The following is a 112,108-nucleotide window of genomic DNA, read 5'->3' as shown; positions in this document are numbered from 1 at the left end:
ATACGAATGCTGCTGATGCCACTGCTCCGAGCATTACTGGCAGTATGGTGGATGAAACCGTGCCGGACGATTCCGATTCCAATATCACCAATGCACCAGCAGAGCGGTAGATGCCATGATTATATCCCTTCGTGAGATTGTTGACGTCATTATTATGACACTTGCGCTGGGCTATATTTTCAAGGATTCCTTTGCCGTGAGCGCTTATCAGTATCCGGTGAAGTTTAACTGGCGCGAATTATGGTACGCTGCGCTCATCACCGCGCCGGGCGTTATTTTGCACGAGTTCGGCCACAAAATTGTTGCGCTGGGATATGGGCTCGCGGCGACGTTTCACGCAAGCTATGGCTTTTTGCTGCTTGGCGTTATTCTGAAAATGGTGAACTTCGGCTTTATTTTTTTCGTGCCGGGCTATGTGTCCCACAGCGGCGCGTCAACAGTTTTCCAGAATACGCTGATTGCCTTTGCCGGGCCGGGTGTTAATCTCGTGCTCTGGCTGGCAGCACGCCAGCTGTACAAGCAGAAAATCGGCGAGCAGAAATGGCACAAGGTCTGGTTTTTGACGGCAAAAATTAACATGTTCTTGTTCTTCTTCAACATGCTGCCGATACCGCCGTTTGACGGATGGGCGGTGTGGTCAGGACTGTGGAAGATTATTTTTTGATGCCTTTTTGGTTCCATAGCGTATCAAAGTATGCCTTAAACGCCTTGACGAGCCGTTCGCTTTCTATGAGAAAGCCGATGGCATTTTCTTCCCACAACGAAATGTAGAGCTTGTTTTTATAGAATGAAATTTGGAGAGGGGACTTGAAGTCGGGTGGAAGAAACTGGTATTCTGCTGGAGGCAACGCAAGTTTGTGAACATGCTTTTTGACGTTTTGATTAAACAAAAAATGTGCTTTAATGCCGAGCGCACTGCGTTGAGGATGGTAGGCAATAAAAAAATCTCGCAATACCTTAAGCCCGCCATAATTTCCATTAATGACAAAGTATTCATCGCCTGCATGCAGGTCAGTGAGAATATTTTTGAAAAAGAGCGTTGCCTGTTTTTGCCCTTCAAAGACGTGGACTTTTTGGTTCCAGAGTGCGTCGAATTGCTCTTTAAATGATTGCGCAAGCTGTTTGTTATCGATAATCATGCACACGACATTGTCTGCGCCGCCAATGCGCAAGTTAACTTTATTGCCATAGACTTGGACGGTTGCCGGCGATGAAGTTGTTCCGATAACTTTCCCTTCAAAATAGGGCAGATTTTTTCGTGATTCGTAATATGTTCTTCCCGCTTCTGAAAAAATAGTTTTTGTCGTGATGCCGCGTTTGGCGCGTTCTGTGTATTGGCGGATGAAAAACGCATTGAGTCGCTCATCCAACTCACCAACAACAAAGACATACAGTTCATCTCCTTTTTTGCACACTTTAAACACATCCTTGAACGCAGTATCAAGCCCCTTCATCCCTTTGTAAATCTGCGCTTCACTCTTGTATTTTGAGAGCGTTTGTTTCAATTTGAGCTCGGGAAGAACCGTAGCTAATTCATGTTTTTGTTGCTTAAGCTGCTCTTCTTTTTCCTGCACATAATCAAGAAGTCTCTGGGGGTCTGCTGCTTCAAAATATTTGGTGCCTGCCTTGATGACATAGCTGACAAGGCCTTTCTGCGCAAGCCGGTCGAGGATTTCGTAGATTTTCGAGCTTGCTGCTTGTGATTTATCGACAATCGGGCCGGTGGTTGAGGAGCCGAGCTCCAACAAGGCAAGGTACACGTTGATCTCTGATTTGGTCAGACCGATGGATTCGAGGATGGAATGGTTCATTATGGGGGGAAAAGAAAGTAGATATTTAAGTCTTTCCATTTCTCCCCCCTTAGGGTGAGGTAATGTATAAAAGGGGGCGGACAACTTGCATGACAGAAAAGAGGTAGTGAGGAGACTATCATGAACAAACAACAAGCAACACTCATCACCCTGCTCGCTCTCACGACACCGGCAGTGCATGCGGCTTCTTCTGTCAAAGCAAGTGCCGAGGCGTTTGCGCACAGTGAAGGCATCAAGCGGGACATCAAAGCACGCGTGACACTTGATGATGTTCCGTTAAAGCCATGGTATTTTTTGAGAGATAAGCCAGCAACAGATTATAATGGAAAGACTATTGGGAAACGATTGACAATCAATGAGGTAATGCTTGGCTTGCCCTACGATGTTCGGCTCGGCGGACAGGCACGGTTTGTAGGCGAAGATATTTTTCCCGTGGCTGCAGCTGAACGATACAGCCAACTTACTGATACGTTTGCACTCTATGCTGCAGCACGGGTAGGTTTTGGGAATGTACAGATTGGAGAACTGCACCTGACGCCAAAATTCAAAATGGATGATATCAGCTTAAGCGTTGAAACAGTAACTCAGACAACGAGCAACAAATTTCTCGGAACAAAAGTTGCCGCACGGCTTGGATATCAGTTGGTTGATGGATTCATCGCCGGCATTGGCGTCGATACAGCACTGGGCACGGGAAAACCAGCTGATTACCAGGCAGGATTGTTTGTGATGATCGGGAAATAGGTTGGTTTGATGGTCCTGCCTAACTACATCCTCCGTAGGTGGGAGGAAGAACTCCGTAGGATCGAAGAAGAAAAGAAAGAAACACAAAAAAATGAGGAACGAAAACAAAGAAAAAAAGAACAAAGACTCGAGCAATGGACCAGTTTAATAGAGCCGGGTTTGTTAATTCTTTTTGAAACGGTATATGTTCCCCACCAAAACCAAAGACTGTATCCATTAGATCCAGTACCTCAGCTGTGTTTAGGAACAATCAAACGAGTTGAGCTTCTGGACGACCGAGACCTCATACCCGCTCTTATTCTTGGTGAATCTTATTTATTACATCATCCTGAAACAGTGGGAGGAGTAGAAATTCCTTCAGTTCAAAGATGGGCGGGCGATTGGACAAAAGAAGGAGAAGCGATATGGGAATTTTCGAAATTGGAAAGATGGGCTAAAGGTTATTCAGATTATATAGCAAAAAAGGTGGTTGAGTTAGGAGGAGATGCCTACAAAGTGTATGTGCCGTTTATTGAACGGATGCAACCGAAAGAACAATACCATGACCTGTTATTTTATGCATTTGAGATGAAGAGAAAAATAATCCGTTAAAAAAGTACTGCTCAATCCGTTATCTCACAAAGTGATTATACACCCACGCAAACAGCGCGCCGGCAATGCAGCCGTCAATCATGCCCCACACTGCGCCGATGAGCACGCCGAAAAAAGTTGGTTGATAACCAGGATATAAGGATGCAAATGCTTGCATCAACGGCAGGCCGTGGCCGCGCGTGGCGAGCACGCCGAGAAAAAGAATGGCAGCGCCCCACATGATGCCTGCGGCGAATGTAATGCCTTGGACGCTAAGTTTTTGGGACATGGAAAAAAGGAATACAAAGATGTTTATATAATTTACTACGCAAAACTATAAATACCCCTGGCTTCTTCCCTCATCAATGCACCCTCAAAAAACACCCAAATTTATCGTGGTCACCGGCGGCGTGCTGTCGGGGCTCGGCAAGGGCATTGCGACCGCCAGCATTGGCAATCTTCTTTCGCGCCAGTTCAACATAATCCCGGTCAAGTGTGACGGCTATCTCAATGTTGACCCGGGCACGATGAATCCTGTGGAGCACGGCGAAGTCTTTGTGCTCGACGACGGCACGGAAGTGGACATGGACTTCGGCCACTATGAGCGTTTTCTCGGCGTCACGTGCAAAGGAAAATGGAACCTTACCATGGGCAAGGTCTTTGAAAAAATCCGCGACAAGGAACGCCGCGGCGACTATTTGGGAAAAACCGTGCAGATGATTCCGCACGTCACCAACCTCATCAAGGAACACTTCTTTGAAATCGCCAACGAAGAAAACGCAGAGATTGTGCTGATTGAAATCGGCGGCACGGTCGGCGACGTTGAAAACGAATTGTATATCGAAGCGGCGCGCGAGCTGAAAAAAGACGCAGGCCGGGAAAACGTTTTGTATGTGCATCTGACCTACATTCCGAAGCCATCCGGTGTTGACGAGCAAAAATCAAAGCCAACCCAGCAGAGCGTCAACCTACTGCGCGAAAAGGGTATCCAGCCCGATATCATCATCGGCAGGTGCGCAGAATTTTTGACGGACAAAATTAAGGAAAAAATTGCCACGTTCTGCGACGTGGAAGCAAGCGCGGTCATCAGCGGCATTGATGTTGATAACATTTATAAGATTCCGGCAATTTTTGAAAAACAAGGAATTCTCGGCATCATCAGCAAGAAACTCGGCATCACGATTGAGCCACACAATGAGGAATGGAACCGGCTGGCAAATAATATTGACCCATTTGGCAAGGACATCACCATCGCGATTTGCGGCAAATACACGGCGCTGAAAGATTCCTACGCAAGCATTGCTGAAGCATTGAACCACTGCAGTGCGCACACCGGCTACAAAATAAATTTCAAATGGGTTGAGACAAGCGAAACTGAAGAGTATAATGAAAACGAATTCAAAGAGCTGCTGAATGGTGCGCATGCCGTGATTGTGCCCGGCGGATTTGGTAGTAGGGGTGTCGAGGGAAAAATAAAAGCAATACGCTACTGCCGCGAAAATAAAATTCCTTATCTTGGAATCTGTTATGGTATGCAGCTAGCCGTGGTTGAATTCGCCCGCAATGTCTGCGGGCTAGAAAAAGCAAACACCACTGAAGTTGACCCGAGCACGCTGCATCCCGTAATTTGTATTCTTCCTGAAAAGAAAAATCTCCAAAACATGGGCGGCACGCTCCGACTCGGTGCATGCACGGCACATCTCACGCCCGGCAGCGTCATGCACCGAACATACGCTGATTCAACCAATAGCGAGCGCCACCGCCACCGGTACGAAGTCAATCCGGAATACCACGACATTCTGACAAAGAACGGGATGGTGCTCTGCGGCATGAGCCCGGATAGAAAACTGGTTGAATTTATTGAGCTGCCGGAGTCTGCGCATCCTTATTTTGTCGGCTGCCAAGGGCATATTGAGCTCAAATCGACGCTGCTCAAGCCGGCGCCGCTGTTTCTGGGGCTGGTGAAGGCGGCGATTGAGCTCAAAGACAAGAAATAATTATTTTTTTCTTCTTCCCCACCCCCACCCAACACCTGCGCCGACAACAAAATATATCCCGACAAGAAGCAGGCTCAAGGCAATGCCTGTGCCATTCTGCACATACTGTGCGCATGGCTCTTTCGGCACATAAGCCAATCCAGTACAGCATCCATTCTGTCCTTCCATCTTCCACGGCGTTGCGCAATTCGGTACGAAATCTGCTGCTGACCAGCTGTAACAATTTGGTTCCTTGGGACAAACAGAACTTGCAAATTCACCACCCAACGGTTCTATATAAAAAGCAACAATAAGGTGTCCGGTATACAGAGGTATGTTTGTTGTCCATTCTGGTGCGAATCCTGTTGAAGCAATTTGATCTGAATACACCGAATGAGTTAGTGGAACAAAAACAAAGAGGTAAAATAAGAATAGCACAACGCACAGAGCCGCGCCAATGACGCCGCCGCGGAGCCAAGGTTTTTTGGGAAGTGTAAAATTCCAATAATCTACCATAGAAATGTAGCTGATAAAAAGGTATATATATCTTCCGAAAAGCTTTATAAACCAGCCCTTGTTTTGGCGGGCTATGGCAGACGAAGATGGGCAATCAGGGCAGTCAGCGGTTGATACTGCTTCTTCTCCGTTTGTTTCTAAGAAAAAAATGCGGCGCGACCGGGCACGACTGCGTGAAGTCAAACAGGGAAAAAAAGAACCGGTAAAAGTACACGAATCGTCTGCTCCCGATCCCCGACCTCATGCTCTTGACCACCGCCCATGGTATCAGCGCATCTATGAAGATCAGTACAAAAAACTCCTCTGGATTCCGCTCATCATTCTCATCCTCGCGCTCGTGCAGATTGGCGTGCAGACTGCCACCACTGGTGACTTCTTGCATAAAGGGGTTTCCATCAAGGGCGGCGTAACCATGACGATACCGGCAACAGCGCACGATGTAGACACGCTCAAAAACCTGTTAGCAACCACGTTCCCTGCCAATGATATTGAAATAAAAGCGATTAGCAGCGCCGGTAAAAAAACCGGGCTGATTATTGAAGCGGACGTGACTGAAGAAGCACAGGTGCAAGAATTTGTCAACCGCGTTGCACAGGAGTTGAATCTGGAAAAAGACGGCTACAGCACAGAAATTATCGGCTCCAGCCTTGGTGCAAGCTTTTTCAAGCAAACCTTTACCGCGTTGATACTGGCCTTCGTTTTCATGGCGATTGTTGTGCTCTTGTATTTTAGGATTCTCATTCCTTCGCTCGCGGTTATTTCAGTTGCTTTTGCTGACATTGTGGTGACGATTGCTATCCTGAACATTCTGGGCATCAAGCTTTCCACCGGCGGCATTGCCGCGCTGCTCATGCTGGTTGGTTATTCGGTTGACTCGGACATCCTGCTTGCCGCGCGAGTACTGCATCGAGAAGGGAGCGTGATGGAGAGCATCTACAGCGCCATCAAAACCGGACTGACGACAACGGCAACAACAGCAACCGCAGTAATTGTCGGATTGCTTGCCTCTGATTCAGACGTGCTCAAGCAGATTATGACTATAATCTTCATCGGCATCTGTGTGGATACGGTATTCACCTGGATTCAAAACACGGGGCTGCTCCGGTGGTATGTTGAGCGGAAAGAAAAACAACAACAAACAGTGTGAACTAAACTATGGGAAAACTCGGCAGAACATTCAAGAACACGCGCATCATCATCTGGCTTATTTTCTTAGTCTTTGCGCTCGTCGCAATTTCACCGCAGCCGTGGGTTGAAGGGGTTGCTATCAGAACAGTCATAAAGGACAGCGCCGCATTCAAGGCGGGCATGGAAAGCCCGAAGTCAACTGCAACGCCAACATCACGGGAAGTCATTGCGTCAATCAACAACATACCGATAAAAGATGTTGATGATTATTATGATGTGATACAAGACCTCAAGCTCAACGATACCCTCCTGATTCGCACGGATCAGCGGACGTACCGGCTTACGGTTCAGCAGGAAAGCGAACAACGCACGGTCAATGAAACGGTCACGACTGAAGAAACAGTCAATGGAACGCTCCAAAACATGACCACCGTCGTGCAAAAAACAGTGTCGGTGCCAAAAAATGCCACCAACCCAGTTGCTGAAGACATTGGCATTAAAGTGTATCCGGCGCCAACAACAAACCTGCGCAAGGGGCTTGATCTGCAGGGCGGCACCCGAGTGCTCCTGAAGCCGGAAAAGGAGTTGAGCTTCGACGATATGGACACGCTGATTGAGGGCATGAAGCAGCGCCTGAATGTGTACGGCTTGAGCGATGTCATCATCCGCAAAACAACCGACTTAAGCGGCAACCAGTATATTCTTATTGAAATCGCCGGCGCGACCGAGGAAGAGGTCAAGAACCTTGTCGGCAAACAAGGAAAATTTGAGGCAAAAATCGGCGATACGGTGGCGTTTGTCGGTGGAAAAGATATTACCTATGTGTGCAGAAGCGCAGAATGTGCAGGCATTGACCCGCAAGCAGGCTGCGGCAAAGCAGCAACGGAAACCGGTAGCATGGAAGTGTGCCGATTCAGGTTCTCCATCTCGCTGACGCCGGAAGCGGCAGAAAAACACGCGCAGATAACCAACGGGCTCAAAGTTGTGACTGACAACGGCGAAAAGTATCTTGAGCAAAAGCTTGATTTGTATCTTGATGATGAAAAAGTGGACGAGCTGAACATTGGCGCAGAGCTGCAGGGCCGCGCGGTGACTGACATTTCAATCAGCGGCAGTGGCTCGGGCACCACGCGTGAAGGAGCACTCACTGAATCACTGGCAAGCATGAAGCGGCTCCAGACCATTCTTATTACCGGAAGTCTTCCGGTAAAGCTTGAAACGGTCAAGATTGACACAATCTCACCCTCACTGGGTGAGGGATTTATAAAAAATTCATTGTTTGTCGGCATGCTGGCAATAGTTGCGGTGGGTGTAGTGGTGTTCCTCCGCTATCGAAAAATCAAGATTTCAATTCCTATTATGGTTACTATGATTTCAGAAATCGTGCTGCTGATGGGCTTTGCCGCCGTCGTTGGCTGGAATCTTGACATTTCCGCCATTGCAGGCATTATTATTGCTGCGGGAACTGGTGTTGACCACCAGATTGTCATTGTTGATGAACTGTTGAAGGGCAAGAAAATGGTTGAAGCGTATGACTGGCGCGTGCGTATCAGAAGCGCATTCTTTATTATTATGGGAACGTATTTCACCATGCTGGTTGCCATGATCCCCCTTTTATTTGCAGGCGCGGGACTCATCAAGGGCTTTGCGTTTACGACCATCGTCGGCATCACTATGGGTGTCTTGATTGCACGGCCGGCATTCGCTGCATTCATTGAGATACTGATGAAAGACTAAAACAACAAACTTAATAAAATCAGTACGCTATAATTCTGTTCATGCAAACATTCATCATCTCGCTCGGCGGCTCGCTCATCAATCCGGGAAAGCCGGACATCGCGTTTCTGAAAAAATTTGCAAAAGTGGTTTTGCACCACAAGGACAAAAAATTCGTCATCATCTGCGGCGGCGGAACCGTTGCGCGGGAATACCAGCAGACGGCAAAAAAACTCTGCCCGATGACGCAAAAAGACCTTGACTGGATTGGCATTGCCGCAACGAAACTCAATGCTGAACTGGTGCGCGGATTATTTTCCTCCATTGCCTACAAGCGCGTGCTGGACAATCCGACACAGCCGCCGGACACTGACCATCGCATTATTGTTGCAGGCGGCTGGGAGCCAGGATGCAGCACTGATATGGATGCAGTTTATTTGGCACAGTATCTTGATTGTTACCGCATCATCAACATGTCAAATGTTAATTATGTGTATGACAAAGACCCGCACAGATACAAGAACGCAAAAAAGATTAGAAAGATTGAATGGAAGGATTTCTTAAAAATTGTGGGCCCCACTTGGAAGCCGGGCATTCACGCGCCGTTTGATCCGGTGGCAAGCAAGTATGCCGCTGAACGAAAAATAAAAGTGGCGATGATTGGCCCCTCAATGAAAGAACTTGACAATCTGCTGCGGGAAAAGGAGTTTAACGGGACGTTGATTTACTAACCCATTTCTCAAATTCTTTGTTCGCCTTTGCGTCAATCACGATGATTGCCGGGCACTCGTACGAATGCATCTTCTTTATTTCTGCCACCACTTTTTTTGCGCGGGCAGCAGTTGTCTTGCATAACAACACTGTTTCACCCTGCTCACGTTTTTTCTTTTTCCACCCATACAAACTGGTAATTGGGAACACATTCGCGCATGCAATCAGCTTTTTCCTGAGTAATTCGCGCGCGATTTCCCGCGCTTCATCGTTATATTTACAGGGGCAATAGACCAGTTTCATGCCACCTACCAGGATGGAAAGGTTTAAATAGTTAGCCCTTCCCAACAAAGTTGTTAGTCGCGTTGTACGATAGGCGCCAACCCCCGACACAGTGAACCCCCCGGAGACGGACCATGAACAAACTCGTTGTAACTACCTGCGTTGGCAGCTTTGTGATTAAGCACGGTGACGGCAGTTTTCGCATTCTTGAAGAAAAAAGATTCACCAATAAAGAGATTATTGATCAGCCAACAAAATATGAGCAGGAACTCCTTGCCAAACATGGCGCAATTCTGTTGAAGCCAGACGTTAAAAATTTCAAACAACTCTATGCCGGCGTGAGCGCTGCGCTCGCCTCCGGGCTTTCCGATCTGCGAAAAAACAATCTTGCGATGACCAAACGGGCCATCAAACTATCAGTAACACAGGACAACACGTTGATACAAACAAGCAACAGCATTAGTGAGATTACCAAGATGCTCAACCTGCTCGCAAAACGCTTGAGGGAATGGTACGGCTACACGCTGCCAGAGTTTGTTGACACGACAGAAAGCCACGAATCGTTTATCAATGCGCTGGCGACGTTCGACCGGCCTGCGCTGATGAAAAAACTAAACATCCGCGAAGAGGAAACCATGGGTGCGGCGCTTGACCAAAAGGACCTTGAGCCGGTGCATGAACTTGCCCAGCAGCTCAATACGCTCGTTACCTTACGAAAAAAACATGAAGCATATCTTGAAAAAACAATGAGAGCCTACTGCGCAAATGTCACCAGCGTCGCAGGTGTTGCCATCGGCGCAAAACTTATTGCCAAGGCAGGCAGCTTGAAACGGCTTTCCCAGTTTCCTGCATCAACCGTCCAGCTCCTCGGCGCGGAAAAAGCATTGTTCCGGCATTTGCGAACAGGAGCGCGCTCGCCAAAATACGGACTGATTTTTGAACACGACTTGGTTGGAAAGCTTGATAAGAAAAGCCGCGGAAAAATGGCACGGTGCCTTGCCGATAAGATTTCAATTGCCGCAAAAGTTGATTATTTCAAAGGGAAATTTGTCGGCGAACAGCTCAAGAGATTGGTGGAGAAAAGGTGCAATGAGTTGAGGGGAAGAAAATGAAACATAAGAAAGAGATTGTGTTTGTCACCACAAACCAACACAAAGTTAAAGAGGCACAAGAGCTTTTGAAAAAGTATACCATCACCAATGTTGATCTCCAGCTCCCTGAACTCCAAGCGCCGCAGGAAGAAATCGTAATTGCAAAAGCAAGCGCTGCCTGTCTTGAATTAAACAAGCCTGTCGTTGTCGATGACACGGGGTTTTATATCAACGCATTGGGTGGCATGCCCGGCCAGTATGGCGCCCATTTTATCAAGGCGTTGGGCACTGAAAAAATCGGCAAAATCGCCAGCATCTTTGACGACAAAACAGTTATATTCAAAACATGCGTCGCCTACGCCGAGCCGGGCAGCAAGCCGATTGTGTTTGTCGGCGAAGTCGTAGGAAAAATACTGGACAAGCCGCGCGGCGGCAATCACGGCTTTGGCTATGACCCGTTATTTGTGCCTGATGGCCACACGCGAACATACGCGGAAATGACGACTGAAGAAAAGAACTGTATCAGCCAGCGCCAACAAGCATTTCTCAAACTTGCAGCGTATCTGGAGGGAAAAAAATGATCATCCCCCACCGGCTCCAAGGAGTTTTCAAGGAAAATTATCATCTCTTCACGCAGAACCTCGTGCCGGGCGTTGCGGTGTACGGTGAACGATTAGTCAACCATAGTGGAATCGAATACCGTGAGTGGGACGTGCGCAGGAGCAAAATCGGCGCCGCGATTATAAAGGAAGTAAGCCAGATTGGAATCAAACCGGGTGTGCGAGTGTTATATTTGGGATGCGCATCAGGAACAACGGCAAGCCATGTCTCTGATATCGTCGGAAAGAGTGGATTTGTGTTTGCCCTTGATGTGGCGCCGCGCCCGCTTCGTGACATGGTACTGGTTGCTGAACAGCGTGAAAATATGACGGTGCTTCTTGCCGATGCAAACCATCCCGAACAGTATTGGAACAAAATCCTTGAATGTGACGCGGTGTTCCAAGACATTGCCCAAAAAAATCAGGTTGAGATATTCCTTAAAAACTGCAGAATGTTTCTGAAAAAAGGCGGCTGTGGCATTCTCGCAGTAAAGGCACGGAGTATTGCAGTACAAGAAAGGCCCAGCGTGATATTTGCCAAGGTGCGCGCCGAACTGGAGAAAGAAATGACGATTGTTGATTACCGAGCGCTGGATCCCTTTGAAAAAGACCACGCATTCTTTGTGGTGAAGATGAAGGAGTAAGATGTGGATGATGAGGATTAAATACAATTGAATCACTTTAACAACGAGTTGGAGGGCACGAAGAAACAGAAAAGGACGTCGATATACCAACCACGATAATCTTTATATAGATCAATTATTTGAAGTTTAATAAGAGGATTAACATGGGATTTTTTAGGTTATTAAAATCAATATTTTGTATAAATCATGATTATATACTTGCAGGAACAATGTTTAGTAGACATTCAATTGATTTTGAAAATAACCCATTTGTTCAAGTAAGAACTAGAAATAAAAGAAAAATAATATGTTTAAGAGACCAACTGAGGGTCAAAATGCGGAAGTCTTATGTAGAAGGCGATCCGATTAAAGCAATTGAGGCATGGAAGAAGTTTAGAAGAGATGGAAAAGTACCTGAAGAAGGAAGATTAAAGGACGCCATTGATACATATTGTATAAAAAAAGTTACTGATGTATATTTTAAAAATGGAAAATATGTAGGTGTTAAGGAATTTGATAAACATGTTAAAACTGACAATCTAAGAAAAGGAACGATAATTGTGAATTTGTTATGCACGAAATGCAGTATAGGAATGCAGACATTTCACGATTTAACTGAAACAAAAGATATTAGTTATCGGCACCCACATATAGAAGAACTACTCATTAAACATGGACATCTAAAAAAGAGAAATTGATGGAAAAATCGGGGTCCTACTTAAATCTGATAAAACGAGACCTTGATAGGTTTAAAGATACGAAACCTTGGAGATATCTAAACGACGAATAGTGACACACTCAGTAGGTATAGTCTGATACATCAAAACCTGATTGTTTAAGATAATCAGAAAGTTTATTATGAAGACTCCCCCTAACAATCACAAAATTTTTATCAGGATGTTTGTAACTTAATTGTTTAATTTGATTAACCATTAACTCATCTCTCATATTGTCCACCTCATGAGATGATTTTAAAATTCTTATTAAGGTCTCTTCTACACTTTTATTTTCGTACTCAACATATTTTTTAATAACTTCACAATTGTTTTCTTCAAACACAATGATTGTTTTTTTATTTTTTAGAAAGTTCATTAATTGAAAACTGAAATCATCATGACCTTCTGATTTTCCTCTAAATTTTTTGATTATCGTAGAAAAGAAAGTCTCTTTCTTTTTTAAGAATGTCTCAAGCAAAAGTTTTTCCAGTTCTGTTTTCTTTCTCACATAATCTTCTGGCGATGTTTTTGGATTAATTCCAATAGGTATAGGGTCAATTATACTATTTTCAATAATTGAGATAATATCTTTATACTTTAGTTTGTTTTTTCTTACAATTGTTTTAAACTGGTCGATGCAGTTTTTAAAATTCTTTAAGCCATACTTAAATTTAATATCATGTGCGCCATACAACATAAAGATATTATTTACCATTTTTTTAACCATAAAACAGTTAGGTATAATAAGACCAATTTTGATTTCTCGCAACAGGCACACTATCAAAACTTCTTCACAAATTTTTCTATTCTATCCATCGCTTCTTTAATATTCTTCATCGAGGTCGCGTAGCTCAGCCGGATATGCCCCTCGCCGCCGGCACCGAAGGCGCTGCCGGGAATGGCAACAACCAATTTCTCGGCGAGCAGGCGCTGGCAGAAATCAAACGATGAACAGCGAAATTCGGAAATATCCGGAAATACATAAAACGCTCCGGCAGGATTGTTCGGCACCATGCCGTTAATTTCATTGAGCCGCTGGAGGATATATTTCCGCCGCTTTTCAAATTCTTTCAGCATGGCAGTGACCGGCGCTTGGGTACCGGAGAGTGCGGCAACCACCCCCCACTGTGTCGGTACATTAATACACCCGGTTGCGTGGTCCTGAATCCGCGTCATTGCCGAAATAAACTGTTCTGGCGCACCGACAAATCCGCACCGCCAGCCAGTCATGGCATACGTTTTTGAAACGCCGTTCACGAGAAACGTGCGCTCGTACATATCTTTACACGAAGCAATGCTGGTATGTCGGCCGGCAAACAGGTAGCGATGGTACATCTCGTCTGAAATAACAAAAAGGTCGCGGTTATGCACAAGTGCTGCAATTTTTTTCAGCTCGGCAGATGGAATTACTTCGCCGGTCGGATTCGACGGGCTGTTCAGAATGATGGCTCGTGTTTTGTGGGTGATTTTTTGCTCAATCAGCGATGCACGCACCATTAAATTTTCAGTTGGGCATGACACCGGCACGCCGCCGACCAGTTTCACCAACTCGGCAAAACTGAACCATGATGGCTCGGGGATCACGACTTCATCGCCGGGATTCAGGATGACGAGAAGCGCATTGAGAATTGCCTGTTTTGCGCCATTGCACACCATGACTTCATTGGGAGTGTATTCTACGCGATGGTATTTTTTGAAGTACTGTGCAACTGCTTCACGCACTTCAGGAATGCCGGCAGTGGCGACGTAATGCGTTGCGCCGCGCTTCAGCGCGTCATTCGCTGCTTTCTTGATGTGCGCAGGCGTGTCAAAATCCGGCTCGCCAACGCCGAGGCTGATGGCTGGCTTGCCTTGTTTTTTCAGCGCAAGATATTGGGCATTGAGCTGGAGAGAAACAGAGCCGTGAATCGTGCTTGAACGAATAGATAGTGGTTTCATGACGAGGTTTCAGTTTGGTTTTCAGAGGAATTCGAGGAGGGGTCAGGTTCAGGAGATGGCTCGGGTTCAGGCGCAGGTTCTGGCTCAGCTAGTTGTTCCGGCGCTTCAGCAACGCATTTTTGAACCATGCTGGTGAGGTCTTGTTTTTTTGTTCGGAGTTGTTCAATCGCTGTGGTGAGCGTGTGTGCTGGCTCACGCACCTGTTCCAGCACCGAGGAATAACTGCGATTTGCTTCTTTGAAAAATTGGATTTCACTTTCAAGGTCGTGTTCCTTGTCACGAATGTCAACCTGGCAGGATGCGCCCATGTTTTGCACGTCAAATGGTTCAGGAAGGATGGTCAAGTCCACAGCGTCACGCAATGCAGATTCACTGACCAAAAGAGTGGTGAGTTCGTTGTTTTCTGCTTGCAAACGCTGCACGTCTGCACGGAGCTGTTCTTTTTCTTCATCAAGGGCAGGAGCAGAAGGAGTTGGTTCTGGTGTCGATTCTGCTTGAACAACTTCTTCCTGTTCGATGGGCACTGCCTGCTCACCGGCGACGGCCTGTTCTTGGTCGGCCTCTTCGACGGGAAGGTACCCCTCGTCGGTGAGTTCTCCTGCGCTTTTTTCTTTGTTCAGAAGCGTTTTTCCACCGTAAAAAACAGCAGTGACCACGACCAGAAGCAGAAGGGCAATCATGATTTTGGTCGCCATGCTCATGCCGAAAATTTGTTCAGTTCTGCCAGAGCCGCGCGTAAGCTGGTACTGGCGAATTTTGTAGCGGGTGTTTTCAACAAAATATTTTCCCTTGTTTTTGAGCCCAGTAAGGTGATCTTTGAGTGCCATGGTAGTTTAGAATAATGAACGACGCCGGTTATTAAAAAGTTTGTCAATAAGTCCTTTCCAGCCGATTTTGAGCTTGATTATTTTTGCCGGGTGGTGCGCCTTGGTGATGGTGATGGTGTCGCCAGGATGAACAATGAGTACAGCGGGATTGTTGTCCGCAGCAAACTCGGCATCGTTGCGAATAATCGTGATGGTGATACGCGCAGTCTCCGGAAGAACCTGGGGAGGGAGATGGATAGTGGTATTGTTGAATGCAAGCCCGATGCCACGGACAAATTTTTTACGGGTAACTGAATAAAAATAGGCAGTTGAGCCAAAGGGTGTTGCGGCGACAATGCCATCGCCAATAAGGGTTCCGTCAATCTGCTTTCCGTTGATGGCGACGGTGTAGCGCAGCGCCTGCGTTGGATCCTTGTTGCGAAGTATGAGATCATTGGTGCATTGAACTGGAGTGTATACTTTTTTTCGTCCGGAACGATGGGTAATTGTTGCAGAAAGTGTCAGATTTTCCTGGATGGTGTATGCGCGGGTGTGCAGGGAGTTAATAATTTCGTGCAGGGTGTTTTCATTGCACTGGTTGCAGATGCTGTTGTCACGGATGATAATTTTTGGAATGCCCGGATACTTCCGTTCCGCAAAGAGATAGGTTCCATCACCGCCGAGAGTAATAACTGCTTCAGGATGATTTGTGACACGGAATCTTGCAGCGCGCAGGTCATGAATAAGTCGCTTCACTGCTTTTTTATTTTTGCCGACCACTGCAACGGTTTTCATAGGAGAAAAAAAGGCGAGGGGGTTTATATGTTTTTTTAGCGTCGATTGTTTTTTCTCTTTTTCCGCACGCCTATATTTTTCATTACACAGGGGGTACTCATGCAGGGAGGGTTGTCAAGGAGCAACTGTAAGAGACGAATACAATTGGTGATGTCATCGAGGTGCACAATGCCAACAGATGAGTGGATGTTGCGTACCGGAAGCCCAACCATGGTTGAGGGAAGCCCTTCCTTGTGCAGCATTATTTTAGTGGCATCCGTGGTGCCCACATCCTCCACTTTTGGCTGGTGGGGAATCTTGTGTTTTTTGGCAAGCGACTTGATATGGTCATCGAGAAGCTTACTGGTGATGATTTCAGAATCCTTCAGTGTAATAACCGGACCCTTGCCAAGCGTTACCAAGGGGTCGGCAGGGTCTGAATCTTCAGCATTGGTGGTGTCAATCGCAATTCCCCAGTCTGGATTAATTTGGTAGAGTGACACTTGAACACCATAGAGGCCGATTTCTTCCTGCACTGAAAAAACAAAATAGAGATCTTCTGCATATTTTTTCTGTTTGAGCTGTTTGATGAGCTCAACAAGCACATAACACCCGACGCGGTCATCAACTGCCTTGCCGGAAATATATTTTTTGCTGCCAAGATATCTAAATGAGTGCGTGGGAATGACGTAGCAGCCAACGTCAATACCGAGCTTCTTGAGCTCATTTCTGCTGACACCCGCGTCAATGTACAGGTCATTGAGTTTGGGAAGTTTTTCCAGCTCAAGGTCTTCATGGAGTTCTTCGCAGCTTACAATGCCTTCACACACAAATTGGTTTTTGTTGTTCAGGATGCGCACGGTTTCACCGACCAGCGTTAAGGCCTCAACGCCGCCGACTGCCGAGAAAGACATCTGGCCGAGCTCATTGATGTTTTTGACCATAAGCGCGATTTCATCCATGTGCGCCACAAACATTATTTTTGTTCCTTTTCCGGCGCGCCGCGCAATCAGGTTGCCAAACTTGTCCACTTTTATCTCGTCAACAAAGGGCACGATTTCTTTTTTGATAATGTCACGCACCGCACCTTCATCGCCGCTGGGGCCAAGCGCGTTCATGAGTTTTTCAAGGAGTTCGATATGTTGTGCCATTGTTTCACCAGTCGTGTTTTATTTTTTTGTTTTTTGTTTTTTGAGGACACGGTCAATAAACGACGCGAGTTTTAGTTTTCCCAGCTCTTCAACGTGGTACCGCACCTTGACAATTGGTTTTTTCAGGCGAAGCAGACTGCTGAGATTAATGGGGTTGGCGCCGAGCACCGCATGTGCATGGCCACGCACGAGTGTATTGTTGATGGTTGTTTGGAGCTCCATGCGCTGATGGCTGCTGTAGCCCATTGCGGGAAGAAGCTTACCGAGCTTGGGAAAATGCTTGTAAATCATGCGAATACTGCCAACGGCATACGGCCGCGGATCAACGGGTGTTGCGTGATATTTTTGTGCGGCAATCATGCCGGCGCCATAGGTCATGTTTCCGTGCGTCAAGGTCGGGCCATCTTCCACAACCACTACCCGCTTGCCGCGAATCAGCTCGGGCTTGTCCACTTTGATGACGGACGCAGATTTGATGATGGCAGCGCGCGGGTTTGCAGCACGGCAATTCTGCTCAACCAACGCAACATTTTTTTTAGGCGCGCTGCTGGCTTTGTTGATGAGGATAATATCTGCCATCAGCAGATTGGTGTAGCCAGGATAATATGAAATCTCATTGCCGGGCCGGTGGGGGTCAACCAAGGTAATGTGCAGGTCGGGCTTGAAAAACGGCGTGTCATTGTTGCCGCCGTCCCAGATGATGACATCCGCTTCTTTTTCTGCAGCCCGGAGAATTTGAGTGTAGTCAACGCCTGCGTAGATGACAATGCCTTTTTCGATGTAGGGTTCGTATTCCTCGCGCTCTTCGATGGTGCACTTGTTTTTTTTGAGGTCTGCATACGACGCAAAACGCTGGCAGATTTCGTCTTCAAGATTACCGTACGGCATCGGGTGGCGAACGACCACCACGCGCTTGTTTTTTGAGTGTATGTATGCGGCAATTTTTTGGGACACTGAACTTTTGCCGCAGCCCGTGCGTACGGCACACACGGCAATGATGGGCTTTTTCGACGTGAGCATTGTTTTTTCTGCGGGCGCAAGCACAAATTCAGCGCCTGCTTTCATCACGATGCCTGCTTTCTGCATGACGTCTTTGAACGACAGGTCGCTGTATGAAAGATAGACCTCATCAGCATGATATTTTTTGATGAGCGTCGGAAGCTGCTCTTCAGAAAAAATGGGGATCGGATTCTTGTAGAGCTTGCCGGCGATGCTCACGGGAAACGTGCGTCGGGCAATGCCTGGAATTTGTGCCGCAGTAAAACAAACGACGCGGTAGGTGGGATTGTTGCGGAAAAGAGTGATAAAGTTATGGAAGTCCCTGCCTGCTGCGCCCATGATGATGACGTTTGTGACCATGCCAACCTCTTTTTTGTTTCTCTTTTGTTTCTGTTTTGTTTCTGTGGTGTTTCAGCTTTATATTGTTTTTCACCGGGTGATGGTTGTGCCTGCAATGCCGTGTATCGCGGCCTCGACATCGGTAATTGAGACAATAAGTGCTTTTCGCGCGCGATGATTACCATCCGTAAGAAAGCTGATTGCTGCTTCAATCTTCGGTTTCATGCTTCCTTCGGAAAATTGGCCGTCCCGAAGATATTTTTTTGCGTCAGCAACGGTCAGCCGTAAAAGTTTTTTTTGGCGGGTCGTGCCATAGTTCAGGTACACGCACGGCACGTCAGTCACCATGATAAAAACAGCAGCATCGATATCATGCGCAAGCCGCGCCGAAGCATAGTCCTTGTCAATAACCGCATCAATGCCTTGCAAACGGTTTTTTGTTGATATAACTGGAATGCCTCCGCCGCCAGAAGCAATGACGATAATACCCGCACGGGCAAGTTTTTCAATCACTACACTGCCGATGATGCGCACTGGTTTTGGCGACGCCACCACGCGGCGATATCCCCTGCCTGAATCGTTGATAATGGACATGCCTTTTCGTGCGAGCAGCACTGCCTGTTTTTTTGTGTAGAAAGGCCCGATTGGTTTAGTTGGCTTTCGAAATGCTGGATCATTTTTGCCAACTTCAACGAGTGTAACAAGGCTGGCAACCTCGCGGCGTATTTTTTTCTTGAGAAACACATTCCGCACTGCCTGCTCAAGGATATAGCCAATCTCACCTTCGGATTCTGCGTTGCAGACGGCAAGCGGAAGCGCGTACACGGCATTTTTTGCAAGCTCACTTCGAAGAAGAATCGCGCCAACCTGCGGACCATTGCCGTGGGTGATGACGAGCTTTTTGTTGGCCAGCAGAGGCGCCAGATGGTGAACAGCAGTTTCTGCATTGCGCAATTCTGCGGCAATGGATGGCTTTTCCCCGTGCTGAAGCAGGGCATTGCCGCCAAGGGCTACCAGAATCACCCGACACCTCTTTTTTATTTTTTCCTTAGTTATTTTTCTTTAGTTATTGATGTATGAGTTAGATCCGCTGAATAAGCGAGTCAACGCTGAACGCTGGTGCGCCATGCATCATGAAATGCAATGCTGCAGACAGCAGGACAAAATCTTTGATGATAAACTGTGAAACAAAAACACCGAGCGCAAATGAGCTCAGCACGAATCCAACCAGCAGAAGCCCTGCAATGACCGATGCAGCGCGGGTCAGCAGGCCGAGCAGGAGCAGGGCACCAACGACAAATTCCACAATGCCGAGAAGCGCGAGGGATGTTTCTTTGGGCATGAAGAAAACAATTTTTTCAATCGGTGGTGCGAAGTTAAAAAAGAGCTTTAACACACCAGCAGCAAGGAAGACAACGCCAAGCGAGAGCCGCATGAGCACACTGGTCCACATATGATGGTCATAGTCCATAGGAACACCTCGAATAGAGAGGGGAAGCCGCCAAATAAAAAGGTTGTGATATTCAGTGGTGTTTAAGCGCTGCGTGAATATGTTTCAGCAGCTCATCATACACGCTGGGGGCGCTGACGAGGATATCCGTGCTTTTTGAGGTAAATGGTTTTCCTGCTGAATCAGATACCACGGCGCCGGCTTCCTGCGCAATGAGCATGCCGGGGTAAATGTCATACGGGTGCAGCACCGGGCCGGTGGAGTAGTAGCACAGCACGCGGCCGGCTGCAACATAACACATATCCAAATCCGCAGCGCCCAGCTGGCGAACATGTTTTGTCAGGTTTTTCTTGAGTGATGTGGAAACCAGGCAACTACGCGCAACTGCCTTATCAGTTGAGCCGTGGCAAAAACTCAACACCCCATTTCTCGGATCTTTTTCCGCTGAAACATGAATCTGTTTTTTGTTCAGAAACGCGCCCGTTCCGCGCTCGGCGTAAAAAAGCTCATTGGCAATTGGATTGTACACCACTGCAACGATGGGTGTGCCGTTGTGCAGAAGCGCGATAGCGGTGTTGAAGAACGGATTATGAATAGAAAAGTTGGTTGTGCCATCAAGTGGGTCAACGAGCCAGAGATACTCGGATGTTCCTGCACTGCGAATTGCGCCTGCTTCCTCGGAGTATATCTGGTGGTGGGGAAATGTTTTTTTGAGAATGGTGATGATTTCTTTCTCTGCCGCAAGGTCAGTAGTCGTCAAAAAAGAGCTATCTTTTTTGATGCTCACGGTCGGAGCAGAGTCAAAATTTTTTCTGATGATGACGCCGGCTGCTTTCGCCGCCTTTATCGCTGTATGCAAAAAAGCAGAGTGTTTCACCATACGGTGCCCTCACGATTCAGAATTTAAATAGTTTGTTGATACTGGCGAGAAGGTAGAGGCGTGTCCAACAGAGAAAGGGAAAAATAACCGCAGCAGAGATGAGGTGGTAGAGAACCGTAAGGGCGAGAACATCGCGGAGCAGGGCATACGCAAGAATGCCGAGCAGAAAGTTTGCTGCATAAAAAACAATGCCGATGACGACGAAAAGTGGGATGGTTTTATGCGCATGGTGAATGCCAAGAACGAACGCCTTTTTGATTGCTGTTCCTGGAGTAAACCGAGGAAGCAGGGCATAGGAGAGGAATGCAAAATAGAGCACGATAAAAAACAGAGCAACAAAAAAAGGCGGCTGCGAAAGGTCTTTTGTCTGCTGCGCTGCGAGCGCGGCCAGCGTGGTGAAATAGGAAACAGCGTGGACAGCAACAAAAAGCAGGTACCACGGAACTGTTGTTTTTGAAAACCTGAACAGGTACCGAGCAAGCGGGAGTGTTTTCCGAAATTTTTGAGAGCTTGATTTTGTAGCCGCCCACCATGCCACGCCCTGAAACACGACATAGATGAGATAGACTGATACCAAATACAGCACAATCCAAAACAAAAAGGTCCACGGCGACTGGTTGGTTGTTGCCTTGGTAATGCACTGCACAAAGCCGAGCAGGTTTTCAATAATTTTCTGCACCAGCGGCGCAGTCACGAGACCATAGGCAAACAGAAAAACAAAATCAGCGAGTGCTGAAATGAGCAAAAATCGAGGGCGACGAAAGAGGGCAATGAACGAATTCTTTGCCGGAGCGGTGTAGGAAGAACAGTATTTTTTTATTTTTTGGAACATAGAAGAAGTGAACAAAAAGGGCTTTTTAATGTTTCTGTTTTTGTTTTATTGCTGCGACGGTGAAATCATCGCGCGGATGAGTGGCTCGTCTTTCGGCGGCTCGCGGTCGAGATGAATGTACCTGCCAAATGCTTCTGGATTTCCTGTTTTTCCGTCGTGAAGAACCACGGCGAGAACGTCGCCTGCAGCAACAAGATCGCCGCGCTGTCTTGTGAAGATGACGCCAACATCAGGATTTGTGGCGTCGCCAAGCCGATGTACTTCGTCGCCAATTTGTTTCACGTCGAAGCTCGTGACGTAGCCACATTCGCTAACAGAACCAAATTTAGGGGCAGTAACATAATGAAGGTGAGTTGTTCTTTGCGGATTCAAACGGCGGAGAATGTATCTATCACATCTCTGTGCTGCCAATCGTTGCAAGGGTATACCTCTCATTCTGGTATGGTTGTCAGGGTCAAGAGAGCCAAGACCGCCAACATTAACATCCCCACCCTGTGCTGTGACCATTGCCTTGAATTTTTCATAGGGAGTTTGCCGACCGGGGACGGTATGCCCACCAATAAGATAACGGAGCTGTGACGGTGCAACTGATAACGGATCTGCTTGCGCAATCATTTCTTGCGCAAGGCGATAGGTAACATGCATAAAGCGTGAATCGCCGTGGTATCCATTCAAACATTCAACTGCCCATGCAACCTCGAGCTTATTGCCGGCGTACATGCCCAGCGGCTCGTTCATGTCAGTGGTAAAAGCGCGCGCTTTCATGCCGTTTCCTGCGGCGACGTCAACAATGAGCTGGGCAAAGTTTCTGCAGGTATCATAGTCGCTCAAGAACGCGCCGTTGCCGAATTTTGCATCCATGGCCAGCACCTGCACCCCTGCAGCAAGTTTCTTGCTCAAGATGCTACCAACAATCAGCCCGTCGTTTGCCACACAGCCAGTTGCATCACGCAACGCGTAGATTTTCTTATCCGCCGGCGCAAGCTCGGCGGTCTGGCCAAAGATAGCGCATCGTGTTTCACCAAGAATTGCTTCAAGTTCTGACGCGCTGAAATCGACGCGAAATCCAGGAATAGCCTCAAGCTTATTCAGGGTGCCGCCGGTATGGTTCAGTACGCGACCAGACATCATCGCCACATACACCGAGTCACACGCCGCTGCAACCAACGGTGCAAGCACAAGGCTCGTACCGTCGCCAACGCCGCCGGTGCTGTGCTTATCGACCCCAACAAGGCCTTTTGCGTCGAGCGATGGAAATGAGAGACGGTTGCCGGAATTTGTCATTGCAGTGGTGAGCGCAACGGTTTCAGCAGTGGTCAATCCTTGTACCATGATGGCGCCGAGCAGGGCGGCCATGTGATGATGGGCAAACCGTTCGCTACAATATCCCTGCACGAGCTCGTCAATTTCTGGCGCGTTCCATGCGGTGTGGTTAACCTTTGCATTAAGAAGATTTGTTACGAATGCATCTTCAGCCGAAGTATCGAACACGCCGGTAAAACTCGGAACAAATCCATTATACTGGATAGGACCACTGTCCCGAGCAATGGACAAAACAGGACCAGAAATTGAACCATACGAGGAAGGATCCCGTGCATAGAGTGTGCCAAGCAATGCCGCGACATGGATTGGCTGAACCTGCAGGTGCTGAACTGAACCGGCAAAATCGTCAAGAGAAAAGCGGCCTTTCTGTGCATCCTCAATCAGTTCCGGGCCTGTCTTCATTTTTTCAGCTCAGCGTCGAGAATCGTCTTAAAAATTTCGTACGGCTGAGCACCGCTGATGACCACTCTATTAATGACAAAGCTCGGCGTACCAGAAATGCCGATGCTGGTGGCATAGGCGATATCGCCGGCAATGCGCTGGGCGTGTTTGACGGTGTTGAGGCAGTCGCCAAATTGGGTGGTGTCAAGCTTCAAATCCGCTGCATATTTTTTCAGGCTATCAACATCAAGCGCGCTTTGGTGAACGAACAAAACATCATGGTAGTCCCAGAATTTTTTCTGGTCGTTAGCACACTGCGCCGCAAGCGCGGTCTGCGCAGCGAACTCGTGAATGTCAAGCGGCAGGTGGCGGAATATCAGGCGAACCTTGCCGGTATCGATGTAGTCCTTCTTCAGCAGAGGGTAGGTCTCGTCGAAAAACTTTTTGCAGAAGGGGCATTGGAAATCGGAAAATTCAAACATCACTACAGGAGCATTCTCTGAACCTTCTGCTGCATCATCAGGAAGCACGTTCGGATTGTGTATAAGGCGGCCTGCACCAGTCATCGCTGGGTTAAGCAGGTACACACCTTCTTTTTGAATCAACCCAGACTTGACTTTGTCGTAATTTGCTGTTGCGGTGATCGCGGCATCAAAAATAAATGACGGAAGTGTTTGCAAATTGAAGCGTTTGATAAGGGACTTTCCGGCGGAGCTTGCGACGTCAATTGTTTTTATCTGCACCGTTGGAAAATAGGTACGAAGGCCAGTTTCAACATTCGAGGCGTCACAAAGCGTGCAGGTCTTGTCGTTGATGATGGCAACCTGAACCGCCGGGTCGTACGATGTGTCAACAAGTGCAGGAACCACCGAATTGGTGGCAGTGTCAGTTGATTCCCACGGCCGCAGAAGATTTTTTGGTACAAAAAAGGAGATAAGCAGGAGTAATGCAAGCACCAAGGTTGCAAGCTTCCACGGGTTTTTGGCTGCCATAAGTGTGGGGGACACCGGAGCTTTTATAAAGATAGTTATACAAAAGAATATAGAACAGGAAAAAGGGGAAAAAGAGAAATACCAAGGGAAATATTTAAAAAAACAACAAAAAAACAAAACCCCATGCGCATCTACAACACACTCACCAAGAAAAAAGAGCCCTTCAAGCCGCTGGTACCCGGCAAAATCGGGATGTACCTCTGCGGACCGACCGTGTATGACTACGGTCACATCGGCCACGCGCGCAGTGCGATTGCGTTTGATGTCATTCGCCGCTATTTTTTGCTGAAAGGATTTGCAGTCACCTTTGTTTCTAATTTCACTGATGTTGATGACAAAATTATCAACCGCGCCAAGGAGCGCGGAAAAACAGAATCAGCGCTCAGTGAAGAAATGATACAGGCGTATCAGGAAGACTATGGGAAATTAGGGATTATGAAATCAGACGTTGCGCCGAAAGCAACTGAGCATATTCAGGAAATGATAGACTTGATTACCCAGCTTGAAAAAAAACGTGCAGTGTATGAAATTGAATTTGATGGTATTTATTTTGACCTTAAAAAATGCAAAGCATACGGAAAACTCTCCGGCCAGAAACTGGCCAAGCTCAAAAAAGAGGCGCGCCATACGGTTGCCGAGGGGAAAAAACATCCGCATGATTTCTGCCTGTGGAAATACCAAAAGCCGGGCGAGCCGTTCTGGAACGCGCCGTGGCAAGCAGGGCGGCCGGGCTGGCATATTGAATGCAGTGCCATGTGCCTGAAACACCTCGGCAAAACCCTTGACATCCACGCAGGAGGGCAAGACCTTATTTTCCCCCACCACGAAAACGAAATTGCGCAGAGCGAAACAGCGAATGGCGCACCGTTTGCGCGCTACTGGATGCACAACGGTTTTGTGACGGTGGACAATGAAAAAATGTCAAAATCCTTAGGAAACTTTTTTACCATTCGCGACGTGCTGAAAAAATACGACGCGCGCATTGTACGCTTTTTTTTGCTGTCAACCCAATACAGACAGCCCATCAACTTTGCTGACACGCTGTTGGATCAGGCAAAGAACGGCCTCGAACGGCTGTATGATTTTATGGGCATGCTGACCAAAACAGAGCACGCGCCCGGCACGATCCGAGCTGAAGTGAAGAAAGCGCTGGCAACAGCACAGAAAGGATTTGAAAATTGTATGGATGACGATTTTGATATTTCTGGGGCATTAGGCCATGTGTTTGACTGCGTCAAAGAAATCTACCGGTTCAACAACGACAAAAAACTCACTACAGGAGAAGCAAAACAGATTCTCGGATGTATAAAAAAAGTTGATTCAGTGCTCAACGTACTTGCCCACAAAGAGGAAAATATTGACGCAGACATCAAAAAACTCATTGCCCAACGCGAAGCAGCACGAAAAAAAAAGGATTGGAAAACTGCAGACAAGATACGCGACGAGCTTGCGCAGCAGGGCATCCGGCTCGACGACACGCCTGATGGCGTGGTGTGGAAGAGGCGGTGAGAAGATGAATTCTTTGGTTACCGTGACTCAAAAGAAAAAGTGATGCGGACGGCAGGATTCGAACCTGCGCAACCTTTTCCCGCCTTCGGCGGCAAAAGCTTGACCAAAAAAAGACACCTCACTTCGTTCGGAGCCCCGGCGCTTCGCGCAACGACTGAACACCAACTGGTTAGTATCCTATATTTTTTCCGTGCGCGAAGCGCTGTTTTCGCCGGAGGCGAAAACTCGTCGTGCACAACATTTTTTTGCGAAGCAAAAAAATGTTGATGCGGACGGCAGGATTCGAACCTGCGTAAGCACTAAGCTAACGGGTCCTAAGCCCGTCCCGTTTGACCGCTCCGGCACGTCCGCGCAATAACATCCAAAAGTCAGAAGTTTATAAACCTATTGCTCAAAACACAACGCCAACCTTGACGTCGGTGTTCAGGCATTTCACTCCTTTTTCAACGGCACCAAACTCAATTGCTGCGGCGCGCGTTGTATTTTTTATGTCATCGATCGCTTCTTCAAGCATCATCTGTTCTTGTCCGGTGCATTCAATCAGAATTTTCGCAACGTCTTTGCCGAGGGAAACTGTTTTGTCTGATTTTGCCTTGCGCACTGCAGTGATGATGTCAATGAGCAAGTCACCAGCTTCGTCAGCGGTTTTATCAATCTGCGATTCATCATAGTCCGGCCAGGTAGTGTGATGGATGCTCAGGATTTTTTCATGGTGGTGAAATGAGCGCTGATATACTGCTTCGGTGATAAAGGGGAGAAGTGGCGCAGTGAGTTTCAGTATCGAAAACAGTGCGCGGTACAGTGTGCTACGCGCTGATTCTGTTGAATCGTGCCCATACTGTTCGGTGTTGTACAGCCGTCCCTTGATGATTTCGAGGTAATTATCGCAGAAGTCATGCCAGAAAAATTTTTCAACATCAGTTTTTACTTTTGAATATTCGTACTGGTCAAACGCCTCGGTGCTGCGCTTGATAAGACCGTGTAATTTTGAGCGAAGCCAACGATCCATGAGCAGGAATTTTTTTGGTGGAGAAAGTTTTCCCGGAGTGTACGATTCGAGATGCGTCATGGCAAATCGCGCCGCGTTCCAGAGCTTAACGACCATTTTCTTTCCAGTCACAATATCTTTTTCCTGATAGGGAAGGTCATCACCGAGTTTTGATCCTGCTGCCCAGAAACGCAGCGCGTCAGCACCGTACTTCGCTGTCACGGTTTGCGGCTCCACGACATTACCTTTTGATTTGGACATTTTTCTGCCGTGCGGGTCAAGCGCAAAGCCGGAAATAATAACATCCTTCCACGGATTTTTCTGATGGTGCAGCTGGCTCTTGACGAGAGTGTTGAAGAGCCAAAACGTGATGATGTCGTGGGCTTGTGGGCGCAGACTCATGGGAAAAAGTTTTGCCCGTAGGGTGTGGTCGCTGACTAATTCGACGGCAAGTTCCGGCGTGTGCGACGATGTTGCCCAGGTGTCAAGCACATCTTTTTCCGGAATGAATTCTTTGCAGCCGCAGGCACATTTTTTCTTTGGAAACGACTGCAACGGATCAACGGGCAGGTCTTTTTCCTCGGCAATGACTGGCACTGAACACTTTTTACAGTACCATATCGGAATGGGAACGCCAAAGAACCGTTGCCTACTGAGGCACCAGTCCCACTGCAGTCCCTGAATCCAATGGTCAAGGCGAACCTTCATGAATTTTGGATGCCAATTCAGTTGGCTGCCGGCTTCAAGAAATTGCTCTTTGAGATCAAGATAGCGCAGGAACCATTGTTTTGTTTTCAGGAATTCTATTTCAGTACCGCACCGCTCGTGCACTTTTACCGCGTGAGTGATTTGTTTCTGCACGAGCAGCAATCCCTTGGTTCGAAGCTCCTCGATGATCGCCTTTCGCGCATCTCTCGTTGGCATGCCCGCGTAGGTTCCGGCAAGAGTGGTGAGCGTCCCGTCCTTGTTGATAAGTTCGCGCAATGGAAGATGATGTTTGTACCACCATTCCACATCGGTCTGGTCGCCAAACGTGCAGCACATGACAACACCTGTGCCTTTGGAGGGGTCTGCTTTTTCGTCGGCAAGAATTGGAACTTCGTGATTGTAGAGCGGAACTTTCGTAAAGGTGCCAATCAGTTTTGTGTAGCGCTGGTCATGCGGATTCACGAGTACGGCGACGCAGGCAGCAAGCATTTCCGGCCGTGTGGTGCCGATTACGAGATCTTTTGCGCCTGCTTTGAAAACAATGTCGTTGAAATGGCTGGTCATCTCGACGTCTTCCAGCTCAACTTGGGCAAAGCCGGACTGGCACTGCGGGCACCAGATGGTCGGAGATTCTTTCTGGTAAATTCTGCCTTGATGATAGAGCTGGACAAACGAGCGCTGGGAAATACGCTGGCTGTGCGCGTTGATGGTTGAATAAAACAGCGAAAAATCCGCAGAGAAACCAATCCGTTTCCAATCCTGCACATATTCAGTGCGAAGGCCTTCAAGGGTTTTCAGGCAGAGCGCAATGAACGCCTGACGGTCCATTTTTCGGGCCGTGACCTTGTTCATTTTTTCAATGAGCCGCTCGGTCGCAAGGCCGTTGTCGTCGGTGCCGAAAGGATAGAAAACTTCATAGCCGCGCATACGCTTGTACCGCGCGACAAAGTCTTGCTGGGAATAGGAGAATGCATGCCCCATGTGCATTTTTCCAGACACGGTCGGCGGCGGCGTGTCAATGGAATAGATTTCTTTCTGGGTGTTTTGGTTGAATGCGTAAATCTTGTTTTTTTCCCAGAATGCCTGAATCAGCGGCTCCTGCACGAGTGGGTCGTAGTTCTCAAGCTTTGAAAAATCAAGAGCATCAGCCATGACGACGGGAGAAAAAAGAGAATATTTAAATGTTTAGTTCAAAGCGTATGCAACTGGTTACGCAACCCGATTAAATGACTTCTCGAGACTCTCGTCACCCCAGCCGGCATCCTGCAAGCGCTTCTCGATTTGATCAGGGGAAAATCCTTGCTCACGCGCCTGCTTGATGTACGCCACCACTGCCCTGCGCGCATCACTCTCGTCATTCAGCCGGCTTGAAAATGAAGCAAGCTGGAACACGCCAACAACCAATCCTGCCAAGAGGAGCACGTAGAAACCAAATTTTCCCAGCTCGTCAACAGAAACGCTTCCTGCACGGTCTGCAATCGGGTAGCCCGTGAAGCTCGTAACTGAAGGTGAGGCAGAAGGAGCAGCATACACGCTCGAGGTGCCGGTCAGATCTTTGTTGGTGGTCAACACAACCATCCCGCCAATAAGCAAGACCATAGCAAGGATGGTAAACACACGCTGCTTGAAATCAAACATAGGATCCCTCTTTTCTCTCCTAATTCCCTATTAAAGAACACTGCCTTTTTTATAGTTTGTGTAAAATAACAAACATTAAAAACAAAAAAGAGACTAAAGAGAGCTACCCATGGAAAAAATAATTGCTTTAATCGGAGCACTTCTCCTTCTTTCAGCATGCACGCAAGAAGCAGTTGTGTACGATACAATGAAGAATATTAGTGCATCGGGCAAATCGCTCAAATGCACTTGGTCAAGACCAGAACTGACAGGAGTAGCATGGGTTGTTGGCAACCATACACGCACTGAAACAAGGTTCGCGAACAAAATCCATGTTACAATTGACGATGGCAGGAATAAGCACATATGGACAATGTGGCAAAGGCAGGGCACCAATATAAGCAGTGCCTATTACCCACTGCTTGAAAAAATGATGGGTGTTAAAGTAAACAACACGTATTACTGTAAAGAAAAACAGGTCAGCGCCTCACGATTTTCACTGCCAGCCTATGTGAAATTTAAGTATATTAAACCAGAGATAGTGATGATATGATGAAGCACTGATCACATAACCCCGTACCACGCTAACAATAACCGGTTCGCTGCTTTCACCAGGTCAAAGCCCGTGCCTTGGACGGTGATGCAGGTTCCGGTAACGGTCACTGCGGGAGTTGGATCTTCTTTCAGGAAAATAACAGGAACACCTTGGGTGCAGCCGACGATAGGGCGATCAGTGCATGCTTTTGTTTCATTTTTGGTGCAGGCGGCGTACGGTGTCAGGTTAAAGACCTTGACCAAATTTGTACTGAGGTCAGCAGCAGCAAGCGCAACATGGGGAAAGTCTTTGCCGATTGGATCGAACGTGATAAAAGTGCTGTTAAACGTAAGGAGGTAATTATAATCGCCATGCAGCGGCACGCTTTCCACATCACGCGGCCCGTAGCGAACTTCAACATGGTATACCTGACTACTGTTTTGGCGTTTAAGGCGAGTGTACCACGTATCCTTAACTTTGACAAAACTGAATCCATTGTATAGATACCCTTCTTCTGGATCAAGCTTACCTTGGAGATTCAAGTCATGGTAATCATCCAAGGTAACCGGCGATGATTTTTTCAGCATAGTAACCGTTAGAATGAGGGCAATAAAAAGAACCACAACCACTGCAGTGATAATGTAAAAACTCTTATCGCCAGACACATGCACCACTTTTTTCTTTATGGGTAGAGGCTGGTCATCCCGCAGCTGATCCTGCACCAACGTGTGAAGAGTGGTGTCTTTTTTTGGTGAGCGGACTGAAACTGCTGAAACCCGTTTTCTGCTGACATGTTTTTTTGCAATTCTGCTCATGGCGAACCACCGGCAACTCCGGCACTATCAGGAATCACATTATAAAATCCATACAAAATACGGTCGCGCAGATCAACGAAATCGCGTGTGGTCTGCCCGGTAAACGTGTAACATGTTCCAGTACGCTCGAGTGAGCGGTTGCTGCCTGTTTCCACAACCACGATGGGAAGTGAGGAGGTTGCATTGGCACAGGTCACGAAAGGAAGACTCCCATTTGAGGTCGTAATTCCTCGGCGCACAATGGAATCATGCTCGGCAAACGGCCACACAAAATCAAAAATAACCGCACTGATAGTTTCATTGTTGGCATCATCCGGTGGCGTCGTGAACCAGATAACCGGTGAGGCTTTCAGCCGAAGCATAAAATCTTCAGTGAGGGGGAATGATTCAAGCTCGTTCGGATGTGAATAGAAAAGCAGATCAGGAATTTTGACGACTTTCCACGAGCGTGCATCGACATTCACGAGCTTGAAGCCGTTATATTTTTCAATGCTGGAATAATCAAACGACAAAAAACCAACAACGCTCATCGCCATGACCAGAATGATGACAATGGCCCATAGTTTTCTCGGCTTCTTTTCAGCTGTGGGAGTGGCGTTGGTGAGAACGTCTGATTTTGTCCTGCGAAATTTTCTCATGAGGAAAAAAGCAGGGAGGAGGTTTAAATTGTTTGTGGTGAAAAGAATAATGCAGAAAATTAAAATAAGCCTCGGGGGAGATTTAGAACCAACCTTTTGCGCAAGCGCAAAAGCTTGGCCAAAACGGCCTCTCCGAGGCCGAGGCGCTTCGCGCAACGTGAGACCGTGCCCTCGACTCCAAACCAATAAGCCTCTGGGGAGATTTGAACTCCCAACCTGCGCTTTACGAAAGCGCCGCTCCACCGTTAAGCTACAGAGGCATTGTGCTTCGAGAAAACAGCCGTCCCTTTTAAAGCTTTTTTAAAACATCGTCTTTTTTGGGGAATTTTTTCTGGCAGTGAGGGCAGATAAGGTGCTTTTTGCCTTTGGCATCTTTGAAATAGCTGCCAAGAATTTTTTCCAAGAAGGTTGTCTCAACCGTTGCCTTGCAGATTTCACATTTCATGCGCCACACCTGTTCTTGTTCGTTTGTTGGTAGTAGAGGTTACGTAGTGGTTAGTATTTTCCGCCGACAAGGGCTTGTTTCATGGATCCTGCGCCGAAGCCGGACATGCCCGTTCCGGTGTACCGCTTGGGCCGCTCGTGGTGCGATGGCGTCATGCCGGCAGTGAGCTTGCAGTACAATGCGTCAAGCAGGCTGTGGACATCCTGAATTTGTGCAATGACCAGTTGTGCTTCAGGACAGAGCTGATGATGTGCATCACTGGAAATTTTTTTTACTTTTTTGGTTAAGGTGTTCAAAAAATCGATATGGTCACGGGCTTGGGCAATGTCAGTATATTTGCCTTCGTTGATGTTTTTTTTCATCATCTTCAGGCTGTCAAATTCCATCTTGCCGAGCGCGCAGGTTTCGCCGGTTTTCCACGCGGCAAACTCTGTTTTGAGTGCTTTCATCACAACATCAACCCTCAGCACCACCTGATAGAAGGATGAGGGTGGTTTATATACTTTTCTTACGAGGGTATAAAAATATATAAACACCGGCACGTGTTTTGGGTGCATGGTTCGCATAGCGGTTGTGGAAAAAGACAAGTGCCATCCGATGCAGTGCGGCAACTATTTATGCGCCCGACTGTGCCCAGTGAACAAGACCGGCGCGGCGTGTATTGTCAAGGGGGAGGACAACAAGGCAAAGATAGATGCTGACTTATGCACGGGCTGCGGCATCTGCCCCAAGCGATGCCCCTTTGGCGCGATTCATATCATCAATCTTCCGGAAGCAATCAACAAGCCGCCGATTCACCGCTACGGTTCGAATGGGTTTCATTTGTATAATCTGCCAACGCCGCTTTTCGGCAAAGTTGTTGGCGTACTCGGAAGAAACGGTGGCGGCAAATCAACGGCGCTGAAAATTCTTGCAGGAGCAGTCAAGCCCAACCTCGGCAAAGACAGCGACGCAACGCATCACGAAGTTATCAATTATTTCAAGGGACAAGAAGCGCAGGCATATTTTGAAAAAGTTCGGGATGGGACCATCCGCGTTGCCTACAAGCCGCAAACCGTTGATGGCATCCCCAAACACCACAACGGAACCGTGCGCCAGCTGCTGGAAAAAGCAAATGAAAAAAAGAAGCTTGAGCAGTACGCAAAACTCCTTGAGATTGATACCGTGCTTGACCATGACATTGCCAGCGTGAGCGGCGGCGAACTGCAGCGGATTGCTATTTGCGCAACGGCGCTGAAAAAGGCAAACGTGTACCTGTTTGACGAGCCGACGTCGTATCTTGACATCAAGCAGCGCGTCAGTGTTTCCCGATTCATCCGAAACCTTGTTGACGACGCAAACGGCGAAGAAAAAAATGCAGTGTTGGTCATTGAGCACGACCTAATTATTCTCGACTTTATGACTGACCTTGTGCACATCATGTATGGTGAAGTCGGCGGTTATGGTGTGGTGAGCCAACCGATGACCAGCAGAGTCGGCATCAACACGTACCTCAGCGGATTTTTGAAAGATGAAAATATGCGCTTCCGCGACTATGCCATCACCTTTGATATAACGCCGCAGAGCACGCCGACCACCCCAAAAAAAATGCTGTCGTGGGAGCGCATCAAGAAAAAAGTAGGCACGTTCTCGCTTGAGGCGCCGGAAGGATTCATTGCGCAGAATGAAGTGTATGGTATGCTCGGCGAGAATGGCATTGGAAAAACAACATTTGTCAGGATTTTGGCAAACGACCATGCGCCTGATTCCGGAAGTGTGCAGAGCGATCGCAGTGTCCAAGTTTCATACAAGCCGCAATATCTCGAAAGTGAAAGCGAACAGCTTACCGCAGACGTGCTCAAACAGGTTAATGAAAAATATGAAGCGCTGCTGGTACGCCCGCTGCAGCTCAAAGACTTGTACACAAAAAAACTCTGCGAATTGTCAGGTGGAGAATTGCAGCGCGTTGCCATTGCGCAATGCCTTGCCCGCGATGCTCAATTATATCTACTTGACGAGCCATCAGCGTATCTTGACGTCGAACAGCGTCTCGCCGTCGCAAAAGTGATTCGCGAAGTGATGGAACATAAAGGGGCAAGTTGTCTGGTGGTTGACCACGACCTGCTGTTTGTTGATTACCTTTCCAATCGAGTATGTGTGTGCACGGGAGTTGCAGCACACAGCGGCACTATTGAAGGGCCATTTGACAAAGAACATGGCATGAACATGTTTTTGAAAGAAATGAATTTGACGTTCCGCAAGGATCCTGAAAGTTTTCGTCCGCGCGCCAACAAGCCGGGCAGCCAAATTGACCAACAACAGCGGGCAAGTGGGAAAATGTATGGGTGATTAAAATGTATGAAGAGATTAAAAGATGGGCAGTTCCACAGTTAGAGTATCTCAAAAGAAGCCAACAAAGGGGGAGAGTGGGAATAGGCGAATGTGTATACCGAGATCCTGCAACAACAATTTTTGCATTCGTGACTACAGGGGCATATACTTTTTGTGCAGTTGGTGCGGTGTATGGAATTGTCGAAGGAATCTTGACGAGAAATACAGGAATGACCGCCCTTGGAATTACAGCGTTGGTAGGATCCCAGACAGTCATAAGCAAAATGCCGTTAGAGGTAGCTGAAGGTGCTGAAGAAAAAACGATACTGTTAAGAGATTTTGATTTAGAACAGCGAACGGCCAAAATGAGGTATGGGTAGAAAGTCTTTTATACCTCCTTTTTCTTCTTGAGCGTATGAAATCAAAACAGCTCGGAATCATGCTTGCAGTCATCAGCGTCATCGTTCTTGCGTCGCTCATTTTTTTCATCCGCTCGTTTGACAAGCACCTCACTGAAGCGTGTGTTGCAACGTGCGGCACTGCAGAAGGAAGCACGTGCAGTGAACAAGGATGTCCGTATATTCAAGGCAAAGGCCTGTTGTGGATTCCTCTCGCTACATGCATCCTCATCGCTGTTGTCGGTGGCATCGGCCTGTTCTTGGCGTTTTCAAAAAGTGAGCGGGTTATCCAGCAGAAAGAGTATGATATACACAAGCTGAATGAAGAAGAGAAAAAGGCGTTTTTGCTCATCAAAGACCATAAAGAGGGAATGTACCAGACGGTGCTTGCCGAGCACCTGAAGTTTACTAAAGTGCAGGCAACACGCTTGGTGGACAAGCTCGAACAGTACGGCCTTGTTGAGCGCAAGCGCCGCGGCATGTCCAATGTTATTTTTCTCAAATAGTCTCTTTTGAAACTAGTTTCAATAAGGTATTTAAAGGGTTACATCTACCATCGTTCTTAGTGGGAGGCGAGACCATGGTGTATGATGGATTGGGTTGTGGGATGATGAGTGGTTATGGTGCCGGCTTCGGCTGGTTTTTTATGCTCCTGTACACGCTGCTCCTTGTCGGACTTGTTGTACTCGTGTTCATGTGGATTATGAAGATGTGGAAACAGATGGAAAAGAGGTAGGTGTGCTATGAAAAAAATGAATGTGTGCATCAAAGGTATGCATTGCGGAAGCTGTGAAGTAATGATTGAACGAAAATGGAAAGAAATTCCAGGCGTTGAAAAAGTCAAGGTAAACCACGCAACAGGCAAAGCAGAGCTCACCTACACCACCGAACCAGGTATGAATCAGTTAAACAATGCAGTCAAAGATCAGGGTTATAGTATTACTCATCATGAAGAAGGGGAAAAAGGAAGTAAAAAAGAGTATTTCGAAATAACGCGCAACCATGTTGAATGGGGCGCGGTGTTTATCATTGTTCTTGGCGCCTATTTCCTTTTGAAACGGTTTCAGCTTTTGCCGAATATCGGCGTGCCTGACACCGTAAGCTACGGCGCGGCATTTGTCCTTGGATTAGTTGCAGCAGTTTCAACGTGCATAGCGGTTACCGGCTCATTCCTGATGGCTGTTGCCTCGCAGTACAATGAAACCCATCCGAACCTGACCAAGGCACAGAAATTCAAGCCACATATTTATTTTAATTTGGGAAGGGTTGTTTCCTACACCGTCCTTGGTGGATTGCTGGGTGCGGTCGGCTCGTTGTTTGCCTTATCGCCAAGAACAAATGGCATCCTGATGATTGTCGTGAGTGTGGTGATGATTATGCTCGGCCTGCAGATGCTCAAGGTGCCGCTGTTTGTACGTATCCCCTCCTTCACGAGTTTTATCACGCACCGATTATATGACGCACAAGCAAACAAAAAACACGGGCCCTTTTTATTTGGCGCAGCAACATTCTTTTTCCCGTGTGGATTTACCCAGGCATTACAACTGTATGTCCTTGCGCAAGGAAACATGTTCCTCGGCGCGGGCGTCATGTTCGCATTTGCACTGGGAACAGTTCCTGCGCTTCTTTCAGTCGGTGCACTGACCAGCGTTGCAAAGGGAAATATGCAACACTATGTCAAAAAAGCCGCGGCAGTCATCGTCCTTTTTGCAGGTGTTGTTAGTTTGACGAGCGGATGGGCACTGACCGGCGCAACCATTAGCGGCGCCACTGTTGGCGCACCAACGCTCGATATTCCAACTATTCCTACCGGAGAAAAACAGGTTATTGATATGGCGGTGAACGGCATTGATTACAACCCAAACCGGTTCACGCTCAAAAAAGGCGTGCCGGTTGAATGGCGCATTGATGGAAGCAAGGCACAGGGTTGCGCCTCAGTCATTACGATTCCGTCCTTAGGCATTACGAAACGACTCTCAAGAGCGGACACGACGGTGATTACCTTCACACCGAAGTCAGCAGGAACGCTCAGATTCACGTGCAGCATGGGCATGACTGACGGCGCATTTATGGTGGTCTAAATGAAAAAAGTACTCTCCGTCAAAGGAATGCATTGCGCATCGTGCAAAGCAATGATTGAAGAAGTTGCCAAGGAAACAAAAGGAGTTACCGGTTGTGTTGTTGATGTTGTGAAGGGAACGGCGACGATTGAGTATGAAGAGCCAGTTGACTGGAACGCACTAAAAAAAGAAATCAAGAGCCTTGGAGACTACACCGTCGCATGAAAACAATCACCTTTAGCATCGGCGGCATGCACTGTGCAAGTTGTTCTGTGCGCAATGAACGAAGCCTAAAAAAAATTCCCGGCGTGGCCAACGCAACCGTCAATTTCGCGACCTATTCTGCATCGGTTGATTTTGATGAAACACGAGTTTCTGAAAAAACACTCCACGAAGCAATCATCAAAAATGGATATAAGGTTTTGACCGAAGCATCAGCAAGCCAGCACAAGCACGAGGCGCGCAAAGAACTTGCCACAACAAAAAAGAAGGCGTTTATCGCGCTCTGTTTCGGCGCAGCAGCGGCAATTCCGGCGATGTTTGGAGTTGAAACCCCGTGGGACTTTTTAGGATATAACGTGAGTGTGTGGGTTCAGGCAGTGCTTGGCATGATTGTCATTCTCGGCCTTGGCTGGGAATTTCACGTGGGCATGGTACGCCAGCTACGCAGTTTTTCAGCAAATATGGACACGCTCATTTCTCTCGGAACACTGGCTGCGCTTGGCTACAGCATCTGGGCGATGAGCGTTGGATTGATGGACCTGTATTTTGAAACAGGCGCGATTATCACGGCGTTGATTCTTTTGGGGAGATACTTCGAAGCAAAAAGCAGGGGACAGGCAAGCGAAGCGATCGAAAAACTGCTCCAACTCGGCGCAAAAACCGCGCGGGTAATTCGTAACGGAGAAGAAGAAGATATTCCGGTTGAACAAGTGAAAACAGGAGATATTCTGCTGGTCAAACCCGGCGAAAAAATTCCCGTTGACGGAAAGGTCACCAAAGGAATCAGCAGCGTTGATGAATCCATGCTCACCGGAGAAAGCATGCCGGTGAACAAAAAACAGGATGACGACGTATTTGGCGCAACGATCAATGTCAGCGGTGCATTTTACATGAAGGCAACCAAAGTGGGTTCTGAAACAGCACTGGCGCAGATTGTGAAAATGGTCGCAGAAGCACAGGTCAAAAAAGCGCCCATCCAAAAAGTCGTTGACAAGGTTGCAGGCATTTTCGTGCCGATCGTGCTTGCCATTGCGGTTCTGACCGCGATCGGATGGTATTTTGTCACGGGAGATATCACGAAAAGTATTATCCCTGCGGTTGCTGTACTGGTGATTGCCTGCCCATGCTCGCTGGGACTGGCAACACCGACGGCGATTATGGTTGGCACTGGTCTTGGCGCAAAGCGGGGCATCTTGATTAAAAACGGCGAAGCATTAGAAAAAGGAAAACATATTGACGTTGTGATGTTTGACAAAACTGGCACATTAACTGAAGGAAAGCCAAAGGTCACTGATGTGGTAGTATGTGATAAGAAAATGAAACAGGACAACATTCTCGCTTTTGGCGCAAGCATTGAACAGTTTTCAGAACACCCGCTGGCAAAAGCAGTCGTGAACGCGGCGCACGAGAAAAAACTGAAGCTGAAAAATGTTACGGGATTTCAGAACTGCGAAGGCCGCGGCGTAAAAGGAAAACTTGGAAAAGAAGTTCTTTTGGTAGGAAGCATGCGGCTGATGAGGGAATACAAAATCAATACGGCTCAATGGGCGCAGCAATTGGAACAGCTTGAACGGGAAGCCAAAACAACTGTGGTGGTTGTACAGGGCAAAAAAGTACTCGGGTTAATTGCGATTGCTGATACGCTGAAAGCAGACGCCGTTGAGGCGATCGGAAAACTCCGCAAAGCAGGCATTGGCACGGTCATGATAACAGGGGATAACCAACGCACCGCAGACGCCATAGCGCACGAGGTGGGTGTTGACAAAGTATTTGCAGAGGTCTTGCCAAATGAGAAAGCAGAAAAAGTAAAAATGATACAGCAAAAAGGTGGCAAAGTTGCATTTGTGGGTGATGGAATTAATGACGCTCCTGCATTGGTACAGGCAGACTTGGGCATCGCTGTTGGCACTGGAACAGACATTGCGATTGAAGCAGGCAACATCGTGCTGGTCAAAGGCAGCCCGCTGAAAGTCGTTGAAGCGCTTCAATTATCAAAACTGACGTTTAAGACGATACAACAGAATTTGTTTTGGGCGTTCTTTTACAATGTTGCGGCAGTCCCGCTCGCTGCATTTGGCCTGCTCAATCCGATGATCGCGGCAGGGGCGATGGCGCTTTCAAGCATTAGTGTTGTGGGAAATAGCTTGAGAATTAAGAGGAAGATGAAGAGTTGACTGATTATGGATTGCTGTAAAACAGATGCGTATCTTTCAAAAGAAGTAATTAAAAAATTGAAACTGGTACTCTACATCGTATTTTTCATCAATGCAGGAATGTTCCTGATAGAATTGATAAGTGGACTAATTGCCAATTCCAGCGCGTTACTAGCAGATTCTTTTGATATGTTCGGAGATGCATTTGTCTATGGAATAAGCTTGTTTGTTCTTTCTAAAAACCATAAAATTCAGGCTAAAGCTTCGGTGGTAAAAGGGGCCATAATGCTTCTCTTTGGGTTGTATGTCTTTTGGGAAGCTTTCCATAAAATAACTCACCCTATTATTCCAACGGCACAGACAATTTCCATTATTGCTATCTTGGCACTCATTGCAAACACTACCTGTTCCATCTTACTGACAAAACACAAAGACAAAAGCATAAATATAAACTCTGCTTGGATTTGCTCAAGAAATGATGCCTATCAAAACATAGGCGTTATGATAGCAGGTATCCTTGTTGGTTACTTCAATTCTATGTGGCCAGACATAATAGTTGGTTTAGGGATAGCCGGGCTGGTGCTGTATTCATCAGTGGGGATAATAAAAGAGTCGTTGATGCATGCACGATAAGATATATTTCGACGAGAAATCTTTTACGGTTGGTGTCTGCCTAAGTGACGCAGTTTCAGTTCAGGGGAAACTGGTGAAAAATCACCGCCTCAGAAAGCTCAAGAATCCCGTATGCCCCAACGATTGAAAATCAGGCCGGCAACGCTGTTCATCCACCTGCCAGCTGCGCTGGATTATTTCAATTGTTTGCACATGAATAAATCCCATTTTTTTTGCTGCAACGACCATCGCATGCACTTGGGTTGTTTGGGGAGAATAGGAAACAAGAAAGCCACCCGGTTTGAGCATGGCCTGCGCCGTTAGGAGCGCGTCCCACGGCTGCGGCACGTCAAGCACAAAAACATCGAAATTTCCTGCACCTGAATTTTTGATGTCGTCGACGGTGTAGATGTTGCCTTTTTTCACCGCCACATTTTTCAGGCTGAGAAATGCAACATTGGTCTTGGTCGCCTCAAGACTGCGATCATCAATATCAAACGTCACAACCTTTTTCGCGTGCATCGCTAGGGCGCAGGCAACTGCGCCCGAGCCGGAGCCGGCATCGAGCACCACACTGTTTTTCGTAATGCCTGCATGTGCCAGAATCGCGCCGATATCTTTCAGCGTCATGATTTGTGCGTGTCGCGTTAGTTTTTCGTATTTGTCAATAAAAAAAGGCTCGAACAGCGAAAAGCACACACCTTTATTGGTTGATACCTCGCCGCTTTTTTTGGCAAGGTCTGCTTTTTTTATCACGCCATCAGAGCAGTGGTAATCCTGCGTGATGCTCGGGACGTATTGTTTTTTCCCATCTGCAAGAAGAATGCGCGCAACGGTTTTCATGGTGTTATGGCTTTTTCTTTGCCAGCTCGGCTTTTTTCTGGTCAACGAGCATAATGAGCTGCTGAATCTGTGGCGTCAATTCCGTGGTGATATCAAACGGCGCCTGCTCCAGCAAAAGAATGCGCAGCTGGCCGAATAGAGAAAGCACAAACAAGCCAATGAAGTAAAACGACACACAGAGCATCCCAAGGAAAATAAGCCACTCGCCTGCAGGAATGCCGCCAATCGTGACAGCGCTGGAGAGTTTTTGAATGGAACCGACCAAGTCGTAGAGGCCCTGCATAATTGCCGAGCGGTTGAACCAGAACATGAACGTCAGCATAAATCCAAAAAATGCGTAGAGGCCTTTAATCCATTCAATGTCAGTATAGTATTCAAGCAGCTCAATTTGTTCGTAATGGACTTCCATAAGACTTTTCGGAAACCGCTTGACCACAATCAGGCGCTGGTTGGTTGCGAAGATGGTATAGACATCAAACCGCCAGAAGCCGAGGTCAAAGGTGGACTCAATTTTTTCACCCGGCAGAAGAGAGGGCTTGAACCAACGCGCAAAATCTTTGAGGCCGGTTTCTGTTTGTTCGAGATTTGAGAGCATGTCCTGTGCCATAGTTCGGTATATGCTGAAGTTGTTTTATAAAATTTGTGGAAAAGAGCACCGGAAAGCGAAACTTTAAAAAAAACAAAAAACAGTAAACAAGGTATGATAAAAATAATCATCGCGTTCTGGGTGATGCTGTTAGTAGTTGGATGCAGCAAAGCACCGCCTGCCAGCCCTCAACTCACGACGCCTACACCATCTGATTCTCCACCTGCACAAAACACCTGCACAACCAACAATGACTGTGTTCGAACAGGATGCAGTGGAACAATCTGCCAGTCTCAAAAACAGGAACCAGTCTTTTCAACATGTGAATACAAGGCTGGATACGAATGTTACAACGATGTACCCTGTGGTTGCGTAGAAGGAAGTTGCCAGTGGAGCAACGAAGCGCCGTACACCGGCGTTTTACAAAAATGCCTTGCTGAAAAAAAGGGACAGGCAGTAGATGATCAGGGTGTGCCGATTGTTTAAGATTCCAACTATCAGTTCACTTTCTGAAATTGCGCCAAAGATACGAAAAGCGCACGTCATTATTGTCACGGGCACGCCGTCAACCGGAAAAACAACGCTTGCAAAGGAAGTTGCACAGAAATATGGATTCAACCGATTGGACGTCAACGCACTAATAAAAAAATACACATTACGCGAACGATATGACACAAAAAACAAGTGCTGGATTGTTGACGAAGACAAATTCACCAGTGTGCTTGAAAAAATCGTCAAGGAAAAAAGAAAAAACAAGGAAAAAATCGTCATCGACAGCCACCTGTCGCACTATCTCTCACCCCGATTTGTTGATATTTGTTTGGTCACCCGCTGTGACCTTGAGGAACTCTACCGCCGGCTGAAGAAGAAACAATACCCGAAAAATAAGATTGAAGAGAATATGGAATGTGAGATTATGGAGATTTGCCTGCAGGAGGCCTATGAGCGAAAGCATACGCTGGTGGTAGTGGATACGACGGCAAAAACAAAAAAAGGAAAATAAAAAGAGAATAAAAAAAGTAAAAGATAAAAAATAAAAGTTATGCCAGCGTTTCTTCAGTAATCAAGTTCACGCGCGTCTGCATAGGGTTGACATGCGTGTTTGAACCGATAAGATGTTGGATATTTGATTTCTCGGCAACGTCAACAAGGTCTTTCTCAATGCTGCCGTCAAATACAAGCGCATAGACACCGCTGCCCATGGCCTTGACCGTGGTGACCAGCTCAGTCATCGGCACTTTGCCGAGGATGTTGAGCTTGGTGTCAAGAATGTACGCGCCGCGCGTGCCCACGAGGTCGTCCAGCATGCCTTTGAATTTGTCTTTTTCATCGGGCGAGATGCGGACTTGCCGTCTGGGCGCTGCCATTGCACCCATTGGTTGGGGCCGATCTTTGAAGCTTGCAGCACTTGCAACTGAACCGGGTCCTGCACCGGGGCGCAAGTCGCGCACTGGTGTTGAATCAGTCAGGTTTCTGCGCAGCTTGTCGCGGCCGCCGGTGGCGTCAAACTTGGCAAGCTCTTCAGTTGCCTGTTCAGCAGTAATTTTTGCGCGCAGGCATTGGTGGATTTCCTTTTTGGTGAGTTCTTCCACTTCCTTGCCGGTCGGCGCTTTGGTAACGAAGTCAATCGACGCAACTTGGAGCAGCTCTTTGATGTTGAGCAGTCCACCGCGGTCGCCGTCCATAAAGACGGTGACTTCTTTCTTCTTGCTGAGGTCGATAATTGTTTGTGGCACAACGGAGCCGTTCATGGCAATGACGTTCTTGATGTTGTGTTTCAGCAATGTCAAAACATCTGCGCGGCCTTCAACAACGATGATGTCTTCGACCTCATCAATGCCGGGGCCTGCGGGTAATCGGTCGTGGCCGTATTCTCTGATTTCCATGACGCGGACGCTGTGTGCAACTTCATCTGCCAGCTCTTGCGAGTCAGGCATGGAGCTGTCCATCAGGTTTTTGAGAAGTTCCTTGGCACGCTCCACGACGAATGTTCGCTTGGAAACGCGCACGTCTTCGATCTTGTTGACTCTGAGTTTTGCATTGCATGGGCCGATGCGCTGAATAATTTCAAAGGCCGCTGCAATGATTGCCGTTTCTGCCTTGTCGAGCGACGACGGGACGATAATTTCTCCCTTGGTCTTTCCTGTTCTGGTGTCGACGTTAACTTCGATTCTGCCGATTCTGCCGGAACGCTGCAACTCGCGCAGCTCAAGTTCTGAGCCGAGCAGGCCTTCGGTCTGGCCGAAAATTGCGCCGATAACATCAGGGCGATCGACAACGCCGTCAATTTCAATGGAAGCGGTGACTATGTATTTCGCCGCGACCGGGCTGATTTTTCCCATGGTAATAACCTCCGGTTTCCGCCGGGTAGAGAACAGAGAATAATCCTAAAAGGAACGTGCAGAACAAATATCAGGAGCACAATGATGGCTGATGATGAATAGGAAAATGAATTGCTGTTCTGTTCGTTCAGTAGGATGATGATCTGTTCAACACCAAGCTGGTGTGATTGTTGTTAATGATGATTGTATTGATTTTATTTATTTGATACTTGATTATTAATATAAAGTTGGAGCCCGCAACACTAACTCCCAAACTCATAGCTTGGCTTACGCCGTGGGCTCTGTTGAGTATCCTCTGTGGCGGGGCTAAGAATGTGGAAAGGCGCGGATGTATATAAATCTATCGGCGGGTGAAGAAAAAAGAGAGATTGACAAATAACGAGAATAAAAAAAACCCCGCAAAGGCCCGAAGGCCCTTGCGCGGCTCAAGAGGATAATTCCTCTTCACAGGGGGTAGCATAAACCTGAGAAGACCGAAGTCTTCCCAGGAAATAGAGGTGTTTAGACAACGGGTCAAAGACCGAAGTCTTTAACCACTGAATAGGTGGAACATAGGTGCTATTTAAACCTTTCGTTTTTGAGGACTGTACAGGGGTGAAAAATTGAAGCAACTAAGTATAAATAGGGGAAGTCACCACAAAACAGCATGGCAATCGACAAACGGCAATTCCGCGAGCAGTTCAAGACCTACAAAGGCGTCTTTGATGACCATACCGAACGGCTCTTGTTCAAGCTCCACAGCGAAGGCCATTTTGACCACCTCGCCGAGCCTGTTTCTATCGGCAAGGAAGCGAACATATTTACGGCGGAAAAGAAAACCCAGGACGGCACCAAAAAATTCATTGTCAAGATTTACCGCGTCGAGAACTGCGATTTTTCAAAGATGTACGAATACATAAGACAGGACACGCGGTTTTTGAACCTCAAAAAGAAGCGTCGGCTGATTATTTTCACATGGGCAAAACGGGAATACCGCAACCTGCTCAAGGCCCGCGAAGCAGGATGTACCGTACCAATGGCCATTGCCAACCGTGAGCATATTATTGTGATGGAATTTATCGGCGACAGCACCGCGGCGCCAAAACTAAAGCATGCAGCGCCGGAACGCCTCCAAGAATTTTATGAAGAAGTGATGGACAACATGAAAAAGTTACACGCCGCCAACCTGGTGCATGGTGACCTTTCACCGTTTAATATCCTCAACTACAACGAAAAGCCAGTGTTTATTGACTTCTCACAGGGAACGGTGCTCACAGCGGCAAATGCAGATGAGCTGTTGGAACGGGACATCCGCAACATCCACATCTATTTTGCAAAGCTGGGGCTGAAGCTGGACCAGAAGGAAATGAAGAAGAGAATAAAACAAAAATAAAAAAAACAAAAATAAAATCTTAGCCGTATGTAACTAAAGGGTAAAGGTGGTGTGGAACTTTGGTTCACACACCACATAGATAGCCAAGACGTACTATTCAAGGTTCGTGTTATAAACCTTTGGTGGACCAAAACAACGATTTAAAACATTTTAGAAGACCAAAATAAAAAATAAGAATAAATAGAAGCCCTTTTACTCCTTGCCCAAGAACCAAGGCGTCAACGTCACTTTCTTCATCTTTCCTATCTTTTCAACCGTGATAACCTTCTTGTGCTCCAATGATTGGAACACACGGGCAAGGGAGGTCTTGGGGATGCTCGTGTTGTTCCGCAGCTGTGCCTGCGTCGCCTGATTGTTCTTTTGGCCAACAAGGAATTCAACCGTTGCTTTCTCTCGCGGGTTGAGCGTCTGGAGAATGTCGCGGGCGCGCGGGTTCAGTGTTTCTTTCTTTTCTTGGTGTTGGTTCTCTTGTTTGTGCTCGGTACGGGCTTTAATCTTCCGGAGGATTTTTCGTGCAAATCTCGCTTTTGGGGTGAACTCTTCTTTGAGCTCTGATTTCAGCCGGCGGCGAAGCAGGGAATAGCCAACCAAGAACACGATAACAACGCCAGCACCGGCAATCACCCATGCAATGCTGGTTGAAAGATGAACCGAAGCAGCAGACTGATCGAGCACCACCTTGACGGTTTTCGCCTCGCCTGCAGTAATGTTTATTTCGCTTGAGCCCACACGATCGTTTGTTGATGCAGTAATTCTGCAGGTGCCCGCAGGAACGAATAACAGCTTAAAGGAGCCAAACTGGTCAGTTCGCGCCGGATACTCAAACTGACTGGCAAAAGAACAGTGAAAATCAAGGGCTGCTTGGCCCGCAAGCTTGCCATCGTCATGCACCACCACCCCTTCAAGACTGCCAACAGGAGTCATATAGAAACTGCGGTTGAGCACCGGCTCACTCTCTTGGATGTAGATTGCCCGCTGGCCGTAGTGGGTGATGCTTTCGGTTTTTGGATCAAAAATTTCAAGCTCAAGGCGCCAGTCGCCCGGCTCGAGTCGGTAGGTGAGTTCGCCTTGCGCATCAATGTACTCACTGGTTTTCTCAACTGCCCCCGTTCTGATGTTGGTCAACTGCACGAGCACCGGCAGCGAGCCAATGCGATTGTTGGTTGCGATGTCCTTGACCACGAGTTTGAGGGATGTATCAGGCATTGCAGCAGCAGTAAATGCCCCCAGTACTACCAGCAAAAGCAGCATACCGAGGCACACCTGAAATCTCATGTAAAACCTCCAAAAGTCTTATAGATTGATGGTCGGATGATATTCTTTATAAAAGTTGCGCCAACTGTGAGGAAGATTTAAAAAGGCGATGCTTTCCCCCTGAGGTATGGCGCCTGCTCCAAAACAACCACACCAACCATCAGAAACAGGAGAAGGTGAAATTTTCTTTTCGTACGAGCTGAAAATCCCCAAGGAACGAGTGGGTGCGCTCATTGGCAAGGAGGGCATTGTCAAAAATGAGATAGAATCTGCAACCAACTGCACGCTCAACGTGGACTCAACTGAAGGGGATGTGCAGCTGCGCGGCACTGACAGTCTCACGATTATGACGGCTATGGAAATTGTCAAAGCGGTTGGCCGCGGGTTCAATCCCGAAGTTGCTCTCCGGCTTCTCAAGCCGGATTACTCGCTCGAAATTATTTCGCTGGCTGATTACACCGGCAAGACTGCGAAAAAGATGATGCGGCTCAAGGGACGCGTCATTGGCGAAGGCGGCAAGTCGCGCCGGCTTATTGAGGAATTAACCGAAACAAACATGAGCGTGTATGGAAAAACAATTGCAATCATCGGTGTGCTCGAAGATGTCAAAAATGCCCGCTACGCTATTGAAATGCTGTTGAGCGGCAGCCCGCACGCAACTGTCTATCTTTGGCTCGAGAAAAAGCGGCGGGAAAGGAAGCGGGCTGAAATGCAGGAGATCTACGGCAAAAAAGAGTGATAATAAAATTTATATATCCTCTGCCTTCGCTGTTCTTTCATCGGCGGCGTAGCCAAATCCGGTAAGGCAATCGCCTGCAGAGCGATCACTTGTGGGTTCAAATCCCACCGCCGCCTTGTTCGGTGGGCTGAGCAAAGCGAAGCCCACCTTAGCTTATTTTTGGTCAAGCTTTTTGCGAAAGCAAAAAGATTGTGTAGGTTTACATCCCACCGCCGCCTTATTTTGATCCGAGAACAAAGGTCTGGGGGCGCGAAGCGCCGTTTCCGCCGCCTTTCCCATTATATTCTTAATTCCCATAATCCTTATAAAATCGCCCTATTTAGCGAGCTTATGGACGTATTTCTTGCCACGCTGGATAAAAAAATTCGCGGAATCAAAGCTGCTGAAAGAGAATTGGAAACCGCAGTTGGCGAAGCAAGTGAGGAACTGGAAGGATTGAAGAACCAGATTCGCGGACGCGGCTCAACCGGCGATCCACTGCAAGATTGGGCAGTTGTACAGCACGGCTTTGATTATAAACGATATGCCAAACTCGCCCATGCGGTTCAGAATTATCTTGCAAACAATGCAGGACAACTGGTCGCAAAGCTCGACCGAAGTTCCAAGGGAATTGGAACTGGCGAAGAAATGCTGTCAGTCGGCGTTCTTGAAACTGGTGTCCTTAAGGTGCGCTCCACGTCTGACGGTTACCATCTTGCGGTTCGTCTTTCAAATCCTGGCAGTTTGTTCGAAAAGCGTGAAGCAGCGTTCCGTGACACGGGGCATTATATCGTCAATTCTGACATTTCTACTAGATCACCGAATGTTCTTATTCTCACCTCTCCCAAACATTTTTTTGATCCGAACGGCCTTCGGTTTAAACGATCGGTCCACTATTTTGTTTATTCAGCAGAAGGAAATTCCATGAAAGGAAGCAAACTGATTGCAGGCACCCCTGATGTAAACAATTTTCTTCGTAGTGATTTTTGGAAACCAGAACATACGACCTCGCCCTCGTACCGCGGACTAGATATGAGTAAAACCCCCCATGGTGGCCAATTTTACACCAAAGTGCCGCCGCCTGAAGCACGTCTCTTCTTCGACAGTGTTGACATATCTTTGTGAACCACAATTAATTTAAATCAGTTCTTTCCTGATGGGTGTTTATGGTGCTTTCGACTACAGGACTAGATCATCATGTTGCGCGGCTTGAAGATGCGCGTCGACGAGAGCAAGAAATTACAAAGTATGTCGCGCGTGATGTTGAAGAACTCACGGAAAAAATCCGTGCCGGTGAAACAACTGGCCTTCCGTTGAAGGACTGGGCGATTGTTGCGCATGGCGCAGAGTACCAAGGTTTTTTTCAAACAGCTTCGCGGCTTCACGCATATCTTCTTGGGCATCCGAGTGAGCTCGTTCTGGTGTATGCTGCCCATCACTGTGCGGTCGAATGCAAAGAACAAAATGGACGAAGCGCAAACGTTGGCACGCTGGGTGATGACGGCCTTGCTGTTGAGAAAACAGATCAGGGCCTAATTCTTTCCGTTGGCCTTCAGGAGGGTCCGCTGTATGTTGAACAATGGGATGACTTCCATCACCAGTTTCCGCTTCGTTCGGAACGCGTTGCTGCATTCATAGAAAAAGATCCTGCTTCCTCACGTCCTCTCAACAGCCTTGTCCAACCATCACTTGCCGTCGAAAAAACCGGTGCGCAATGCAGGTACGATATTGGTGGCCATCGCTTCATTGTCAGAATAGAAGCAGGGGCACCGTCAGTGCTCGATTCCATGCGCAGCTTGATGTGGTCTTACCGCACTGCACAGCCAGAAATGCCTCCAGCGGCACGAGAATTTTTTAAAGCGTATTTGTAATTCTAAATTCTAATCAGGGCAGCCACGTCTTCTGGTTCTTCAATTTCTCTGGTAAGTAGGTATCCATAACAAAATTCAGATGGTGTTTGGCGAATGCCTGCTGTTCTGCACGCTTCTTCATGCTAACCAATTGATTTAATGCTTTCTGCCATTCTTTGTAGTGCTGGACAAACGGATCGTTTTTCATGCCGTCCTTGACGCGCTTGACGTCGATCTCCTTCAGCGGGTGCGTCGGCAGTTTGTAATCGATAATATCTTGTGGTGTCACACCCAAAAATTTTGCATTAGGAACACAAAAGAATTTGTTTATGTGCGCGGCGTTTCCTGAACCAACCTTCAGCGTGCGGTAAATGTTGAGGTATCCGTACGGATCGCCGTCGGTGAATACATACGTTGGAATGTGCCTCTCGTCTGAAAGCCGGCGGATAAATCGGCGGCATGCTCGCGTCGGCACGCCACCCATGGAAATCAAAATGCAGTTTGCTTTTTTCCAATAGTTGTGTTTGACCATACGCTGGAACATACCGGCGGTTTCAATCGCCAAAATAAATTTTGCATCGGTTTCAAACCCGAGGTGCTCCACGCTGGTGGGCACGCTGTATGCCCCAGAACCGAACTTCGTGCAGTCGATACGTAATTCTTTTCCTGTCTCAGGATCCTTGTCGATAACAACCAATTTTCCGGCAACAGCACCGCCTTTTTCTTCGGGGACAAATCCAATTTGTTCGCGGTTGACGCCCATCATCGCCTCAAAGTCGTCCATGACGGTGTCGGATTCCGGCTGTTCATGGAACAGCGCATCGCCCCAGTTCTTGCTGATGTAGTACATCTCCCTCTTGGTGGCAATGTCATCAGTTTCAATGAGTTTCTTGCTCTCATTCATCATGAGCAAGGTTTGTGCAAACGTTTTGACGGTGGACGCAGTCAACGTGCGGCCCTTCAGTTTTCCCACCACTTCGAAATAGCCTTCTTTTTCGTCGTATTTCACGTTCTGGAGCGAACGAAGCGGCATAACCATGCGCGGGTTCACCTGCTTCAAGATTTTGAGATAGATATCATTGCCGAGACTAATGATTTTCTTGATAACATTTTCAGATTCTTGTGTTGTGTCTTTTGCCATGGTGGTTACCCAGTGTTAGTCTTCGCTTTCTTCGGGTTCTTCGACTTTTTCTTCCTTGCCAATTTTTGCAAACGCCTCATCGTATTCCACGTTTTCATCTTCAATTTTTTCGAGCGTACCACGGCTTTTCTCGAGCAGTTCTTTGAGGTTTTTGTTGATTTCTTCCTTGTCTTTTTCTTTCAGCCCGAGCAAGTCTTTCAGCGCAGTGCATATGTGGGGAATATATTTTTCAATGTAGCCGCGCTTCTCGAGTTCGTCGTTGAGCCGCTTTTTCTTGCCGGTGTACCGTGCAAGCTCACGGCCGCACTCTTGCAGCGCCAGCTTTATTTCCTTGATGATTTCAGGATAATGGGCAATGGCTTCTTTTGCTTCGCTGGTAAACGGCACCCAAACCGATGACATATGCACGACAATGGTTGCTGGCCCAAAGGGAATGGCATCCTTGCTTTGGGATAAACCATATGTCCGCCATGCGGTTTCCATAATTGCTTCGGTTGCGGCACAACTTGCCTGCTGGTGCAGAAGAGGAACACGGTTTGCGTAGCGGAGCACGCGAACTGATTCTTCAAGTGGCTGGTCGCCGCCGTAGGCAATTGCTGCTTCGATTTGGAAGGGGTTTCCCCGATAGACATCCGGCGGCCGTGTGGTGGCGCAGTAAAACTCTGCGTTGATTTCTTTTTTCAGCCCTTTCTTGAGGTCATCTGCGCCAATCGGGCTTAAGCAATCAGTCGGCGGCGCGATTATTTTTGTTTCCTTGATTGCCATAATGAGCCGCTCGGCTTGATCGCGGTTTACTTCACTCGGTTTCATAGTTGATAAAAGTTTTGCATGGGCGCAAATTTCTTTTGCCGTGCCCGGGCCGACGCGTGAAAATTCAGTGGTGAAAAAGCTTTGCAGCGTACGCGATTCAGTGTTGCCAAGCATTTTAATGAGCATGCCGAGCTCGATACCGTACGGGTGTGGCTTGATCTCCAGCGGCTCCTTCGGAAGAATTTCGGTCGCTCGTGGGAAAATAATCTGTTCTGCTTTTGGTGTGGTGTAAATCAGCGTCGCGTGCGGATTGGTAATCGCGGTTTGCTTGAGGTACATATCGACGCTCTGCGGGCCTTTTTGGTAGGTTCCTTCAATGTCCAGCTCAATGCGCGTGCCGTGCTCTTTTTTCCATTCTTTTTCCTCTTCTTTTTTGATGTCCGGCTGGTTAGTGGACGTATCAATTGTGAGTTCGTAATAGTGTGCGGGGTGTCCTTTTGAAATGCGGGACAGGATACGAATCGGGCGCCCGGTGGTGAGCTGGCCGTACAGTGCCGCTGCGCTGATGCCGATGCCCTGCTGGCCGCGCGCCTGTTTGTGCCGGTGGAACTTGCTGCCGTACAGAAGTTTAGCGAAGATGTTGGGAATTTGTTTTTTCACAATGCCAGGGCCGTTATCCTCGACAATGATACGGAAGCGGTCATTGCCCATGTCGATAATTTCAATAATGAGTTCAGGAAGTATGCGCGCCTCTTCGCAGGCATCGAGCGAGTTGTCAACTGCTTCTTTGATGGTGGTAAGGAGCGCTTTACGCTTGTTGTCAAATCCGAGCAGGTGACGGTTTTTCTCGAAGAATTCAGCTACTGAAATCTCGCGCTGGTTTTTTGCCAGTTCCTCGGCGATAATGGTTTTTTGGTGTTCGGCACTCATGGGCGTTCGTGGTGCTGTTCTCAAAGTTCCGGTATAAAAAGGTTTAGGTCGGTGAAGGGGGTGATACGCAGTTGAGAAGAATGGAAAGAAATTGTTGGGTTGATAGAGGATACTGTTTTTAAAATAACGTGGCATCCAAAATATATTTAAACACTGCCTCGTTTGTTTCAGCTATGCAACTAAAACCGTTACTTGCCATGCTTGCTGCCGGTGCACTGGGCGCAGCGAATGGAATTTTTGCAAAAACAATTGGCTTGCCGGCGACGAGCACGACGTTTTTTCGCGTTGCGGTTCCTGCTGTGGTTCTTCTGGCATATTTCATTTTTTTCCGCAGGGCAATATTATTTAGTAAAAAGCACACCGCGCTGTATTTTGCATCAATTATTAATGCGCCGCGGATGTTTCTGTTTTATGTTGCGTATATGTACACGTCGCTTGCCAACGGAGTGATTATATTGTATACGTGGCCGATTTGGGGCGCGGTATTTGGTTTTTTTATTCTCAAAGAGCGAGTTACTCAACGCATGCTGCTCCTCTTCGGGCTTTCATTCGTTGGCATTCTTGTTATGTACAGCGCACACGCATTGAGTCTGACTAACAAGGATATCATCGGCATGACCGCGATGCTTGGCTCGTCCATGCTGGGCGCGCTGATGATTGTTATTTTTAAGAAAAAAATAAACGACCATTCAACTGCTGAACTCGTGTTTCACCAGAATTTTATTTCCTCCCTTATTTTTATTCCTGTTATTGCATTCACTCGCCCGCTTCCAACAGTTGCACAGGCGAGCATGGGAAGCATGTACGGCTTTCTCGTTGGCATTGCCGCCGGGTTTTTGATGTATTATGCACTTCGCCATTTGAGCATTGCCGAATACGGATTATTTTCGTATAACGAAGTCATTTTTGCGGTGGCATATGGCATCCTTTTCTTCGGCGAAGTGCTAACCATGAATCTGGTTCTGGGGGGGATATGCATTATCGCCGCAGGGTATATGCTGCAGAAACAAAAAGCGCTGCCGATACCGGTTATGGATTGAGGCAGGAGAGTAGGAAAAGTTTTATAAACAATATAATAAGATGAAAGAATCAATGGGCCCGTAGCCTAGTCTGGATAGGGCACCAGCCTTCTAAGCTGGGGGTCGTGGGTTCAAATCCCACCGGGCCCGTATTGGGTAATAGGCCAGAAGCCCGTGGTCTGGGGCGTTTCGACACATCACCAATCGTTGTGCAAGCTTTTTTGCGCCAGCAAAAAAGATTGGTTTACATCCCACCGGGTCCGTATTTTTATTTTTTGTTCAAAAGCAAAGGTTTTAATATCATTTATGTTTATCTAAGCACAATTGAAGCAGCACTGCCTGCAGCACAAATCGTGGCAGAACGCAGCGCTGTGGAGAATACTATGACACCAGAAAAGATTGAACAGAAGCAGGAATCAAAAGACGTAACAACGGACAAGAAAAGTGAAAAGAAAGTCGCGGCAACCATGGTTGCCGAGCGTGTGCTGACTGAAAATTCCGATGCAGCGCGTGTATTCTACGAACAGAGCAGATTCGGGGCAATCAGCAGGCAGCGTGTCCGGCTCACGTTCATCGAGGCATTGTTTCTGTTTGAAAAAGGAAAACTGGACATTCTTGACAAACGCGGCAGGCCGATGAGCGAGGAACAGTTCGTTCGCCGCGCAGAAAAAATTGAGTCGATGTTCTGGATTAAGTACTGCGTTTTCAAAGACCTGCGCAACCGAGGATTTATTGTGAAAACAGCGCTCAAGTTCGGCGCTGACTTTCGCGTGTACGAGCGCGGCGTCAAGCCGGGCGAAGACCACGCCAAGTGGATTGTGTATCCGGTGCATGAGGGCTCAACCATGACGTGGTACGAATTCAGCGCAAAGAACCGCGTGGCGCACAGCACCAAAAAACACCTGCTCATCGGTGTGGTGGATGAAGAAGATTCAGTCACGTATTATGATATCAAGTGGATACGGCCGTGATTCTTTTAGTTCAAGACACGAATGTCAACACACACCCGGTGTTTCCCGGGCGCATAGGTTCCGCACACGTTCCATGAAAGAATTTGGTATTTTTTCTTTTCCTGTGCGCAGGCCTTTCCTATTTTCGCAATGCTTGATTTTGGCATTTCGCTTTCATGGGCAAAATCATAGAAATGGATAATGCCACCGGGCTTGATTGCCTGAAGTGTGATGCCGAGAAACGACTCAGCGCTTTTGGGAAGGGGCATGAGAATCCGATCGAATTTTTTGGGGTACGCACCGAGCAAATTTCTGCTGCGAATCATCTCACCAGGTTTTTTATAATTTTTGCAGTCAATCTCGGCAATGCCTGACGTCAAGAAAGGAACAATCTGCTTGAAATCAACCTTTCCTTTGCCGATTTCCATGGCGTGGATTCTGCCGTCGGAATCCGCAAGATGGAAATAAAGGTTGACCGGCAAGTTGAATAATTCTTCAACTGTTTTCAGCATGAGTTTATTGTCTTTAAAATCTTCATACAGGTGACAGGTGTCAAAGCACACATTTTTGATGCCGCAGCCAATGAGCTGTTGGAGGTCGGTAAGGCTTTTGCTGCAGGAGCGAACAATGTTCTCGAAATAAAACCAGCGGAAATAGTCGTGTAGTTTGGGAACATTCTCAAGCATGCGTTTCCGGTGGTCGCTGCGTTCTTCATGCTCGTGGGCAGCGTGGATAATAACTTTCATGTTGTATTTTTTGGCCAGCTTGCCGAGCGTGAAATAGAGATGCAGGTTTCTGGCAAGGCGCGTGCCATCAGCAGCAAGGCTGGTGCTTTCACCGTTTTCGTTCCACGGCGCGTGCACAACCGGCTCGATGCTATAGGTGATAAGGGTTTTGATGCGCTTTTCAAGCAGCACAGGACTCATGCATTCTTCGAAGGTCACATACAGCTCGACCAACGAGGGCTTTTGTTTCATGACGGTGTTGAATTCGGAGGAGTTCAGCGAGCATTTCAATCCGGTTAGGTGTCTGGTTATCTCCGGCAAGATTTTCTTAACATCACCTTGCATGAGAAACACATTTTGAATTCGGTTGCGCACCACATTCTCACGGCCATACCAATGGCCTTCTTTGTTCAACTCGATGCCATAAATCATTTTTGCCGGGCTGTGCTTGGCAAAAACGCAGGGATAAGGAGCACAGCCGGAAAACAGCACGAGCACGAGCTCGCCTTTTTTTATTTGCTGGGCAACCCGCAGGCGCTCGGAAGAGAGGCGGACTGAAAAATAAACATCTTTGATGTCGAGGAGAAACTCAAGCCCGCTTTCTTTGTGAACTGTTTTTGTGGTTTTTTCACCGAGCAGATGAGTGTAGTCTTGGAGGCGAAGCTTTCCGCTCCTGATGCTTTTTTTCTTCACCACGGTTTTGATGTGCGAGTTGGTATCGAGCAGTGCTTGTGCAATAAGTGTTTCTTTTTTTTTGAGAAGCGGAGAGATTTCAAGAATAGCAATGGTGCCAACAGTGTCATAGGATGCGCGGAGAATTCCTAATTCTTTTTCAGTTAATCTTCCAGTAAGGGCTTCTCGAAGTTGCATACGGCGATTGGTGAGAAAAGAGCTTATTAAGTTTGTGGAGACATAGGAGGGGAAAAGCGATGTTAGAAAAAGTCACCCAATCCTTTCTGCTTTTTTCCCTTCTGCGCTTCACTCAGTTTCGCAAGGTGCTCTTCAATGCGCTGTTTTGAAAAATCGTGCGCCTCACAGAGGAGCTCAACGACTTTTTCAGTGTTGATGGGCTTCCACGAAAGCGCATAATCGGTTGTCGTCGGAATGTGCTTGAACGTGTCAAATATTTCGTGCCAGTCAGTGTCAAAATGGTCGCTCCATTTGACTTCTTTGAAGAGCGCGTCAAAATGGGTGTCATGTTTCTTCACCAGCTTCAGCGCGTTTTTCGGGCCGATGCCGTGAATGCCGCCCGGGTTAAAATCAGTGCCAACGAGCATAGCAAGGGCAATGAGCTGATCCTGTGAAATGCCCCATGATTTGAGATTATCTTTCAGTGTGATTAGCTCCGGCGCCACGGTTTGGTATGCAAGTTTGCTCGGCAGTTTTCGCTTTTCAGACACTGTGAGGTTTCGCACAAGGCGGGGAACGCCGAAGACAACGCAGTCGTAATCCTGACTGACTTCAGCAAAGGCATCGCCCTGCGCCACTATGAAAGCTGCCTGCGCTTCGCCTTCCGAAGGCGCCTGAATAACGGGCAGGCCAAGCGCTTCAATGAGTTTTTTTGCCTCAGCCACCATCTCGCTTGTCAGGCGGGCGGTGCGCGCCCCATATTTTTTCATGTCCTCGATGTTTTCTTCGGCAGCGGCGTGCTCATATTTTTTTTGCGCCTCAATTTTTGCCTGATTTCGCTTCTCACGTTCCTGCGCTTTCAGCGCCGGTGGCTTGCCGTCAAAAACAAACGCAAGGCGCAGGCCACGGTTCATCAAGTTGGTTGTGCGATAGAAAAGGCCGTTCAGGTGCGAGGTGATATTTCCTGCTGAATCCCGCAGCGGCGAACCGTCTCCCATGCGAATCGTCGTCAGAAACTGGTACAGAACGTTAAACGAATCAACGACGAGTGTTTTATTTTTCAGCTCGTCAATGGTGATTGGCTGTTTGATGACGAGGTCTTTGAGTTTGGTTCCCATGCCCCACCTATAGGTTTTTGATAGTGATTGTGGTAAACTCGCTGCTTAATAAGGTTGTTGCTTTTTTTGTAATCTCACCGGTGATGAGAAACAGCACGGGTAATTTTCTGCGCTGACCCTCAAGAAATACGGTGCTCAGGTCTCCTTCTGAACAGCGCTGTTTGTTTTTTGCCCGACAGTAAAATGCAAGTGGCCCGACTGCGCTGGCGACGCTGATGTCTGCTTCAAGCTCGCTGTTTTTTCTGATGATGGATAGTTTTTTGATGATGATGGTATTGGCGTCGAAGTATTTTTTGACTGTGTGATAAAAATCGTCATCGGTTGGCTCGGCAAGCGGCGCGAACAGTTCTTGTTCTTCGCTGAGTTTTTGCTGCAGTTCTTGGTGATCACTGAATTCTACGCGTTTTTCTTTTTCTGTTTTTTTCTTTTTCTGTTTTTTGCCGGCAACGAGTTCTTGCAAGGGCACTACCACCGGCACTGGTTGAGAGGATGAAAGCAATGACGAATGTGGTGAGGAGGGCAAGGGGGTAGGTGGTTGTTTTTGTTCAGAAACAGGAATCTGTTGAGGCACGTTGCTAAGCTCTTGCAGCAGCTGTTTTTTATGCTCCTGAATCGCATCAAAAACCGACGATGGCGACGAAGAGAGGGGAAAAGGAATTGCAGAGAGAGGCGAAGAAGATGCTGGCGAAACAGAGGGCACTGATGCTGTGGGGGTTTGCACGCCCAGCATTTTTTCCTTGATGAGTGTTTCTGCTTCAGAAGGTGGCAGGAGATACCATTTCCAGAACAAGGTGGTTGCGCCGCCGGTGGTCACATCAAGCGGCATGGCAAAATCTTTAATTTCACGCAGCGCCGCGCGAATCACTGGCTCCTGCTCGCGGTCGGCAAGAATTTTATTGGTGCGCAAAAGTTCGTAGGCCTTTTGCTCTTTTTCATGGAGATGTTTTGAAAAATACTGGAGCCGGTGCTCCTGTCCGGGAAGGTAATACAACGGTGAGCCGCCGACCTTGAGCCGGGTGAGCTTCATTTTTTTGTTGTCCACCAACTCGGACAACATGGCGGCGGTGAAAATGAGGTCGCGCTTCAGGTCACGGTTTATGTGTGCCGGCAAAATCGGGCCTTTCATGCTCACCATCTGGAGGATATGATCACGGTAATCCATAGAAAGAACAATTGATTTTTTGTTTAAAAATTTGATGGGGATGGAGCATACTGATAAAGGTTTAAATACTAGTGCACCATTCTTCATGCTGCACAGCCGTGATTAAGTGAACACCCGTGCCGCAGTGGCAGAGGGAAGTAACTGCTGAGCTGTGCATTTTTATTTCTTTTTTAGTTCTAAAGAATACGGAAAAAAAGAGATATGAAAATTTACCCAAACATTGCGCGGTGATCCGTCGGATCCTCGTTCTTCGCTTTTTTGATTTTCTCAATGGCGCTCTTGAAATCCTGCTGGCTGACGATGAACCGATCGGTACGGATGGCAAAATAGCCTGCTTCGGTGCACACGGATTTTATGTCGGCGCCGGAAAAACCAGTCATCAGCACGCCGAGTTCATCGATATTTATTTTTGCGAGCTTCATCGGCGCTGTGTGAATCTTGAAAATTTCCTTGATGCCCTCAACCGAAGGAGGTGGTACCTCAATTATCCGGTCAAGCCTGCCGGGCCGCATAATGGCCGGGTCGAGAATATCCTTGCGGTTGGTGCAGCCGATTATTTTGACATTGCCCAACGGCTTGAACCCGTCCACTTCAGCAAGCAGCTGCATGAATGTGCGCTGTACTTCGCGCTCGCCGGACGTGCCGATGTCAATGCGCGTCGCGGCAATGGCGTCGATTTCATCGATGAAAATGATTGAGGGGGCTTTTTCCCGTGCCAAGGCAAAAATTTCCTTGACGAGCTTTGAGCCCTCGCCAATAAATTTCTGCACCAGCTCAGAGCCCACAATTTCAATGAACGTGGAATTGGTCGATGCCGCAACCGCCTTTGCGAGCAGCGTTTTTCCCGTGCCCGGCTCACCGTGCAGCAGAATCCCCTTTGGTGGCGAGATGCCGACTTTTTTGAACAGCTCCGGCTTTAGCAGGGGAAGTTCAATAACTTCACGAATTTCATTGGCCTGCACTGAAAGGCCGCCAATTTGTTCCCACGAAATAGTTGGCTTTTCGATGATGACAAATTTTTCAACGTTAAACTTTTTCTGTTTTGACAGTTTTTTGACGACGGTAAGGTTGCGCTGCTCGACCAGAACCGTGTCGCCCGGCCGCGCGTCACTGCACGCCGAAGAAACATCAACAAAAAATTCATTGCCGTTATTGAGCCGGAGAATCACGTTCTCGCCGATAAGTTCTTTCACTTCAGCAATCAAAAGAGGGGTTTTGTTGAACTTGCCCAGCTCGTCTTTCAGGCTGTTAACGGTCTCGCGGAGCACCCGATTTTCTTCTTCAACGGCAGAAACATCGATAGTATAATGTGCCATGACTTTGTTCAGAATATCTTCGTCGTTGGTTGAAGGCATGACGACAGAATCGCCGAAGAGCTATATAAACCTTCTGTTTTTTCCATGCCAAACAAAAACTTTATTAAGGAGAGATGCGTATATTCTCGACAGGAAGGGGGTTCAGTTGAATTCCTGACGATACTAAACAACGAAAAAAGAGGTACAACCATGGCAACGATTGTAGCGAATACCGCGGTTAAGCGAAAATCAGGGTATTTATATTTTCTTGACAAGAAAGGAAACGTCGCCTGCGCAAAAATGGCACGCGGACGAAAAAAAGGTAAGGTAACCCAGACGGTTGTCGCCAAAGTGGGCGTCAAGCGAAAACAAGGCCACCTGTATTTTATTGATAAGAAAGGAAACGTCGCCTGCGTCAAGATGAACCGCGGCGGACGAAGAAAGAGAAGATAAAATTTCTCTTTTTTTATTTCTTTTTCTTTACATTTTTAATTTATTAGTTTAGGTTTAGTCAGTTTTAATCGATAGTGATGAGTTCTTTTGAAATGCGCGTCAGTGAGCGTGGCTCGTTTCCAACAAGTATCGTATCCTCGATGCGAATGCCATACTCATTCGGCAGGTAGATACCTGGTTCAATCGTGATGACCATATTCTTCTTGAGCACTGTTTTAGATGGCGCGCCAACGCCGGGTGCTTCATGAATTTCCAAGCCAACACCGTGGCCGAGGCTGTGGATGAAGTATTTTGCAAACGGCCCCAGAAGGGAAACTGCTTTTTCGTGCAAGGCGCCGCACTGCGTGCCGGGCACGGATTGCGCAATGAGTAATTCCTGCGCAATGCGCAGGCGATCGTACACATCACGCTCGTGTTGGGTGGGAGAGCCGATAAAAATAGTTCGCGTGGTGTCAGTGCAGTATCCGCGATAGCGTACGCCAAAATCAAGAACGCAAAAACCACGCGCAAGTTTGGCTGCTTTTGCGTGATAATGCGGGCATGCCGCATGCGCACCGGAAGCAACAATCGGAGGAAATGATAGTTCGCATCCCTTTTTTTTTGTTTCGGCAATCAGAAATTCCTCGACGTCTTTTTCTGTGGTAAACGAGCGGAATTTTTGGATGCATGAACGAAGAATTGCATCGCTGATGTTGCATGCTTTTTCCATGATGCGCACTTCGCTGGGGCTTTTCACACTGCGCAAGGTGTCAACAAGGTCGGATGCAGGAACAAGTTTTTTCCCGGTGAGGCGCTTGAGCGCGAGATAGGTTTGGGCAGTGCAATGGGCAGCATCAACGCCGATGGCTGCGCCGCGTAGCTCTTTTTTCAGCAAGGAGGTAAGGTCTTTTCGTGATGAATAGCGAGTGATGCGCACGCGCGCGTTCAGCCGTGGGGCTTCTTCAAGCGGCGAGAGAAAAAGCAACGGAGAGCGTGCTGCAGGAATGACGACGAGCCCATTTGCCTGCGCGCCGAGAAAATAGAAAATGTTGGGGTTCGGCACGTCGTCATGCAGATTGCTCATGATGAGGCCGCTGATTTTTTTGGCGCGCAATAAGTTCTGCACGGCACTGATGCGGGACACACGACACCTCTTGGTTTTGATAGTTTGATGCTTATTTTACTTTTTTACTTTTTTTAACGGGTGATATCAAAGGAGCGTATCTGCTCGAGGAGTTTTTGCGGCTTGCCGCTGGCAAAATGCTTCTGCACCGGCGCGAGCAGATTCACCAGGGCTTCTGCAACCGCGGTCTTGAGGTCCATGGGGTGGAGTTTTCCGGCAGCGTAGAGCTGTTCAAGTTCTGCATAGGTTGGCAGTGTGATGTCGCCGCCGAATTTCGCCGGACGGGTAAGGGAAAGAGTGTTTTGTTTGGGAAAGATGATGTATTTTGCGTATTCCATGAGCGGATTTTCAAACGTGACGCCGACCGGGCAGTAGGCTTTCATTATTTTTTCGCGCACCATATCGGGAGTGTCAGTCATGAAGATGGCGGTGTGTGGCTTTGATTTTGACATCTTGAGCTCGGTGGCGCGTTCAATGGAGTCAAGGTCTGATTTCGGCGGCTGGCCAAGGCCCATGAGCATATGGTGGCTAACAACGACGGGCTTTTTGAATCCGAGTTTTGGCCCAAGCTCACGCGCAAGCACGTTGACTTTCCGCTGGTCCATGCCGAGCTGGCAGATGTCCACGTCGAGGTACATCACGTCAGCGCACTGCATGCAAGGGTAGAGGATTTGTGATGCCTGCAAAACGTCTTTTTCACTCCGGCCCATGATTTGGCTACATCGCAGGATACGCTGTACCGTTGAGTGCCGGGCAACTTCCATGACAATTTTCCAGTATTCAGGGTCATTGACCTTCTCTGAAACCCAGACAAACTTCACCTTGCCTGTGTCCATGCCGCATGCTTTCCACACTTCAATCATGTACTCGCCGCACACATGGATTTTGTCGAGGTCGCCGCCGAGCTTATTGTTGGCCCACGCAAACCAGTCGGCAACCCACATGGTGAACGTACATCCTGCAGAAAGCATCTTGTTGACGTTGATTGCCCGAAGCAGGCCTTGGGCAATGTGCATGGTGCCGCTGGGCTCAAAGCCATCGTATGCCACCGGGTGCTTATTCTGTACCAGCAGCTCGCGCAGCTCTTCTTCAGTCAGAATTTCCTCGCCAACCTCTTTGATGAGGCCAAAACGTTCCTCGATGCTCATGTGCTTTTTAATGCGAGACTATTATTTAAATGTATTCTAAGTTATTCTGAGTATTTTAAAAGAAAAATTTAAATAGTACTACCCGTTTTAGAGATTTATAAAAAAGAGGGAGACCAGCAACACGATCGAGGGGATAGCAATGGCGGACGATGACAAAAGCCTTTCAAAACAGATTATCGGAAAAACAGTTGTTTCTAAGACCGGCAAGCGATTTGGTGAAGTAGGAGACGTTATTTTTGAAACCAAAACCGGTGAGCTTATCCATATTGTGCTGACGGGCCCAACGCCCTACTCGCAGAAGCTCGAGCTGGAAAAAGACAAAGACGGCAACGTCCTGATTCCTTACAGCGCAGTCATTGCGGTGGGAGACTTCATGGTCATTGCTGAAGAAGACGTCGTATAATTTCTCAGTGAGTCAGGTCGCCAATGGATGAGACCTATGCTATTTGGACTGAGAAATATCGCCCGGGTACGTTTGATGAAATTCATGGCCAGCAGGAGATTGTTTCTAAAATACGGCTGCTGGTCGAGCAGAAAAACCTTCCGCACCTGCTCTTTGCTGGGCCGCCCGGCGTCGGAAAAACGACACTATCGCTTGTCATAGCAAGAAAGATGTTTGGTGAGGAATGGCGAAATAATTTTCTCGAGCTGAACGCAAGCGACGAGCGCGGCATAGACGTCGTGCGGCACAAGGTCAAGGATTTTGCGCGCACAAAAGCGATTGGTGATGTGCCATTCAAGATTATTTATCTCGACGAATGCGACGCCCTGACACGGGAGGCACAGCAGGCACTGCGTAGAACCATGGAAAATTATACGCAGACAACGCGGTTTATTCTCAGCTGTAATTACTCGTCAAAAATTATTGAGCCCGTGCAAAGCCGATGTGCAGTATTCAGGTTCAAGCCGCTCAAGCCAGAGGATATCAAAGAGATTATCATCGGCATTGCAGCGCGCGAGAAACTCACGGTCACCCCTGAAGCAAGCACAGCTATTGTAACAGTTGCTGAAGGGGATGTCCGGCGGGTTGCGAATATTCTCCAAAGCTGCGCCGCCATGGGCGAAAAAATTGATGAGGACATGGTGTATTCTATTGCCTCGTACGCAAAGCCGGCGCAGCTAAAAGAAGTGCTCGAACACGCACTTGCCGGAAAATTTGTTGAAGCTCGGAAACAACTGCTTAAGGTGATGCTTGATTATGGATTAAGCGGGCTGGATATTGTGAAGCAGATACAAAAAGAAATTCTTGCCTTACCAGTCGATGACCGGAAAAAAATGCAACTCATTGCCGAATGCGGCGAAGCGGAGTTCCGCATCAGCGAAGGAAGCGATGATGTGATTCAGCTCGAAGCCCTGTTGGCGAAGGTTGCGCTGGCGGGAGATATGATGGATAAGAAGATATAAAGAAATATAGATCGCGCTTGTTCTTCACACGAGTACAAATTCAGTTTTCAATTGTTTAAGTGAGGTTAATGATACGATTTTGTTAATTCCCTTTCTCGAGATGACATTTTTTACTAGATTATAGTATGCGTCTTGATCTTTAACTCGCACTTTGAGAATCATCTCCCAATTACCGGTGCAGATATCAACACTCTCTATTTGTGGATGTTTTGCTAATTCTTTTCCAATATGTTCTGGGTTTCCGTACTCGTCTGGTGAGAGACTAATCAGTACAAAAACACAGAATCCTTCGTCGATTTTTTTGTAGTCAAATACTGCCTTATAGGTTTTAATAGCTCCTTCGGTTTCTAACTTCTTGATGTTGTAATGGAGCGTTGTTGATGGCTCTTTGAGTTTTTTAGCCATGCGAGCTATCTGAGGAGTACAATTGCCTTCTTTGAACAAGGTAACCAGTTTTTCAGTTATGTTCTTCATAAAACTTGAATAATATTCAACAATATATAAATTTATTGCTTAATATTCGTATTTTATTCAATCAAGTACATTAGGGTACCGCCACTTCTTGTCGTTGAGATACCATGAAAAACCAATCACGCATCAGAAGCAAAGAAGATATAGCTCGATTTATCACCCAAGAGCCCCTGGTTGAGACCCAGCCATCGTTGGCTGGAATGTCTGACATACCAGAGGCACATACACTCTATTTTGGTGTTGGCCTCTGTAATGGGGTTCCCCTGCTTAGTGCAGGTTTGCCTATTGATATTTTGAGCATGGTTCTTAGCGGAGAACAACTTGATGTACCGAAGCATATTCTCGTCGCAGATACTCACGCAATCAGTAATGGTTTTGACGCTCACTCGGTCGATGAATTAGCAGGGCGCTACCAAGAAACACTGCAAAGAGCCATAGAAAATATGGGCTTTTCTGGGTGGCACATAGCACGAGCTTCAGAGATAGATCAAGCTCCAACTTACAGAGATATTCTTAGAACAATAGAAGCACCTCATGACTACATGAGAAGAGAACTAACTGATATGCGTTGGTTCAATCAGGAACAGCAGGTAAATCTCAAAGTTGGTTGGGCACTCAACGGAAGCAAGAACTCGGACGAACGGTCATTTGACAAAGAATTCCAACGACGGTTTGATGACCTAATAGGATTTATCTATGTAACGCCCGGCAGAACGTTTGATCCGAAAAGACTTCGCGCTGCCCCCTACTTTTGCACCAACCTTGGAGAAAGAGTCATGCTTCAGCCAGATGAAAATGCCGCGAATAAAATAGCTTCAGCTCACGAACAATTTGGTGAACAAGCAACACAGCCATACGAGAAATTTCTCAACCAAGTAATCAGGCTCTACGACAAGACCGTAGAGAAAACAGAACGAGGTCCTCTCGCAAGCAGGCTGCAACAGGTACTCGACCGGTGTACAAAATGAAACAAAGAATCTTAGGAGTTATTGGAGGACTCGGGCCTGAAACAGGATGTACGTTTTGCCTTAATGTAAATAGGAAGTTCAAACTCTTTACAAAAAGACAGCCACACATTGTACTCGATAATCTACCAATTTCTCAGAAAGCAGAAGAACGCCTGATTAAGGGAGGCCCATCTCAAGAACACTTAGATTTGTTGCTGGAGTCAGTACACCGCCCGAATAGGTTAGATGTAGATTTTATTGTTATTCCCTGCAATACAGTTCATATCTTTATTGATGAACTGAGAGAAAAATCAAGGGCGCCGATTTTGAGCATTGTAGAAGAAACAACAAAAAAGTGCAGAGAAATGAAACGTACAAAAGTAGGGATTCTTGGCTCTACTAAAACAATTCAATCTGGACTTCATGCCACTGAACTCAAAAAAGGAGGTATTGAGTCAATAACTCCAAACGAAATTGATCAGCGGTTTGTAAGTGAATGTATTCTAAGAATAATCAATAATAAAATTAGAGAGGATGATAAGGAAAAAATGAGAACGATTATAGAAAAACTTGAGAACAGGGGAGCCGAAGGAATACTTTTAGGATGTACGGAGTTGCCCCGATTGATATCAAATCAAGACGCACACATACCAATAATAAATACGATACAGATATTAGAAGATGCTTCTATAGTTCAGTTAATTTAAAAAAGAATAAGAAAAGAATAAACAAGCGTTGGAGCCGTTCTCATCTCAATTAGAAACTGACACATCACGTATCAGCATCGGCTTCTCGATGGATTGCATATAGCGGTAAAGGAGCTCAACTTCAAACAGTTCTTCAAACGTGCTCTCGACGTGGGACAGGTCAATGGTGCAGGTGACGGTTCTCGGCTGGCCGCGGTACATCCGCACAAAGCCGCCGTGGCGCTCGCCCTTGGGGCCAACAATTGCGCCTTCTGCAGGGTCTTCAAGGCCTGAGCAGTCAGCAAATGCCCCGTTCACATCAGACGTCACATTGACAAAGACAACGTATTTCTGTGGGTTGGTAATGCTGTCGTCACAATCCGAGCCAACGGCAAAGAATGAATCAGTCGGGGCTCCAACATGGGAAATCGTAAAGGTCAGCTGAACTTTGTCCTCACCAATCGGTGCTTCACTCATCGCAGTAATGTGAACGGGCGCACCGGAGTTCTGCGGATTCTTTGGCTCGTTGACCAGACACAATGGTGGTTTTTCCTCAATCGCCAGAAGGTTTTGCTTGACACATATTTTTGTGGTTGTTTTGGTGCGGTAATCATAGCACACATTCGCGCGGACGTTTACATTGGTGTTGCCATAAAGATTGGGAAGATATTTCAGCATGGAAATTTGTTTTGATGGGTCAAAGGGAAATTGTACAACCGTCTGCATGCCGGGAATGACGGTGCCGTCAAAGTTTTTACGGGCGCCTGAAAGTTTTCCTTCTTTCAAGAGTGGGCTGCGAAGGTACGCTTGGGTCGGAAGGCCAAAATCAACGGGGTTAATGCCGACAATTTCTGCATAGCCGCCGCCAAACGGCACGTCGGCTTCGCCGCCATTTTCAAGCTGGATCGCAACGCCAAATGGGTATTTGCCATCGTCAGTAATTGACTCGGGCGGTGCTTCACGCACAAAGGAAACAAGCAGCCCATTGGTGCCGCCGAGAAACGGCGTAGACGTGGAAATACCCTGCTTCTGCTCTGCACAGCCGGCAAGGGTGAGCGAAAAAGCAAGAAGAGCAAAAAGAACAACAAGAACAGGCATGCGCGGGTGTTTCATCTTTGAGACCTCTTTCTTTGATACACAACAAGAAACAAGAAGAAAAGGGATTTATAAATTTATCGCAAAGTTATCGTCTGAAAAGATACCGGCTTGGGAGCAAACGGTCATTGCTGCCGGGCAGGCTGAGAATATCAGTTGTTGTTGCAACGGAATTTCGGTAGCCGTAGGAAAGCTCAATGCTCAACGCGGTCATGTACGCATCAGCGCGCGGGTCAAGGCCGGAAAAGCTGCAGTAGGCAAATCCCTTGCCGTTGACAAGGCGAATCACTGCAGGCTTACAGTCGAGCGCCTGATTTTGAGAGAGGAATGCGCGGATTTCAACCTTGTCGATTTCATCGCGGGACAACAACGCTTGGCACCGATCAAGGGGAACGTAGCCGTTTCTGCTTTCAATCACGGTACCACCGCCCACGTTTTGCACCGTAATCTTGAACTGGACGCGGCCGCGCGCAGCATCAACGTCAACTGATTTTACCGCAACCGGAGCGCCTTGGGAATTCATACCCACATTCTGCACCAGGCATACTTTGTCTGCCGGCTCAATGTTCAGCGGGTCAGGGTCAATGCACACCATGGGTGACGCAAAGGTCTTGTAGCTGTAGCAGGCGGTTGCTTTTATGATTTGGCGAAACGCGTCGGTTTCCGGTGGCATGCTTACTGCGGGATCTTTGAATTCGGCAAGTTCTGAAATCATGCCTTCGGGATTGAGCGCGCTTTTTCCTTCAGCACCGAAACCAATTACTTCTTCGCGGTCGAACCGCAGGTATTCTCGGTCAAACCCAGTCAGGTACAGCCTGCCGTCAACAACCGGGTACGCACCTTTGTTGGCGTACTCGACGAGCACGTTCAGCGGGTCGCCTGCATAGAGCCGCTGTGGAGGATTGCCCTGAAGAAACCGCAGTTCCATGCCCTGCGTACCGGTATGAAAATTGAAGTCTTCAACACCACGGCCTCGTTGGTTTAATGATGAACAACTGGAAATAAAAAGTGAAACAAATAGTAGCGTGAAGAGAGAAAAAATAGGGAGTATACGCATCCTCTTTTTTGACATAGGTGCCATTTTTGGTTTCCAGTTATTTAAATGTTGTGACGTCATTGCACAATTCTGTCAATTTGAATATTTTTTGAAACGGAAAACGTGTAGCCGTACTCAAGCGCCATGAACAGGGTTGTCTTGAAGGCGCCTTCCTCTTTGCGCAGGAGATTGGGTTTAAGCGTGCAGCGCAGGGTAGCTTTTCCATCGCGTAGGCGGAGCGGCGCAGGCGAGCAGTCAAAATCACCATGCGCCAGCGAAAACCGTGAAAACCGAAGGTCTGAGAGTGCAAGGACGTTCCAGTCGTCGTGGGTGAGCGGCAATGAGGAACACGCCTGCGCAACTGAACGCGGATTAAGCGCCTGGCCTTTCGCCACATTTTCAAGGGTAATCAAAAATTGAGGTAGTATGCTCACGCCGGGGCCCGGAAGCATTTTTGTTTCAACGCCCGTAATCGCAATCGGCGCTCCTTGGCCTTGGCGTATGCTGGTAACGCCGTGCTGGCAGATTTTTTCAATCGGTTTGGTGGTAAATAGTTCGGGGTTAATGCATACCTCGGCAGCCGACAGTGTTTCGTACTGGTAACACGCGGTCATGATGATTGTCGATGTGTGCGTCTGGGATTGAGTATCAAGCGGCAATGCTTTAACACTAAGCGCAACGACATCTTCCTCGCCAACCGGATCAAGCGCCGACCTGCCAGGAAGGGAAAAGGCGATGTTTTCGCTGCTCGTGCCGACGTGAAACGCCTCCTGCCCTTCTATGTTCCAGTCCTTCAACTCAAGGTAATCTTTTTCAAGCCCAACAGAGAGGTATCCTTCGATAATGTCGGCAGCGCCCTTGTTGGCGAGTTTGACGGCAACCGGAAAAATTGATTCTGTTGTGGGAGTTGAAGAAAAGGCCTGCGCAGGCGGAAGATTTTCAAGGAAACTCATTTCAAGTCCGGTTTTTCCGACGTGCACCGGAAGCGGAACAACACCGGATTGGCCTCTGCTGAAAAGAGATTGGCATCCTGCCAGCAGGAGCACAAGAGCAAAAATTCCGACAATACTGATACAAAAGGGGCGGCTCATGCAATTTCACCTTCGGAAATTGCTTCTGCTTTTTCGCTCAAGGAGGTTATTTTTTTAACATAGTTGTTGATTTCACGTGCTTTTCCTTGAAGCGCAGCCCATTGCCAGTTAGCGTAGGTTTTGTGGGAAGACTGGATGAGTGAGGGGGTAATCTGTGCAGACACTTCAGGCCATGAAGGATTGCCGCTGCCGGTCTGCTTGACTGCTGCAGTGACCACGGCACCGCCGGCATTGTATGATACCAGCGCAAATTCGATGCGTGCAGCATATTTGTTGTAGGTACGAATGTCAGTTGCAAGGCGCTCGGCAATTGAAAAAATTGAATGCTGCGCATTAAACCGGTCGTCGTAGAGTGGGTCGTTCTGGTCAGGGCTACATGAATAACCGCCGATAGCGCACCATGCATCATTGCCACAGCGCTGACGCTCGTTGGCGCAGTAATTCGGCGAACTTTCGCTTGCTTCTTTCACACAACATTTTCTGATGGTGGAAAAGAATTTTGATTGATAGGTAAACTGTCCCAGCCCTGCTGCACCGGTGGTGGATATTTTGTTGGGATTAGTGTCGCCTGTTTCTGCAGCGATGAGCGCCATAATCAGCCCTTTTGGCACACCGCTCTGTTGGTTTGCTGCAGCAATATCGTTGTGGTAGGTCTGCCAGATTTTTCGCAGCGCGTCCTCCTCTGATTTCGGCACTTCGTATGGTTCGGGTTCAAAGCCGGAAGTAATTCCCGGACCAACCACACCATGGTCCGGAGCTGCGGGCAGAAAATCTTTTACCGGCTTGAGCGTTATTGAAATGGATTTTTCAAGAACATAATCGTATGCAACTGACGTTTTGAAGTACTGGGTAGCAAGCGGTGTGTTGCCGAGCACTGCTTCGACATTGTCAAAACTGATTTTACAAGTCAAGGAAACGTACTTGCGCCGTTCGCCTGCAAACAGCCGGTTGACCACATCCAAACCCCTCTTTGCAACCGTGCCGCTGGGATCTCGACGTGAGCTGGGGCTGACGGCATAGATCACGGTTGCGTCCGTGCCCGCACCCATATCTCCGCAGAGCGGAAGGTCGGGAGCACAGGGAACTTCCTCGACGTTAAAGTCGCATGAATCTGCCACGATATGAGTGCCGGCAGGCAAGCGGAAGAGCACACTACGCACGGATTGAATGCGACCTTCCCATTTGTTTTCTATCGTTATTCCAAGACGGAAAAGATTCGTGATCGTGACCGGAATCAGTGCGCCGTTTTCGGTGCGTGTTGTCTCCATGCCAATACCGACCGGACCATTGGTGTATATCGCGATCGGTGTTGGATCAGTAATGCCATACTGGGTGAGTGGATTGATATTTTCACGCACGAGCGAACGCATCCGGTCTTGATCCATGAAATAAGATTTTAGATATGCATCGGTGTTGAAATTGAAGGTTGTGTTGAAGCCGATTTTCCGCGAGCCGCGCTGCAGCAGTCCTGGTGGGAATTCACAGGAAAGGTCGAGCTGCTCAAAATTCGCAACATCCGCAACTAGTTGTAAGGATGATGGGTTTTCCGGATTTGCATCGCCGATGATGCGGTTTTGCAGCCCTGCAACAGGTGATAGAGGAATAGCAACACATTCGGTAACCACATGAATCATCTTGTCGGGCTGCAGGGTTTTGGCCTTGAGAATGCCCCAGACGGTAACCGGCTCGTCTTCAAAGAATTGTGGCGCAGCAGCGCGCATACTTTCGAGATACACGCCGACTTTTTCTTCCTTGCTTTTTTCCACGTTGCCAATGAAATAATCATCGCCGACAGCGTATTGAATCGGCCGCTTGAACAGTTCAGTGATTTTGCCGCCGAAGATGGCGGCAGCAGTTTTGAACATGCTCGGAAGCTCTTTCACGCGCTCTGCTGCGGTTTGCTTGTACTGCGCTGAAATGTCACCCCATTGGAATTTCTGCTCGAGATTGTTGTCTTGGAGATGCTGAATGAGTGAGATGAGAATTATGGCGATCCAGAACAGTAGAATGAGCGTGCCAAAAAAGTTTTTCAATGAATGGGAACCCCAGCGCGGGTCAACATGCTCTTGGAATATTGCGTAATAAATCCATACCGGCACAAAAAAAAGATTGGTGAGGTAGGAAAAAATGCTGACGTGCACATCAAGGCCTGCCCATGAAAGCCCGGTTGAAATCCACATAAAAATGAGGGGCAAAAAGAGTGCAATCAAAAAAACAGTAAACAGTTCTTCAAACCGCTCGCGCAGCGAAATCCCAAGAAGAAACGGACAGAGAATAAACGCGATGAGCAGATGGCCTGCAACTCGCTCAACGGAAAAAATGTTGCTCGTTTGCGTCTCAATCACCAGATGAACAGCAAGCGCAATGAGCAAAAATAACAGGAACCGTATCGGGCTGATGTCCACCGGCGCAATGTATTCACGCGAACGCGCTGCAAGCCCGACCATGCCGGCGCCGGCGTGATTAACTCCAGTCTTTATTTTTTCCCACTGCTGGCGCTCGCGAGTCGGATTATATGTTGTTGCCCAATCCTTGACCGCCTGTGCCTTGTCGCGAAAACCCATGGAAAACCTCGAACGAGGTCAGAAGAAGACCTCCTCTTTTTTGCGTGAACTACGGGAAAGTATCGTTGACAAACTATCGTGCAACAACACGGAGATTAGCCACATCCAGCGTTGTGCGCGGCCGGATTTCAACGACATTGTTGCCCGGAGCAACAAAGGGAGTAATTGGAAGGACTGCCTTGTTTGCCGTTGTTGCAATGCTCTGCGCATGGCCGTTTACAAACAGGTCGGCGTACTTCCGGTCAACATCATTGGAAAATTCTAGTGTGAGCTCAACCACACCGCCGTGGACAATAGCATCATACACTTCTGGCTTGATGTCAAAATAATAGGAGGGATAACTGATTTCTTTGAGCTGTGCTTTCACCTGAATGAGGTCAATGACATACACACCTTTTGCTGTCTTAAACAGCAGCGCGTTCTCGCCGCTGATGAGGTATTCCGGCGCCAGCTCAATCGACCGCAACACACCACAGTCTGGCACTGCGGAGAAGACATTGTGGTTGTTCAGGAAAACATCCAGTACGCCAATCTTGTCTTGGGTGCACTCGGGAATGAACTTGAGGAACACGCGGTTGATGTTGTCTTTTTCAGTGGTGGTCACGTGGAACACGGTCTTGGCTTCCTGCGTGGTAACATCGGTCACTTCTGCAGTGAGCTTGAGGTTTTCAAGCTCGTGCTCATTGGTGGTCCAGAACTTGAAGCCGACCTCTGACGCTTCAAACGTAAGCAGGTTTGATTCCTTGAGAAGCTCGTGGGGAATGCGCACGGGCTCCATTGTTGGACGGGGTTCGCTGTTGAAGATTTCATAGCCATTCAGCTTGATGATGAGCCGGCCGCGCGTCGTGCGCAGGGCAAAGCTCAACAGCACGTTGTCGGTGCTCGCCACATTTTCAAGGGCAAAAGTGACATTAGCAGACTGGCTGTCAAGCCAGCCATGCTTGGTATACACACTGGAAATGGTCTTGATAACCACGGCCTGTGTGGTACTAAAGAGATTCACCGCGGGAAGATTATGCTCGACAGAGCCGGACTGGAGCACTTCAATTTTTCCCGGCGATTCGATGAGAAGCTCCTTAAAGCCCGCACCAGAACCGATTTGCCCGGTGCCTTGCTCTTGGAGAATTTCCTGGCGCGCCTGCGGCGGCAGGAAGAGAATGTAAATGATGATGAGCGCAGCAATGAGCAGTATCAGCACGGCTGCGCCGGTGCCCGTTGACTGAGCTTTTTTTGTAGTTGCCTCTTTTTTCCCAAAGACCATTATCGCACCTTGTAATGCCTTTATAAAATAAATAACTTTTTATATAAATGTTTTTCTATTAATTCTCGGCAAAACAAGGCAATCAACGCAAAAACAGGCGCAATCACTCCATTCGGGACAAAAGCAAGCAGAAGTGAGGCAAAAACAAAACTCACCTGCCTTACTCTCCCCTCACGATGAAAATTATTCATTCTCACCTCAAACAGGGTACGGTTAAGGTACAGGTTGACAACCTCAACGACCTCTGGTACCTCAACACAGTTATCGACGAGGGAGACATTCTTGCAGGCACCACGCTACGCAAGATAAAAATAGGCGGCGAAACTGACCGGAATGCTGCAGTGGTCAAAAAGCCGGTGTTTCTTAGCATCAAGGTGGAAAAAATAAGTCTTGAGGGCGATGCGCTTCGGGCCAATGGCATTATTATTGAAGGGCCTGAAGATGTGAGCAGAGGCTCGCACCACACTTTTGCTATTGAAGAGCACACTATTGTCAGCATCATCAAGCCAGTATGGCACCAGTTTCAGCTGCAGCGGCTCAAGGAAGCAACCGAGGACCACGGCCCAAAAATTCTCCTGTGTGTCGTTGACCGGGAAGAAGCATACCTTGCACAGCTCAAACATTTCGGCTACCAGCTTCTCGTGAAACTGACTGGTGATGTTGCTAAAAAAGCAGGCGCGGGCGCAGGGGCAACCGAGTCGAAAAAAGAATTTTATGGAGAAGTCATCAACGCGATTAAAGAATACGATGAGCGAAACAAGTATGACAGCATCATCCTTGCCAGCCCGGCATTCTGGAAAGAAGAACTCGCCGTGCGGATTACCGACGAAAAACTCAAGCACAAAACCGTGCTTGCGACCTGCTCATCAGTTGATGAAACTGCTTTTAATGAAGTCATCAAGCGACCTGAGGTGATGAGCGTGCTGAAACAGGACCGCGTGGCAAAAGAAATTGCACTGGCTGAAAAAGTGCTCGAAGAGATTAGCAAGCAAGGAAAAGTAACCTACGGATTCCGTGATGTAAAAAATGCCGTTGCGCAGGGTGCGGTGGAAACCGTGCTCGTCACTGAAGATTTTATCAGAACAGCCAAAGAGCACAAAAAATACGACGAAGTGGACGCGGTGCTTCGAAGCGCAGAGAACATGAAAGCCACCATCAACCTTATCAGCTCATCCCACGACGGCGGCAAAAAGATTGACGGCCTCGGTGGCATCGCCGCGCTGCTGCGGTATAAGTTGGAGTGGAACCAGTGAAAATGAGATTCGCCGATTTTTGAGAAACTAATTAATTTAGTTATTCAATTTACTTATTTCTTCGCGAGCCGTTCTCCGCGCAGTATCAGCATCTTCATTGCTTTGACGGCGCGGTGCACGTCGGAAAAGTCAGGAATGCCATTTTGTTCGAGTACATGGAGCGCATCTTTGGAAAAGCGATTCATGAAGCCGACGGTGAGCACGGGCTTGCCGCTGTGCGCATTGCGCGCTTCAGCAACCACGCGTGCAACTTCGTCAACCGACGACATTGCCTGCAGAGTATGCACGACGATAACGCCCTGCACTGATTCTTGGTCAAGCAACACTCCGAGAGCTGCGCGAAAACTCTGCGGCTGGGCGTCATCGCCCAGATCAAGCGGATGAGATGGGATGAACTGGTGTGTGGCAAACGGTGCGAGAACCGCGCCAAGCTTTTTCATCACTGCATCTTTCAACTGCACAAGATGCACGCCATGGCGCTCTGCGGCATCAGCAGCAAGCACTGCTGCAGCGCCGCTATTCGTGACAACCGCAATGCTGTTTTGCGCCGATGGCTGGGAGGCAGCGGTTTTGGCAAACTCAAACAATTCTTCGACGGTGTGTGCTTCAATCACGCCGGCTTGTTCAAACGCAGTATGATACAAAACAGGATTTCCAGCGTTAATGCCGTGGTGACGGGCAACTGCCGCAGCGCCTGCATGGGTAGCACCGCCTTTGAGCACAATAACGGGTTTCACTTTGGATAATTGTTCGGCAACAGCGAGAAGTTTTCTGCCGTCGCGGCATCCTTCTAAGTAGAGCGCGATGGATTTTGTTTCGAGATCGTCAGCAAGCCACGCCATGAGGTCTGATTCGTCGATATCAGCAGCATTGCCATAGCTCACCACACAGCTGAAACCATATCGTTTTGCAGCGGGACTGGCGAGTATGGTGTTTGCGAGAGAGCCGGACTGGCTCAGGAACGCGATAGAACCAGAGGATGGCATGGTGGCAGCAAAGCTGGCGTTCATGTTGATGAACGGTCGAATAACGCCCATGCTGTTGGGGCCGAGCACACGCATCTTTGCCTGCCGTGCAATCGCAAGAACTTGTTCTTGGAGTTTTTTTCCAGCGTCGTCAGTTTCACCAAATCCTGCAGCGAGAATGGTTGCCACCTTGACCTGTTTTTTCGCGCATTCTTTGATAACAGAAAGGACTGATTTTGCCGGCACGCACAGGACAGCGGCATCAACCAATTCGGGAATGTCAAGCACGCTTTTGAAGCATTTGTAGCCGAGAATAAATTCAGTGGTTGGATTGACTGCAAACAGCGCGCCGCTGAAGGCAACTCCGGTTTCGCTCAAGAAGGCGCCGCCGCGCGCGAGGCTTTTCAGCACCGCGTACCCTGCAGATTTTTCATGGGACGACGCGCCGATGACAGCGATGCTGCACGGCGCAAAAAGCGCAGTGAGATGGTCAGTGTTCGCGCCGCTGATGGTCTGCTTTTTTTCTTGTTTTTCCAGTTTTTCCTTGTCTGTTTTTTGTTTTAGTGCCATGGGAATCAGTCGGTGGAGTAGTTCGGTTCAGCATTCATTTAGCATTCAAACAATTTTGCATCAACAACCTCGATGCCAGCGCTCGTGAAAAAGACATCCACGGCCAGGTCAAGGTGCTGTTCTGCGCCGCAGCGTGAAACTTTTACCAGGAAATCAGCAAGAGAAGCAGGTGGTGTTGGCACTGCTGCGGCCATTGCTTCAGCATGTTTCTTGTCCAGCGGCGCAAAACCAGTGGCCATGTGTGCAATGCCCAACGGCTCCAGTTCAGTGCAGCATCCCGCGCCGACGCCGGCACCAATCTGCACCACAGCACCAAATTGGGCATCATGCCGGACAACGACAATGAGGAACTGCCCAGATATATGCTTCTGCACCAGGATACCCTGCACTTTTGCATTGGGCTTCTTTTTTTTGAGATTCTTGAGCAGCGTTTCATGTATTTTGTCGAAGAGTTCGGGAGAATCAACCGTCTGCACCACACCAACGGCGCTCATGCAGGGAATATCCTTGGAAATCACCTTCAAAACAACCGGAAAACCGAACTTGCTGGCTGCGCTGCGCAGTTTTTCCTTGGCTGCGCTGCTGAAACCTGCTACCAGTTCCGCTTTGGGGGTTTTGAGGGCGTATTTTTTAAGAAATTCCTCGGTTTTGGCAAAGTCAATCATTCGCATGGAGAGCCGGAAATGATTGAATCTTTTATATTTTGTCATTTCAAAAACTGTTTTCCCTGCAGAGGTAACAAAATGCCAACAAAAAAGAGAGTATCACAAACCACGCACCGGATAGTGTATGATTCAACGCGCCCATTAGAAGAGAAGAAACTTTTTATACAGACTGATTTTTATTCACCAGTAGGCACACAACACTTATAAAAGAGCATAAAAAGCCGAGAATCCACTCGCCAGTAAAAACGCGAGCCCCTCAGAAAAGTGTTGTGTCTGAAAAAAAGTAAAAAAGCGTAACATATATTAAGTAGTAGCACCGTAGTAGCTACTAACACACAATAACGGTTTATAAAAAAGAGGGGGGTTAGACAATGATCGTCAAAGAAGAATTTTTAAGCAAGCTCCGCCGATACTTCGCACTCAATCTCTATGAAGTTAAAATCTGGACAGCGCTGCTCTCTCGCGGTGTTTCGACTGCTGGTGAGCTTTCTGACATTGCTAATGTTCCACGAAGTAGAAGTTATGATGTTCTTGAAAGCCTTGAGAAAAAAGGATTTGCCATAACCAAGCTCGGCAAGCCGATAAAATATATTGCAGTCGCTCCTGAAGAAGTTGTTGAGCGCGTCAAGAAAAACATGAAAGTTGAAGCAGACGAGCGTGTCAAACGGCTTGAAGAGATGAAAGGCACCGATGTGCTTGAAGAGCTCAAGACACTCCACACCCAAGGCATTGACCTGATTGAGCCAACTGATCTTTCTGGCAGCCTGCGCGGCAGGCACAACCTTGACAATCATCTTGAACTCACAATTAGAAACGCAGAAAATTCCGTAACCCTGATGACCACGGCAACTGGCCTGATCCGCAAGGCAGAAGGCCTCAAGTCAACCTTTGAGCGCCTGAAAAAGCGCGGTGTAAAAATTAGAATTGCGGCGCCACTTACCAAAGAATCTTCCGAAGCAGTCAAGGATCTGCGCAACCTCGCGGAAATCCGCAATGTTGACAGCAACGCGCGATTCTGCATTGTCGACGGGAAAGAACTTATTTTCATGGTGCTGGATGACAAGGACGTGCACCCGAGCTATGACCTCGGCATCTGGGTCAACTCGCCATTCTTCGCCCGAACCATGGAAAGCCTGTTTGACACGGCATGGCGAGATATGAAGCCGATTAAGTAAATTATGCACATTTTTTATTTTTATTCTCTCTTTTTTAAATGCATACTAAGATAGAAATGGGCATAAGTAAAAATATTAAAAATCAGGACAAAAGTATATAAACAACCGCCTGCCCCACCGTTTCCACGGGGAAACCATGAAAACCGACGCCAGCACCGAAGACATAAAAGAAATAAAAAAGATACTTGGCCAGCTCCACCTCTTTGAGCGCAAAGTACTGCCGATTCTTGCGGAACATGAAACCTTAGGAATTGAGCAGCTGGCAAAAATCGCAAATCTTGGAGAAACAGAAACTGTTCGCGCGCTCCAGTGGCTTTCAAACAAAGAGCTGGTTACGCTCACGAGCAGCGAACGGGAAATGGCAGAGCTGGACAGCAACGGCCGGCTGTACACCAAAAAAGGCCTTCCTGAAAAACGATTTCTTGCAGCACTGACAGAAGCCGAGAAAAAAAAGAAAGAACTCACCTTAACCGATATTCCTGAAGCAGCAGGCCTCACCAAAGAAGAAGTGCAAGTCTGCATCGGCCTGCTGAAAAAAAAGGGTGCCATTGAATTGAAGCCGGGCCTGAAACTGACAATCACCCCCAACGGAAAAAAACTGGGGACGCAGGAAACCATCGAAGAAACATTCCTAAAAAAACTTGAGCACGGCAAAGACATTGCACAGTTCACGCCGGATGAAAAAGGATTCTACGAACAGTTCAAGCAGCGCAAGTTTGTTATCAAAACAATCCTGCGCAAAGACAAAACCACAACGCTCACTGCATTGGGCAAAACAGTTGCACAAGCAGACGCAGTGCTGGGCATAACCAAACAAGCAGTGGTTGACCGGCTTACTTCTGAAGCAATTACCCAGGGCACGTGGAAAAAAAAGAATTTTCGTGGTTATGATGTTGCAATCAATGTGCCTACCATCAGCGGAGGGAAAAAACATTTCGTCACCCAATCAACCGAGTACATCAAAAAAATATGGCTTGATTTGGGATTTAAGGAAATGACCGGCAATTATGTGCAAACATCGTTCTGGAATCTTGACGCGCTCTTCATTCCGCAAGACCACCCGGCGCGGCTCATGCAGGATACTTTTTTTATCGGGCAGGAAACATTTACCCGCGGAAAGCTTCCCCCTATCAGCGAAAAGGTCAAGGCAGTGCATGAGCACGGCGGCACAACCGGCAGCAAGGGCTGGCAGGCGCCTTGGAGCCCTGAAGAGGCAATGAAGGTGCTGCTCCGCACGCATACAACGGTGTTGAGTGCACTGAAACTTTCCCAGCTCAAAAAACAAGACTTGCCGGCAAAATTCTTTGCCGTTGGAAAGGTATTCAGAAACGAGGCGCTCGACTGGAAACACCTCTTTGAGTTCCACCAAGTGGATGGTATTGTTATTGACCCTGACGCAAACCTGAAGCACCTGAAAGGATACTTAAAATTATTTTTCAGGAAAATGGGATTTCCAGACGCGCGCATACGCCCGGCGCACTTTCCGTACACTGAACCAAGCTGTGAAGTTGATGTCTGGCACCCGGTGAAAAAGGAATGGATTGAACTGGGTGGTGCAGGAATTTTCCGGCCTGAAGTCGTGGTACCGCTCCTCGGCGAAGATATCCCTGTGCTTGCATGGGGACTGGGGCTTGAGCGCATTATCGCAGATTACTACCAGTTTACTGATATTCGCGACCTGTACGCAAATGATATAAAAAAACTACGCAATGTGAAGGTGTGGATGAAATAACATGCCAACCGTAACCCTCAACCGGAATGTGTTTGAAAAGCTTGTGAGCAAGAAGCTCCCGCTCGAGAAACTCAAGGAGCGCATCTCAATGATCGGCACTGACCTTGAATCAGTGACTGACACCGAGATTCACGTCGAAGTGTTTCCCAACCGACCGGACTGGCTGTCTGAACAAGGATTCGCGCGCTCGTTTTCTGCGTTCATCGGCGAAAAAACAGGGCTGCGCGAATACATGGTAAAGAAGAGCGGCCTGAAAGTTGTTGTTGACAAAAGTGTGGCCATGCGGCCGTACACTGCCTGTGCCATTGTCAAAAAACTCTCATTCAACGACGAGCGCATCCGCGAGATCATGCAGGTGCAGGAAAAGCTCGCCACCACGCATGGCAGGAACCGGAAAAAATCAGCGTACGGATTGTACCCACTAAACACTATTAATTTCCCGATTCAATACATTGCAAAAGACCCACACGAAGTCATGTTCCAGCCGCTCGGCTTTCCGAAGAAAATTCCTGCAAGTGATGTTGAGGAACTCCATCCAAAAGGAAAGGAGTACAAACATATTGCCCAGGGCTGGAAAAAATATCCATTTTTTATTGACAACAAAAATAATGTGCTGTCTATGCTCCCCTACACCAATTCGAACGACACTGGAAAAATAGACGAGACAACCACTGAAGTGTTTATCGAATGTACCGGCACCGACTGGAACAACGTCAGCGTCGCGCTCAATATTTTTGTCACCACGCTTGCCGATATGGGCGGCGAAATATACAGCATGGACATCGTGTATCCGGATAAAACGGTTACGACGCCCGATCTTACACCGGAAAAGATGAAGGTTGACCTTCCTTACATCAACAAACGCCTCGGCCTCACACTGAAGGAAAAAGAAATCAAGGAACTACTTGAACGCATGGGCTTTGGCTATGAAAAAGGCAACGCGCTGATCCCCGCGTATCGCGCTGATATCATCCACAGTGCTGACCTTGTCGAAGATGTTGCCATTGCGTACGGCTATGAAAATTTTGAAGAAAAAATACCTGCGGTCGCAACCATTGCAGAAGAAGACTCCTTTGAAGTATTCAAAACAAAAGTCGTTGAACTTCTTATTGGGCTGGGATTGCTTGAGACAAAATCATATTCGCTTATTGATGAAAGTACGCAAACAGCCCAGTGCCTGCTTGCGGCTGATGAAAAAAAGGTCGTCAGTATCATTGACCCTGTCAGCCTTGAGTATAACTCGCTCCGGTTCTGGCTTGCGCCCAGCATTCTGCAGGTGCTCCAGCGCAACATCGGAGCAGAATACCCTCAGCGTGTGTTTGAGATTGGGCGCGTGTTTAAGCACGGAGACACTGAAACCGGTGTTGAGGAAACTGAACGCGTCTGTATCGCAACGACCCACGGCAAGGCAGATTTTACCGAGATAAAACAGATTGTCGAGTATCTTCTGAGCCAGTTCGGATTGAAGGGAGAAACACGCGAAACCGAACATGGCACCTTCATCCCCGGCAGGGTCGGGCGCGTGCGGGTCTCGGGTGTTGATATTGTGTATGTCGGAGAAATACATCCTGAAGTGCTGAACAAGTTTAAGCTGGAAAATCCAGTGGCGCTGTGTGAATTAAATTTGACCGAACTGTATAAGATACTGAAAAGATAAAAAATTAATTTAAAAAAAGAGTGGTAAAAAATTAAGAATTACGCAGTTTTCGCTTTTGATTTCTTGTCTTCCCGTGCGTGTCGCGCGGTTTCTTTTTTCTCGACCGCTTTCTTTGGTTTGGTGTTCAGCACGGGAAGATGCAGCTTCTTGAATTCTTTTTCAACATCCGTGTGAGAAGCACCTTTTTTGAGAGGAAGAATGTTAGGCAATGCCTCGAGGTGAATTGTGTTGCATTTTCTGCGCCGCGTCTGGCCATCAACCAGCACGGTGTGACTGTCAACCGAGTCAACCACAACACATGTTGCACCGGCATCCCTGCCGGCAATCTTGACGCACACGCGCCCCACTGAAAATACATCGTTGCTCATGAGTATCACTCGGTAAGTTTCATACTGCGCGCTTTTGCGACCATCACGCTGCGCATGCAGCGCGTGCAGAGCACACCGCCAAAGGGCCGTTCAGGACGCTTGGAAGATTTTGACATGTTCTGCATCTTCCGCGGCGTTGCGCACGCAACACCTGGCAACACCAGTTTACAGGAACCGCACACTGCTTTGGAGGGCTTGCGCTTTTTGTAGAAGAGCCGCGATACTCCGCTCGGCACGCGCTGAAAAACCCGGCGGTAGGTGTGTGATTTTCTGCTTCCTGCTGGCATATCCTTTCGGAAAAGGAGCCCTTTTATAAAGCTTTTGATGAGATGCAATAAAAAAGCCCTTTATAAATAAAATGACGAAAGGTTTAAAAACAGAGGAATCCATAAAAGAACCTTCCTACATTTATAAATAGGGAGGCAGCATGAATCCATCAAACCAGCTCGTGGAAAATATCATTAGAAAGGTTGCAGGAGAGGAAACGCTACCCTTGTACCGAGCGTTACGGAATAAAATCAATGTGTCTGAATTTCTCCTCGCTATCAAACTCAAGGAAGAGATTAACGTAGTGCGCAACAAGCTCTATCGGCTCTACCACGCAAACTTGGTCTCTTTCACCCGCAAGAAAGACAAGCAAAAAGGATGGTATATCTATTATTGGACGTTTAATAACCGTCGCATCAAGTTCCTGACGAGCCACCTCAAGCGTGAACTGTTCGAAAAGCTCACTGAGCAGGCTCGGAAAGAGAAAAGCAGCCATTTCTTTATGTGCCACAGCAAGTGCATGCGGCTCACCTTTGACCGCGCGGTTGATTTTAATTACAAATGCCCGGAATGCGGTGGATTGATGGAACAGGTCGATAATGCAGAAAAAATACGCGGATTAGAACAGGAGATAGAGCTGTTACGCCGTGAGATTGAAAAAAAGAAACCAGCACTGGCAAAAACTGAAAAAAAGGAAAAAAGAGACGTTGGTGCGCCAAAAAAGAAACTCAAGAAAAAGCGGCGCTAAAATTTAGACGAGCCAAGGATATGCTTTCTTCACTTTTTTTATGAACACCGGCAAGCGGTGGATGCCGAGCTCTGAAATAATGCCGGCGATGTGCTTTCCGTCAATCGCATCAAACGCAGGGTTGTGTACGTGAACGCCGCGCGGCGCGCGCGCCCACACTTCGGCAGGATTGCGTTCTTCAACAACTTCTTTTTTTCCACGGATGATTGCTGGATCAAATTTTAAGGCGCATGTGCAAATATAGAGTGGAATCTGATGGGCATGGGCGTATTCACCCACGAGCGATGAGCCAACTTTGTTGTATACAACAGTTGGCGTGATTGCATCGGCACCGAGAAACGCGACGCTGCTTTTGAGCATTGCTGTTTTCACGGCATCGTCATCGTAATAGTCAACGTGAATGCCGGAATGGGTGAGTTCTGCTGCTGTTTTTCTTCCTTGGAGCAGAGGGCGTGTTTCAGTGTTGCATACACGAATTTTTTTTCCTTTCTTGTGCGCTGCAATGAAAAGGTGGGTGACGGTTGAAGAATGGCAGTGGGTGTAGAGGGTTGCGCTTGTTTTTATTTTTTTCAGGCCGTGCGCAATGGTTTTCTGTTCTGCTGAAGAAAAATAGCGCTGTGCCCATTGCCGTGCGTGGCTGAATGTTTTTTTATTTTTTGTATGGGTGAGAAGGTAGCGGAGAATGTTTCGTAATGCCGGCTCGGTGGGCCGTGTTTTTGTGAGAAGAAGCGCTGCTTGGACAAGATTTTTTTTGAGGTTTTTCTCGGTGCTCATTGCAGCAACGAGGGATAGACCATCTACTGCTGCTTTCGCGACATTCGTGGCGCCTTGAATCTTGAGAGATTTGATGTCAGTGAGAATTTTTTTAAAGCGGTGAAGCATAGAACTGTTTAGGAAGAGAGCGTATAAAAAGTTTGTGAAGAGAATTATTTCTTAAACACAAAATAAGCCAATGCAGATAATTCGCCCAGCACCAAGAATGAGCCGATAATAATGCTCGCAATGAGCCAAGGTGTTGCAGTAGTATCTTCGACCGGAACTTCTTCTTTTGTTATTTTCTGCTGTGAACGGATGAGCTGAACGTCGTCGCTTGGTTCAGTCGGCTGGCCAACCGCTGCACGCTGTTGCGGAACATAATTGTAATTTGTTGCTGAAGGCAGCGACGCGGAACTAACATCAGTAAAGGCCAGTTTGCTCACAATGCGATCGCATTTCTTTTGAGCCGTGTCTGCCTTATTGTTTGCTGATACATACTCACTGCGGTCGTAGGCGGTGTTGCCGTCACGCAGTGCCTTGCGGGCATCGGTGAGTGTGCTGGCCTGCCGGTTAACTTCATTGCGGTCGAAATTAACCAGTGCATTGTTGCTCAACGCGGTGCGCGCATGGTCAATAGACGTTGACGCATCAGTGCACTGATCATCTGCGTCGCGCAGTGCTGTCCGCGCCTCGGCGCGAGTCACACTATTGTCCTGGGGTGGGGCATTGTTAGCTGGAGGGTTATTGATAGGAGGATTATTTGCAGGAGGAGAAACATTGTTTTGGTTATCGGCAGGAGGATTATTTTCCGGAGCAGGTGGTACTTCTGCAGGTGGAACTGGTTGTACCACAATGCGGATGCTGCGCGTGTTGTTTGTTTCTCTGCTTTCTTGAATCAGGTTGAATGGATCTGCCTTTAATTGCAATGAGATTTCTCCTGCAGCAGTAAGCTGAACGGATTTGACCACCATTCTGCTTTCACCGGGTTGAATGAAGTCTGCAACGCCGTCCCAGAATTGGTTAAGCTCGCGAGGAACTGCTGGCCCAAGATTTTGGCCGTTCATGAAAAAAGCGTAATTTAGCGGCACAGAAAACATACCGTTGTTTTTGATGGTGCCGATAAGGGTGACATAGTCTCCAACGTGTGTTCCTGCCGGTGCTTCGAATCTGAAAATATCAACAGCAAGGTCGCGGATAAAGAGTGGTTGTGGGTTAGGATTAATGTCGGAATAGGAAGATGGAGGAAGAACGTTTCCTTCTGCATACGGATTGAATATCTCATCATATTGGTGAAGGTCAATGACTGCGCCAGCGGGAACAAGAAAGTCGTTGCCGAGGGCTGCTACGGGCAGGCTGAACAACACTGCCAGAACAATAAGGATAAGGGATTGAAGCTTCATAGTCTTGAAAGTAGATAATCAATACTATATAAACCTTTCGTTATGTCAGTACTCGAAAGTAGTTTAATTTTGAGTATGGATAAAAAGAGATAGAACTAACTAAGTATCAAAAAACAAAAAAGAAGACAAATTTATCTCTTCTTATTTTTTATGTAGTGCTCGATCTTGCGTTCGGCGCGCTCAATCTTGACCTCTTCCTTGAAAATTTTGTCGCTTAAGGTCATGAGCGTCAGGTCAATGCGCGCAATTCTGCGTTCGAGCAGAACCAAAATGCGGAGACTATAGACAATCGCGGCGAGCGTACCGAGGATAATGGCGAGAATGACTCCACTAAGACTTAGTCCCATATAATCACCTGCTTTTTCTGTATTATGAGAAGTGGAGTATAAAAAGTTTATGAGTTTATTTCAAGAAAATATGTGTCGTTTTGATTTTACGCCTGTGCGTTCTTCCATTCAAGCTCGAAGTATTTTTCAAGCGTTGTTGCAAGAACTTCAGAATGTATCCACACTGCACAATCATAGGTTGGGTGCACTTCTTTGTCAGCAAGTAACGAAAAGCATGCTTGTTTGCCGTCGATAGCACAGAACCGTGAATTTAATGATTGAACAAATCGAATATCAGCATATTGTTTCAGGTCTTTGGCTGCCTGTTTCACTTCATTGGTTGCAGGAGTAAGAATGCGTATCTTGATGCCCTTGCCTTTTGCCTTGCGCAGCGAAGAAGCAAGCGCTTTTGCCTTGCGTAGGAACCCTTCAGAAGTTGTGGCGAGCACAACAGACTCGTTGGCATTTTTGATAATCATATCAAGATGGTTGTAAAAAGAGTTGCGGCCCTTGAGGCAGCCGGAAAGGTCGGTCGGCTCGATAAGGTCAACACCTTGAGTGTGGAGCACTTTTAATTCTTCAAGTGTTTTTGAGCCTTTGAGTTCGTCGAGCATCTGCACCTGTGTTTCAGAGTCTTCCTTGACGTGTTTCTTGACTCTCTCGACAACTTCTTCAGGCGACACGGCAACATATTTAATGGGCTTGCCGAGCTTCATTATGATAAATCCCTTCTTTTCAAGGCTTTCAAGAACATCATAACTTCTGCTTCTTGGAACGTTGGCAATGTCAGAAAGCTCACCAGCAGTCGAAACACCACGGCTTAACAGGGCTGCCCAGAGCTTGCTCTCATAGCTGTTCAGCCCGAATTCCTTCAGTTTTGATAAAAATTGCTTTTGGAATAACATAGTATCACTTGTTGGTTAAATGTGAAGTATGAAAAAGGGGGGAGATATATAAACCTTTCCATTTTGAGTATTGTGGAGTGATAACAAATAATGGTTTTTGTTTGTTTTAGTACCCAACAAGGAAACAAACCACCACTAAAGACCCTGTGTCCCCTTGATTTCGTATGGAAATATGAAGAGGGAAGGAAAGGTATGAAAGAGAGGAAGGAAGGGAAACAAAAGCAAAGAAAAGAGAAAAGGAATGGAAAAGAAGGTGGAAAACAAATGAAAAATGGGAGAAAAAGAAAGAGTAAAAAAGAACAAAAAAGGAAAAGAAAATGAAAAGAAAACAAAAAAATAAAGAATAAAATAGATATAAATATATATATAAATAATTACTATATAGAAATATTATATATAAGCTTAAAAGTACTTTTATTATGTTTTAATATGGTTTTATTATTTTAAATATTTTCATACTTTTTTAATAACTAGCTTTAAAAAAATAAAACCTAATTACTATCACTTTGAAGACAAAACAACAGTCGCCATTTTTTCTTAAATCCGTTTTCAAACAAGCAAGCAAACACCGCTAAATACCAAACAACAAACCATTTAAACTCCCCCACCACCCCATCTCATTCTCCATAGGAAACAAAGGGGTCAGGGGAATGGGGGGAAATAAAAGTAAGGGTGGTTGGGGTGGTAGGTGTGATAGACAAAGAACAGGAACCGACAGAGCCATGTACTGATAGTCTTTTTACCTCTTTTCTGGGCAAAACATCTATTTTTAAGAACAAAAAAGTCTTCCAATACAACCACACCCCTGACAACATTCCCCATCGGCAGGACCAAATCAAACAAGTCGCAAACATTCTCGCGCCAACCCTTCGCCTGAACAAGCCGTCAAACCTATTTATTTATGGTAAAACAGGCACTGGTAAAACACTCACTGTTCTCCATACCACCCAATCCCTCAAAAAAGTTGCCCAACAGCAAAACATTCCAATAACTATACTTTACTTCAACTGCAAGCTCAAGCGTGTTGCCGACACCGAATACCGGCTTATTGCCCAGCTCGCGCGCGAATTCGGCAAAGAAATACCTGTTACCGGCCTGCCAACTGATGAAATCTACAAAACATTTTACACTGTTCTTGATGAAAAAGAGCAAATTGTACTTATCATTCTCGACGAAATCGACCAACTCGTCAAAAAAGTTGGTGATGAAATTTTATACAACTTCACCAGAATTAATGCCGAGCTCAAAAAGGCGCAGTTATCCCTCATCGGCATTTCCAACGACCTCATGTTTGTTGACTCCCTTGATCCGCGTGTCAAATCATCGCTCTCTGAAGAAGAGCTCGTCTTTCCACCGTACAACGCTCTGCAAATTCAAGACATTCTCCGCGAGCGCGCAGCAGACGCATTCAACGCAGGCGCCATTAGTGCAGGCGTCATAGAAAAATGCGCAGCCCGCGCAGCCCGCGAGCATGGCGATGCACGCATGGCGCTGGAAATGCTGCGAGTGGCAGGAGAAATCGCCGACCGTACCAATGCACCATGCGTCACCTTGGAACATCTCGATACTGCTGAGGAAAAAATAGAAAAAGAGCGCGTCATGGACCTCATCATCACTCACCCCCGCCAGTTCCAGTGCGTTTTTTATGCTTTGTTAAAACTGTTCAAGCAGACCAGCCAACCAGCGCTCACTGGTGAAGCATACCAGCTCTACCAAAAACTGTGCGCCATAGCAAAGCTCCGCCCGCTCACTCAGCGGCGCTTCTCCGACATTGTCGGCGAACTTGATATGCTCGGCATCATAACCGCCCGTGTGACATCCAAAGGAAGATACGGGAGGACAAAAGAAATTCTATCATCCCTTGCGCCTGATCTCCAGCAGCGAGTTGTTGACGTGCTGGAAAAAGAACTCGGCATCACCGGTGGTACCCATGGATAACAGCACCACAAAAAAAATTGTTACCTACCTACTGAACAAAAAAATTTTAGTGGCTCCCGACCTCATTCAAACCTTGGGTTCAGCATCAACCTGCCCTGCAGATTTGCTCGGCCTTTTTTCAAATGACCATGAGCGGGAATCGTTTCTCGAGTACATCACTCCCCACCTTCCTCTTCCTGTGGTGCAAATGCATCATCACCCGATAGTGTCGTTAGTGTCGCCACCGCATGCTCCGCTTCAGCACGCAGACCAGATCCGCGCACCCCAATGCAAAATCATTTTCACGTATACTGGTGAAACCAAAAAGCGCACGGTGGAAGATTTTGTCTCCTTTTACACCAAGCGCTACGAATCGCTGCGAGGAATTCTGCAGGTACGAAAAGAGCTTGAAGACAGCCTTTCCATCAGCCGCGTGCTGGCAAAAAATGAGAAAGAGAAGGCAAGCATTATCGGGATGGTCAAGAGCAAGGCAGAGACAAAAAACAAAAACATCATGCTTGAGCTTGAAGACCCGACCGGCATCATCAAAGTAATTCTCAACAAAACCCGGCCCGATCTTTTTCGTGTTGCGAAAGAAATTTTTCTTGATGAAGTTATCGGGATTACAGGCAAGACTGGGAATAAAATTATTTTTGCAGACAATATTATTTATCCTGACATTCCCCATCGCGAGCTGAAAAAATTAGACTATGATTGCGGCGCGGTGTTTACCTCAGACCTTCACATTGGAAGCAAGCAATTTCTTGAAGAATCATTTCTCCGGTTCATTAGCTGGCTTAATGGGGAAGAGGGTGACGAGCACCAGCATGAGATGGTAAAAAAACTCAAATATGTTTTTCTGCTCGGTGATGTGGTCGATGGTGTTGGGGTATACCCTGGGCAAGAAGAGGATCTTGCCATTCGAGATGTGTATGCCCAATATGAGCAGCTTGCTACCTACCTTAAAAAAATCCCACCTCATCTCCGCATCATTATCTGCCCGGGAAACCACGATGCAGTGCGCCTTGCCGAACCCCAGCCGGTGCTGAGTAAAGAATATGCTCCTACACTTTATACCCTGCCGAATGTGACGCTGGTTAGCAGTCCCTCTTTCATTCGGCTTGAAGAGTCAGATACCTTTTCCGGCTTTGATATTCTCGTGTATCACGGCTGCAGTTTTGATTATTTTATCGCTGAATCAAATGCGATTCGCGAAGCAGGCGGCTATGACCGCGCTGATCTAGTGATGACCATGCTGCTCAAGCGCCGCCACCTTGCGCCAACCCATAATGCAACTCAATCTATTCCTGATCCGCAGTGCGATCCCATGGTGATTGAGAAAGTGCCTGACTTTTTTACCGTTGGCCATCTGCACAAGGCAACCGCAGCGCAGTACAAGCACGTGACGCTGATTTGCGCAAGCTGCTGGCAGGGCAAAACCGCGTATCAAGAAAAAGTAGGCCATATTCCTGACCCTGGCAGAGTTTTTTACGCAGATTTGCGCACGCGCAAAATAAAAATCCTTAAATTTTGAGCAACCCCATGCAACCTATCCCCCCGCAAGAACCTGCAAGTCCGGAAATGAAAGCGTATCTAGAAGAGATTGAGGTACAAACTGGCGAGGCCTACGTTGTTGCGCAGAAAGCGCGTGAAAAAGGGTTTGACCCTGAAAAAAAAGTCGACATTCCCATTGCCCACAACATGGCTGAACGCGTCGAGGGTATTGTTTCAGCGGCCGCACCTGAGATCGTTGGTACTCGTATGACTGCGCGAATTCTTGAGCTCGAAAAACAATACGGTGCCGGCGCATGGGAAGTTGCACTGCTCATTGCAAAAGAAGTTGCCCAAGAAAAATTCTGTAGCTTCTCTGACAAGAAAAAGGCAATGGAAGTCGGCATCCGTACTGGCATGGCCTACAGCACTGCAGGCATTGTCGCCGCACCATTAGAAGGATTTATTGAATTGCGCATCAAAAAAACAAGCGCAGGCAAAGAATACTTTTCTGTTTTCTACGCCGGCCCAATTCGAGGGGCAGGAGGTACGGCTGCATCTGTTTCAGTGCTCATTGCCGATTATGTGCGAAAACAAATGGGCTATGCACCATTTGACCCAACTGAAGATGAGATCAAGCGCTATGTTACTGAAGTGCGTGATTATCACGAGCGCATCACCAACCTTCAATATTTTCCATCAGAGCAGGAAATTGAGTATTTAGTTCGCCGCATTCCCGTTGAGATAAATGGTGACCCGACTGAACAGCTTGAGGTCTCAAACCATAAAGACCTGCCCCGTGTTGAAACTAATCGGATTCGTGGTGGCGTGTGTCTGGTGCTTGCTGAAGGCATTGCGCAAAAAGCGCCCAAGCTCTGGAAGCGCCTCCAAAAATGGGGCGCTGATTTTTCTCTTGAGTGGGATTTTCTGAAAGATTTTCTTGAGTTGCAAAAATCAATCAAGGCAGAGAAAAAACAGGACAAGAAAGAACAGCCAACCACCGGCATAAGCCCCAATTATGTGTATATCAAAGACTTGGTTGCAGGCAGGCCTGTGCTGACGCATCCCATGCGGCACGGCGGCTTTCGCCTGCGCATGGGCCGAACACGCACGTCCGGATTCAGCGCAACCGCGTTGCATCCAGCAACCCAAATTATTCTCGACAGTTACATCGCGGTTGGCACCCAGCTCAAGGTTGAGCGGCCGGGCAAGGCAGCATCCGTCACCGTATGCGACACCATTGAAGGGCCAATTGTCAAGCTCAAAAATGGTGATGTGGTGCGTTTGTTTAGTATAGCAGACGCCAAGGCGTGCAATAAAGAAGTTGATAAAATTCTTTTTCTTGGCGACATTTTGTATAATTATGGTGACTTTTCAGAAAATGGCCACGTGCTGGTGCCCGTCGGGTATTGTGAAGAATGGCATGTGCAAGATGTGGAAAAGGCGTGCAGCGAGAAACTTGACGTTACACCGCTCGAAAAACAAGCAGGATTGATTCGCTATTCTTCAGCCGTATATGAGAAAATTGCAGCACACCTAAACGTATCTCTTGAAGAAATCAGTTCTTTTTTTGAAAATTATTTTCTGTTCCGGCCATCTGCAGCAACAGCGCTTGCCCTATCATCCGGCCTTGGCGTGCCGCTCCATCCGCTGTATACTTGGCATTGGGGCGCATTGAGTGGTGAAGAATTTGTCAAGCTTGGACGTTGGCTTTCTTCAGGAAAACTGCACAAAACAGAAGCGGGGGATATTGATAAAATCATTCTCCTGCTTAAACAAGAAGAAAAAGCGCTGCTCGAAAAAATAGGCCTGCCCCACAAACAAACCCCCGACCATATTGTTATTGAAAAACAGCAGGCAACTATTTTATTGGCCATGCTTTTGCTCGATGAATCGTTTGTCGAGCGGCTTGGCAGTATTTCAGGTTCAGGTGTTTTGGCAGGATCGGGGCTTGATATGCTCAATACCCTCTCTCCTTTCACTGTGAAGGACAAATCCGGCACCTTTATCGGCGCGCGCATGGGCAGGCCAGAAAAATCAAAAATGCGAAAACTCACCGGTTCTCCTCATCTCTTGTTTCCAGTCGGCGATGAAGGCGGTAGGCTGCGGAGTTTTCAGGCAGCAATTGCAGAAAAAAAAGTTACCGGGCAATTTCCTTTTTTTACTTGTGTGCAGTGTTCAAAAGAAACAATCTACTCCTTTTGCGAAACATGCCGTGAGCCAACCAAACAGCTCTACTTCTGCAAAGAGTGCGGGCCGAAAGAAAAACCACGCTGTCCGCCGCATGGCCCGTGCACGTCTTTTTATCAGCGTCCTATTGATATCAACCATTATTTTCAATCAGCAGTCAGCCTCTTGGGCTTGACCAACTATCCTGATCTGATTAAAGGAGTGCGCGGCACAGCAAACAAAGACCACACACCTGAACATCTTGCCAAAGGGATTCTCCGTGCAAAACATGATATCTATGTCAACAAAGATGGAACCACACGCTATGATATGTCGGAGCTTCCGTTGACTCATTTCAAGCCGTGTGAAATTGAAACTCCTCTTTCCCAGCTTAAAAAAATGGGGTATGTTAAAGATATTTTTGGCAAGTCCCTTGAAGATGCCGAGCAAATTCTTGAACTAAAGCCCCAAGACCTTATCATCCCGAGCGGCAGCGATTCGATGGAACTTCCCGGTGATGAAGTGCTCTTCCGCATTGCAAACTTTGTTGACGAATTGCTTCAAACTTTTTACAAGCTTCCACCGTTCTACTGCCTGAAAGAGCCGCGGGATATCGTTGGCCATCTCGTTATCGGGCTTGCACCACACATCTCTGCAGGCATTGTCGGCAGAATCATCGGCTTTTCAAAAATCCAAGGGCTGTATGCGCATCCGCTCTATCACGCTGCCATGCGCCGTGACTGTGACGGCGACGAAGCGTGTATCATGCTGCTCATGGATGCGCTGCTCAATTTTTCGCGGCAATTCCTGCCAGATGCGCGCGGCTCACGCACCATGGATTCGCCGCTTGTTCTCACCATCCGGCTGGTGCCGTCCGAAGTTGATGACATGGTCTTGGGACTGGATACAGTAACTGGATATCCCCTTTCACTCTACGAGGCAGGTGCGCAGTACAAAAAAACAGGAGAGATTGATATCGAGCAGTTGCGGAAACGGCTTGATACTCCGCAACAATATGAAAACATCGGATACACCCATCCGATAACTAATATCAATGACGGCGTGCGCGTCTCGGCCTACAAAATTTTGCCATCCATGGAAGAAAAGCTACGGGGCCAGATGCTCTTGGCCGAGAAAATAATTGCAGTCGATGAAACCGATGTCGCGACGCGGGTGATTGAGAAACACTTTATCCGTGATATCCGCGGAAATCTCCGTAAATTTTCCATGCAGGAGTTCCGCTGCGTGAAATGCAATGAAAAATTCAGGCGGCCGCCGCTGATTGGCAAATGCACCGTCTGTAAAGGAAATTTGTTGTTCACGATTTCCGAAGGGTCGATTGTAAAATATCTTGAGCCCTCGTTAAGCCTTGCGCGAAAATATAATGTTCCGGTCTATGTGCGACAAAATCTTGAATTGACCAAACGCAGGATTGAAGAAGTTTTTGGCAAGGACAAAGAAAAACAATCAGGGCTGGGGGCGTGGTTTGGATGAATATAAACTATAAGTATGAATAATATGGTCGGTATCTACTTCAAACTCCCTTTATAGGATGCTTGCTGCCGCAGGCCGTGCATTTGAGAAGCGTCACATCTTTTTCTTTCTCAATATTCGTGTCGGGCTTGCCGCAGTCGCCGCACAGCACATATTCATCTGCATATTTTTGGAGTTTTTCATTAATCTTTGCCGATGCCACCTTGGTTCCAAGCATGAGCATACCGCTGCGCACATCGCCGGGTGTTGCAAGCTCTTTCAGCAAAAATTTGAGCACGTGTTCCGGCTTTCTGCGGAAGTAGCTACACATCTGGAGAAAATTACTGATGACTGTTTTGTTTCCCTGCAAATATCCTTGTGCTTTTGGCATCTCAAAACGGTGCTTTTCCGCCACAATCTGTGGCATTTCACCTTCTGCCTTGGTAAGCATTTCTTCGTATTCCATAGTTCTTTCGTTTTTGCCGGAGCTATATAAATCTTCCTTTTATCTTGCTTTTTATTCAGAAACTTTATAAACTAATTTCCTCTTGAGAATTGTATGGTTTTAGAGTCTCTCATCACACCTTACACCGCGGAAAAAAAGCCATGGGAGATGGTGTTTCTCGGCATCCTCTTTTCAACGGTTGCACTCTTCATCAGCATCCAAATTTTTGAGACCATGGCAGGGCTCATCGCTGTTTTTTTAACGGTGTTTGCGTGTGTGCCGCTTTTTTACAACACCATGAAATTTGAAGAGCAGAAAGATCTTCTGCCTCTGCCGGAGCGAAAACTTCTGAGGGAACACGCGCGTGCGTTGACGTTTTTCATGTGTCTTTTTCTCGGTACGGTTATTTCATTTGTCGCGTGGTACCTTTTTTTGCCAACTGAGGTAAGCCAAAAGCTGTTCGAGATTCAAATTACCACCATCAAAAACATCAATGCCCATTCAGTTTTAGGCAGCCTCACCTCGGTTGACTTGTTCAATAAAATATTTTTCAACAACATCAAAGTGCTTATTTTCTGCATTTTGTTTTCTTTTTTCTACGGCAGCGGCGCGATATTTATTCTAACATGGAACGCTTCAGTTGTTGCCGTTGCCATTGGCTCGTTCATTAAGAAAAATCTTGCCTCTGCAGTTTCATCGCTTGGCCTTGCAAAAATTACTGGATTCGCCGGCGTGGTGTCGTTTGGGTTCATGCGCTATCTGTTTCATGGCATCCCGGAAATTCTTGCCTATTTTATCGGCGGGCTTGCCGGCGGAATTATTTCTGTTGCCGTCATCCAGCACGATTTGTCGTCGGACAACTTCGAGCGCATTGTCTTTGACGCTGCCGACCTGGTACTGATTGCAGTTGCCGTGCTGTTTGTCGCCGGGCTGTTAGAAGTGTATGTGACACCAATTATTTTTTGAGAAATTTAATTAATCAAACAAGACAAGGAATAACCAACAGAAGATCAATCTGTTTTTAGTTCTCCCACTAAACATACTTGTTCTGTTACAATATACCTATGTCCTGTTAATTGTTTATCAGACGTTAACCTCAATCCCCACTCTAATGCCGTTTCTCTACTCGGCTGGTAGATCGTGGCGACACGCGAAACTAATGATTGTCCTGATAGGGCTCTGGAAAAGTCAACAATCTGGTGAGGGGTTATACCAAAACTACGCTGGAATTCCTCAACAATCTCGTTGTTTGACGGCAATTTCGTTTCGAGGTCTTTCCAAATAATATGGTTTTCATAAAGGGGACTATCCTGCACTCGCCGATAGCCAGGAAATTCTTTTTCTATGTCAATAGGGAAATCAGGTACTCCTTCAGTAATCACTCGCTCAACTTCAAAATTACCTCGTAAACCATGCTGTTTCAACAGGTCCATCCCTGCTAAAACCTTTTTTTTAGCTTCTTCAAAATCAGGCGTTTTTACCGTGGTCATCCATCCTGGCTCATCCAAATCATGTCCTGTTGGGGGTGTACACATCACATGCTCATACATTTCATCACCTAAAATATTGTACACGTTTAAAAAGAATTTACTCTTTGGTAATCCTGCTTCTCTGAGATCCTCAAATATCCGACGTGCTACTTCTGCGTCTGTTTTTGGTCCTGCTATGTGGACTTCAAATAATCCGTTTGTATTTTTTTCTGAGCACATTTTAGTTTTTTATCCCTTTTTAGTAAAAAATTATTCATAAACTATATAAGTCTTTGTTGTCTTTTTTCAGACAGCAAGATTTATATACAGGTTATTGTTTATGCAGCGTATGGATTTACATCAAGGTCTTAGAACTGTCGGCCTTAGCGACGGTGAGAGCAAGATATACCTTGGGCTCCTCAAATTAGGATCCACCACCGTCGCAAAAATCACCAAAGAAGTAAAGATACACCGAACCAATGTGTACGATTTTTTAGAAAAATTACTTGCAAAAGGCTTGGTCAATTTTGTTATTAAAGGGGGAGTTAAGCACTACAAAGCCACCCACCCCCACAAGCTTGTCGATTATGTTAAAGAAAAGGAACATATAGTGACTACTCTCCTCCCTGATCTGGCAAAGTTATCTGATTTTTCAAAAGACCAGCTGGTGGTGGAAGTGTACGAAGGGGTTGAAGGAGTAAAAACCCTGCTCAATGATGTTCTCAGGGAAGGGAAAGACAAAGTCATTTTCGGAATAGATGAAACAATGTTCCAAAAAAAACTAGGACCCTTCATGGACTGGTATTTCAAAGAAGAGAAAAAAAGAGGATTTACCGAACGAATCCTTACTCGAGATGATGTTACATTTGTGTATGATTATCCCACTGTATTTTATCGGTATTTGCCCTCAGAATCATTTAATCCAACTCCCACCTATGTGTGGGGTGATAATGTTGGCATATTGATCTGGGAACCGTTTACCGTTATCCGTATCAAAAATGCAGCGTTAGCTGATAGTTACAACAAATATTTTGAAATACTCTGGAAACAAGCTAAACAAAAACCAAAATCTGCACTGCTAATCAAGAACAAATAATCTTTATTTTCTTTTACAGCACCTTCACGCGTCCCGGCCGCACCTCAAAAATATCTCCTTGGAGCTGGAGCCGCTGGATAACCATCTGCGCATCTGCGTACCTCCCGATAATTTCTTCCACGTCAACTCCTTCGCCGCTGTCCTTCTGTTTAATGTACTCAATGACTCGTTCGTCAGGATTGCTTTCTTTTTCAACAACAATGTCCGAGGTATTTTCTTTTTGCGCTGCCGGTGCAACGGTCACTGGCCGGGTTTCCAGCTCAAGTTTGCGGAGTTCAACCCATGCGGTATCCTCTATTTTTTTTACAATCTCCGGTGCGATGTACACTTCGCCTCCATATTCGCGCGGCCTGCCAATTACCATAGCTATGGTACCAACGTCAAAATTCTTTGAAAGATTTTTATTTTCAAAAGAACGTACGGTAATCTTCCCGGTTCCGTCGTCAAGTGTGAAAAAATCATAATTGAAAATTTCAGTTGTTGCCTTCGCCACCACCGCACCGAGAATGTTGACACGCGCTACGTCTTCATTGTTGATACGCAGCACATTAGGGTTCCATCCTTCTGCCGCAACATACTGCGCGTCCGTAATTTCCTGAATCCGCACTTTTTTTGCGGGCTGGCGCTGAACAGGCTGTTGGGCAATGTCTTTTATCTCAATCGGCATGATTGCTCCTCAATCGTTTTTCAAATGCGGGTGACAAATCCTTTTTTCGGCTCGAAAATATCACCGGCGCGCTTTAATTTTTCAATAACTTCATCAACCTGTTCTCGGGGAATTCCTTTTTCTTCTGCTGCGCGGATTACTTCTTCTACTGGGACGGTTTTTCCCATAGCCTTTTCCACTTCGCTAATAATCTCTTTCACGATAACAATTCTGTTGCGTTGCGAAGCGCTAATGCCGCTGGTGATTCGGTCTATGTCGATCTTACCGGTTTCTTTGTCGAGGCCAATCTGCCGGAGGCAATAATCAACAAGGCTGATTGCACGCTTGGCATCTTCTCTGCTCACGGTTGCCGAGAGCCGGACTTTTGCGCTGGCTTCAGAAAGCCGGACGAGCGCCTCGAGCTGGCGTGCCGTGATTGGAATAGATTTAATCCCTGCTTCCTCCTGCCCCGTGTTGCGCATGCTGACATAATAATCTTTGATCTCCTCAATGGCCTCATCAGTCAGCTTGGGATGAATGTTTTTTCGTACGTACGCAATGAACTTGCGTAGCATGTCAGTTTCTATTTCAACATCTTCCTTTATTCCCTCCTTGTGGAGGGCGAGGATGAAGCTTGCCATTTTTGCATCATTTTTTGCGTCAGGCAAATCTTTAATCGGAAAAATAAGATCAAATCGGTTGATCAACGTGGGCGGCAGGTCAATTTGTTTTGCAATCATTTCATACGGGTCAAACCTACCGAACTTCGGATTGGCTGCGGCAAGCACGGTTGTTTCGCACCGGAGTGTTGCCTGAATGTTTGCCTTGCTGATGCTGACGGTTTGCTGCTCAAGCGCTTCGTGCATGGCGCTGCGGTCTTCCTTCGACATTTTATCAAGCTCGTCAATCATGACAAATCCGTTGTTTGCAAGAACCAACGCGCCTGCTTCCAGTGCCCATCCCTTGAGAAATTCGTCACGGACAACTGCTGCCGTGAGTCCTGCGCCGGTTGCGCCTTTTCCCGTGACGTAGCGTGATTTCGGCGCAACAACCTGGCTTCGTTTAAGCAGCATTGATTTTCCTGCGCCAGGGTCGCCAATGAGCAGCACGTGCAAGTCTCCTCTGGTTCTGGTGCCGTCTTCTCTTTTTTTATGGCAGCCCCCGACGAGTTGCATCACGATTGCTTCTTTGGTTCTGTCGTGGCCGTAAATCGACGGTGCCAATGAGTACGCAAGTTTTTCATAGACCTGCGGGTCTCCGGCAATCTGTTTTATTCTTGCCTCTTCTTCTGGCGTGATGCCCATTTCAAGAACGTCTTCGTCAATCGGCTGGACATAGTTTGCTTCAACCAGCAAATCGAATCGAATCGACTGGCCGCCTTCTTTCAGCGTGATGGGCACTTCCTTGACTATCCCATTAATGAGAATTTTTGTGCCGGGATTTGTTTTTCGGTCAGTGAGCGGGCTGACAAGGTCTTGTTTTAAAAAAATGTCCATACGCTTCGGCTGGTCGCCGCCGTCGAGATTGTCCGGAGATTCTTCCAGCACAATGCGCTGGGCATCGACCATTTCTTTGCTCAACAGTTTAAATTTTCCTTTTCTTCCACAGCCGCATCGGCTGGGGTCTTTGAATTTGGTATCAAGCTGGAGCACTGAAATAACATTTCCACAGCTCGGGCATTCAAACCGCGCGCTGGTGACTTGGGGGCGGACATCTGATTTTTGTCTGACAATACCATTGACTGACAGAAACCGGCCGACATGTTTGCTCCGGATGTCACGAATCATGACTTTCTGCGTTGAGGGAAGATTCTTGAACCTGATTTTGAAATCCTTTGGCTTGCTCGGAAGATCCAATTCCAAGACTGCCATCTCTGCTGCCTTGATAACTTCTTCCGGATCATCAAGAAGGCTGTCTACCAGTTCGGGGTCAAATTGTGCGAGTTCTCCACAATCAAGGGCAAGGCTTTGGATGCCGGCACTCACATTTTTAAGAAGAAGCGGATAGGCATTACGCTGGATGAATTCCTCAAACCGCCTAATTTGTTCTACTGCCTCGATGTCTACCACCCTCCCTCTGGAGGGAACCGAATGGGGTTTATTAAGTTAATTAGTGTGGAGTTGGTAGATATAATAATAATAAGAACACGTCACTAACGTAACGACTCTAAACCCTCATGTTGTTTCATCTCTCTAATTTTGCTAAGATAATCATCAAATCTCTTTTGGGCTTCACGAAGAACCGGAGCTCCCACCTCGCCCCACCTATAGGTAGTGGGGGTGAGACTTCCTGTTTGCGTACTAAATTCATCTACTCTAAAGTCTCCGTTCTCGTCTGTGTACTTATCAATGCTGTGATAATAACTACTGTTTACAGTTAACACATGGGTATGTCTGCTGAACTCCTGCTCTTGTGACCAAAATGAAACATACACCTCTTCAACAAGACCATGCTCGCTGCGCATTATTCCCTCAAATTTGTATTGGCCGCAGTCCTTTGTATCAAATCCACATCCTGGCAGAGCAAGCACTGCTGCGCTGACGATGCTGGCAAGCGTATTTCTGATAGTCATGGCGTCAAAGAAATTGTTTGTATTTATTAAGTTAATTGTGCTGGGTTAGCAGTATTTAGCAAAAAAATCTTCCCTGCTCATTTTTATTTCATCCAGTATGCCTTTCAGCAGGCCTCTTTTTATGTCCTTGTTGGAATGGACAGGCACGACCGTTGTTCTGCCATCAGGGTGGCGGTAGAATCGGTGACTGCCTTTTTGGCGAACGATTTGAAAACCTTCTTTTTCAAGAAATCTACATGCCTCTTTTGAAGAGAGAAGCGGAAGCTTCAAAACTTACACCTGTACCTCTTGAACGCCGACAAATTTTATTTGGTCTTTACTCACTCCCCCCTTTTCTTCTTCTGCTACTTCAAGGCAGAGTTCAATTGCCTCTTTTATGTTGGACATCAGCTCATCCAGCGTATCGCCTTGGCTGAGGCATCCTTGGAGTTCAGCAACCTTGCCAACATATCCTCCATCCTCGTCCTGTTCTATGAGTACGTGAAATGTTCGTGCCATACCTGTTAGAAACCACTGACGTTTATTAAACTTTCGGGTTGGCAGACGTACTAACTAAAAAAATAAGAAATAAATAAAAAATTAATTACTTCACAATCTTCTTGAGGTTTTCAATGAGCTTGTCGAGCGCAAGGTGCACTTCGGCTTCGCTCTTGGTTCCCGTGCAAACAACTTTGCCGTTACTGAACAACAGGAATGTTGCCTTTGCTTCAGCAAGCTTGTACACAAGACCCGGGAATTGTTCCGGCTCGTATTCAGTATTCTCAAGCTTCATGGCCAGCGTGTTTAAATTCAGGTCCATTCCCACTCTGCCGGAGGCAACGATGTTCTGGATCTTCACGACGGGCCGTACCTTGATCTTGATGTTGATTTTTTCAAGGCTTTTTATGATCTTATCAATAGATTCGTAGACCTTGTCCATAGAACGTGCGCCGGTGCACACAATTTTTCCCGAGCTGAAGATGAGCGCTGATGTTTTCGGCTCTTTAATCCGAATCACAAGGCCGGGAAATTGTTCCGGATTGTATTCCGTGTTCGACAGCGTCGCGGCCATCTTTTCCAGTGGAATATCGTGGCCAAGTGAGGCTGAAACAACAATGTTCACCACTTTTATTTCGCGTCCTGGTAACGCTTTTGATGGAACAGTAGCTGTTTTTGCTGGCACAGTGGTTGCAGTAGCCATAGGTAGTACCCCCAAACGTATTTTATTTAAATTTATCACTTTATAAATAGGTAAAAGTTTATAAATGCTTCTATTTTAAAGAGGGTATGGCTGCGCATAGTGCGTTATAAGCCTTAAAACTGCGTTAAAATGGTGTTTTAGCTCGTGAACAACGTCAAGATTTTCCGGAAAAACAGCAAAAAACAGTCCGTGCCACACAGGCCCCTATTTAAAGCGGGTATGTGCGCAACAGCATGGTTGCGGTGCCGTGGTTTGATGTTTTCCAGACAAAAGAACTTACTGTTTGTTTTCCCGGATGAGAGAATACGCAGCTTTCACATGTTTTTCGTGTTTTTTCCGATAGATATCATTTTCTTGGATTCGAAGAAACGGATTGTTGCGATAAAGGAACATTTTCTCCCGTTTACGGCTTACACCCCCCCGATAACGTTTCGGTATGCGATTGAGGTCAAACAAGGTACAGTTAAGGCACGAAAATTAAAATTAGGAACCACGTTGCTGTTTTTTCCCCAACAAAATTTATAAACCTGTCACTCCATAAAAGTATCGAGGTGATGGACATCAGCATTACAGATTTCTTAACCGATTGGATGGCCTTGTTTTTGAAAAATAAGGACCTTATCTTCAAAAGGTTTTCCTCTATTACAGTCGATAAGAACAAGCTCACGCTGGTCCAGCACAATGGCACAGTGCAGGTGTTTTACGTCAAGCCCTTTCCGCAGGATTTGGTCAAGGAGCTTCAGGACATTAAGGCACACAGCACCACTTCTTTTGGCATCGTGGTGGCAAATACCAAAAGAAACTTTGAAGCACTTATTCACCACTGGGATGCGCTGGTCAACATGCACAAACAGCTCTGCATTTACTTTGTTAACCCGTTTTCAGGCAGGGCAAAGCAATGGGCTATCCATCCGGCAACGCATCAGCTGATTACTGGTGGTTCCGGGCTGAAACTGGGTCTCACTGCTTTGTTTGACACCGTGGAAGAGACAACTGAAGATGAATTAACGAAAAACATAAAAGAACATGCCCTTTCTGAAGCGTATCCACTTCATATTTCAACTGCATCAGCAAAAAAAGAGGATGATTCATGAACGACGAGCTTATCCGCCACTTTTTCAGAGAAGGCCTTGAAAAAGGATTCAGCAAGGAATATGTTCGTGATATTTTGCTAAACAAGGGCTATGATTATCACAAAGTTAATTTCATTTACAACACGATGATCATGCACGCAAAGGAGCGTGATTTCTCATCGTCAGCATCATCACAAAAAATTTCTCAGCTTCCAATCAAACCCTTTATCCTTGGCGGTGCGCTGGTATTGCTTATTTTTCTCACCTTCTTTTTTTTAAAACAAGCTCCTGTTTCAGGCGTTACTGGCATGGCTGTGCAGGACGCACAAGGCAGGTTTGATGAAATCAGCCAGCTCAATGATAAAATCGAAATAACCAAACAAGACCTCACGGCGCAACTCGAAGCGCTCAAAACAACCAACCTCACAATGGAAGAAAAAAATAAAAAAATAGAAGAGCTGACGAATCAGCTCGGAACTCTGCACGCCTCCATCGAAGAAGAGCACGCCAAAGTGCGCGAATTATTGTGGGACCTTCTGAAAACGCTGCTGAAACGAGGAGAGGAACAGGCAGCGAAGAATAGTTGAAACTAACTGATCGTTGATTTTGCCTTATTCCAATCCGACTTGCACGAGTAGTTAATTTTTTAAATTCCTTCTTCGCTCATGCGAGGTATGGCTGAGCGAATTATCCATTCATTTGAAGCAGGCCGGCGGGGAAAGCCGGATGAGCTGGAATCAGGATTAGCTCATCTGATTGGCGCGTATTTTCTTGAACGTAATCCTCTAGCACGATTTGATGTGCGGGTTGCCGGTGGTTTCTCTCGTGCACTTCAGAAACCTCGTCTCTGTATTTCAGGTGAAGTTTCAGCGTCAGTTCTTACTGAAGATACATATCCAGAACTCCATCGGCGGCTGGTTGCGCACTACAACAAGGTTCATCAATCTCATCTTGGCACGACCGATTTTGTGTGGGATTTTTTCTTTAAGTCGCAAGCAGATTCGCTTGCAGCAAATTCTTGCGCTGGTGATTCAGGCAATCCAATCGCGGTTGCCTACCGTACATCCCCTCATCATCTTCCTTGGGAGCGGTATCTTGCGGTTGAGATTCGCGATCTTATTGATCACCTCTATCAGGATTCTCCATCAGGGTTGGCAGGCCTACAACCTGACGGCAAAGTGGGTGTTGAAGCAGTATACAGTGGCTCACGTTTAGTAAATCTCTCCACTATCACTCTCGCTGTTCAGCACGACCATTCACTTTCTATTGAGGCTCTTCGTTTGCATCTTGGTGGTCGTGTTAGTGAACTTCTCGGCCGCACCGAAAATCGATACTCAGTTTCATTGGGCACTCCATTATTGGTCATCAACGGGCTTGGCGCGTGGCATACCGGCGGGTGGGAAGTTGATGAAGGCACCCGTGAAGCAAAACCCTACCGTGATGGATTTGGCACGTACGGCTGTATGGAAGACTCATTCAGTGGAGAAGATCCCACTAAACCTTCAGCTACCGGTACGTTTCTCGCACGCTACATCGCCGTGCAGGTTGTTGCGCATGGCCTTGCTGATTTTGCACGCGTTGCGCTGGGCTACACTATCGGCAGAGAAGAGGTCGGATTGAATATCACCACAAATGGTACGGGAAAACTCCCCCAAGAAAAACTTGAAGCATGGGTTCGCGACAACATTCCTTTACACATATCGGGCGCAATCAATCGATTTGATTTGCGTAGTCCTAATTTGTATCATGCGATTGTTGGCTCGTCTGATTTTTTCCATGCTCCCTCGTTTCCATGGAACAAGAAAGGAAACTATGCTCCTCCTCCACTCTCCGACAGCCATCGTGGACGCCTTTAATGTATAATTTCCAACTTCTTCGGGCATACTTGAATTTCCACTGGTGTCGTCCCCAGAATTTCACAATCAACATGCACCAGCACGGGCTTGTCTGATTCAATAGACAGTTTTTTGGTGTGCGCATACACGACGTTCTCAAAATAGTCATGCTTCTGAATTGCCACACCAAACAAGAACTTGATGAAATTAAACACATCTCTGCTCTGCAAAATGCATGCGTCCAGAAGACCATCCGTCATATCTGCCTTGTGTGTCAGCATGGTGCCACCGCCATACAATTTCGCATTGCCGACAATAACAAAATAGCCGCGGCACTCAACTCCATTTATTTTTATGCGCATGTTCGAGGGCGTATAGTTGAACAGCTCTCTCAACCCAGTGAGTACATATGCAGTGCTGCCGATGAGCTTTTTCAGCGCCGGGTCAATGCTGTTTGCGATATGGGCGTCAAATCCAATGCCCGATGCGATAATAAAATATCGTTTCTTCGTACTTGTTCTTGCAACACCAAGGTCAACAGCATGGGCGGTTCCTTTGATAATGCGTTCGCATGCTTTGTACGGGTCAAGAGAAATTCCCAGCTCTTGGGCAAGCACATTTTCAGTGCCCATAGGAATAATGCCTAATCGTGGCTGCTTCTTGTTTTTGTTTTTTTTCTTATTTTTCCCGCTGACAATACCATTAATCACTTCGTTGATCGTGCCATCGCCGCCCGCAGCAACAATTGTTGCATAGGTTGCGCACGCCGCTGCTGCTTTTTTTGTTGCGTCATCTGGCCCATTGGTTTCCACCACATCAACTGAAACATCATGGTCTTTGAAATATTCAAGAATGTCCGGCAGATCGGTAATGCTCTTGCCGCTGTGCGCATGAGGGTTGTAAATCAAAAGAAGCCTGTTTTGTTTTCCCATTATCTCTTGTATGTGCCAATCGGCTTTTTAAAACTTTCTGGCAGCGTATATAAACCACTTCAGAAAAGAAAAAAAGTTATAAATACTCTTCTTATTCAGCTACTGCTTCTTCAGGGGTGTAATTCGGCACTGCAGCGCGCGAGATAATCATAATATCGCCGATATTCTTAACAAGCTGGTGCGGTACAATAACTCCTTTTGCAGAACCGAGCACTTTGTTGAGGTACGAATTCTTGGTTGCGCGAATGCGCCAGCCAAAGACCTTGGTTTTGGTCATCAGGGTTTCTTCAATGTCCCCAAAATAGTCACCAGAATCAGTGAACACTTTCATATTGTAGGTTTCTGAGAGTCGTCGCATCTTAAGCATAGTACACCTATCCTTCTGATTGCTCTGGAATCGGCTGTGTATTTAAATATTTTGTTGCACTTGATAGCATACAATCAGGAACGAATATTTATAAAGTTTTACCTTTTTACGGGCTGTATGAAACACGTTATTTTGCTCGGCACCTCCCACATTGCTGAAGAAAGCGTCCGCGCCATCGAGTCAGCAATCGAAAAACACCTGCCTGATATTGTCGCTGTCGAGCTGGACGCCGGTCGGCTTGAGGCGCTTACCCACAAACAGCGGCGCGCTTCATTTTTCCAGCTCGTGCCCAGGGTGGGCGTTACTGGTGCAGTGTTCGCCCTGATTGGAGCCTACATGCAGAAAAGACTGGGGGCGCAGGTGGGTGTGCTTCCTGGCGCTGACATGCTTGCCGCGGTGCGCGCAGCGCAGAAGCGCAAACTGCAGGTGTTTCTCATCGACCAGAACATTGAAGTGACGCTGGCGCGGTTTTCCCAGCAATTCACCCTCAGAGAAAAAATGAGATTGCTTGGTGATATCCTGATGGCACTGTTTTTTCCGCAGCGGCAGATGAAAAAATACGGCGTGTTCACGCTCGACCTTTCCCGCGTACCCTCTACCAAATTAATCGCACGGCTGATTCGCGAAATTAAGAAGCGATATCCCTCGCTCTATCGTGTGCTCATTCAAGAACGAAATGAGTATATGGCGTATCAACTTGTTCGGCTTCTGCATCTTCATCCTGACAAAAAAATTCTTGCAGTGGTGGGAGCAGGGCATGAAGAGGGAATGCGTGCGCTGTTGCAGAAAATTAATAAATAACCAAGAAACGAGGGGCACTATGTCTATCGATTCCGAAATTCAAAACGCGATTCAATGGTTTGGAAAAAATGTATCCGATCCAAGTCTTGATCAAAAAAGCCATTATGCCAAAGCAGTTTGCACGCGATATACTGGATGGCAACGGTTAGAAGCCGAGATTTCTTTAATCAAAGGAGGATTTGACCCCAACGTCGTGCCGTTTGACGTACGCGAACTTCAATTGCTTCTCCGTCCCGGACCGGGTATGCAGCGATTCAACGTGCAGATGCAGTTTTAGCACGGCTACGCGAGTGACTGTTCTTGATTTTTCTTTTCTCACGACAAACTATATAAATAGTATTCTCTCCAAATACCTCCATGGTTATGTATCAAACACCCAGCAACATTCTTGATGTTATCCGGCGCTATTTCAAGTTCAGCGGCGAAGAGATGCGCGCGCTGATTATTTCTACGCTCCTCGTTGCGTTCATTGTCTCATTCAACGAGTGGGGTGCTACCTCATTCAATGCATTCGTCGGCTTGCGCAACCTGTTCAATGCAGTGCTTATTGTCCTGCTCGGCCTACTGTTTCATATCTCGCTCCAGCGCATCGCAGGGCTCATGCTCGGCTTCAAAGTTGAATTCCGCATGTGGCTGTATGGCCTGCTCGCTGGCGTCGCTGTTGCCATTGTGAGCAACGGCAAACTCTGGCTGCTCCTACCTGGTGGTGTGCTGTTCTTTCATATGGCAGGCCACCGTTTGGGTGCGTTTCGTTTCGGCATGAACCACTTTGACATTGCCGTGGTCGGCTTCTGGGGGCCGTTTGCAAATATGCTGCTCGCGACGTTTTTCAAATGGATGCTGGTCTTTTTCCCTGGCAACCCCTTGCTCCTCAAGGCAATGATTGTAAACATCTGGTTGGGTGCGTTTACGATTCTGCCGATTCCACCACTGGATGGTTCGCACGGATTTTATGGTTCGCGGCTTGCCTACTTTTTTTCCATCGGATTCATCTGGAGCATGGCAGTGCTGCTCTACTTCCTGCCGCCGTTTGTCTCGCTGATTATCGGATTTTTGATTGGCGTCATTACGTGGTTCTGCTACAACTGGTTCCGTGAGATTCCCTACTGGAACAAAGCGGGATGGTGAGATGAGAATATGAAACCTATGAACGCGCGTGGTGTTATTGACCTTTCTGCATGGTGGGTAGAACTCGTTTGTTTTATTGTGCTGGGCATCGGCTTTGTTTTTTCCATCACACTGGAAAGCGCGTTCTTGAGTTACGTTGTTATTTTTCTTTTTGGGCTTCTTGCAGGCCGATTAATTTATGAGAAAAGCTACAGCTTCCCGTTCTACCTGATCGGCCTCGCGCTTCTGTTCGGATATGTATTGGGCACACGGTACGGCCAATGGAAGCTCGTGATATTGTTTTTTCTGCTCGGCACTGCGGTCAGTTACTATCTCCACACCCGCGGGTATTTGGAGAATGTTTAGTGGCCAAGATAGCTTCGACGCAGTTCAATTCGGCCAATAGCCTGTGGTCGTGCTGCTCCTTGTGACGGTAGCTCAGTCTGTACAACCTCGACGCTTGCTGCTCCCGTTGGTTCATAAAACCCGGGGATGCGCACTGCAACTTCATATGCTCTGAAACCCGACATCGGTTCAGTTGGCTGCCTTATTTTTGATCGTGCAGCAAACGTCTCAGTCATATAGCTCACAAACCGCATTACTGCGCGTTCAACATTCGGCACTGCCAGAAGACTTGCTGCGTTCTCTGCAACAACAACCGACAACACGATATCAAGGTCTGTTTCATTTCCCCTACCAAGTACTGTTTTTCCACTATCTCCACTGGAAAACTGAAATAGGTACTGTTGAACCGTTGGGTTGTTTATTGTTGGAAGCGGTCGACTCTTGGCGCGCGCATCATCACGTGCTGCCTGTTCGATAATCCTTTCAACATCATTCAGCAACATTGTGTATGGCCTGCTCACATCTTTTGGTGGGGCATTTCCCATAAAAAGGTGGTATGCTGAATCAACATCAACTAATTCAAGCTCTGATGGCCAGTCCATTTTTATTCTGCTTTTGGCTATTCGCCGAACTGAGGTGTCATCTAAATACGAGCAATTTCCGACAAGATGGTCGGTCAGCTCTCCAGCAAATTGCGGCGTGCGATATATACTCATTTCTCCCTTTGGTGCCTTGGACGGTTCAGCGAACTGCTGCACTGGTTCGAGTTGTCGTTTTAATCTTTCATAATCCTCTTTTATCTGGGCAAACGCCGTTTCAAGACTGTCATATTTCTGGCGGGATGTTCGCCACAAAACTGCCTGTATGAATGCACGCTGAACCGCAACACGGATTCCTTCCTCTGACTGATTTTTTGAAATGAACGGAATAAACGGAAATTGGCGCTGGAGCTCAACGTCTGCAGTTGCCCGATCCACCGCAGAAAATACTACCGGCAACATGTAACGCTGCGCATCAATATCCAGGCATTCATAAAAAATATCACGCGCATACTGAATGCCGTTGCCGCCGGTAAAATTATGGTCCATTAACAGCAGCACGACATTATGCTTTCGTGCTTCAGCAACCACCATCTCTAACGGCACTTTATCACCGGTAAGATGCAGCGGGACAAAAGGAATTGCTAATGGCTTAAGAATATCGCTTTTGTCGGCGAGTTCTGTTGGCTTGTCGTCAGCAAAGCCGATGCGTGCATCTGCCGGCTGTAACTGGTACATGGCTAACAGTCGCCGGAGTCCATAATCAAATGTCTCACTTTGTGGTGCTGAGGCGGCAACTGGTGCCGTTTGCGCTGGCGCGCGATGTCTAAATCGGTCTAATGGGTTATCTTCAGGCATAGGTATACCTCACATCGTTAACTTTTTTAAATTGAATGAAAAAACTGGTGCCGTCTGTTTCAGGCGCCACACGGAGTGTACCTCCCATGGTTGAAACAACACGATGGATAATTCGATTACCCAATCCGAGGTGGCTTCCTTGGCTGGGCGGTGCTTCTCCTCGTTCATAGGCGTGTGCAATTGCTGGACTCATGGGCATTCCCGTGTAATCACGATAATGAACCGTTACTCTCTCACCATTGTCGGTGACGGTCAAATCAACTTTTTTTGTGCCTAATTCCTGTGAGTTGCGCATGAGATTATACATAATCATCTGCGCAGCTTCATGAGGTACCGAGATCGGCCCGTCATACTCTCTTGTTGCGTTAAGCATTATCAGTTCTGGTTCATTACCCAGCCGGTGAGCAGTTGCCACATTGTCCTCATTATACATTTTGATGCTTTCTTCCAATGCCTCAAAGAAACTACCAGCAGGCGCTTCAGCTCCGAGTGCATTAATATCCACTCGCGAATAAAAGCTGATGTTTCTCAAGAATGACTGCACATATTCAATGCGGCGTCGGGCAAGGCTTATTCTCATTGCAACATTTCCAACGGTTGTTTCACTCAACACTCGCTCAAGACTTTCGTAACAAAGAATAACCGGTCCGAACATCTCGCCAAGTTTTCCCTCGTCAACACCACTCGTCGTTGAAGTAGCAATCATACTTTGAATCCCTTGTTCAAGGTCCCCGAGAATATTGTCAAGTGTTGTTCTAAACTCACCAAATCTTTTTTCAGCGCGGTTGAGTTCATTAACGGCGACATTCCCCTCACCGCGTACTTCATGGTCTTGGGCATACAGGAGTTGTTGCATCTCTGCGGCACGAGCTTCGGCAAGTCCTCGTTGCTCTTCCGCCAGCTCATAATTCTTTTGAGCACGTTCACGGTTTTTTTCTGCAAGCATCCGTTGTTGTTTCTCTTCTTCAAGCGCATTCTTAAGGTGGCGTGTGCCGCCAATGCGTTCCTGGACTCCAGCAATGACCATTCGCAGTCCTGCGTACCACGGCAGTTTGTCGTACTCCCACTGGTATACACTTGCTGGCCCATCAAAAATAGCATTTTTTGGAAGAATCGTTTCACCATTAAATTCTACTGGTTTAATCATGCGTATTGGTTTGCTTGCATACCTAATTTTCGTTCGATCCATGCCCCATGCCCTGACTATCTCCTCCTCAGCAACGGGCAATCCATATACTTCTCCATCGATACACAATTTTCCTTCTTTATCACGAGTAACATCTTTGATGCCGAGTGCACGAGCGGCAAACGCATAGTCTTCGTTCAATAATTTTTCAGGTGAGAATCGTGATACTACTTGTTCAACCCGCATGGGTTGTACTCCCGGCACACTTCTCTGCCACAACAGTGGAAGAAACTCATAATACCCTCGGGTTGCGGTGCTTTGCTCATAATACAACTCCTTCATCGGTTCCATAAAATAATGAATGGCCCTTCCTCTGACTGTCTTGCCCTCTCTTCCAATTCTTTTCACATTAACATACTGGTCTTTGGTGATAAAATTGCCCAGAAATGTGGTGGTCCAGAGTCCCGCCCAAATGCTGCCAACACGGCGTACCATGCTCGTTACCACATCATCAAATTCAACAGCGCGGTGAGCCACATCACGGATGAGGTCAGGGCTCTGGTTTCCCGCATTGTCTTTAATCCGCTGCGCAAGCATGCGAAAGACTCCGTGCGGCACAGTATTTCTTGAATCCATAAGGTAATCAAGCGTCATCCAGGGCGGAAGGCCTTGGGTGAACCCTTCAATGCCGCGCTCTCTTGCTTCGAGTACCAAGTACCCGGTTGCAAAGCAGGAGAGGTCTTGCTGCATATCTTCGCGTTTCATGCCTTCGAGCCGCTCGACTAATGTCGCATCATCCATAATAACCACCCATCAATAATAACAGGTATTTAAGCTTTATTGTGCTCAAGTAAACTATATAAACTCCACTCCCTAAAACGAGGTGATACCTCAACAGAGTATCAACAGCTCATCAAAAATTCATCAAAAAAGCGGTGATTCAGTGCTTACCAAACTTGTTGCAACATACGCGCCCGTATCATGGATTTCCTTTCTCGAATATGTAAACCTGTCCAGTTACAAGGGCACCAAGTTATTCCTTAAAAAAATAAATCCTGAAGTGCTTGAAATCATTGGCCAGCGGCGGGCTTTATCCGTGTTCAAACAGTGTGCCAAAACCATTCCTGCGTACAAGAATTACCTTCTGAAACACCATGTCGACCCGAGTACCATCCGCACGGTGCAGCAGTTCCATGACGCGGTGCCAGAATTGGACAAAGCCAACTATGTGCACAAATATTCATTTGTCAAGCAATGCCGGAGCAGCATGCTGCCACGATTCGGCCTGCTGGTTGAAAGTTCCGGAAGCACCGGCAAACCAACCAACTGGATTGAGGCAGCAGAAGAAAACCAGATACTGCTCAAAGAAGTGAATTTTGAAACCGAGTATATTTTTCACCCGTCATCAAACCGGTACATTGTGTTGAGCTGCTGGAGTCTCGGCCCATGGACCGCTGACTTGAAGTTCTGTTACTTTTTCGAGCATGTGGGCATTGTGAAAAATATCGGCCCCAGCATTGAGAATGTCATTGAGACCATGAAAATATTTGGCCCTGAATACAAATATATCATCGGCGGCTATCCACCATTCCTCAAGAACCTTGTTGATTCGGGAAAGCTCAACTGGAAGCGATACGCGATTGACCTTCTCACCGGTGGCGAGGGATTTGTCAAGGGCTGGCGCAAATATATGTTGTCACGCTTGCGAAAGGGCGCGCAGATATTCTCGTCCTACGGCTCCTCTGACCTCGATACTGCCATGGGCATTGAAACGCCGCTCTGTGTCATGATTAAAGAACTCCTTGACAACCAGCCCGAGGTTTCAAAACAATTATTCGGTAGCTCTGAAACACCGATGGTGTTCCAGTATGACCCCACGCTGCACTACATTGAAAATTCAAAAGACAAAAAAGAATTCAACGTCACCAAGCTCAATTCGAAAATTCCCAACATCATGGTCAAATATAACATTCACGACCACGGTGGCGTGCTGCGGTACGATGAATTCATCCGCTCGCTTGCCAAGACCGTGCCGCGCTTTGCCAAAAAATTTGCCGAGTACCGCAAGGATGCACTCCAACTTCCCTTTTTGTGGATCGGAGGGAGAACGGACTCAACCATTTCCATCAACGGCACTAACGTGTATCCTCAACAAGTCGAATCGGCGTTGCTGACAAACAAGGAACTATACAAACACATCAACACGTTCCAGATTTCACAAAAATACGAATTCAGCAAAGACGCATTCTTCAGCGTGAATATTGAGCTTGCCAAAGGTATTCATCCGACTGCTGTACTGAAGCGGGAATGCCAGAAAACAATCATGCAAGGCATGAAAAAATACAGCAGGGAATACGCACAAGCCATGCGCGAGTTTCCAAAAAACTTTATGCCGCTGGTCGAGTTGCATGCGTTTCACACGGGGCCCTTTGTCAGCGTGAGCATTAAGAATAAGTATATTGAGCGGTAGGGCGTGTTGATTTAGCTTTTCTTTGTGAGTTCAAGTTCTTTTCTCACTTTATCATAATACTTATGATCCCCCAGATGGAATTCGATATATATCGAATTTTTTACTTTCACGAACAGAATTCTATACTCACTGTTTCCAACCGTAAACGGATAACGAAACGTAAGAAGTTGACTGATAGCCCATTCCTTATATGGTTTTTTTGATCCGACGAATATTGGTTGGATATTCTTTTGAACTACGTCCTGTATCCACTGGTATATTTTTTCTGCTTTTGTTTCCGTAAGCTGGCTTAGAATCTCATCAACCGTATCACCAAGAAATTCTATCTTATATTCTTGTGCAATCAATTCTTTAATCTTTTGCTTAAATTCTTCAGGATTAACCATGGACTACACCGTGCGCTGCTTCGTGAGTCAAGGTATATAAAAAATTTTGTGCATCATACTCACAAAGATCTCTATAATACCCCGCTTGGGTATAAAAAAAGCGTTTGAGGTATGATGGTTTTGCTCCTTTACCTATCACCTTTGGTACTTCTGTTTTGATATACTCAAGAATTTCTTTGTAATTTCTAAACGAATTAATCTTTTGAGCAAGTTCGAATGTGTCAAAAATCGCTCCGGTCTTAAAATATTCGGTATACAGAACAAGAAAACGCACATTTTTATGAAATTTTTCTTTTTTGTTCAATAGTGTTGGGACTGCTTCATTAATAACATTCCAGTAATCAGACATTGTTACTTTGAGCGGTTTTTTTGGAAGGATATTCTTTGCGATACAGCTCTTCGATACAGAATGATACAACAAAGAGTATAGGTCATTAAAATCAAGAACCGTTATTTTCACCTTTTTGTTCGTGCTTTTTAACTTTTTTTGTGTTCGGGATAGTACAAACACGTCAATATCCTTGTAGCTCTCTTTATAGAGAAAAGAACCAGTGATAAAGCAATACTTCGCTGGAATCCCGTGCAGGATGGCTTCTGCCTGTTCTATCCGCTCCTTGATTATATCTTCGTTATGGGGGTTGTAAATGATCATTTTGTTACTTAAAATATACGGATGTTTATAAATGTGTCTATTTTTTAAAAAAATATATAAAAAAGGTAATACTCTGGGGCAACAAACGGAGGCATTTCCGTTGGCACAATCTTTAAATAGTCATTTAGGTTCTGAACATCTATGAATTTTGAAGAAGTAGACAACAAAGTTAAGCAGGCTGTTGAATCAGCCATTGGTTATTTAATCGGGCCCGTTGTGCAGGTTTTTATTAAGAACAAGTACATCACGAGGTAACTATGGGCCAACCCTACCGAATTCAGGCATACATTCTCCCTACACATGAATCCGGTGTTTCACCTTTTTTTGTCGGGAGCGAAGGCATTACAGCAACTGCTCGCGGCGAGACTCCCTCAGGATGCATTGATGCTTTTTTAAGCGTGCTTGCATCATGGTGTGATGCAGTTGCTGAACATACTCCGGGCGCAGTAAAAACCCATTTTGAAACAGCACTTCCCCAGGCATATTCTTCCCGTGACCAATTAGAAACACGGCTTGCATGCTATGGTGCACCGAAACTAAACCCTCTTAGTGAATTGCCCTTGGCTGCTGCCGATAATCCACACCTTCCCGGCGATACCATTGTTGAGTTCTATCTGCAACAATAACACACTAACAAAAAAAATAAGAATAAAAAAAAGAGTAAAAAAGTTCAGAAGTAATCCACACGTCTAGTATGTTTTCTTCTTTGCGTAACAGTCTCTGCAGTACACTGGTCTGCCTTCTTGGGGCTTGAAAGGAACTTGACATTCCTTGCCACAGTCTGCGCAGGTTGCGGTGTGCATTTCTCGCGGTCCGTCGAAGTTACTTCGTCCGCCTCGGTTAAAATCTCCC

General features: G+C 47.1%; 118 protein-coding genes, 4 tRNA genes and 1 pseudogene (1 of these 123 cut by a window edge). 57 read left to right on the top strand and 66 right to left on the bottom strand.

Annotation, left to right across the window (positions count from 1 at the left end):
• Window positions 1-110 carry the 3' end of a hypothetical protein gene (locus Q7R76_05560; GenBank protein MDO8643013.1) on the top strand. Its footprint begins 154 nt before the window's first position, so the window shows 110 of its 264 coding nt (coding positions 155-264); its start codon lies beyond the left edge, outside the window; its stop codon occupies window positions 108-110.
• 5 nt (window positions 111-115) lie between these two features.
• The gene (locus Q7R76_05555) at window positions 116-664 is read left to right on the top strand and encodes a M50 family metallopeptidase (GenBank protein MDO8643012.1); all 549 of its coding nucleotides are present in this window, start codon (window positions 116-118) and stop codon (window positions 662-664) included.
• Here Q7R76_05555 and Q7R76_05550 read toward each other — a convergent pair.
• Window positions 654-1,811 carry a helix-turn-helix domain-containing protein gene (locus Q7R76_05550; protein MDO8643011.1) on the bottom strand — a complete coding sequence of 386 codons (1,158 nt, stop codon included), beginning with the start codon at window positions 1,809-1,811 and terminating at the stop codon, window positions 654-656. The two genes, Q7R76_05555 and Q7R76_05550, sit on opposite strands and share 11 nt — an antisense overlap.
• 120 nt (window positions 1,812-1,931) lie before the next feature.
• Here Q7R76_05550 and Q7R76_05545 point away from each other — a divergent pair, with 120 nt between their 5' ends.
• Together Q7R76_05545 and Q7R76_05540 are read left to right on the top strand one after the other, a co-directional pair.
• Window positions 1,932-2,555 carry a hypothetical protein gene (locus tag Q7R76_05545; protein MDO8643010.1) on the top strand — a complete coding sequence of 208 codons (624 nt, stop codon included), beginning with the start codon at window positions 1,932-1,934 and terminating at the stop codon, window positions 2,553-2,555.
• 9 nt (window positions 2,556-2,564) lie between these two features.
• Complete coding sequence (locus tag Q7R76_05540) at window positions 2,565-3,146, top strand: hypothetical protein (GenBank protein MDO8643009.1); 582 nt, start codon at window positions 2,565-2,567, stop codon at window positions 3,144-3,146.
• Window positions 3,147-3,165: 19 nt separating this feature from the next.
• Here Q7R76_05540 and Q7R76_05535 read toward each other — a convergent pair whose 3' ends face one another.
• The gene (locus Q7R76_05535) at window positions 3,166-3,414 is read right to left on the bottom strand and encodes a bacteriophage holin (protein MDO8643008.1); all 249 of its coding nucleotides are present in this window, start codon (window positions 3,412-3,414) and stop codon (window positions 3,166-3,168) included.
• A gap of 76 nt (window positions 3,415-3,490) precedes the next feature.
• On the opposite strand from Q7R76_05535, the gene pyrG reads away from it, so the two are divergent.
• The gene (gene pyrG / locus Q7R76_05530) at window positions 3,491-5,122 is read left to right on the top strand and encodes a CTP synthase (glutamine hydrolyzing) (protein MDO8643007.1); all 1,632 of its coding nucleotides are present in this window, start codon (window positions 3,491-3,493) and stop codon (window positions 5,120-5,122) included.
• Here the strand turns inward: pyrG and Q7R76_05525 are convergent, their stop codons facing one another.
• Window positions 5,123-5,617 (bottom strand): hypothetical protein, encoded by a 495-nt coding sequence (locus Q7R76_05525; protein ID MDO8643006.1) that lies wholly within the window; start codon window positions 5,615-5,617, stop codon window positions 5,123-5,125.
• 73 nt (window positions 5,618-5,690) lie between these two features.
• Between Q7R76_05525 and Q7R76_05520 the strand changes: the two genes are divergently transcribed.
• From Q7R76_05520 to pyrH, 3 genes are read left to right on the top strand one after another with little or no spacing between them, the layout of a single operon-like run.
• Complete coding sequence (locus Q7R76_05520) at window positions 5,691-6,764, top strand: protein translocase subunit SecF (GenBank protein ID MDO8643005.1); 1,074 nt, start codon at window positions 5,691-5,693, stop codon at window positions 6,762-6,764.
• An 8-nt stretch (window positions 6,765-6,772) separates the two neighbouring features.
• Window positions 6,773-8,482 (top strand): hypothetical protein, encoded by a 1,710-nt coding sequence (locus Q7R76_05515; protein ID MDO8643004.1) that lies wholly within the window; start codon window positions 6,773-6,775, stop codon window positions 8,480-8,482.
• Between the two features lie 41 nt (window positions 8,483-8,523).
• Window positions 8,524-9,192, top strand: a complete 669-nt coding sequence (gene pyrH / locus Q7R76_05510; protein ID MDO8643003.1) for a UMP kinase — start codon at window positions 8,524-8,526, stop codon at window positions 9,190-9,192.
• Here pyrH and cutA read toward each other — a convergent pair.
• On the bottom strand, window positions 9,170-9,475 hold the full coding sequence (gene cutA, locus Q7R76_05505) for a divalent-cation tolerance protein CutA (GenBank protein MDO8643002.1): 306 nt from the start codon (window positions 9,473-9,475) through the stop codon (window positions 9,170-9,172). The two genes, pyrH and cutA, sit on opposite strands and share 23 nt — an antisense overlap.
• Window positions 9,476-9,588: 113 nt before the next feature.
• Here cutA and Q7R76_05500 point away from each other — a divergent pair, with 113 nt between their 5' ends.
• From Q7R76_05500 to Q7R76_05485, 4 genes are all read left to right on the top strand, one after another.
• Window positions 9,589-10,566 carry an NOP5/NOP56 family protein gene (locus Q7R76_05500; protein ID MDO8643001.1) on the top strand — a complete coding sequence of 326 codons (978 nt, stop codon included), beginning with the start codon at window positions 9,589-9,591 and terminating at the stop codon, window positions 10,564-10,566.
• Window positions 10,563-11,126: an RdgB/HAM1 family non-canonical purine NTP pyrophosphatase gene (rdgB, locus tag Q7R76_05495; GenBank protein ID MDO8643000.1), complete on the top strand. Its 564-nt coding sequence runs from the start codon at window positions 10,563-10,565 to the stop codon at window positions 11,124-11,126. The genes Q7R76_05500 and rdgB overlap by 4 nt, the downstream gene beginning before the upstream one ends.
• Complete coding sequence (locus Q7R76_05490) at window positions 11,123-11,788, top strand: fibrillarin-like rRNA/tRNA 2'-O-methyltransferase (GenBank protein ID MDO8642999.1); 666 nt, start codon at window positions 11,123-11,125, stop codon at window positions 11,786-11,788. Before rdgB ends, Q7R76_05490 begins: the two co-directional genes overlap by 4 nt.
• Before the next feature lie 143 nt (window positions 11,789-11,931).
• Window positions 11,932-12,465, top strand: coding sequence for a hypothetical protein (locus Q7R76_05485; protein MDO8642998.1), 534 nt, complete (start codon window positions 11,932-11,934; stop codon window positions 12,463-12,465).
• 100 nt (window positions 12,466-12,565) lie between these two features.
• Here Q7R76_05485 and Q7R76_05480 read toward each other — a convergent pair whose 3' ends face one another.
• The 12 genes from Q7R76_05480 to Q7R76_05425 all read right to left on the bottom strand — a co-directional run bounded on the left by Q7R76_05480 (window position 12,566) and on the right by Q7R76_05425 (window position 24,348).
• A complete protein-coding gene (locus Q7R76_05480; protein MDO8642997.1) occupies window positions 12,566-13,210 on the bottom strand; it encodes a hypothetical protein in 645 nt (214 codons plus the stop codon).
• A 53-nt stretch (window positions 13,211-13,263) separates the two neighbouring features.
• Window positions 13,264-14,421, bottom strand: coding sequence for a pyridoxal phosphate-dependent aminotransferase (locus Q7R76_05475; protein MDO8642996.1), 1,158 nt, complete (start codon window positions 14,419-14,421; stop codon window positions 13,264-13,266).
• Complete coding sequence (locus tag Q7R76_05470) at window positions 14,418-15,248, bottom strand: hypothetical protein (protein MDO8642995.1); 831 nt, start codon at window positions 15,246-15,248, stop codon at window positions 14,418-14,420. The genes Q7R76_05475 and Q7R76_05470 overlap by 4 nt, the downstream gene beginning before the upstream one ends.
• Window positions 15,249-15,254: 6 nt before the next feature.
• Window positions 15,255-16,022, bottom strand: coding sequence for a hypothetical protein (locus Q7R76_05465; protein ID MDO8642994.1), 768 nt, complete (start codon window positions 16,020-16,022; stop codon window positions 15,255-15,257).
• A 35-nt stretch (window positions 16,023-16,057) separates the two neighbouring features.
• Window positions 16,058-17,152, bottom strand: a complete 1,095-nt coding sequence (locus Q7R76_05460) for a M42 family metallopeptidase (protein MDO8642993.1) — start codon at window positions 17,150-17,152, stop codon at window positions 16,058-16,060.
• An 18-nt stretch (window positions 17,153-17,170) separates the two neighbouring features.
• Window positions 17,171-18,511 carry a cyclic 2,3-diphosphoglycerate synthase gene (locus Q7R76_05455; GenBank protein ID MDO8642992.1) on the bottom strand — a complete coding sequence of 447 codons (1,341 nt, stop codon included), beginning with the start codon at window positions 18,509-18,511 and terminating at the stop codon, window positions 17,171-17,173.
• 69 nt (window positions 18,512-18,580) lie between these two features.
• A complete protein-coding gene (locus Q7R76_05450) occupies window positions 18,581-19,513 on the bottom strand; it encodes a carbamate kinase (protein MDO8642991.1) in 933 nt (310 codons plus the stop codon).
• A 58-nt stretch (window positions 19,514-19,571) separates the two neighbouring features.
• Complete coding sequence (locus Q7R76_05445; protein MDO8642990.1) at window positions 19,572-19,961, bottom strand: DoxX family protein; 390 nt, start codon at window positions 19,959-19,961, stop codon at window positions 19,572-19,574.
• 52 nt (window positions 19,962-20,013) lie between these two features.
• On the bottom strand, window positions 20,014-20,820 hold the full coding sequence (locus Q7R76_05440) for an inositol monophosphatase family protein (protein MDO8642989.1): 807 nt from the start codon (window positions 20,818-20,820) through the stop codon (window positions 20,014-20,016).
• A 16-nt stretch (window positions 20,821-20,836) separates the two neighbouring features.
• The gene (locus Q7R76_05435; protein ID MDO8642988.1) at window positions 20,837-21,652 is read right to left on the bottom strand and encodes a hypothetical protein; all 816 of its coding nucleotides are present in this window, start codon (window positions 21,650-21,652) and stop codon (window positions 20,837-20,839) included.
• A gap of 45 nt (window positions 21,653-21,697) precedes the next feature.
• The gene (locus Q7R76_05430) at window positions 21,698-23,377 is read right to left on the bottom strand and encodes a thymidine phosphorylase (protein ID MDO8642987.1); all 1,680 of its coding nucleotides are present in this window, start codon (window positions 23,375-23,377) and stop codon (window positions 21,698-21,700) included.
• Window positions 23,374-24,348, bottom strand: a complete 975-nt coding sequence (locus Q7R76_05425) for a DsbA family protein (protein ID MDO8642986.1) — start codon at window positions 24,346-24,348, stop codon at window positions 23,374-23,376. Before Q7R76_05425 ends, Q7R76_05430 begins: the two co-directional genes overlap by 4 nt.
• 123 nt (window positions 24,349-24,471) lie before the next feature.
• Here Q7R76_05425 and cysS point away from each other — a divergent pair, with 123 nt between their 5' ends.
• Window positions 24,472-25,857, top strand: coding sequence for a cysteine--tRNA ligase (gene cysS / locus Q7R76_05420; GenBank protein MDO8642985.1), 1,386 nt, complete (start codon window positions 24,472-24,474; stop codon window positions 25,855-25,857).
• Between the two features lie 267 nt (window positions 25,858-26,124).
• Here cysS and Q7R76_05415 read toward each other — a convergent pair.
• The 3 genes from Q7R76_05415 to Q7R76_05405 all read right to left on the bottom strand — a co-directional run bounded on the left by Q7R76_05415 (window position 26,125) and on the right by Q7R76_05405 (window position 29,191).
• Window positions 26,125-26,208 (bottom strand) — tRNA-Leu (locus tag Q7R76_05415).
• Window positions 26,209-26,248: 40 nt separating this feature from the next.
• Window positions 26,249-28,705, bottom strand: a complete 2,457-nt coding sequence (locus tag Q7R76_05410; protein ID MDO8642984.1) for a valine--tRNA ligase — start codon at window positions 28,703-28,705, stop codon at window positions 26,249-26,251.
• A 57-nt stretch (window positions 28,706-28,762) separates the two neighbouring features.
• Window positions 28,763-29,191, bottom strand: a complete 429-nt coding sequence (locus Q7R76_05405; GenBank protein ID MDO8642983.1) for a hypothetical protein — start codon at window positions 29,189-29,191, stop codon at window positions 28,763-28,765.
• 109 nt (window positions 29,192-29,300) lie between these two features.
• On the opposite strand from Q7R76_05405, the gene Q7R76_05400 reads away from it, so the two are divergent.
• On the top strand, window positions 29,301-29,723 hold the full coding sequence (locus tag Q7R76_05400; GenBank protein MDO8642982.1) for a hypothetical protein: 423 nt from the start codon (window positions 29,301-29,303) through the stop codon (window positions 29,721-29,723).
• 11 nt (window positions 29,724-29,734) lie between these two features.
• Here Q7R76_05400 and Q7R76_05395 read toward each other — a convergent pair whose 3' ends face one another.
• The 5 genes from Q7R76_05395 to Q7R76_05375 all read right to left on the bottom strand — a co-directional run bounded on the left by Q7R76_05395 (window position 29,735) and on the right by Q7R76_05375 (window position 32,073).
• Entirely contained in the window at window positions 29,735-30,520 is a 786-nt protein-coding gene (locus Q7R76_05395) for a hypothetical protein (protein ID MDO8642981.1), read from the bottom strand.
• Window positions 30,517-31,158, bottom strand: coding sequence for a hypothetical protein (locus Q7R76_05390; GenBank protein MDO8642980.1), 642 nt, complete (start codon window positions 31,156-31,158; stop codon window positions 30,517-30,519). Before Q7R76_05390 ends, Q7R76_05395 begins: the two co-directional genes overlap by 4 nt.
• Before the next feature lie 188 nt (window positions 31,159-31,346).
• A tRNA-Thr gene (locus Q7R76_05385) sits at window positions 31,347-31,418 on the bottom strand.
• A 29-nt stretch (window positions 31,419-31,447) separates the two neighbouring features.
• Entirely contained in the window at window positions 31,448-31,603 is a 156-nt protein-coding gene (locus Q7R76_05380; GenBank protein ID MDO8642979.1) for a hypothetical protein, read from the bottom strand.
• A 50-nt stretch (window positions 31,604-31,653) separates the two neighbouring features.
• Window positions 31,654-32,073, bottom strand: a complete 420-nt coding sequence (locus Q7R76_05375) for a hypothetical protein (protein ID MDO8642978.1) — start codon at window positions 32,071-32,073, stop codon at window positions 31,654-31,656.
• Window positions 32,074-32,158: 85 nt separating this feature from the next.
• On the opposite strand from Q7R76_05375, the gene Q7R76_05370 reads away from it, so the two are divergent.
• The 8 genes from Q7R76_05370 to Q7R76_05335 are packed head-to-tail and all read left to right on the top strand — an operon-like array spanning window position 32,159 to window position 39,379.
• Window positions 32,159-33,931: a ribosome biogenesis/translation initiation ATPase RLI gene (locus Q7R76_05370; GenBank protein ID MDO8642977.1), complete on the top strand. Its 1,773-nt coding sequence runs from the start codon at window positions 32,159-32,161 to the stop codon at window positions 33,929-33,931.
• A gap of 5 nt (window positions 33,932-33,936) precedes the next feature.
• Entirely contained in the window at window positions 33,937-34,293 is a 357-nt protein-coding gene (locus tag Q7R76_05365; protein ID MDO8642976.1) for a hypothetical protein, read from the top strand.
• 35 nt (window positions 34,294-34,328) lie between these two features.
• Window positions 34,329-34,817, top strand: coding sequence for a MarR family transcriptional regulator (locus Q7R76_05360; protein ID MDO8642975.1), 489 nt, complete (start codon window positions 34,329-34,331; stop codon window positions 34,815-34,817).
• 59 nt (window positions 34,818-34,876) lie between these two features.
• Window positions 34,877-35,047: a hypothetical protein gene (locus tag Q7R76_05355; GenBank protein MDO8642974.1), complete on the top strand. Its 171-nt coding sequence runs from the start codon at window positions 34,877-34,879 to the stop codon at window positions 35,045-35,047.
• A gap of 7 nt (window positions 35,048-35,054) precedes the next feature.
• Window positions 35,055-36,392, top strand: coding sequence for a sulfite exporter TauE/SafE family protein (locus Q7R76_05350; GenBank protein MDO8642973.1), 1,338 nt, complete (start codon window positions 35,055-35,057; stop codon window positions 36,390-36,392).
• On the top strand, window positions 36,393-36,596 hold the full coding sequence (locus Q7R76_05345) for a heavy metal-associated domain-containing protein (protein MDO8642972.1): 204 nt from the start codon (window positions 36,393-36,395) through the stop codon (window positions 36,594-36,596). It abuts the gene before it with no gap.
• Window positions 36,593-38,767 (top strand): heavy metal translocating P-type ATPase, encoded by a 2,175-nt coding sequence (locus tag Q7R76_05340; protein ID MDO8642971.1) that lies wholly within the window; start codon window positions 36,593-36,595, stop codon window positions 38,765-38,767. The genes Q7R76_05345 and Q7R76_05340 overlap by 4 nt, the downstream gene beginning before the upstream one ends.
• Window positions 38,768-38,773: 6 nt before the next feature.
• Window positions 38,774-39,379, top strand: coding sequence for a cation diffusion facilitator family transporter (locus Q7R76_05335; protein ID MDO8642970.1), 606 nt, complete (start codon window positions 38,774-38,776; stop codon window positions 39,377-39,379).
• A gap of 81 nt (window positions 39,380-39,460) precedes the next feature.
• Here Q7R76_05335 and Q7R76_05330 read toward each other — a convergent pair whose 3' ends face one another.
• Together Q7R76_05330 and Q7R76_05325 are read right to left on the bottom strand one after the other, a co-directional pair.
• Window positions 39,461-40,201: a methyltransferase domain-containing protein gene (locus Q7R76_05330; GenBank protein ID MDO8642969.1), complete on the bottom strand. Its 741-nt coding sequence runs from the start codon at window positions 40,199-40,201 to the stop codon at window positions 39,461-39,463.
• A gap of 4 nt (window positions 40,202-40,205) precedes the next feature.
• The gene (locus Q7R76_05325; GenBank protein MDO8642968.1) at window positions 40,206-40,808 is read right to left on the bottom strand and encodes a hypothetical protein; all 603 of its coding nucleotides are present in this window, start codon (window positions 40,806-40,808) and stop codon (window positions 40,206-40,208) included.
• Between the two features lie 93 nt (window positions 40,809-40,901).
• On the opposite strand from Q7R76_05325, the gene Q7R76_05320 reads away from it, so the two are divergent.
• A complete protein-coding gene (locus Q7R76_05320) occupies window positions 40,902-41,273 on the top strand; it encodes an eight-cysteine-cluster domain-containing protein (protein ID MDO8642967.1) in 372 nt (123 codons plus the stop codon).
• Complete coding sequence (locus Q7R76_05315) at window positions 41,248-41,790, top strand: adenylate kinase family protein (GenBank protein ID MDO8642966.1); 543 nt, start codon at window positions 41,248-41,250, stop codon at window positions 41,788-41,790. The genes Q7R76_05320 and Q7R76_05315 overlap by 26 nt, the downstream gene beginning before the upstream one ends.
• A gap of 37 nt (window positions 41,791-41,827) precedes the next feature.
• On the opposite strand, the gene dnaG is transcribed toward Q7R76_05315, so the two are convergent.
• The gene (gene dnaG / locus Q7R76_05310; protein MDO8642965.1) at window positions 41,828-43,129 is read right to left on the bottom strand and encodes a DNA primase DnaG; all 1,302 of its coding nucleotides are present in this window, start codon (window positions 43,127-43,129) and stop codon (window positions 41,828-41,830) included.
• A gap of 646 nt (window positions 43,130-43,775) precedes the next feature.
• Here dnaG and Q7R76_05305 point away from each other — a divergent pair.
• Complete coding sequence (locus Q7R76_05305) at window positions 43,776-44,501, top strand: RIO1 family regulatory kinase/ATPase (protein MDO8642964.1); 726 nt, start codon at window positions 43,776-43,778, stop codon at window positions 44,499-44,501.
• A 192-nt stretch (window positions 44,502-44,693) separates the two neighbouring features.
• On the opposite strand, the gene Q7R76_05300 is transcribed toward Q7R76_05305, so the two are convergent.
• Window positions 44,694-45,776, bottom strand: coding sequence for a hypothetical protein (locus tag Q7R76_05300; GenBank protein MDO8642963.1), 1,083 nt, complete (start codon window positions 45,774-45,776; stop codon window positions 44,694-44,696).
• A gap of 106 nt (window positions 45,777-45,882) precedes the next feature.
• Between Q7R76_05300 and Q7R76_05295 the strand changes: the two genes are divergently transcribed.
• The 4 genes from Q7R76_05295 (at window position 45,883) to Q7R76_05280 (ending at window position 48,344) form a co-directional block, all read left to right on the top strand.
• Entirely contained in the window at window positions 45,883-46,494 is a 612-nt protein-coding gene (locus tag Q7R76_05295; protein ID MDO8642962.1) for a KH domain-containing protein, read from the top strand.
• Window positions 46,495-46,536: 42 nt separating this feature from the next.
• A tRNA-Cys gene (locus Q7R76_05290) sits at window positions 46,537-46,610 on the top strand.
• Between the two features lie 214 nt (window positions 46,611-46,824).
• The gene (locus Q7R76_05285; GenBank protein MDO8642961.1) at window positions 46,825-47,598 is read left to right on the top strand and encodes a hypothetical protein; all 774 of its coding nucleotides are present in this window, start codon (window positions 46,825-46,827) and stop codon (window positions 47,596-47,598) included.
• Between the two features lie 41 nt (window positions 47,599-47,639).
• Window positions 47,640-48,344, top strand: a complete 705-nt coding sequence (locus Q7R76_05280) for a hypothetical protein (protein MDO8642960.1) — start codon at window positions 47,640-47,642, stop codon at window positions 48,342-48,344.
• 13 nt (window positions 48,345-48,357) lie between these two features.
• On the opposite strand, the gene Q7R76_05275 is transcribed toward Q7R76_05280, so the two are convergent.
• A complete protein-coding gene (locus Q7R76_05275; GenBank protein MDO8642959.1) occupies window positions 48,358-49,464 on the bottom strand; it encodes a DNA topoisomerase IV subunit A in 1,107 nt (368 codons plus the stop codon).
• 15 nt (window positions 49,465-49,479) lie between these two features.
• A complete protein-coding gene (locus tag Q7R76_05270; protein ID MDO8642958.1) occupies window positions 49,480-51,168 on the bottom strand; it encodes a DNA topoisomerase VI subunit B in 1,689 nt (562 codons plus the stop codon).
• A 149-nt stretch (window positions 51,169-51,317) separates the two neighbouring features.
• Between Q7R76_05270 and Q7R76_05265 the strand changes: the two genes are divergently transcribed.
• From Q7R76_05265 to endA, 3 genes are all read left to right on the top strand, one after another.
• A complete protein-coding gene (locus Q7R76_05265; GenBank protein MDO8642957.1) occupies window positions 51,318-52,184 on the top strand; it encodes a DMT family transporter in 867 nt (288 codons plus the stop codon).
• A gap of 54 nt (window positions 52,185-52,238) precedes the next feature.
• Window positions 52,239-52,313, top strand: a tRNA-Arg gene (locus Q7R76_05260).
• Between the two features lie 233 nt (window positions 52,314-52,546).
• The gene (gene endA, locus Q7R76_05255; protein MDO8642956.1) at window positions 52,547-53,134 is read left to right on the top strand and encodes a tRNA-intron lyase; all 588 of its coding nucleotides are present in this window, start codon (window positions 52,547-52,549) and stop codon (window positions 53,132-53,134) included.
• A 5-nt stretch (window positions 53,135-53,139) separates the two neighbouring features.
• On the opposite strand, the gene Q7R76_05250 is transcribed toward endA, so the two are convergent.
• The 4 genes from Q7R76_05250 to Q7R76_05235 form a co-directional block, all read right to left on the bottom strand.
• Window positions 53,140-54,708, bottom strand: a complete 1,569-nt coding sequence (locus Q7R76_05250) for a hypothetical protein (GenBank protein MDO8642955.1) — start codon at window positions 54,706-54,708, stop codon at window positions 53,140-53,142.
• A 62-nt stretch (window positions 54,709-54,770) separates the two neighbouring features.
• Complete coding sequence (gene fen, locus Q7R76_05245; protein ID MDO8642954.1) at window positions 54,771-55,805, bottom strand: flap endonuclease-1; 1,035 nt, start codon at window positions 55,803-55,805, stop codon at window positions 54,771-54,773.
• Between the two features lie 7 nt (window positions 55,806-55,812).
• Window positions 55,813-56,967, bottom strand: coding sequence for a hypothetical protein (locus Q7R76_05240; protein MDO8642953.1), 1,155 nt, complete (start codon window positions 56,965-56,967; stop codon window positions 55,813-55,815).
• 209 nt (window positions 56,968-57,176) lie between these two features.
• The gene (locus Q7R76_05235) at window positions 57,177-58,322 is read right to left on the bottom strand and encodes an AAA family ATPase (protein MDO8642952.1); all 1,146 of its coding nucleotides are present in this window, start codon (window positions 58,320-58,322) and stop codon (window positions 57,177-57,179) included.
• A gap of 150 nt (window positions 58,323-58,472) precedes the next feature.
• On the opposite strand from Q7R76_05235, the gene Q7R76_05230 reads away from it, so the two are divergent.
• Window positions 58,473-58,715 carry a hypothetical protein gene (locus tag Q7R76_05230; protein ID MDO8642951.1) on the top strand — a complete coding sequence of 81 codons (243 nt, stop codon included), beginning with the start codon at window positions 58,473-58,475 and terminating at the stop codon, window positions 58,713-58,715.
• 64 nt (window positions 58,716-58,779) lie between these two features.
• On the opposite strand, the gene Q7R76_05225 is transcribed toward Q7R76_05230, so the two are convergent.
• Window positions 58,780-59,838 (bottom strand): Xaa-Pro peptidase family protein, encoded by a 1,059-nt coding sequence (locus Q7R76_05225; GenBank protein MDO8642950.1) that lies wholly within the window; start codon window positions 59,836-59,838, stop codon window positions 58,780-58,782.
• Window positions 59,839-59,891: 53 nt separating this feature from the next.
• On the bottom strand, window positions 59,892-60,965 hold the full coding sequence (locus Q7R76_05220; GenBank protein MDO8642949.1) for a tyrosine--tRNA ligase: 1,074 nt from the start codon (window positions 60,963-60,965) through the stop codon (window positions 59,892-59,894).
• 139 nt (window positions 60,966-61,104) lie between these two features.
• Between Q7R76_05220 and Q7R76_05215 the strand changes: the two genes are divergently transcribed.
• The gene (locus tag Q7R76_05215; protein ID MDO8642948.1) at window positions 61,105-61,368 is read left to right on the top strand and encodes a PRC-barrel domain-containing protein; all 264 of its coding nucleotides are present in this window, start codon (window positions 61,105-61,107) and stop codon (window positions 61,366-61,368) included.
• 23 nt (window positions 61,369-61,391) lie between these two features.
• A complete protein-coding gene (locus tag Q7R76_05210; protein ID MDO8642947.1) occupies window positions 61,392-62,369 on the top strand; it encodes a replication factor C small subunit in 978 nt (325 codons plus the stop codon).
• Between the two features lie 24 nt (window positions 62,370-62,393).
• Here Q7R76_05210 and Q7R76_05205 read toward each other — a convergent pair whose 3' ends face one another.
• Window positions 62,394-62,843: an Lrp/AsnC family transcriptional regulator gene (locus Q7R76_05205; protein MDO8642946.1), complete on the bottom strand. Its 450-nt coding sequence runs from the start codon at window positions 62,841-62,843 to the stop codon at window positions 62,394-62,396.
• A 104-nt stretch (window positions 62,844-62,947) separates the two neighbouring features.
• Between Q7R76_05205 and Q7R76_05200 the strand changes: the two genes are divergently transcribed.
• A complete protein-coding gene (locus Q7R76_05200; GenBank protein ID MDO8642945.1) occupies window positions 62,948-63,808 on the top strand; it encodes a hypothetical protein in 861 nt (286 codons plus the stop codon).
• The gene (locus Q7R76_05195; protein ID MDO8642944.1) at window positions 63,805-64,494 is read left to right on the top strand and encodes an amino acid racemase; all 690 of its coding nucleotides are present in this window, start codon (window positions 63,805-63,807) and stop codon (window positions 64,492-64,494) included. Before Q7R76_05200 ends, Q7R76_05195 begins: the two co-directional genes overlap by 4 nt.
• Window positions 64,495-64,539: 45 nt before the next feature.
• On the opposite strand, the gene Q7R76_05190 is transcribed toward Q7R76_05195, so the two are convergent.
• The 6 genes from Q7R76_05190 to Q7R76_05165 all read right to left on the bottom strand — a co-directional run bounded on the left by Q7R76_05190 (window position 64,540) and on the right by Q7R76_05165 (window position 71,711).
• Window positions 64,540-65,586 carry a hypothetical protein gene (locus tag Q7R76_05190; protein MDO8642943.1) on the bottom strand — a complete coding sequence of 349 codons (1,047 nt, stop codon included), beginning with the start codon at window positions 65,584-65,586 and terminating at the stop codon, window positions 64,540-64,542.
• Between the two features lie 70 nt (window positions 65,587-65,656).
• A complete protein-coding gene (locus Q7R76_05185; GenBank protein ID MDO8642942.1) occupies window positions 65,657-66,649 on the bottom strand; it encodes a hypothetical protein in 993 nt (330 codons plus the stop codon).
• Window positions 66,650-66,681: 32 nt separating this feature from the next.
• Window positions 66,682-67,695, bottom strand: coding sequence for a hypothetical protein (locus Q7R76_05180; GenBank protein MDO8642941.1), 1,014 nt, complete (start codon window positions 67,693-67,695; stop codon window positions 66,682-66,684).
• Complete coding sequence (locus Q7R76_05175) at window positions 67,692-70,259, bottom strand: hypothetical protein (GenBank protein MDO8642940.1); 2,568 nt, start codon at window positions 70,257-70,259, stop codon at window positions 67,692-67,694. Before Q7R76_05175 ends, Q7R76_05180 begins: the two co-directional genes overlap by 4 nt.
• A gap of 73 nt (window positions 70,260-70,332) precedes the next feature.
• Entirely contained in the window at window positions 70,333-71,520 is a 1,188-nt protein-coding gene (locus tag Q7R76_05170) for a hypothetical protein (protein ID MDO8642939.1), read from the bottom strand.
• A 20-nt stretch (window positions 71,521-71,540) separates the two neighbouring features.
• Complete coding sequence (locus Q7R76_05165) at window positions 71,541-71,711, bottom strand: hypothetical protein (GenBank protein MDO8642938.1); 171 nt, start codon at window positions 71,709-71,711, stop codon at window positions 71,541-71,543.
• Between Q7R76_05165 and Q7R76_05160 the strand changes: the two genes are divergently transcribed.
• Entirely contained in the window at window positions 71,697-72,773 is a 1,077-nt protein-coding gene (locus tag Q7R76_05160) for an mRNA surveillance protein pelota (protein MDO8642937.1), read from the top strand. The genes Q7R76_05165 and Q7R76_05160 overlap by 15 nt on opposite strands.
• A 53-nt stretch (window positions 72,774-72,826) precedes the next feature.
• Here Q7R76_05160 and Q7R76_05155 read toward each other — a convergent pair whose 3' ends face one another.
• Together Q7R76_05155 and Q7R76_05150 are read right to left on the bottom strand one after the other, a co-directional pair.
• Entirely contained in the window at window positions 72,827-74,308 is a 1,482-nt protein-coding gene (locus Q7R76_05155) for a CoA-binding protein (protein MDO8642936.1), read from the bottom strand.
• A gap of 38 nt (window positions 74,309-74,346) precedes the next feature.
• On the bottom strand, window positions 74,347-74,979 hold the full coding sequence (locus Q7R76_05150) for an acetate--CoA ligase family protein (protein ID MDO8642935.1): 633 nt from the start codon (window positions 74,977-74,979) through the stop codon (window positions 74,347-74,349).
• 365 nt (window positions 74,980-75,344) lie between these two features.
• Between Q7R76_05150 and Q7R76_05145 the strand changes: the two genes are divergently transcribed.
• The 3 genes from Q7R76_05145 (at window position 75,345) to pheT (ending at window position 79,537) form a co-directional block, all read left to right on the top strand.
• Window positions 75,345-76,148, top strand: a complete 804-nt coding sequence (locus Q7R76_05145; GenBank protein ID MDO8642934.1) for a helix-turn-helix domain-containing protein — start codon at window positions 75,345-75,347, stop codon at window positions 76,146-76,148.
• A gap of 136 nt (window positions 76,149-76,284) precedes the next feature.
• Window positions 76,285-77,880 (top strand): phenylalanine--tRNA ligase subunit alpha, encoded by a 1,596-nt coding sequence (locus tag Q7R76_05140; GenBank protein ID MDO8642933.1) that lies wholly within the window; start codon window positions 76,285-76,287, stop codon window positions 77,878-77,880.
• 1 nt (window position 77,881) lies between these two features.
• Complete coding sequence (gene pheT, locus Q7R76_05135) at window positions 77,882-79,537, top strand: phenylalanine--tRNA ligase subunit beta (protein ID MDO8642932.1); 1,656 nt, start codon at window positions 77,882-77,884, stop codon at window positions 79,535-79,537.
• Window positions 79,538-79,749: 212 nt separating this feature from the next.
• Here the strand turns inward: pheT and Q7R76_05130 are convergent.
• Window positions 79,750-79,905 (bottom strand): annotated as a pseudogene (locus Q7R76_05130) (50S ribosomal protein L14e).
• A 5-nt stretch (window positions 79,906-79,910) separates the two neighbouring features.
• A complete protein-coding gene (locus Q7R76_05125) occupies window positions 79,911-80,192 on the bottom strand; it encodes a 50S ribosomal protein L34e (GenBank protein MDO8642931.1) in 282 nt (93 codons plus the stop codon).
• Between the two features lie 140 nt (window positions 80,193-80,332).
• Between Q7R76_05125 and Q7R76_05120 the strand changes: the two genes are divergently transcribed.
• The gene (locus Q7R76_05120; GenBank protein ID MDO8642930.1) at window positions 80,333-80,920 is read left to right on the top strand and encodes a hypothetical protein; all 588 of its coding nucleotides are present in this window, start codon (window positions 80,333-80,335) and stop codon (window positions 80,918-80,920) included.
• 3 nt (window positions 80,921-80,923) lie between these two features.
• On the opposite strand, the gene Q7R76_05115 is transcribed toward Q7R76_05120, so the two are convergent.
• The 4 genes from Q7R76_05115 to Q7R76_05100 form a co-directional block, all read right to left on the bottom strand.
• Window positions 80,924-81,802, bottom strand: a complete 879-nt coding sequence (locus Q7R76_05115) for a translation initiation factor eIF-2B subunit (GenBank protein MDO8642929.1) — start codon at window positions 81,800-81,802, stop codon at window positions 80,924-80,926.
• Window positions 81,803-81,846: 44 nt separating this feature from the next.
• Window positions 81,847-83,076: a CARDB domain-containing protein gene (locus Q7R76_05110; GenBank protein ID MDO8642928.1), complete on the bottom strand. Its 1,230-nt coding sequence runs from the start codon at window positions 83,074-83,076 to the stop codon at window positions 81,847-81,849.
• Window positions 83,077-83,207: 131 nt separating this feature from the next.
• Entirely contained in the window at window positions 83,208-83,423 is a 216-nt protein-coding gene (locus tag Q7R76_05105; protein MDO8642927.1) for a hypothetical protein, read from the bottom strand.
• Between the two features lie 86 nt (window positions 83,424-83,509).
• Window positions 83,510-84,307, bottom strand: coding sequence for a helix-turn-helix domain-containing protein (locus Q7R76_05100; GenBank protein ID MDO8642926.1), 798 nt, complete (start codon window positions 84,305-84,307; stop codon window positions 83,510-83,512).
• Between the two features lie 192 nt (window positions 84,308-84,499).
• Between Q7R76_05100 and Q7R76_05095 the strand changes: the two genes are divergently transcribed.
• From Q7R76_05095 to Q7R76_05080, 4 genes are all read left to right on the top strand, one after another.
• On the top strand, window positions 84,500-84,628 hold the full coding sequence (locus Q7R76_05095) for a hypothetical protein (GenBank protein MDO8642925.1): 129 nt from the start codon (window positions 84,500-84,502) through the stop codon (window positions 84,626-84,628).
• 369 nt (window positions 84,629-84,997) lie between these two features.
• Window positions 84,998-86,245, top strand: coding sequence for an ORC1-type DNA replication protein (locus Q7R76_05090; protein ID MDO8642924.1), 1,248 nt, complete (start codon window positions 84,998-85,000; stop codon window positions 86,243-86,245).
• Entirely contained in the window at window positions 86,238-87,758 is a 1,521-nt protein-coding gene (locus tag Q7R76_05085; protein MDO8642923.1) for a DNA-directed DNA polymerase II small subunit, read from the top strand. The genes Q7R76_05090 and Q7R76_05085 overlap by 8 nt, the downstream gene beginning before the upstream one ends.
• A gap of 8 nt (window positions 87,759-87,766) precedes the next feature.
• Window positions 87,767-91,378 carry a DNA polymerase II large subunit gene (locus Q7R76_05080; GenBank protein MDO8642922.1) on the top strand — a complete coding sequence of 1,204 codons (3,612 nt, stop codon included), beginning with the start codon at window positions 87,767-87,769 and terminating at the stop codon, window positions 91,376-91,378.
• A gap of 40 nt (window positions 91,379-91,418) precedes the next feature.
• Here Q7R76_05080 and Q7R76_05075 read toward each other — a convergent pair whose 3' ends face one another.
• Entirely contained in the window at window positions 91,419-91,823 is a 405-nt protein-coding gene (locus Q7R76_05075) for a translation initiation factor IF-2 subunit beta (GenBank protein MDO8642921.1), read from the bottom strand.
• A 93-nt stretch (window positions 91,824-91,916) separates the two neighbouring features.
• Here Q7R76_05075 and Q7R76_05070 point away from each other — a divergent pair, with 93 nt between their 5' ends.
• Window positions 91,917-92,768 carry a stage II sporulation protein M gene (locus Q7R76_05070; protein ID MDO8642920.1) on the top strand — a complete coding sequence of 284 codons (852 nt, stop codon included), beginning with the start codon at window positions 91,917-91,919 and terminating at the stop codon, window positions 92,766-92,768.
• 44 nt (window positions 92,769-92,812) lie between these two features.
• Here the strand turns inward: Q7R76_05070 and Q7R76_05065 are convergent, their stop codons facing one another.
• Window positions 92,813-93,511 (bottom strand): hypothetical protein, encoded by a 699-nt coding sequence (locus Q7R76_05065; protein MDO8642919.1) that lies wholly within the window; start codon window positions 93,509-93,511, stop codon window positions 92,813-92,815.
• 100 nt (window positions 93,512-93,611) lie between these two features.
• Between Q7R76_05065 and Q7R76_05060 the strand changes: the two genes are divergently transcribed.
• On the top strand, window positions 93,612-94,367 hold the full coding sequence (locus tag Q7R76_05060; protein MDO8642918.1) for a helix-turn-helix domain-containing protein: 756 nt from the start codon (window positions 93,612-93,614) through the stop codon (window positions 94,365-94,367).
• Window positions 94,368-94,380: 13 nt separating this feature from the next.
• Here the strand turns inward: Q7R76_05060 and Q7R76_05055 are convergent, their stop codons facing one another.
• The 6 genes from Q7R76_05055 to Q7R76_05030 form a co-directional block, all read right to left on the bottom strand.
• Window positions 94,381-95,034 carry an OB-fold nucleic acid binding domain-containing protein gene (locus Q7R76_05055; GenBank protein MDO8642917.1) on the bottom strand — a complete coding sequence of 218 codons (654 nt, stop codon included), beginning with the start codon at window positions 95,032-95,034 and terminating at the stop codon, window positions 94,381-94,383.
• Between the two features lie 20 nt (window positions 95,035-95,054).
• Window positions 95,055-97,082: a minichromosome maintenance protein MCM gene (locus Q7R76_05050; protein ID MDO8642916.1), complete on the bottom strand. Its 2,028-nt coding sequence runs from the start codon at window positions 97,080-97,082 to the stop codon at window positions 95,055-95,057.
• Window positions 97,083-97,165: 83 nt separating this feature from the next.
• Complete coding sequence (locus Q7R76_05045) at window positions 97,166-97,585, bottom strand: hypothetical protein (protein MDO8642915.1); 420 nt, start codon at window positions 97,583-97,585, stop codon at window positions 97,166-97,168.
• 45 nt (window positions 97,586-97,630) lie between these two features.
• Complete coding sequence (locus Q7R76_05040) at window positions 97,631-97,855, bottom strand: type II toxin-antitoxin system HicA family toxin (protein ID MDO8642914.1); 225 nt, start codon at window positions 97,853-97,855, stop codon at window positions 97,631-97,633.
• Window positions 97,856-97,858: 3 nt separating this feature from the next.
• Window positions 97,859-98,083 carry a type II toxin-antitoxin system HicB family antitoxin gene (locus tag Q7R76_05035; GenBank protein MDO8642913.1) on the bottom strand — a complete coding sequence of 75 codons (225 nt, stop codon included), beginning with the start codon at window positions 98,081-98,083 and terminating at the stop codon, window positions 97,859-97,861.
• 85 nt (window positions 98,084-98,168) lie between these two features.
• Window positions 98,169-98,765, bottom strand: coding sequence for a TATA-box-binding protein (locus tag Q7R76_05030; protein ID MDO8642912.1), 597 nt, complete (start codon window positions 98,763-98,765; stop codon window positions 98,169-98,171).
• A 554-nt stretch (window positions 98,766-99,319) separates the two neighbouring features.
• Here Q7R76_05030 and Q7R76_05025 point away from each other — a divergent pair.
• The 3 genes from Q7R76_05025 to Q7R76_05015 all read left to right on the top strand — a co-directional run bounded on the left by Q7R76_05025 (window position 99,320) and on the right by Q7R76_05015 (window position 101,694).
• Complete coding sequence (locus tag Q7R76_05025; GenBank protein MDO8642911.1) at window positions 99,320-99,859, top strand: hypothetical protein; 540 nt, start codon at window positions 99,320-99,322, stop codon at window positions 99,857-99,859.
• Entirely contained in the window at window positions 99,856-100,425 is a 570-nt protein-coding gene (locus Q7R76_05020) for a hypothetical protein (GenBank protein ID MDO8642910.1), read from the top strand. Before Q7R76_05025 ends, Q7R76_05020 begins: the two co-directional genes overlap by 4 nt.
• Window positions 100,426-100,512: 87 nt before the next feature.
• Entirely contained in the window at window positions 100,513-101,694 is a 1,182-nt protein-coding gene (locus Q7R76_05015; protein ID MDO8642909.1) for a methionine adenosyltransferase domain-containing protein, read from the top strand.
• Here the strand turns inward: Q7R76_05015 and Q7R76_05010 are convergent.
• Together Q7R76_05010 and Q7R76_05005 are read right to left on the bottom strand one after the other, a co-directional pair.
• A complete protein-coding gene (locus Q7R76_05010; GenBank protein MDO8642908.1) occupies window positions 101,691-102,605 on the bottom strand; it encodes a diacylglycerol kinase family lipid kinase in 915 nt (304 codons plus the stop codon). The two genes, Q7R76_05015 and Q7R76_05010, sit on opposite strands and share 4 nt — an antisense overlap.
• A 91-nt stretch (window positions 102,606-102,696) precedes the next feature.
• Complete coding sequence (locus Q7R76_05005) at window positions 102,697-102,963, bottom strand: hypothetical protein (GenBank protein MDO8642907.1); 267 nt, start codon at window positions 102,961-102,963, stop codon at window positions 102,697-102,699.
• 126 nt (window positions 102,964-103,089) lie between these two features.
• Here Q7R76_05005 and Q7R76_05000 point away from each other — a divergent pair, with 126 nt between their 5' ends.
• The 4 genes from Q7R76_05000 to Q7R76_04985 all read left to right on the top strand — a co-directional run bounded on the left by Q7R76_05000 (window position 103,090) and on the right by Q7R76_04985 (window position 105,246).
• Window positions 103,090-103,773: a TraB/GumN family protein gene (locus tag Q7R76_05000; protein MDO8642906.1), complete on the top strand. Its 684-nt coding sequence runs from the start codon at window positions 103,090-103,092 to the stop codon at window positions 103,771-103,773.
• A 19-nt stretch (window positions 103,774-103,792) separates the two neighbouring features.
• A complete protein-coding gene (locus Q7R76_04995; protein MDO8642905.1) occupies window positions 103,793-104,050 on the top strand; it encodes a hypothetical protein in 258 nt (85 codons plus the stop codon).
• 80 nt (window positions 104,051-104,130) lie between these two features.
• Complete coding sequence (locus tag Q7R76_04990) at window positions 104,131-104,901, top strand: hypothetical protein (GenBank protein ID MDO8642904.1); 771 nt, start codon at window positions 104,131-104,133, stop codon at window positions 104,899-104,901.
• Window positions 104,902-104,910: 9 nt separating this feature from the next.
• The gene (locus tag Q7R76_04985; GenBank protein ID MDO8642903.1) at window positions 104,911-105,246 is read left to right on the top strand and encodes a hypothetical protein; all 336 of its coding nucleotides are present in this window, start codon (window positions 104,911-104,913) and stop codon (window positions 105,244-105,246) included.
• Here the strand turns inward: Q7R76_04985 and Q7R76_04980 are convergent.
• Complete coding sequence (locus tag Q7R76_04980; GenBank protein MDO8642902.1) at window positions 105,243-106,622, bottom strand: hypothetical protein; 1,380 nt, start codon at window positions 106,620-106,622, stop codon at window positions 105,243-105,245. The two genes, Q7R76_04985 and Q7R76_04980, sit on opposite strands and share 4 nt — an antisense overlap.
• Window positions 106,615-108,549, bottom strand: coding sequence for a hypothetical protein (locus tag Q7R76_04975; protein MDO8642901.1), 1,935 nt, complete (start codon window positions 108,547-108,549; stop codon window positions 106,615-106,617). Before Q7R76_04975 ends, Q7R76_04980 begins: the two co-directional genes overlap by 8 nt.
• Before the next feature lie 82 nt (window positions 108,550-108,631).
• Here Q7R76_04975 and Q7R76_04970 point away from each other — a divergent pair, with 82 nt between their 5' ends.
• Window positions 108,632-110,218 carry a hypothetical protein gene (locus Q7R76_04970; protein ID MDO8642900.1) on the top strand — a complete coding sequence of 529 codons (1,587 nt, stop codon included), beginning with the start codon at window positions 108,632-108,634 and terminating at the stop codon, window positions 110,216-110,218.
• 11 nt (window positions 110,219-110,229) lie between these two features.
• On the opposite strand, the gene Q7R76_04965 is transcribed toward Q7R76_04970, so the two are convergent.
• Window positions 110,230-110,604, bottom strand: a complete 375-nt coding sequence (locus tag Q7R76_04965) for a hypothetical protein (protein ID MDO8642899.1) — start codon at window positions 110,602-110,604, stop codon at window positions 110,230-110,232.
• Window positions 110,597-111,256 (bottom strand): hypothetical protein, encoded by a 660-nt coding sequence (locus tag Q7R76_04960; protein ID MDO8642898.1) that lies wholly within the window; start codon window positions 111,254-111,256, stop codon window positions 110,597-110,599. The genes Q7R76_04965 and Q7R76_04960 overlap by 8 nt, the downstream gene beginning before the upstream one ends.
• A 257-nt stretch (window positions 111,257-111,513) precedes the next feature.
• Between Q7R76_04960 and Q7R76_04955 the strand changes: the two genes are divergently transcribed.
• The gene (locus Q7R76_04955) at window positions 111,514-111,882 is read left to right on the top strand and encodes a hypothetical protein (protein ID MDO8642897.1); all 369 of its coding nucleotides are present in this window, start codon (window positions 111,514-111,516) and stop codon (window positions 111,880-111,882) included.
• Between the two features lie 63 nt (window positions 111,883-111,945).
• On the opposite strand, the gene Q7R76_04950 is transcribed toward Q7R76_04955, so the two are convergent.
• A partial coding sequence (locus Q7R76_04950) for a DNA-directed RNA polymerase (GenBank protein ID MDO8642896.1) occupies window positions 111,946-112,108 on the bottom strand: 163 nt, incomplete at its 5' end.

This window comes from Candidatus Woesearchaeota archaeon, assembly GCA_030651375.1.
In the GTDB taxonomy this organism is placed as follows: domain Archaea; phylum Nanobdellota; class Nanobdellia; order Woesearchaeales; family UBA12501; genus JAUSFM01.
Note: the sequence above shows the minus strand (reverse complement) of the source record. Positions and strands in the feature narration are given on the sequence as shown.

Bases quoted from the DNA above. Each gene is read 5' to 3' on its own strand.
- Q7R76_05345 (MDO8642972.1), top strand. From the start codon at position 36,393: ATGAAAAAAGTACTCTCCGTCAAAGGAATGCATTGCGCATCGTGCAAA.
- cutA (MDO8643002.1), bottom strand. From the start codon at position 9,475: ATGAAACTGGTCTATTGCCCCTGTAAATATAACGATGAAGCGCGGGAA.
- Q7R76_05165 (MDO8642938.1), bottom strand. From the start codon at position 71,711: ATGAATAATTTTCATCGTGAGGGGAGAGTAAGGCAGGTGAGTTTTGTT.
- Q7R76_05015 (MDO8642909.1), top strand. From the start codon at position 100,513: ATGGCTGAGCGAATTATCCATTCATTTGAAGCAGGCCGGCGGGGAAAG.
- Q7R76_05525 (MDO8643006.1), bottom strand. From the start codon at position 5,617: ATGGTAGATTATTGGAATTTTACACTTCCCAAAAAACCTTGGCTCCGC.
- Q7R76_05100 (MDO8642926.1), bottom strand. From the start codon at position 84,307: ATGTTATTCCAAAAGCAATTTTTATCAAAACTGAAGGAATTCGGGCTG.
- Q7R76_05045 (MDO8642915.1), bottom strand. From the start codon at position 97,585: ATGACTATCAGAAATACGCTTGCCAGCATCGTCAGCGCAGCAGTGCTT.
- Q7R76_05545 (MDO8643010.1), top strand. From the start codon at position 1,932: ATGAACAAACAACAAGCAACACTCATCACCCTGCTCGCTCTCACGACA.
- Q7R76_05285 (MDO8642961.1), top strand. From the start codon at position 46,825: ATGGACGTATTTCTTGCCACGCTGGATAAAAAAATTCGCGGAATCAAA.
- Q7R76_05140 (MDO8642933.1), top strand. From the start codon at position 76,285: ATGAAAACCGACGCCAGCACCGAAGACATAAAAGAAATAAAAAAGATA.
- Q7R76_05300 (MDO8642963.1), bottom strand. From the start codon at position 45,776: ATGAGATTTCAGGTGTGCCTCGGTATGCTGCTTTTGCTGGTAGTACTG.
- dnaG (MDO8642965.1), bottom strand. From the start codon at position 43,129: ATGGGAAAAATCAGCCCGGTCGCGGCGAAATACATAGTCACCGCTTCC.
- Q7R76_05205 (MDO8642946.1), bottom strand. From the start codon at position 62,843: ATGAAGAACATAACTGAAAAACTGGTTACCTTGTTCAAAGAAGGCAAT.
- Q7R76_05335 (MDO8642970.1), top strand. From the start codon at position 38,774: ATGGATTGCTGTAAAACAGATGCGTATCTTTCAAAAGAAGTAATTAAA.
- Q7R76_05115 (MDO8642929.1), bottom strand. From the start codon at position 81,802: ATGCTTCACCGCTTTAAAAAAATTCTCACTGACATCAAATCTCTCAAG.
- Q7R76_04990 (MDO8642904.1), top strand. From the start codon at position 104,131: ATGGTTATGTATCAAACACCCAGCAACATTCTTGATGTTATCCGGCGC.
- pyrG (MDO8643007.1), top strand. From the start codon at position 3,491: ATGCACCCTCAAAAAACACCCAAATTTATCGTGGTCACCGGCGGCGTG.
- Q7R76_04975 (MDO8642901.1), bottom strand. From the start codon at position 108,549: ATGGATGATGCGACATTAGTCGAGCGGCTCGAAGGCATGAAACGCGAA.
- Q7R76_05460 (MDO8642993.1), bottom strand. From the start codon at position 17,152: ATGGCACAACATATCGAACTCCTTGAAAAACTCATGAACGCGCTTGGC.
- Q7R76_05330 (MDO8642969.1), bottom strand. From the start codon at position 40,201: ATGAAAACCGTTGCGCGCATTCTTCTTGCAGATGGGAAAAAACAATAC.
- Q7R76_05275 (MDO8642959.1), bottom strand. From the start codon at position 49,464: ATGGCAAAAGACACAACACAAGAATCTGAAAATGTTATCAAGAAAATC.
- Q7R76_05280 (MDO8642960.1), top strand. From the start codon at position 47,640: ATGGTGCTTTCGACTACAGGACTAGATCATCATGTTGCGCGGCTTGAA.
- Q7R76_05250 (MDO8642955.1), bottom strand. From the start codon at position 54,708: ATGCAACTTCGAGAAGCCCTTACTGGAAGATTAACTGAAAAAGAATTA.
- Q7R76_05025 (MDO8642911.1), top strand. From the start codon at position 99,320: ATGGACATCAGCATTACAGATTTCTTAACCGATTGGATGGCCTTGTTT.
- Q7R76_05410 (MDO8642984.1), bottom strand. From the start codon at position 28,705: ATGGCTGATGCTCTTGATTTTTCAAAGCTTGAGAACTACGACCCACTC.
- rdgB (MDO8643000.1), top strand. From the start codon at position 10,563: ATGAAACATAAGAAAGAGATTGTGTTTGTCACCACAAACCAACACAAA.
- Q7R76_05470 (MDO8642995.1), bottom strand. From the start codon at position 15,248: ATGGCACTCAAAGATCACCTTACTGGGCTCAAAAACAAGGGAAAATAT.
- Q7R76_05370 (MDO8642977.1), top strand. From the start codon at position 32,159: ATGGTTCGCATAGCGGTTGTGGAAAAAGACAAGTGCCATCCGATGCAG.
- fen (MDO8642954.1), bottom strand. From the start codon at position 55,805: ATGGGAACCAAACTCAAAGACCTCGTCATCAAACAGCCAATCACCATT.
- Q7R76_05295 (MDO8642962.1), top strand. From the start codon at position 45,883: ATGGCGCCTGCTCCAAAACAACCACACCAACCATCAGAAACAGGAGAA.
- Q7R76_05365 (MDO8642976.1), top strand. From the start codon at position 33,937: ATGTATGAAGAGATTAAAAGATGGGCAGTTCCACAGTTAGAGTATCTC.
- Q7R76_05490 (MDO8642999.1), top strand. From the start codon at position 11,123: ATGATCATCCCCCACCGGCTCCAAGGAGTTTTCAAGGAAAATTATCAT.
- Q7R76_05515 (MDO8643004.1), top strand. From the start codon at position 6,773: ATGGGAAAACTCGGCAGAACATTCAAGAACACGCGCATCATCATCTGG.
- Q7R76_05055 (MDO8642917.1), bottom strand. From the start codon at position 95,034: ATGCCGATTGAGATAAAAGACATTGCCCAACAGCCTGTTCAGCGCCAG.
- Q7R76_05060 (MDO8642918.1), top strand. From the start codon at position 93,612: ATGCAGCGTATGGATTTACATCAAGGTCTTAGAACTGTCGGCCTTAGC.
- Q7R76_05210 (MDO8642947.1), top strand. From the start codon at position 61,392: ATGGATGAGACCTATGCTATTTGGACTGAGAAATATCGCCCGGGTACG.
- Q7R76_05005 (MDO8642907.1), bottom strand. From the start codon at position 102,963: ATGCGACGACTCTCAGAAACCTACAATATGAAAGTGTTCACTGATTCT.
- Q7R76_04955 (MDO8642897.1), top strand. From the start codon at position 111,514: ATGGGCCAACCCTACCGAATTCAGGCATACATTCTCCCTACACATGAA.
- Q7R76_05535 (MDO8643008.1), bottom strand. From the start codon at position 3,414: ATGTCCCAAAAACTTAGCGTCCAAGGCATTACATTCGCCGCAGGCATC.
- Q7R76_05405 (MDO8642983.1), bottom strand. From the start codon at position 29,191: ATGTTTGATTTCAAGCAGCGTGTGTTTACCATCCTTGCTATGGTCTTG.
- Q7R76_05155 (MDO8642936.1), bottom strand. From the start codon at position 74,308: ATGGCACTAAAACAAAAAACAGACAAGGAAAAACTGGAAAAACAAGAA.
- Q7R76_04965 (MDO8642899.1), bottom strand. From the start codon at position 110,604: ATGGTTAATCCTGAAGAATTTAAGCAAAAGATTAAAGAATTGATTGCA.
- Q7R76_05445 (MDO8642990.1), bottom strand. From the start codon at position 19,961: ATGGACTATGACCATCATATGTGGACCAGTGTGCTCATGCGGCTCTCG.
- Q7R76_05065 (MDO8642919.1), bottom strand. From the start codon at position 93,511: ATGTGCTCAGAAAAAAATACAAACGGATTATTTGAAGTCCACATAGCA.
- Q7R76_05315 (MDO8642966.1), top strand. From the start codon at position 41,248: ATGATCAGGGTGTGCCGATTGTTTAAGATTCCAACTATCAGTTCACTT.
- Q7R76_04960 (MDO8642898.1), bottom strand. From the start codon at position 111,256: ATGATCATTTACAACCCCCATAACGAAGATATAATCAAGGAGCGGATA.
- Q7R76_05500 (MDO8643001.1), top strand. From the start codon at position 9,589: ATGAACAAACTCGTTGTAACTACCTGCGTTGGCAGCTTTGTGATTAAG.
- Q7R76_05305 (MDO8642964.1), top strand. From the start codon at position 43,776: ATGGCAATCGACAAACGGCAATTCCGCGAGCAGTTCAAGACCTACAAA.
- Q7R76_05010 (MDO8642908.1), bottom strand. From the start codon at position 102,605: ATGGGAAAACAAAACAGGCTTCTTTTGATTTACAACCCTCATGCGCAC.
- Q7R76_05020 (MDO8642910.1), top strand. From the start codon at position 99,856: ATGAACGACGAGCTTATCCGCCACTTTTTCAGAGAAGGCCTTGAAAAA.
- Q7R76_04980 (MDO8642902.1), bottom strand. From the start codon at position 106,622: ATGCCTGAAGATAACCCATTAGACCGATTTAGACATCGCGCGCCAGCG.
- pyrH (MDO8643003.1), top strand. From the start codon at position 8,524: ATGCAAACATTCATCATCTCGCTCGGCGGCTCGCTCATCAATCCGGGA.
- Q7R76_05320 (MDO8642967.1), top strand. From the start codon at position 40,902: ATGATAAAAATAATCATCGCGTTCTGGGTGATGCTGTTAGTAGTTGGA.
- Q7R76_05360 (MDO8642975.1), top strand. From the start codon at position 34,329: ATGAAATCAAAACAGCTCGGAATCATGCTTGCAGTCATCAGCGTCATC.
- Q7R76_05520 (MDO8643005.1), top strand. From the start codon at position 5,691: ATGGCAGACGAAGATGGGCAATCAGGGCAGTCAGCGGTTGATACTGCT.
- Q7R76_05465 (MDO8642994.1), bottom strand. From the start codon at position 16,022: ATGAAAACCGTTGCAGTGGTCGGCAAAAATAAAAAAGCAGTGAAGCGA.
- Q7R76_05030 (MDO8642912.1), bottom strand. From the start codon at position 98,765: ATGGCTACTGCAACCACTGTGCCAGCAAAAACAGCTACTGTTCCATCA.
- Q7R76_05085 (MDO8642923.1), top strand. From the start codon at position 86,238: ATGGATAACAGCACCACAAAAAAAATTGTTACCTACCTACTGAACAAA.
- Q7R76_05540 (MDO8643009.1), top strand. From the start codon at position 2,565: ATGGTCCTGCCTAACTACATCCTCCGTAGGTGGGAGGAAGAACTCCGT.
- Q7R76_05220 (MDO8642949.1), bottom strand. From the start codon at position 60,965: ATGAGCATCGAGGAACGTTTTGGCCTCATCAAAGAGGTTGGCGAGGAA.
- Q7R76_05190 (MDO8642943.1), bottom strand. From the start codon at position 65,586: ATGAAACACCCGCGCATGCCTGTTCTTGTTGTTCTTTTTGCTCTTCTT.
- Q7R76_04995 (MDO8642905.1), top strand. From the start codon at position 103,793: ATGTCTATCGATTCCGAAATTCAAAACGCGATTCAATGGTTTGGAAAA.
- Q7R76_05095 (MDO8642925.1), top strand. From the start codon at position 84,500: ATGAAAGAGAGGAAGGAAGGGAAACAAAAGCAAAGAAAAGAGAAAAGG.
- Q7R76_05200 (MDO8642945.1), top strand. From the start codon at position 62,948: ATGAAAAACCAATCACGCATCAGAAGCAAAGAAGATATAGCTCGATTT.
- Q7R76_05485 (MDO8642998.1), top strand. From the start codon at position 11,932: ATGGGATTTTTTAGGTTATTAAAATCAATATTTTGTATAAATCATGAT.
- pheT (MDO8642932.1), top strand. From the start codon at position 77,882: ATGCCAACCGTAACCCTCAACCGGAATGTGTTTGAAAAGCTTGTGAGC.
- Q7R76_05400 (MDO8642982.1), top strand. From the start codon at position 29,301: ATGGAAAAAATAATTGCTTTAATCGGAGCACTTCTCCTTCTTTCAGCA.
- Q7R76_05230 (MDO8642951.1), top strand. From the start codon at position 58,473: ATGGCAACGATTGTAGCGAATACCGCGGTTAAGCGAAAATCAGGGTAT.
- Q7R76_05195 (MDO8642944.1), top strand. From the start codon at position 63,805: ATGAAACAAAGAATCTTAGGAGTTATTGGAGGACTCGGGCCTGAAACA.
- Q7R76_05110 (MDO8642928.1), bottom strand. From the start codon at position 83,076: ATGAAGCTTCAATCCCTTATCCTTATTGTTCTGGCAGTGTTGTTCAGC.
- Q7R76_05555 (MDO8643012.1), top strand. From the start codon at position 116: ATGATTATATCCCTTCGTGAGATTGTTGACGTCATTATTATGACACTT.
- Q7R76_05265 (MDO8642957.1), top strand. From the start codon at position 51,318: ATGCAACTAAAACCGTTACTTGCCATGCTTGCTGCCGGTGCACTGGGC.
- Q7R76_05080 (MDO8642922.1), top strand. From the start codon at position 87,767: ATGCAACCTATCCCCCCGCAAGAACCTGCAAGTCCGGAAATGAAAGCG.
- Q7R76_04985 (MDO8642903.1), top strand. From the start codon at position 104,911: ATGAAACCTATGAACGCGCGTGGTGTTATTGACCTTTCTGCATGGTGG.
- Q7R76_05035 (MDO8642913.1), bottom strand. From the start codon at position 98,083: ATGGCACGAACATTTCACGTACTCATAGAACAGGACGAGGATGGAGGA.
- Q7R76_05180 (MDO8642941.1), bottom strand. From the start codon at position 67,695: ATGAGCCGCCCCTTTTGTATCAGTATTGTCGGAATTTTTGCTCTTGTG.
- Q7R76_05380 (MDO8642979.1), bottom strand. From the start codon at position 31,603: ATGAAATGTGAAATCTGCAAGGCAACGGTTGAGACAACCTTCTTGGAA.
- Q7R76_05105 (MDO8642927.1), bottom strand. From the start codon at position 83,423: ATGGGACTAAGTCTTAGTGGAGTCATTCTCGCCATTATCCTCGGTACG.
- Q7R76_05185 (MDO8642942.1), bottom strand. From the start codon at position 66,649: ATGGCACCTATGTCAAAAAAGAGGATGCGTATACTCCCTATTTTTTCT.
- Q7R76_05235 (MDO8642952.1), bottom strand. From the start codon at position 58,322: ATGCCTTCAACCAACGACGAAGATATTCTGAACAAAGTCATGGCACAT.
- cysS (MDO8642985.1), top strand. From the start codon at position 24,472: ATGCGCATCTACAACACACTCACCAAGAAAAAAGAGCCCTTCAAGCCG.
- Q7R76_05120 (MDO8642930.1), top strand. From the start codon at position 80,333: ATGAATCCATCAAACCAGCTCGTGGAAAATATCATTAGAAAGGTTGCA.
- Q7R76_05240 (MDO8642953.1), bottom strand. From the start codon at position 56,967: ATGGATTACCGTGATCATATCCTCCAGATGGTGAGCATGAAAGGCCCG.
- Q7R76_05125 (MDO8642931.1), bottom strand. From the start codon at position 80,192: ATGCCAGCAGGAAGCAGAAAATCACACACCTACCGCCGGGTTTTTCAG.
- Q7R76_05170 (MDO8642939.1), bottom strand. From the start codon at position 71,520: ATGGTCTTTGGGAAAAAAGAGGCAACTACAAAAAAAGCTCAGTCAACG.
- Q7R76_05550 (MDO8643011.1), bottom strand. From the start codon at position 1,811: ATGAACCATTCCATCCTCGAATCCATCGGTCTGACCAAATCAGAGATC.
- Q7R76_05215 (MDO8642948.1), top strand. From the start codon at position 61,105: ATGGCGGACGATGACAAAAGCCTTTCAAAACAGATTATCGGAAAAACA.
- Q7R76_05350 (MDO8642973.1), top strand. From the start codon at position 35,055: ATGAAAAAAATGAATGTGTGCATCAAAGGTATGCATTGCGGAAGCTGT.
- Q7R76_05475 (MDO8642996.1), bottom strand. From the start codon at position 14,421: ATGAAACCACTATCTATTCGTTCAAGCACGATTCACGGCTCTGTTTCT.
- Q7R76_05175 (MDO8642940.1), bottom strand. From the start codon at position 70,259: ATGGGTTTTCGCGACAAGGCACAGGCGGTCAAGGATTGGGCAACAACA.
- Q7R76_05395 (MDO8642981.1), bottom strand. From the start codon at position 30,520: ATGAGCAGAATTGCAAAAAAACATGTCAGCAGAAAACGGGTTTCAGCA.
- Q7R76_05150 (MDO8642935.1), bottom strand. From the start codon at position 74,979: ATGCGAATGATTGACTTTGCCAAAACCGAGGAATTTCTTAAAAAATAC.
- Q7R76_05160 (MDO8642937.1), top strand. From the start codon at position 71,697: ATGAAAATTATTCATTCTCACCTCAAACAGGGTACGGTTAAGGTACAG.
- Q7R76_05325 (MDO8642968.1), bottom strand. From the start codon at position 40,808: ATGGCACAGGACATGCTCTCAAATCTCGAACAAACAGAAACCGGCCTC.
- Q7R76_05425 (MDO8642986.1), bottom strand. From the start codon at position 24,348: ATGGCAGCCAAAAACCCGTGGAAGCTTGCAACCTTGGTGCTTGCATTA.
- endA (MDO8642956.1), top strand. From the start codon at position 52,547: ATGACACCAGAAAAGATTGAACAGAAGCAGGAATCAAAAGACGTAACA.
- Q7R76_05145 (MDO8642934.1), top strand. From the start codon at position 75,345: ATGATCGTCAAAGAAGAATTTTTAAGCAAGCTCCGCCGATACTTCGCA.
- Q7R76_05070 (MDO8642920.1), top strand. From the start codon at position 91,917: ATGGTTTTAGAGTCTCTCATCACACCTTACACCGCGGAAAAAAAGCCA.
- Q7R76_05480 (MDO8642997.1), bottom strand. From the start codon at position 13,210: ATGGTTAAAAAAATGGTAAATAATATCTTTATGTTGTATGGCGCACAT.
- Q7R76_05340 (MDO8642971.1), top strand. From the start codon at position 36,593: ATGAAAACAATCACCTTTAGCATCGGCGGCATGCACTGTGCAAGTTGT.
- Q7R76_05455 (MDO8642992.1), bottom strand. From the start codon at position 18,511: ATGGTCACAAACGTCATCATCATGGGCGCAGCAGGCAGGGACTTCCAT.
- Q7R76_05075 (MDO8642921.1), bottom strand. From the start codon at position 91,823: ATGGAATACGAAGAAATGCTTACCAAGGCAGAAGGTGAAATGCCACAG.
- Q7R76_05440 (MDO8642989.1), bottom strand. From the start codon at position 20,820: ATGGTGAAACACTCTGCTTTTTTGCATACAGCGATAAAGGCGGCGAAA.
- Q7R76_05435 (MDO8642988.1), bottom strand. From the start codon at position 21,652: ATGTTCCAAAAAATAAAAAAATACTGTTCTTCCTACACCGCTCCGGCA.
- Q7R76_05390 (MDO8642980.1), bottom strand. From the start codon at position 31,158: ATGAGAAAATTTCGCAGGACAAAATCAGACGTTCTCACCAACGCCACT.
- Q7R76_05000 (MDO8642906.1), top strand. From the start codon at position 103,090: ATGAAACACGTTATTTTGCTCGGCACCTCCCACATTGCTGAAGAAAGC.
- Q7R76_05430 (MDO8642987.1), bottom strand. From the start codon at position 23,377: ATGAAGACAGGCCCGGAACTGATTGAGGATGCACAGAAAGGCCGCTTT.